The 101,717-nt window shown below is 63.8% G+C and carries 91 protein-coding genes; 47 read left to right on the top strand and 44 right to left on the bottom strand.

Going from position 1 to position 101,717, the window contains the following annotated elements:
- Positions 1-245: 245 nt before the first annotated feature.
- Positions 246-731: a nuclear transport factor 2 family protein gene (locus J5M71_RS20700; protein WP_207836073.1), complete on the top strand. Its 486-nt coding sequence runs from the start codon at positions 246-248 to the stop codon at positions 729-731.
- Here J5M71_RS20700 and J5M71_RS20695 read toward each other — a convergent pair.
- Positions 710-1,558: a hypothetical protein gene (locus tag J5M71_RS20695; protein ID WP_207836070.1), complete on the bottom strand. Its 849-nt coding sequence runs from the start codon at positions 1,556-1,558 to the stop codon at positions 710-712. The genes J5M71_RS20700 and J5M71_RS20695 overlap by 22 nt on opposite strands.
- A 61-nt stretch (positions 1,559-1,619) precedes the next feature.
- On the opposite strand from J5M71_RS20695, the gene J5M71_RS20690 reads away from it, so the two are divergent.
- Entirely contained in the window at positions 1,620-1,934 is a 315-nt protein-coding gene (locus J5M71_RS20690) for a GIY-YIG nuclease family protein (RefSeq protein WP_207836086.1), read from the top strand.
- 13 nt (positions 1,935-1,947) lie between these two features.
- Here the strand turns inward: J5M71_RS20690 and yejK are convergent, their stop codons facing one another.
- Positions 1,948-2,955 (bottom strand): nucleoid-associated protein YejK, encoded by a 1,008-nt coding sequence (yejK, locus tag J5M71_RS20685; RefSeq protein ID WP_207836067.1) that lies wholly within the window; start codon positions 2,953-2,955, stop codon positions 1,948-1,950.
- Positions 2,956-3,324: 369 nt separating this feature from the next.
- Here yejK and J5M71_RS20680 point away from each other — a divergent pair, with 369 nt between their 5' ends.
- Positions 3,325-3,606: an HU family DNA-binding protein gene (locus tag J5M71_RS20680; RefSeq protein WP_003257928.1), complete on the top strand. Its 282-nt coding sequence runs from the start codon at positions 3,325-3,327 to the stop codon at positions 3,604-3,606.
- A 50-nt stretch (positions 3,607-3,656) separates the two neighbouring features.
- On the opposite strand, the gene rlmF is transcribed toward J5M71_RS20680, so the two are convergent.
- From rlmF to J5M71_RS20655, 5 genes are all read right to left on the bottom strand, one after another.
- Entirely contained in the window at positions 3,657-4,610 is a 954-nt protein-coding gene (rlmF, locus tag J5M71_RS20675; protein ID WP_207836064.1) for a 23S rRNA (adenine(1618)-N(6))-methyltransferase RlmF, read from the bottom strand.
- A 178-nt stretch (positions 4,611-4,788) separates the two neighbouring features.
- Positions 4,789-7,635: a valine--tRNA ligase gene (locus J5M71_RS20670; RefSeq protein ID WP_207836063.1), complete on the bottom strand. Its 2,847-nt coding sequence runs from the start codon at positions 7,633-7,635 to the stop codon at positions 4,789-4,791.
- 210 nt (positions 7,636-7,845) lie between these two features.
- The gene (locus tag J5M71_RS20665) at positions 7,846-8,205 is read right to left on the bottom strand and encodes a hypothetical protein (RefSeq protein WP_063911378.1); all 360 of its coding nucleotides are present in this window, start codon (positions 8,203-8,205) and stop codon (positions 7,846-7,848) included.
- A 5-nt stretch (positions 8,206-8,210) separates the two neighbouring features.
- Positions 8,211-8,642 (bottom strand): DNA polymerase III subunit chi, encoded by a 432-nt coding sequence (locus J5M71_RS20660; RefSeq protein WP_207836056.1) that lies wholly within the window; start codon positions 8,640-8,642, stop codon positions 8,211-8,213.
- Between the two features lie 49 nt (positions 8,643-8,691).
- Complete coding sequence (locus tag J5M71_RS20655) at positions 8,692-10,185, bottom strand: leucyl aminopeptidase (protein WP_207836054.1); 1,494 nt, start codon at positions 10,183-10,185, stop codon at positions 8,692-8,694.
- A 301-nt stretch (positions 10,186-10,486) separates the two neighbouring features.
- Between J5M71_RS20655 and lptF the strand changes: the two genes are divergently transcribed.
- Together lptF and lptG are read left to right on the top strand one after the other, a co-directional pair.
- On the top strand, positions 10,487-11,602 hold the full coding sequence (gene lptF / locus J5M71_RS20650; protein WP_063911380.1) for an LPS export ABC transporter permease LptF: 1,116 nt from the start codon (positions 10,487-10,489) through the stop codon (positions 11,600-11,602).
- Positions 11,595-12,656, top strand: a complete 1,062-nt coding sequence (gene lptG, locus J5M71_RS20645; RefSeq protein WP_207836051.1) for an LPS export ABC transporter permease LptG — start codon at positions 11,595-11,597, stop codon at positions 12,654-12,656. Before lptF ends, lptG begins: the two co-directional genes overlap by 8 nt.
- Positions 12,657-12,835: 179 nt before the next feature.
- On the opposite strand, the gene J5M71_RS20640 is transcribed toward lptG, so the two are convergent.
- From J5M71_RS20640 to J5M71_RS20585, 11 genes are all read right to left on the bottom strand, one after another.
- Positions 12,836-13,324 (bottom strand): RDD family protein, encoded by a 489-nt coding sequence (locus tag J5M71_RS20640; RefSeq protein ID WP_063911382.1) that lies wholly within the window; start codon positions 13,322-13,324, stop codon positions 12,836-12,838.
- Positions 13,325-13,415: 91 nt separating this feature from the next.
- Positions 13,416-13,628 carry a cold-shock protein gene (locus tag J5M71_RS20635; protein ID WP_003257941.1) on the bottom strand — a complete coding sequence of 71 codons (213 nt, stop codon included), beginning with the start codon at positions 13,626-13,628 and terminating at the stop codon, positions 13,416-13,418.
- A gap of 355 nt (positions 13,629-13,983) precedes the next feature.
- Positions 13,984-15,105 (bottom strand): glycine cleavage system aminomethyltransferase GcvT, encoded by a 1,122-nt coding sequence (gene gcvT, locus J5M71_RS20630; protein WP_207836047.1) that lies wholly within the window; start codon positions 15,103-15,105, stop codon positions 13,984-13,986.
- Positions 15,106-15,132: 27 nt separating this feature from the next.
- A complete protein-coding gene (locus J5M71_RS20625) occupies positions 15,133-16,509 on the bottom strand; it encodes an L-serine ammonia-lyase (protein WP_207836034.1) in 1,377 nt (458 codons plus the stop codon).
- A gap of 153 nt (positions 16,510-16,662) precedes the next feature.
- Entirely contained in the window at positions 16,663-19,518 is a 2,856-nt protein-coding gene (gene gcvP / locus J5M71_RS20620; RefSeq protein WP_207836027.1) for an aminomethyl-transferring glycine dehydrogenase, read from the bottom strand.
- Between the two features lie 11 nt (positions 19,519-19,529).
- Positions 19,530-19,913, bottom strand: coding sequence for a glycine cleavage system protein GcvH (gcvH, locus tag J5M71_RS20615; RefSeq protein ID WP_207836025.1), 384 nt, complete (start codon positions 19,911-19,913; stop codon positions 19,530-19,532).
- A 1,322-nt stretch (positions 19,914-21,235) separates the two neighbouring features.
- Positions 21,236-23,296, bottom strand: a complete 2,061-nt coding sequence (locus tag J5M71_RS20605; protein ID WP_207836019.1) for a TonB-dependent receptor — start codon at positions 23,294-23,296, stop codon at positions 21,236-21,238.
- 79 nt (positions 23,297-23,375) lie between these two features.
- Positions 23,376-23,780 (bottom strand): DUF2946 family protein, encoded by a 405-nt coding sequence (locus J5M71_RS20600; RefSeq protein ID WP_207836008.1) that lies wholly within the window; start codon positions 23,778-23,780, stop codon positions 23,376-23,378.
- Positions 23,781-23,972: 192 nt separating this feature from the next.
- On the bottom strand, positions 23,973-24,545 hold the full coding sequence (locus tag J5M71_RS20595; protein WP_207836004.1) for a histidine phosphatase family protein: 573 nt from the start codon (positions 24,543-24,545) through the stop codon (positions 23,973-23,975).
- Positions 24,546-24,552: 7 nt separating this feature from the next.
- Positions 24,553-25,596 (bottom strand): SDR family oxidoreductase, encoded by a 1,044-nt coding sequence (locus tag J5M71_RS20590; protein ID WP_207836000.1) that lies wholly within the window; start codon positions 25,594-25,596, stop codon positions 24,553-24,555.
- 3 nt (positions 25,597-25,599) lie between these two features.
- Positions 25,600-26,022 (bottom strand): nuclear transport factor 2 family protein, encoded by a 423-nt coding sequence (locus J5M71_RS20585; protein WP_063911391.1) that lies wholly within the window; start codon positions 26,020-26,022, stop codon positions 25,600-25,602.
- A gap of 118 nt (positions 26,023-26,140) precedes the next feature.
- Here J5M71_RS20585 and J5M71_RS20580 point away from each other — a divergent pair, with 118 nt between their 5' ends.
- Positions 26,141-27,043, top strand: coding sequence for a LysR family transcriptional regulator (locus J5M71_RS20580; RefSeq protein WP_207835997.1), 903 nt, complete (start codon positions 26,141-26,143; stop codon positions 27,041-27,043).
- 16 nt (positions 27,044-27,059) lie between these two features.
- Here the strand turns inward: J5M71_RS20580 and gltS are convergent, their stop codons facing one another.
- The 7 genes from gltS to arcD (J5M71_RS20545) all read right to left on the bottom strand — a co-directional run bounded on the left by gltS (position 27,060) and on the right by arcD (J5M71_RS20545) (position 35,434).
- Entirely contained in the window at positions 27,060-28,256 is a 1,197-nt protein-coding gene (gene gltS, locus J5M71_RS20575; protein WP_207835994.1) for a sodium/glutamate symporter, read from the bottom strand.
- 258 nt (positions 28,257-28,514) lie between these two features.
- Positions 28,515-30,023: a sigma-54-dependent transcriptional regulator gene (locus tag J5M71_RS20570; protein WP_063911752.1), complete on the bottom strand. Its 1,509-nt coding sequence runs from the start codon at positions 30,021-30,023 to the stop codon at positions 28,515-28,517.
- 81 nt (positions 30,024-30,104) lie between these two features.
- Entirely contained in the window at positions 30,105-30,473 is a 369-nt protein-coding gene (locus J5M71_RS20565; RefSeq protein ID WP_063911394.1) for a DUF5064 family protein, read from the bottom strand.
- Positions 30,474-30,529: 56 nt separating this feature from the next.
- Positions 30,530-31,459 (bottom strand): carbamate kinase, encoded by a 930-nt coding sequence (arcC, locus tag J5M71_RS20560; RefSeq protein WP_063911395.1) that lies wholly within the window; start codon positions 31,457-31,459, stop codon positions 30,530-30,532.
- Between the two features lie 180 nt (positions 31,460-31,639).
- The gene (locus tag J5M71_RS20555) at positions 31,640-32,650 is read right to left on the bottom strand and encodes an ornithine carbamoyltransferase (protein ID WP_063911396.1); all 1,011 of its coding nucleotides are present in this window, start codon (positions 32,648-32,650) and stop codon (positions 31,640-31,642) included.
- A gap of 69 nt (positions 32,651-32,719) precedes the next feature.
- Complete coding sequence (arcA, locus tag J5M71_RS20550) at positions 32,720-33,973, bottom strand: arginine deiminase (protein ID WP_063911397.1); 1,254 nt, start codon at positions 33,971-33,973, stop codon at positions 32,720-32,722.
- Positions 33,974-34,006: 33 nt separating this feature from the next.
- Complete coding sequence (gene arcD, locus J5M71_RS20545) at positions 34,007-35,434, bottom strand: arginine-ornithine antiporter (RefSeq protein ID WP_207835966.1); 1,428 nt, start codon at positions 35,432-35,434, stop codon at positions 34,007-34,009.
- A 436-nt stretch (positions 35,435-35,870) separates the two neighbouring features.
- Between arcD (J5M71_RS20545) and arcD (J5M71_RS20540) the strand changes: the two genes are divergently transcribed.
- Positions 35,871-37,298 (top strand): arginine-ornithine antiporter, encoded by a 1,428-nt coding sequence (gene arcD / locus J5M71_RS20540; protein ID WP_063911399.1) that lies wholly within the window; start codon positions 35,871-35,873, stop codon positions 37,296-37,298.
- Here the strand turns inward: arcD (J5M71_RS20540) and J5M71_RS20535 are convergent.
- From J5M71_RS20535 to gap, 6 genes are all read right to left on the bottom strand, one after another.
- Positions 37,278-37,694: a YbaN family protein gene (locus J5M71_RS20535; RefSeq protein ID WP_063911400.1), complete on the bottom strand. Its 417-nt coding sequence runs from the start codon at positions 37,692-37,694 to the stop codon at positions 37,278-37,280. The genes arcD (J5M71_RS20540) and J5M71_RS20535 overlap by 21 nt on opposite strands.
- Before the next feature lie 54 nt (positions 37,695-37,748).
- Complete coding sequence (locus tag J5M71_RS20530) at positions 37,749-38,342, bottom strand: biliverdin-producing heme oxygenase (protein WP_207835947.1); 594 nt, start codon at positions 38,340-38,342, stop codon at positions 37,749-37,751.
- 222 nt (positions 38,343-38,564) lie between these two features.
- Positions 38,565-41,168 carry a TonB-dependent receptor gene (locus J5M71_RS20525; protein ID WP_207835944.1) on the bottom strand — a complete coding sequence of 868 codons (2,604 nt, stop codon included), beginning with the start codon at positions 41,166-41,168 and terminating at the stop codon, positions 38,565-38,567.
- 226 nt (positions 41,169-41,394) lie between these two features.
- On the bottom strand, positions 41,395-42,357 hold the full coding sequence (locus J5M71_RS20520) for a FecR domain-containing protein (RefSeq protein ID WP_207835929.1): 963 nt from the start codon (positions 42,355-42,357) through the stop codon (positions 41,395-41,397).
- Positions 42,358-42,428: 71 nt separating this feature from the next.
- The gene (locus tag J5M71_RS20515; protein WP_207835917.1) at positions 42,429-42,941 is read right to left on the bottom strand and encodes a sigma-70 family RNA polymerase sigma factor; all 513 of its coding nucleotides are present in this window, start codon (positions 42,939-42,941) and stop codon (positions 42,429-42,431) included.
- 198 nt (positions 42,942-43,139) lie between these two features.
- A complete protein-coding gene (gap, locus tag J5M71_RS20510; RefSeq protein WP_063911405.1) occupies positions 43,140-44,141 on the bottom strand; it encodes a type I glyceraldehyde-3-phosphate dehydrogenase in 1,002 nt (333 codons plus the stop codon).
- Between the two features lie 265 nt (positions 44,142-44,406).
- On the opposite strand from gap, the gene edd reads away from it, so the two are divergent.
- From edd to J5M71_RS20455, 11 genes are all read left to right on the top strand, one after another.
- Positions 44,407-46,233, top strand: a complete 1,827-nt coding sequence (gene edd / locus J5M71_RS20505; protein ID WP_087502589.1) for a phosphogluconate dehydratase — start codon at positions 44,407-44,409, stop codon at positions 46,231-46,233.
- Positions 46,230-47,189, top strand: a complete 960-nt coding sequence (locus J5M71_RS20500) for a glucokinase (protein ID WP_207835913.1) — start codon at positions 46,230-46,232, stop codon at positions 47,187-47,189. The genes edd and J5M71_RS20500 overlap by 4 nt, the downstream gene beginning before the upstream one ends.
- 150 nt (positions 47,190-47,339) lie before the next feature.
- Positions 47,340-48,065 (top strand): two-component system response regulator GltR, encoded by a 726-nt coding sequence (gene gltR, locus J5M71_RS20495; protein WP_054573359.1) that lies wholly within the window; start codon positions 47,340-47,342, stop codon positions 48,063-48,065.
- Positions 48,046-49,500, top strand: a complete 1,455-nt coding sequence (locus tag J5M71_RS20490; RefSeq protein ID WP_207835911.1) for an ATP-binding protein — start codon at positions 48,046-48,048, stop codon at positions 49,498-49,500. Before gltR ends, J5M71_RS20490 begins: the two co-directional genes overlap by 20 nt.
- Positions 49,501-49,740: 240 nt before the next feature.
- On the top strand, positions 49,741-50,991 hold the full coding sequence (locus J5M71_RS20485) for an AGE family epimerase/isomerase (protein WP_207835891.1): 1,251 nt from the start codon (positions 49,741-49,743) through the stop codon (positions 50,989-50,991).
- Between the two features lie 103 nt (positions 50,992-51,094).
- On the top strand, positions 51,095-52,381 hold the full coding sequence (locus tag J5M71_RS20480) for an ABC transporter substrate-binding protein (protein ID WP_207835886.1): 1,287 nt from the start codon (positions 51,095-51,097) through the stop codon (positions 52,379-52,381).
- A 196-nt stretch (positions 52,382-52,577) separates the two neighbouring features.
- A complete protein-coding gene (locus J5M71_RS20475; protein WP_207835869.1) occupies positions 52,578-53,486 on the top strand; it encodes a sugar ABC transporter permease in 909 nt (302 codons plus the stop codon).
- Positions 53,479-54,324 (top strand): carbohydrate ABC transporter permease, encoded by an 846-nt coding sequence (locus J5M71_RS20470; RefSeq protein WP_207835867.1) that lies wholly within the window; start codon positions 53,479-53,481, stop codon positions 54,322-54,324. Before J5M71_RS20475 ends, J5M71_RS20470 begins: the two co-directional genes overlap by 8 nt.
- Before the next feature lie 3 nt (positions 54,325-54,327).
- Positions 54,328-55,482 (top strand): sn-glycerol-3-phosphate ABC transporter ATP-binding protein UgpC, encoded by a 1,155-nt coding sequence (gene ugpC / locus J5M71_RS20465; RefSeq protein WP_063911413.1) that lies wholly within the window; start codon positions 54,328-54,330, stop codon positions 55,480-55,482.
- Positions 55,483-55,582: 100 nt separating this feature from the next.
- Positions 55,583-56,875, top strand: coding sequence for a carbohydrate porin (locus tag J5M71_RS20460; protein WP_233687312.1), 1,293 nt, complete (start codon positions 55,583-55,585; stop codon positions 56,873-56,875).
- A gap of 128 nt (positions 56,876-57,003) precedes the next feature.
- Entirely contained in the window at positions 57,004-57,858 is an 855-nt protein-coding gene (locus J5M71_RS20455; protein WP_207835860.1) for a D-hexose-6-phosphate mutarotase, read from the top strand.
- On the opposite strand, the gene hexR is transcribed toward J5M71_RS20455, so the two are convergent.
- Complete coding sequence (hexR, locus tag J5M71_RS20450; RefSeq protein WP_169774905.1) at positions 57,851-58,714, bottom strand: DNA-binding transcriptional regulator HexR; 864 nt, start codon at positions 58,712-58,714, stop codon at positions 57,851-57,853. The genes J5M71_RS20455 and hexR overlap by 8 nt on opposite strands.
- 211 nt (positions 58,715-58,925) lie before the next feature.
- On the opposite strand from hexR, the gene zwf reads away from it, so the two are divergent.
- Genes zwf through J5M71_RS20435 form a run of 3 tightly spaced genes read left to right on the top strand, consistent with a single transcriptional unit; the run spans position 58,926 to position 61,793 of the window.
- The gene (gene zwf, locus J5M71_RS20445; RefSeq protein ID WP_063911416.1) at positions 58,926-60,395 is read left to right on the top strand and encodes a glucose-6-phosphate dehydrogenase; all 1,470 of its coding nucleotides are present in this window, start codon (positions 58,926-58,928) and stop codon (positions 60,393-60,395) included.
- Positions 60,382-61,095, top strand: coding sequence for a 6-phosphogluconolactonase (gene pgl, locus J5M71_RS20440; RefSeq protein WP_207835858.1), 714 nt, complete (start codon positions 60,382-60,384; stop codon positions 61,093-61,095). The genes zwf and pgl overlap by 14 nt, the downstream gene beginning before the upstream one ends.
- A gap of 17 nt (positions 61,096-61,112) precedes the next feature.
- Positions 61,113-61,793: a bifunctional 4-hydroxy-2-oxoglutarate aldolase/2-dehydro-3-deoxy-phosphogluconate aldolase gene (locus J5M71_RS20435; protein WP_207835848.1), complete on the top strand. Its 681-nt coding sequence runs from the start codon at positions 61,113-61,115 to the stop codon at positions 61,791-61,793.
- 239 nt (positions 61,794-62,032) lie between these two features.
- Here the strand turns inward: J5M71_RS20435 and leuA are convergent, their stop codons facing one another.
- The 4 genes from leuA to J5M71_RS20415 all read right to left on the bottom strand — a co-directional run bounded on the left by leuA (position 62,033) and on the right by J5M71_RS20415 (position 67,365).
- Positions 62,033-63,706: a 2-isopropylmalate synthase gene (gene leuA, locus J5M71_RS20430; RefSeq protein ID WP_207835846.1), complete on the bottom strand. Its 1,674-nt coding sequence runs from the start codon at positions 63,704-63,706 to the stop codon at positions 62,033-62,035.
- A 433-nt stretch (positions 63,707-64,139) separates the two neighbouring features.
- On the bottom strand, positions 64,140-64,967 hold the full coding sequence (locus J5M71_RS20425; RefSeq protein WP_207835835.1) for a M23 family metallopeptidase: 828 nt from the start codon (positions 64,965-64,967) through the stop codon (positions 64,140-64,142).
- A 3-nt stretch (positions 64,968-64,970) separates the two neighbouring features.
- Positions 64,971-66,350 carry an exodeoxyribonuclease VII large subunit gene (gene xseA, locus J5M71_RS20420; protein WP_207835833.1) on the bottom strand — a complete coding sequence of 460 codons (1,380 nt, stop codon included), beginning with the start codon at positions 66,348-66,350 and terminating at the stop codon, positions 64,971-64,973.
- Positions 66,351-66,486: 136 nt separating this feature from the next.
- Entirely contained in the window at positions 66,487-67,365 is an 879-nt protein-coding gene (locus J5M71_RS20415; RefSeq protein WP_207835820.1) for a LysR substrate-binding domain-containing protein, read from the bottom strand.
- Between the two features lie 97 nt (positions 67,366-67,462).
- Between J5M71_RS20415 and J5M71_RS20410 the strand changes: the two genes are divergently transcribed.
- The 6 genes from J5M71_RS20410 to tadA all read left to right on the top strand — a co-directional run bounded on the left by J5M71_RS20410 (position 67,463) and on the right by tadA (position 74,166).
- Positions 67,463-68,218, top strand: a complete 756-nt coding sequence (locus J5M71_RS20410) for a sulfite exporter TauE/SafE family protein (RefSeq protein WP_207835817.1) — start codon at positions 67,463-67,465, stop codon at positions 68,216-68,218.
- A 51-nt stretch (positions 68,219-68,269) separates the two neighbouring features.
- Complete coding sequence (locus J5M71_RS20405; RefSeq protein ID WP_063911423.1) at positions 68,270-68,827, top strand: hypothetical protein; 558 nt, start codon at positions 68,270-68,272, stop codon at positions 68,825-68,827.
- An 86-nt stretch (positions 68,828-68,913) separates the two neighbouring features.
- Entirely contained in the window at positions 68,914-70,383 is a 1,470-nt protein-coding gene (gene guaB, locus J5M71_RS20400; RefSeq protein ID WP_075043910.1) for an IMP dehydrogenase, read from the top strand.
- 78 nt (positions 70,384-70,461) lie between these two features.
- The gene (guaA, locus tag J5M71_RS20395) at positions 70,462-72,039 is read left to right on the top strand and encodes a glutamine-hydrolyzing GMP synthase (RefSeq protein WP_013971139.1); all 1,578 of its coding nucleotides are present in this window, start codon (positions 70,462-70,464) and stop codon (positions 72,037-72,039) included.
- A 265-nt stretch (positions 72,040-72,304) separates the two neighbouring features.
- Positions 72,305-73,687 (top strand): multicopper oxidase family protein, encoded by a 1,383-nt coding sequence (locus J5M71_RS20390; RefSeq protein WP_207835815.1) that lies wholly within the window; start codon positions 72,305-72,307, stop codon positions 73,685-73,687.
- Positions 73,687-74,166, top strand: a complete 480-nt coding sequence (gene tadA, locus J5M71_RS20385) for a tRNA adenosine(34) deaminase TadA (RefSeq protein WP_207835811.1) — start codon at positions 73,687-73,689, stop codon at positions 74,164-74,166. Before J5M71_RS20390 ends, tadA begins: the two co-directional genes overlap by 1 nt.
- Positions 74,167-74,277: 111 nt before the next feature.
- On the opposite strand, the gene mltF is transcribed toward tadA, so the two are convergent.
- On the bottom strand, positions 74,278-75,735 hold the full coding sequence (gene mltF / locus J5M71_RS20380; protein WP_063911429.1) for a membrane-bound lytic murein transglycosylase MltF: 1,458 nt from the start codon (positions 75,733-75,735) through the stop codon (positions 74,278-74,280).
- 302 nt (positions 75,736-76,037) lie between these two features.
- Between mltF and purL the strand changes: the two genes are divergently transcribed.
- Together purL and J5M71_RS20370 are read left to right on the top strand one after the other, a co-directional pair.
- The gene (gene purL / locus J5M71_RS20375; protein WP_063911430.1) at positions 76,038-79,934 is read left to right on the top strand and encodes a phosphoribosylformylglycinamidine synthase; all 3,897 of its coding nucleotides are present in this window, start codon (positions 76,038-76,040) and stop codon (positions 79,932-79,934) included.
- A gap of 3 nt (positions 79,935-79,937) precedes the next feature.
- A complete protein-coding gene (locus J5M71_RS20370) occupies positions 79,938-80,249 on the top strand; it encodes an NGG1p interacting factor NIF3 (RefSeq protein WP_207835807.1) in 312 nt (103 codons plus the stop codon).
- A 103-nt stretch (positions 80,250-80,352) separates the two neighbouring features.
- On the opposite strand, the gene tatC is transcribed toward J5M71_RS20370, so the two are convergent.
- The 3 genes from tatC to tatA are packed head-to-tail and all read right to left on the bottom strand — an operon-like array spanning position 80,353 to position 81,685.
- The gene (tatC, locus tag J5M71_RS20365; RefSeq protein ID WP_207835805.1) at positions 80,353-81,114 is read right to left on the bottom strand and encodes a twin-arginine translocase subunit TatC; all 762 of its coding nucleotides are present in this window, start codon (positions 81,112-81,114) and stop codon (positions 80,353-80,355) included.
- Positions 81,111-81,416 carry a Sec-independent protein translocase protein TatB gene (gene tatB, locus J5M71_RS20360; RefSeq protein WP_207835791.1) on the bottom strand — a complete coding sequence of 102 codons (306 nt, stop codon included), beginning with the start codon at positions 81,414-81,416 and terminating at the stop codon, positions 81,111-81,113. The genes tatC and tatB overlap by 4 nt, the downstream gene beginning before the upstream one ends.
- The gene (tatA, locus tag J5M71_RS20355) at positions 81,416-81,685 is read right to left on the bottom strand and encodes a twin-arginine translocase TatA/TatE family subunit (protein ID WP_207835788.1); all 270 of its coding nucleotides are present in this window, start codon (positions 81,683-81,685) and stop codon (positions 81,416-81,418) included. The genes tatB and tatA overlap by 1 nt, the downstream gene beginning before the upstream one ends.
- Before the next feature lie 145 nt (positions 81,686-81,830).
- Here tatA and gspK point away from each other — a divergent pair, with 145 nt between their 5' ends.
- Positions 81,831-82,796 (top strand): type II secretion system minor pseudopilin GspK, encoded by a 966-nt coding sequence (gspK, locus tag J5M71_RS20350; protein WP_207835779.1) that lies wholly within the window; start codon positions 81,831-81,833, stop codon positions 82,794-82,796.
- A 141-nt stretch (positions 82,797-82,937) separates the two neighbouring features.
- On the opposite strand, the gene J5M71_RS20345 is transcribed toward gspK, so the two are convergent.
- Both J5M71_RS20345 and J5M71_RS20340 read right to left on the bottom strand, forming a co-directional pair.
- Positions 82,938-83,846, bottom strand: coding sequence for an RHS repeat-associated core domain-containing protein (locus J5M71_RS20345; protein ID WP_207835759.1), 909 nt, complete (start codon positions 83,844-83,846; stop codon positions 82,938-82,940).
- 166 nt (positions 83,847-84,012) lie between these two features.
- Positions 84,013-86,073, bottom strand: a complete 2,061-nt coding sequence (locus J5M71_RS20340; protein ID WP_207835756.1) for a PhoX family phosphatase — start codon at positions 86,071-86,073, stop codon at positions 84,013-84,015.
- 224 nt (positions 86,074-86,297) lie between these two features.
- Here J5M71_RS20340 and J5M71_RS20335 point away from each other — a divergent pair, with 224 nt between their 5' ends.
- The 12 genes from J5M71_RS20335 to J5M71_RS20280 all read left to right on the top strand — a co-directional run bounded on the left by J5M71_RS20335 (position 86,298) and on the right by J5M71_RS20280 (position 96,894).
- The gene (locus J5M71_RS20335) at positions 86,298-87,938 is read left to right on the top strand and encodes a lipoprotein UxpA (protein WP_207835753.1); all 1,641 of its coding nucleotides are present in this window, start codon (positions 86,298-86,300) and stop codon (positions 87,936-87,938) included.
- Positions 87,935-88,360 (top strand): pilus assembly protein PilZ, encoded by a 426-nt coding sequence (locus J5M71_RS20330; protein WP_207835750.1) that lies wholly within the window; start codon positions 87,935-87,937, stop codon positions 88,358-88,360. The genes J5M71_RS20335 and J5M71_RS20330 overlap by 4 nt, the downstream gene beginning before the upstream one ends.
- 3 nt (positions 88,361-88,363) lie before the next feature.
- Complete coding sequence (gene gspD, locus J5M71_RS20325; RefSeq protein ID WP_207835738.1) at positions 88,364-90,127, top strand: type II secretion system secretin GspD; 1,764 nt, start codon at positions 88,364-88,366, stop codon at positions 90,125-90,127.
- On the top strand, positions 90,127-91,575 hold the full coding sequence (locus tag J5M71_RS20320; protein WP_207836083.1) for an ATPase, T2SS/T4P/T4SS family: 1,449 nt from the start codon (positions 90,127-90,129) through the stop codon (positions 91,573-91,575). The genes gspD and J5M71_RS20320 overlap by 1 nt, the downstream gene beginning before the upstream one ends.
- A gap of 3 nt (positions 91,576-91,578) precedes the next feature.
- On the top strand, positions 91,579-92,781 hold the full coding sequence (gspF, locus tag J5M71_RS20315; protein ID WP_063911441.1) for a type II secretion system inner membrane protein GspF: 1,203 nt from the start codon (positions 91,579-91,581) through the stop codon (positions 92,779-92,781).
- A 17-nt stretch (positions 92,782-92,798) separates the two neighbouring features.
- Positions 92,799-93,233 (top strand): type II secretion system major pseudopilin GspG, encoded by a 435-nt coding sequence (gspG, locus tag J5M71_RS20310; protein WP_063911442.1) that lies wholly within the window; start codon positions 92,799-92,801, stop codon positions 93,231-93,233.
- Between the two features lie 3 nt (positions 93,234-93,236).
- Entirely contained in the window at positions 93,237-93,674 is a 438-nt protein-coding gene (gspH, locus tag J5M71_RS20305; protein ID WP_207835719.1) for a type II secretion system minor pseudopilin GspH, read from the top strand.
- Positions 93,671-94,039, top strand: a complete 369-nt coding sequence (locus J5M71_RS20300) for a type II secretion system protein GspI (RefSeq protein ID WP_207835703.1) — start codon at positions 93,671-93,673, stop codon at positions 94,037-94,039. Before gspH ends, J5M71_RS20300 begins: the two co-directional genes overlap by 4 nt.
- Positions 94,040-94,185: 146 nt before the next feature.
- A complete protein-coding gene (locus tag J5M71_RS20295) occupies positions 94,186-94,782 on the top strand; it encodes a prepilin-type N-terminal cleavage/methylation domain-containing protein (protein WP_267933469.1) in 597 nt (198 codons plus the stop codon).
- On the top strand, positions 94,779-95,855 hold the full coding sequence (gene gspL / locus J5M71_RS20290; RefSeq protein ID WP_207835696.1) for a type II secretion system protein GspL: 1,077 nt from the start codon (positions 94,779-94,781) through the stop codon (positions 95,853-95,855). Before J5M71_RS20295 ends, gspL begins: the two co-directional genes overlap by 4 nt.
- Positions 95,852-96,238, top strand: coding sequence for a type II secretion system protein GspM (gspM, locus tag J5M71_RS20285; RefSeq protein ID WP_207835693.1), 387 nt, complete (start codon positions 95,852-95,854; stop codon positions 96,236-96,238). The genes gspL and gspM overlap by 4 nt, the downstream gene beginning before the upstream one ends.
- A complete protein-coding gene (locus tag J5M71_RS20280) occupies positions 96,235-96,894 on the top strand; it encodes a general secretion pathway protein GspN (protein ID WP_207835682.1) in 660 nt (219 codons plus the stop codon). The genes gspM and J5M71_RS20280 overlap by 4 nt, the downstream gene beginning before the upstream one ends.
- Before the next feature lie 101 nt (positions 96,895-96,995).
- Here the strand turns inward: J5M71_RS20280 and J5M71_RS20275 are convergent, their stop codons facing one another.
- Together J5M71_RS20275 and J5M71_RS20270 are read right to left on the bottom strand one after the other, a co-directional pair.
- Positions 96,996-97,550: a L,D-transpeptidase family protein gene (locus J5M71_RS20275; protein WP_207835680.1), complete on the bottom strand. Its 555-nt coding sequence runs from the start codon at positions 97,548-97,550 to the stop codon at positions 96,996-96,998.
- Between the two features lie 22 nt (positions 97,551-97,572).
- Positions 97,573-98,124 carry an NUDIX hydrolase gene (locus J5M71_RS20270; RefSeq protein WP_063911448.1) on the bottom strand — a complete coding sequence of 184 codons (552 nt, stop codon included), beginning with the start codon at positions 98,122-98,124 and terminating at the stop codon, positions 97,573-97,575.
- 124 nt (positions 98,125-98,248) lie between these two features.
- Here J5M71_RS20270 and J5M71_RS20265 point away from each other — a divergent pair, with 124 nt between their 5' ends.
- The 5 genes from J5M71_RS20265 to purT all read left to right on the top strand — a co-directional run bounded on the left by J5M71_RS20265 (position 98,249) and on the right by purT (position 101,533).
- Positions 98,249-98,848 (top strand): CoA pyrophosphatase, encoded by a 600-nt coding sequence (locus J5M71_RS20265; protein WP_020191180.1) that lies wholly within the window; start codon positions 98,249-98,251, stop codon positions 98,846-98,848.
- Positions 98,849-98,892: 44 nt separating this feature from the next.
- On the top strand, positions 98,893-99,417 hold the full coding sequence (locus J5M71_RS20260; RefSeq protein WP_112250926.1) for a gamma carbonic anhydrase family protein: 525 nt from the start codon (positions 98,893-98,895) through the stop codon (positions 99,415-99,417).
- A complete protein-coding gene (locus J5M71_RS20255) occupies positions 99,410-99,604 on the top strand; it encodes a DUF1289 domain-containing protein (RefSeq protein ID WP_207835678.1) in 195 nt (64 codons plus the stop codon). The genes J5M71_RS20260 and J5M71_RS20255 overlap by 8 nt, the downstream gene beginning before the upstream one ends.
- 203 nt (positions 99,605-99,807) lie before the next feature.
- Positions 99,808-100,275: a VUT family protein gene (locus J5M71_RS20250; RefSeq protein WP_010952556.1), complete on the top strand. Its 468-nt coding sequence runs from the start codon at positions 99,808-99,810 to the stop codon at positions 100,273-100,275.
- A 76-nt stretch (positions 100,276-100,351) separates the two neighbouring features.
- Positions 100,352-101,533 carry a formate-dependent phosphoribosylglycinamide formyltransferase gene (gene purT / locus J5M71_RS20245; RefSeq protein ID WP_063911450.1) on the top strand — a complete coding sequence of 394 codons (1,182 nt, stop codon included), beginning with the start codon at positions 100,352-100,354 and terminating at the stop codon, positions 101,531-101,533.
- Positions 101,534-101,717 lie beyond the last annotated feature (184 nt).

Genomic DNA, 101,717 nt, shown 5'->3' with positions numbered 1-101,717 from the left:
GCCCTCGTGTTCGGCCTGGGGGCCGGGCGGGCTTTGCATGTGCAGGTGAGCAGCGAGAAAGTCTGAAGTTGATGTTGGCAGTGCCGGCCCTTTCGCGGGTGAACCCGCTCCCACAGCTACTGCACAATTTTCAAGATGTGTGCGATCCCTGTGGGAGCGGGTTCACCCGCGAAGGGGCCGGTACTGGCATAAGCAACCGGGGCAGATTATCGTGCTGCTTTGACTCCCAGGACGGACCAGCCCTCATGAGCGATGCCAACCACGACCTGATCACCCGTTTCTACCAGGCCTTCCAGCGCCTGGACGCCGAGGCCATGGTCGCCTGCTACAGCGATGATATCGTCTTCAGCGACCCGGTCTTCGGCACCCTGCGTGGCAAGGATGCAGGCGACATGTGGCGGATGCTGACCAGCCGCGCCAAGGACTTCACCCTGACCTTCGATAACGTCCGCGCTGACGAGCGCAGTGGTGGAGCGCACTGGGTGGCCACCTACCTGTTCAGCCAGACCGGTCGCACCGTGGTCAACGATATCCAGGCGCGTTTCGTGATCCGTGACGGGCTGATCTGCCAGCACGATGACCACTTCGACTTGTGGCGCTGGACGCGCCAGGCGCTGGGAGTGCCTGGCGTGCTGCTGGGCTGGTCGCCGCTGGTGCAGAACAAGGTACGCCAGCAGGCATTCAAAGGCCTGCGGGCGTACCAGCATGCTCAAGGCAGCGCTACTGCCTGATCACTCTCGTGATAGCTGAAGGCGGCACGTTCATCGAGGCCGTTCGGTAGGCGAATACGAATGACGGGTATGAATGTGCCGTTGGTCCTGTGCCAATCCTGCTGATCGGCCTGAGCTTGTTGCAATGCGCCGTAAGCACCTTCGATATGGAAGAACGACTGGATTGGCAGCCTGCTGGACTGCTCTTCGTCCCACGCACCGATCACTACTTCGTTCCACGGGAAAGGTAATTCAGGCGCAAACAACTGTTTGGCACGTATGCTCTGGTAGAAGGCGTCAGCCCGCTCAGGCACCCGCGCCCGGCGGATATCGAATGCACACTGGGCCTTGTAGTCGCCGCTTTGCCGGAAGCGCTCCATCCACTGCTCGGCAGTGAGTACCCCCTGTTCATGGCAGGCCGCTTCGGTTGCGGCTGTCTGCCGATTGTCGCCGCAACCGCGGTTGTCACGCTCCCAGGTATCACCGTCAGTGGGCCAGGCGCATAGCATTTCGTAGCGCAAGCTCTCTTTCGGGCGTTGCAGCAGCGGGTACAGGGTAAAGCCGCTACGGCCGTCGGCAGCCAGCTGCGTGGTGGGAATGTCGGCGCGCAGGTAAGAGAACGATACGCCGCCTTTGTCCTTGCTGTTCTGGCTATGATGCCAGGAGTGATAAAGCGGTGAAGGTCTGGTTGACCTTAGTAAAACGCCCGAACAGGCGTGGGCAGGTACCGCGTTGCCCTGGCACTGCGCGGGCGTGGAGTCGTAGTTTTTCTGCAACTGCTTGGCGGTCTGGGCGCCGATGGAGGCCTGGGCGGTGGATACGCCGGCCCAGAGGGCAGCGGCAAGCAAGGTGCGGGATACTGAAGTGAGCATGATGAAGCCCTTTTGGGGTGGGCTCACCAAATTAATGATGGAAAGAGCAGGCGTCGTGAGTGAAAAAGTGCCGGATCAGGCAGTAAAACCCTGGTATGTCTACTTGGTAAGGGCTGCCAATGGATCGCTGTATTGCGGTATCAGCGATGACCCGCAGCGGCGTTTTCTGGCGCACCAGAAAGGGCAGGGCGCGCGTTACTTCAAGACCAGCCCGGCCCAGGCGCTGGTGTATGTGGAGCAATGGCCGGACAAGGGCGAAGCATTGCGCCAGGAGCGGCTGGTGAAGCGGCTGCGCAAGTCGGCGAAGGAGGCGCTGGTGGCCTCCTATGAGGCTGTGTCTTCCGCTATTTAGGGCCGCTTCGCGCTCAGTCCTTGCGCCGCTTCAACTGATCCACCAAGGTGGTCGGAAGGCCCTTGATGATCAAGGTCCCTGCCGCTTCGTCATATTCGACCTTGTCCCCCAGCAGGTGCGCTTCGAAGCTGATCGACAGCCCCTCGGCACGCCCGGTGAAACGGCGGAACTGGTTGAGAGTGCGCTTGTCCGCGGGGATTTCCGGCGACAGGCCGTAGTCCTTGTTGCGGATGTGGTCGTAGAACGCCTTGGGCCGGTCCTCGTCGATCAGGCTGGACAGCTCTTCAAGGGTTACCGGCTCGCCCAGCTTGGTCTGGGTAGTGGCGTACTCGACCAGGGTCTGGGTTTTTTCGCGGGCGGACTCTTCCGGCAGGTCTTCGCTCTCGACGAAGTCGCTGAAGGCCTTGAGCAGGGTGCGGGTTTCACCCGGGCCGTCGACGCCTTCCTGGCAGCCGATGAAGTCGCGGAAGTAGTCCGAGACCTTCTTGCCGTTCTTGCCCTTGATGAACGAAATGTACTGTCTGGAGTTCTGGTTGTTCTTCCACTCCGACAGGTTGATGCGCGCTGCCAGGTGCAACTGGCCAAGGTCGAGGTGGCGCGAAGGCATCACGTCGAGCTCGGCGTTCACCGCCACGCCTTCGCTGTGGTGCAGCAGGGCGATCGCCAGGTATTCGGTCATGCCTTGCTGGTAGTGGGCAAACAGGATGTGGCCGCCGGTGGACAGGTTGGACTCTTCCATCAGCTTCTGCAGGTGTTCCACGGCCACGCGGCTGAAGGCGGTAAAGTCCTTTTCTTCGTCCAGGTACTGTTTCAGCCAGCCACTCAGCGGGTAGGCGCCAGACTCACCGTGGAAAAAGCCCCAGGCCTTGCCTTGCTTGGCGTTGTAGCTGTCATTGAGGTCGGCCAGCAGGTTTTCGATGGCGTCGGAGGCGGCCAGTTCGGAATCGCGGGCATGCAGCACGGCGGGGCTGCCATCGGGCTTTTTGTCGATCAGGTGAACGATGCAATGACGGATTGGCATGGAATTCTCGCGAGCTGCAAAAGTCGTCCAGTTTACCTTAGACACAAGGTGATGCAGTGGCCGGATGTTGGCAGAAATGTCGGTTGTTCGTTTTTTGTTCAAATTTGTGCGTTTTAGGCTAAAACCCCCGAAAAACCTGCATTAAATCGAAGTGCGCAGCGGATATTTATCCGTTCCTGTGGTAGCTTTGCGCGGTCTTGCGCCCCTTGTGTGGCGCATTGCTGGCAGCGTGCTGTCGTCGTGTCGAACCAAACGTCGATTTACGTATCTACATACGCGATTGGCGCGGCCCTCCACTTTCAGGGGCTGGCCCGATAACGTCGTAGTCCGCTGCATAACCATCGAATTTGATAGGGAAGGAACACCACCATGGCATTGACCAAAGACCAACTGATTGCCGACATCGCCGAATCGATCGCCGCGCCAAAAGCCACCGCCAAGAACGCTCTGGAGCAACTGGGCCAGATCGTTGCCGACCAACTGGAAAACGGCGCTGAAATCACTCTGCCAGGCATCGGCAAGCTGAAAGTCGCTGAGCGTCCTGCCCGTACCGGCCGTAACCCTTCGACTGGCGCTGCCATCGAAATCGCTGCCAAGAAAGTCGTCAAGTTCGTTCCAGCCAAAGTGCTGACCGACGCCATCAACAAGTAATTGTTGAAGCTTTGACGAAACCGCGCCCGGCTTGCCCGGGCGCGGTTTTTTCATGCCTGGGATTTACGCCGGGCGTGCCAGGCCTGGCGCGCGGTGTCGTCGTGGAAGCTCCAGGCGACCATGCGGCTTTGCTTCTGCCCCTGGCCCATTTCACTGATGCGCACGGCCTTGGCGCCCGCTTTCTTGAGCGCGGCCTCGATCCCTGGCAGGTTGCTGGCCTTGGACACCAGGCTGGTGAACCACAGTACCCGCTCGGCGTACTGCACGCTTTCGCCAACCAGTTGGGTGACAAAGCGGATCTCGCCACCTTCGCACCATAGTTCATTGTTCTGGCCGCCGAAGTTGAGCACCGGCAGCTTGCGCTTGGGGTCCTGCTTGCCAAGATTCTTCCATTTGCGCTGGCTGCCACGGGTGGCTTCGTCACGTGAGGCATGGAAGGGCGGGTTGCACAGGGTCAGGTCGAAGCGTTCGTCTTCCTGCAGCAAGCCGCTGAGTATGTGCGCACGGTTGGCCTGCTGACGCAGGGTGATGGCCTTGCCCAGGCCATTGGCCTGGACGATGGCTTTGGCCGAAGCCAGGGCCACGGGGTCGATGTCCGAACCCAGGAAGCGCCAGCGGTAGTCGCTGTGGCCCAGCAGCGGATAGATGCAGTTGGCGCCAACGCCGATGTCCAGTGCGCGCACCTGGGCGCCCTTGGGGATCTCGCCGGCATTGTCGTCGGCCAGCAGGTCGGCGGCCACATGGATGTAGTCGGCGCGGCCGGGAATTGGCGGGCACAGGTAATCGGCGGGGATGTCCCAGTGCTGGATGCCGTACTGGGCCTTGAGCAAGGCTCGGTTGAACACCCGCACGGCCTCGGGGTTGGCGAAGTCGATGCTGGGTTTGCCGTGGGGGTTGGTGATGGTGAAGCGCGCCAGGTCAGGGTGGGCCTTGATCAGGCTGGGGAAGTCGTAGCGACCCTGGTGGCGGTTGCGCGGGTGCAGGGTGGGTTTGTTCGGGGTCATGGCAGTGTCCAGCCCTATACGAGCGGTGGCTTGAAGAGCCTGGGGCTGCTGCGCAGCCCTTTCGCGACACAAGGCCGCTCCCACAGGATGGTAGCGCCTTGAAGGTTGGCGCCGTCCTGTGGGAGCGGCCTTGTGTCGCGAAAGGGCCGCACAGCGGCCCCAACGGTCTCTCTAGTGATTACAGCGCTGCAATCCGCGCATGCTGCTCGGTGAAGTTGGCCAGGGCCTGTTCGGACTCGGCCAGCTTGGCGCGTTCCTTCTCGATCACCGCAGGCGGTGCCTTGTCGACGAAGGCGGCGTTGGACAGCTTGCCACCCACGCGTGCCACTTCACCCTGCAGGCGCTGGATTTCCTTGTTCAGGCGCGCCAGCTCGGCATCCTTGTCGATCAGGCCGGCCATTGGTACCAGCACTTGCAGGTCGCCGACCAGGGCAGTGGCCGATAGCGGCGCTTCGTCGGCATCGCCCAGTATGGTGAACGATTCGACCTTGGCCAGCTTCTTCAGCAGGGCTTCGTTTTCCTGCAGGCGACGCTGGTCGTCGACATTGGCGTTTTTCAGGAACAGCGGCAGCGGCTTGCCCGGACCGATGTTCATCTCGGCGCGGATGTTGCGCAGGCCGACCATCAGTTCCTTGAGCCACTCGATGTCACCTTCGGCAGCAGCGTCGATGCGTGCTTCATTGGCCACCGGCCACGGCTGCAGCATGATGGTCTTGCCTTGGATGCCGGCCAGCGGCGCGATGCGCTGCCAGATTTCTTCGGTGATGAACGGCATGAACGGGTGCGCCAGGCGCAGGGCCACTTCCAGCACGCGCACCAGGGTGCGGCGGGTGCCACGGGCGCGCTCGACCGGGGCGTTCTCGTCCCACAGCACCGGCTTGGACAGCTCCAGGTACCAGTCGCAGTACTGGTTCCAGATGAACTCGTACAGCGCCTGGCTGGCCAGGTCGAAGCGGAACTGTTCCAGCTGGCGGGTCACTTCGGCTTCGGTACGCTGCAGCTGCGAGATGATCCAGCGGTCGGCCAGCGACAGCTCGACGGCTTCGCCGTTCTGGCCGCAGTCCTCGCCCTTGTCCAGCACGTAGCGGGCGGCGTTCCAGATCTTGTTGCAGAAGTTGCGGTAGCCTTCGACGCGGCCCATGTCGAACTTGATGTCGCGGCCGGTGGAAGCCAGCGAGCAGAAGGTGAAGCGCAGGGCGTCGGTGCCGTAGCTGGCGATGCCTTCGGGGAACTCGGCCTTGGTCTGCTTGGCGATCTTCTCGGCCAGCTTGGGCTGCATCATGCCGCTGGTGCGTTTTTCCAGCAGGGCCTCGAGGGTGATGCCGTCGACGATGTCCAGCGGGTCCAGCACGTTGCCCTTGGACTTGGACATCTTCTGGCCCTGGCCGTCACGTACCAGGCCGTGCACGTACACGGTCTTGAACGGTACCTGCGGGGTGCCGTCCTCGTTCTTGATCAGGTGCATGGTCAGCATGATCATGCGCGCAACCCAGAAGAAGATGATGTCGAAGCCGGTCACCAGCACGTCGGTGGAGTGGAACTTCTTGAGGAACTCGGTCTGCTCCGGCCAGCCCAGGGTGGAGAAGGTCCACAGGCCCGAACTGAACCAGGTATCGAGTACGTCATCGTCCTGGCGCAGGGCCACGTCGGCGCCCAGGTTGTGCTTGGCGCGCACTTCATCCTCGTTGCGGCCGACATAGACCTGGCCGGCCTCGTCGTACCACGCCGGGATGCGATGGCCCCACCACAGCTGGCGGCTGATGCACCAGTCCTGGATGTCACGCATCCAGGAGAAGTACATGTTCTCGTACTGTTTGGGCACGAACTGGATGCGGCCATCTTCCACGGCGGCGATGGCAGGTTCTGCCAGCGGCTTGGTGGAAACGTACCACTGGTCGGTCAGCCACGGCTCGATGACGGTGCCCGAACGGTCGCCTTTCGGCACTTTCAGGGCGTGGTCGTCGATGCTCACCAGCAGGCCCTGGGCATCCAGGTCGGCGACGATCTGCTTGCGCGCGACGAAGCGGTCGAGGTTGGCGTACTGGGCCGGCAGGCGGGTGTCGACCTGCTCGTTGACGCTGCCGTCGAGGTTGAAGGCCTGTGCGCTGGCCAGCACGAAGGCGTTCTTGTCGAAGATGTTCAGCAGCGGCAGGTTGTGGCGCTTGCCGACTTCGTAGTCGTTGAAGTCGTGGGCCGGGGTGATCTTCACGCAGCCGGTACCGAACTCGGGGTCGCAGTAGTCGTCGGCGATGATCGGGATGCGGCGGCCGACCAGCGGCAGTTCGACGAATTTGCCGATCAGTGCCTGGTAGCGCTCGTCGTTCGGGTTGACCGCCACGGCGGCGTCACCCAGCAGGGTTTCCGGACGGGTGGTGGCGACGACCAGGTAGTCCTTGCCTTCGGCGGTCCTGGCGCCGTCGGCCAGCGGGTAGCGCAGGTTCCACAGGTGGCCCTTCTCGTCGTGGTTTTCCACTTCGAGGTCGGAGATGGCCGTGTGCAGCTTGGTGTCCCAGTTGACCAGGCGCTTGCCGCGGTAGATCAGGCCGTCTTCGTGCAGGCGCACGAAGGCTTCCTTGACCGCTTCGGAGAGGCCGTCGTCCATGGTGAAGCGCTCGCGGCTCCAGTCGACCGACGAGCCCAGGCGGCGGATCTGACGGCTGATGTTGCCGCCGGACTGGTCCTTCCATTCCCAGACCTTTTCCAGGAACTTTTCGCGGCCCAGGTCATGCCGGTTCTGGCCCTTGGCCTCGAGCTGGCGCTCGACCAGCATCTGGGTGGCGATACCGGCGTGGTCGGTGCCTGGCTGCCACAGGGTGTCGCGGCCTTGCATGCGGCGGAAACGGATCAGGGCGTCCATGATCGCGTTGTTGAACCCGTGGCCCATGTGCAGGCTGCCGGTCACGTTCGGCGGCGGGATCATGATGGTGTAGGACTCGCCTGCACCTTGTGGGGCGAAATAGTTCTCGGACTCCCAGGTGTTGTACCAGGAAGTTTCGATGGCGTGCGGCTGGTAGGTCTTATCCATGCGCGGCGGGACCCTGTGCATTTATTCGGGAAAGCCGGGAAGTATAACCAAGCTGGGGGCCGCAGGCGACAAGCTGCTGCTATCTGGCACGGCAGGGATGGCCTATTCGCGGGTAAACCCGCTCCCACAGGACCGGCGCAAGTCTCAAAGCTTGCGCCGGTCCTGTGGGAGCGGGTTTACCCGCGAAGAAGGTACCGCCGAATCTCGGTTTTACTCGGAACGCTTGATCAACCGCTCGATCCGCGCATCCAGCCGGCGCTTGATCTCGTTCTCGATGTGCGGGGTGAAATCGTTGATCACGTCCTGCATGATCATCTGCGCCGCGGCACGCAGCTCGCTTTCCAGGTGCAGCAGGGTATCCTGGCGGCGGGTCTGCGGGTCGTCTTCGGGCTCGACCGGTTCGGCCACAGGCGCGGGGTTGCCGGGCGCTTCTTCCAGCAGCAGCGGGATCTGCTCCACTGTCTCGGTCAGCAGCGGTGGTTGCAGGTCGGCGTCGCCAAGCAGCTGGCGTATCGACTCGAGGTCATCGAGCAGATGGGCGGAGTCGGGCAGGGGGGAGGGCTTGTCCATCGTCGTCAAAGTCGCTGTAAGCGGTGGTCTTGCAGAGCATAGCCCTGTTCACGGTAGAAACGGAATCGTTCACGGGCCGATTGGCGGATGCCAGGCTCCTCAACCACGATTTCGGCCACCCGTTCGAACTGGCCGACAAAGCCCGGTACGCCGGCGCCCAGGTTGATCAACAGGTCGTGGTGATCGCCTGCACTGTCGGCGGCCAGGCCCAATGCCACGCCGGCATCGGCATGTACTTCCGCGAGGTCGTGGGGCACGAAGGCCTCGCCCTTGAAGCGCCACAGGCGTTGGTCCAGCTCGCTGCGCTGCTCGGCGTCCTGGCAATGCAGGTAGACCCGGTGGCCAAGGCGCCAGGCCTTTTCGCACAGCTTGCAGGCGAAATCGAGCCGTGCCGACAGCGAGTCGGTGGGCAGGATGTAGAAATCGACTTTGCTCATGGTGGTATCGCCGGCCGGTGGCGCGTGGGGCGCCACCGGCTGCACGGCGTCAGGCGCCAGCGCGGTCCAGCAGGTACTGGGTCAGCAGGGGCACAGGGCGGCCAGTGGCGCCCTTGTCCTTGCCGCCGCTGACCCAGGCGGTGCCGGCGATGTCCATGTGTGCCCAGTCGTAGGCCTTGGCAAAGCGCGACAGGAAGCAGCCGGCGGTGATGGTGCCGGCCTTCGGCCCGCCAATGTTGCCCATGTCGGCGAACGGGCTGTCCAGCTGCTCCTGGTATTCATCGAACAGCGGCAGCTGCCAGGCGCGGTCGTCGGCGCGCTTGCCGGCGTCGAGCAACTGGCCGACCAGGTCGTCGTTGTTGCCCATCAGGCCGGTAGTGTGGCTGCCCAGGGCGACAATGCAGGCGCCGGTCAGGGTGGCGATGTCGATCACTGCCTGTGGCTTGAAGCGCTCGGCGTAGGTCAGGGTGTCGCACAGCACCAGGCGGCCTTCGGCGTCGGTGTTGAGGATTTCCACGGTCTGTCCGCTCATGGTGGTGACGATGTCACCCGGGCGGGTGGCGCCGCCGCTTGGCATGTTCTCGGCGCAGGCCAGCAGGCACACCAGATTGACCGGCAGCTGCAGTTCGAGCACCGCACGCAGGGTGCCGAGCACGCTGGCGGCACCGCACATGTCGTACTTCATCTCGTCCATGCCGGCACCAGGCTTGAGGCTGATGCCGCCGGTGTCGAAGGTAATGCCCTTGCCCACCAGCACGAACGGCTTGTCTGCCTTCTTGCCGCCCTGGTAGTTGAGCACGATCAGGCGTGGCGGCTGGTCGCTGCCCTGGCCGACGGCGTAGAACGCGCCCATGCCCAGGTCCTTGATCTTCTTCTCGTCCAGTACTTCGACTTTCAGCGCCTTGTGCGCCTTGCCCAGGTCCTTGGCCTGTTCGGCGAGGAAGCTTGGGTGGCACAGGTTGGGCGGCAGGTTACCCAGGTCGCGGGTGAAGGCCATGCCGGTGGCGATGGCGCTGGCGTGCTTGACGGCACGTTCGACCTCGGCCTGACCGGCCTTGTCGGCCAGCAGGGTGACCTTCTTCAGGGTGCGTGGCTCGGCCTTCTGGCTCTTGAAGCGGTCGAACACGTACTCGCCGTCGAGCAGGGTTTCGGCCAGCAGGCGGTACTTGCCGTAGTGAGCGTCGCGGTTGCTGACCGCGATGTCGTCCAGGGCCAGCACGGCATCAGCGCCGTTCAGGCCCTTGAGCACGCCGGCTACGCTGGCGACCAGTTTGCGCCAGGCGCGGTCGCCCAGGGCTTCGTCCTTGCCGCTGCCCACCAGCAGCACGCGCTCGGCCTTAAGGCCCGGGAGGCTCTGCAGCAGCAGGGTCTGGCCCGGCTTGCCGGCCAGGTCGCCACGCTTGAGCACGGCACTGATGGCGCCTTCGCTGGCCTGGTCCACGGCCTTGGCCACGGCGCCGAGCTTGCGGTTTTCACCTACCGGGAGGACCAGGGTGGCGGTTTTTACGGATGCAGCAGCTACGCTTTTTACAACCAGTTCCATGTCAGGATCCCCGAATGATCGATACAGTCGGCGCTGTGTATTCCAGCGCTCTGGGCGGGCCTGGCCGCGTCGTCGCGCGCCAGCGGAAAAGCTGCCAGTTTGAGCCTGCGGCAAGCGTGCTGACAACCCCGTCATGCGCCTTCATGCGCGGCGAAGTGACAGGGGCGGTCAATCACAGGATAATGCGCGCACTTTACATGGAGGTTCGCCTTTGGCGAACCGGCATTGGTCTTGGCTGTACTAAGTCATTGTCTGGCGCCATAGATTGGCAGTCCGCCCTGACAACCCAGGAGTGTCTGGTTTGATCGTCTTTCGTTATTTGTCCCGCGAGGTCCTGGTGACCTTGAGCGCCGTCAGCGCCGTGCTGCTGGTGATCATCATGAGTGGGCGCTTCATCAAGTACCTGGCCCAGGCTGCCCAGGGCGTGCTCGACCCGAGCGTGCTGTTCCTGATCATGGGCTTCCGCCTGCCGGGCTTCCTGCAGCTTATCCTGCCTTTGGGGCTGTTCCTCGGCATTCTCCTGGCGTACGGGCGCCTGTACCTGGAAAGCGAGATGACCGTGCTGTCGGCCACCGGCATGAGCCAGCAGCGCCTGCTGGGCCTGACCATGGTGCCGGCCGCCCTGGTCGCCCTGCTGGTGGCCTGGCTGAGCCTGAGCCTGGCGCCGCTGGGCGTTGCCCAGGTGCAGCAGATCATCAGCCAGCAGGATGCCCTGACCGAGTTCGACACCCTGGTGCCGGGCCGCTTCCAGACCCTGCGCGACGGTTCGCGAGTGACTTACACCGAAGAGCTTTCGGACGATCGCATCAACCTGGCCGGCGTGTTCATCTCCGAGAAGCGCTTCAACCAGGACAAGACCAAGGACCGCGCCCCGTCGGTGCTGGTTGCCGAAAAAGGCCACCAGGAAATACAGGCCGACGGCAACCGCTACCTGGTGCTGGAAAACGGCTACCGTTATGACGGCAACCCGGGCCAGGCCGACTACCGTGCCATCAAGTACGATACCTACGGCGTGCTGCTGCCCAAACCGGAGGTCAGCGAGGAAGTGACCGAGCGCGAGGCCGTCCCCACCTCCGAGCTGATCGGCAAGAAGGGCCTGCGTGAGCGCGCCGAGCTGCAATGGCGGCTGTCGCTGCCGATCCTGGTGTTCGTCGTCACCTTGCTGGCGGTGCCGCTGTCCCGGGTCAACCCGCGCCAGGGCCGCTTCCTCAAGCTGCTGCCGGCAATTCTTCTGTACATGGCCTACCTGACAATGCTGATTTCCGTACGCGGCGCCCTCGAGAAGGGCAAACTGCCGATCGCCCTGGGCATGTGGTGGGTCCACGGCCTGTTCCTGCTGATCGGCCTGGGCCTGATGTACTGGGAGCCGCTGCGCCTCAAGCGCGCCGCCCGTCGTGCGGAGGTGGCCCATGGGTAAGCTCGACCGCTACATCGGCCAGAGTGTGCTGCTGGCCATCCTCGCCGTGCTGGGGATCATCCTTGGCCTGGCTTCGCTGTTTGCCTTCATCGACGAGATGAGCGACCTGAGTGACACCTACACGGTGATGGAGGCGGGCAACTTCGTTCTGCTGACCGCACCACGGCGCTTGTACGAAATGCTGCCGATGGCCGCCTTGATCGGCTGCCTGATCGGCCTGGGCAGCCTGGCCAGCAGCAGCGAACTGACCATCATGCGCGCTGCCGGGGTTTCCATCGGCCGTATCGTCTGGGCGGTGATGAAGCCGATGCTGGTGCTGATGCTGGTCGGCCTGCTGATCGGCGAGTACGTGGCGCCGGTGACCGAGAACAAGGCCCAGGCCGACCGTTCCCTGGCCCAGGGTGGTGGTGATGCGCAAAGCTCCAAGCGCGGCATGTGGCACCGCCAGGGCGAGGAGTTCGTGCACATCAACGCCGTGCAGCCCAACGGCCTGCTGCTGGGGGTGACCCGCTACCGCTTCGACAACGAGCGCAAGATCATCACCTCGAGCTTTGCACGCCGGGCGCAGTACCAGGATGACCACTGGCTGCTCGCCGATGTGCGCACCACCTACTTCCGTGGCGACCACACCGAAGTGGTGAACACGCCGCAGGAGCGCTGGGACGTTTCGCTCACGCCGCAACTGCTCAATACCGTGATCCTGGCGCCGGAGTCGCTGTCCATCACCGGGCTGTGGGACTACATCCACTACCTGTCCGACCAGGGTCTGAACAATGCACGTTACTGGCTGGCGTTCTGGACCAAGGTGTTGCAGCCGATGGTGACTGCGGCGCTGGTGCTGATGGCGATTTCCTTCATCTTCGGCCCGCTGCGTTCGGTGACCCTTGGCCAGCGCGTGTTCACCGGTGTGCTGGTGGGCTTCGTGTTCCGCATCGCCCAGGACCTGCTGGGGCCTTCTAGCCAGGTGTTCGGCTTCCCGCCGCTGCTGGCAGTGGTGATCCCGGCAGGCATCTGTGCCTTGGCGGGTGTGTGGTTGTTGCGCCGGGCGGGTTGATGGCCTGAGCTGCACAAAAAAAGCCGACCTCAGGGTCGGCTTTTTGCTGGCATTTGTGTTGCCTTCTTCGCGGGCTCGCCCGCTCCCACAGGTTCATCACAGGCCCTGAGGATTGTGAGGTTCCTGTGGGAGTGGGCGAGCCCGCGAAGAGGCCCGAACAGGCAACACAAATCCCCGGCTCATTTCTTCTGCTTCGGCACCCGCACCAGCTGGCTTTCCGAATAGATGTCATGCCAGCCCCGCTTGCGCTTGTCGATCAACACCCAGAAAAACCCCAGCCCCAGGCACAGCCACGAAGCAATCGACACCACAAAGCGCAACAGCGCCTGCCACAGGCTGATAGCCGTGCCATCGGCGTTCTGCACCCGCACGCCCCACACTTGCATGCCCAGGGTCTGCCCGCCATGGGTCCAGAACTTGGCAAAGAAACCGAACAAGGCAAACAGCAGCACCGTCGACAGCAGCGGGTCGCCGTCCAGTGCGCCAGCCTCGGTCAGCTCACGCATGCGGGCTTCGCCGATGATCGCCATCTGGATCATCTTGTAGGCACCGGCGGTCACGATCAGCAGCGCCGTGCACAGCAGGAAGTCATAGAACATCGCCGCCAGGCGCCGGCCCAGGCCGACTGGCGGAAAATCACCCTGGGGTGTGAGCAGAGGCTTGGACATGCAAAACGGCTCCAGAAGACGAAGCCGCTATTCTACGGGCAAAAAAAAGCCCCTGCACTTGGCAGGGGCTTTTCTCGAAGTCGGGTTCGGCTTAGCCGGCGACCTGAACTTTGTCAGCCTGCATGCCTTTCTGGCCCTGGACTGCTTCGAAGGTGACCTTCTGGCCTTCTTTCAGGCTCTTGAAGCCGTTACCTTCGATAGCGCGGAAGTGCACGAACAGATCCGGACCGCTTTCTGGGGTGATGAAGCCGTAACCTTTTTCGTCATTGAACCACTTGACGGTACCGTTCTGACGCTCAGCCATTGTCTTATTTCCTATGAAGCTTGAATTTTGATGACAGTTTCTTTTGCAATAAACAAGCAAAAGATTACTGGGCTGGGTTGCAGGAAAGTAAGAGACGTCAAACGGGTTGTAGCAGATTGCGGCTACTGGCCCAGGTCACGAACTGTTGCGACCCATGCAAACACAGTGCAGTGACTCTACGCCAACTCCCGAGCGAAAAACAAGCCCTTGGTCGTATGGAAAATCAGCCGTTTGCCGATAACCGACCGGTTTGTCGGAAACGGCATGGCGCCTGGCCTGGCGCCATGTTCAAAAGTTATTGGACAGGTTCGAAATCGAATATGTCGAACCGGCCCGTAACCTTCACAAAGCGGCTTCAGCCCCGGTAGTAACGTTGTGCCACGAAAGGCATTTTGCTGACTTTCAAGGCAACCTTCTTGCCACGCACCATGGCAAACAGTGGGGTGTCGAGTGCGGCATGTTCACTATCGATATAACCCATTGCTACAGGTGCACCGAGTGTCGGGCCAAAGCCGCCGCTGCACACTTTGCCTACAGGTTTATCGTTTGCATCGACAATATCCGCGCCTTCACGTACTGGCGTACGCTCCTGCGGCAACAGACCCACCCGTTTGCGCGCCACGCCATCGCGCTGGTGGGCGAAGATGGCCTCGGCACCCGGGAAGCCGGCGGCACGCGCGCCGTCGGCACGGCGAACCTTGGAAATGGCCCACAGCAGGCTGGCTTCGACCGGGCTGGTCTCGGTGTTCATGTCGTGGCCATACAGGCACAGGCCGGCTTCCAGGCGCAGCGAATCACGCGCACCCAGGCCGATCGGCTGTACTTCGGGCTCGGCCAGCAGGCGGCGGGCCAGGGCTTCGGCGGCCTGTGCCGGTACCGAAATTTCATAGCCGTCTTCGCCGGTGTAGCCCGAACGGCTGACGAAGCAGTCTTCGCCCAGCAGTTTCACCGGGCGGAACTGCATGAAGGTCATGCCGGCCACTTCCGGGGCCAGGCGCTCCAGCACCTTGACCGCCGCCGGGCCTTGCAGGGCCAGCAGGGCGCGTTGCTCGAACAGCGGCTGCACCTCGCAACGGCTGCCGATGTGCGCTTGCAGGTGGGCCAGGTCCTGGTCCTTGCAGGCGGCGTTGACTACCAGGAACAGGGTGTCGTCGCCCAGGTTGGCGACCATCAGGTCGTCGAGGATGCCGCCCTGCTCATTGGTGAACATGGCATAGCGCTGCATGCCCACCGGCAGGTCGATGATATCCACCGGCACCAGGCTTTCCAGGGCCTTGGCGGCGTCGCTGCCGCGCAGGGTGATCTGGCCCATGTGCGAGACATCGAACAGGCCGGCCTGCTCGCGGGTGTGCAGGTGTTCCTTGAGCACGCCCAGCGGGTACTGCACTGGCATGTCATAGCCGGCGAACGGCACCATGCGCGCACCCAGTTCCAGGTGCAGGGCGTGCAGCGGGGTCTTGAGCAGTGTTTCGGACATCGGTGACTCCTTGCTGTTGTTGTCGGGTCAACATTCGATGATGTTGACGGCCAGGCCGCCACGGGCGGTCTCTTTGTATTTGCTTTTCATGTCGGCGCCGGTCTGGCGCATGGTGCGGATGACCTTGTCGAGCGACACGTAGTGCTGCCCGTCGCCGCGCAAGGCCATGCGCACCGCGTTGATCGCCTTTACCGAGCCCATGGCGTTGCGCTCGATGCAAGGCACCTGGACCAGCCCGCCGATCGGGTCGCAGGTCAGGCCCAGGTTGTGTTCCATACCGATTTCGGCAGCGTTTTCCACCTGTTGCACGCTGCCGCCCATCACTTCGCACAGCGCCCCGGCGGCCATCGAGCAGGCCACGCCGACCTCGCCCTGGCAGCCCACTTCGGCGCCGGAGATGGAGGCGTTTTCCTTGTACAGGATGCCGATGGCCGCGGCGGTGAGCAGAAACCGCACCACCCCCTCCTCGCTGGCTCCCGGTACGAAGCGCATGTAGTAGTGCAGCACTGCCGGGACGATGCCCGCCGCGCCGTTGGTCGGCGCAGTGACCACACGCCCGCCATTGGCGTTTTCCTCATTCACCGCCAGGGCGTAGAGGTTGACCCAGTCGAGCACCGACAGGGCATCGCGCAGGCTGGCCTCCGGGTGGCGGCTCAGTTGGCGGTACAACGCCGGCGCCCGGCGCTTGACCTTGAGCCCGCCCGGCAGGATGCCTTCATGCTGGCAGCCGGCTTCGACGCAATCCTGCATCACCTGCCAGATACGCAGCAGCCCGGCACGGGTTTCCGCCTCGGGGCGCCAGGCCGCCTCGTTGGCCAGCATGACCTGGCTGACCGACAGGTTTTGCCCGGTGCAATGGCCGAGCAGTTCCTTGGCGGTCTTGAACGGGTAGGTCAGTGGTGTACTGTCCTCGACGATGCGGTCGTGGCCGGCGGCGTCCTGGTCGACCACGAAACCGCCGCCCACCGAGTAGTACTCGCGGCTGCGGATTTGCAGGCCGGCCTCGTCGAAGGCGCGGAAGATCATGCCGTTGGGGTGGTAGTCCAGCGGCTTGCGGATCATCGCCAGGTGCTGCTTTTCGATGAACGCGATGCTGTGCTCGCCGAGCAGGTTCAGCCGACCGCTGTCGCGGATGGCCTGCAGGCGGGCAGGGATGGTGTCGGTGTCGATGACATCGGGGTGCTCGCCCTCAAGGCCCAGCAGCACGGCTTTGTCGCTGCCGTGGCCCTTGCCGGTGGCGCCGAGCGAGCCATACAGCTCGGCCTTGACGCTGACGGTGCGGGTAAGCAGGTCATCACGGCGCAGCCCTTCGGCGAAACGCGCGGCGGCGCGCATCGGGCCGACCGTGTGGGAGCTGGAGGGGCCGATGCCGATCTTGAACAGGTCGAAGACGCTCAGGGACATGGGTGACCTCCAGCCAGGAATATTGGGCGGACGGTGAACCCTGTGGGAGCGGGCGTGCCCGCGAATGCGTCGGTGAGGCCGACATCGCATTCGCGGGCACGCCCGCTCCCACAGAGGTCCACACCTCAAGCAAGGTAGCGGGCCTGAGGGCTATCAGGCGTCCTGATAGCTCTCGATCGACGGGCAGGCGCACACCAGGTTGCGGTCGCCGAACACGTTGTCGACCCGGCCGACCGGCGGCCAGTACTTGCCTTCCACCAGGCTTGGCAGCGGGTACACCGCCTGCTCGCGGCTGTAGCCATGGGCCCATTCGCCAACCAGCTCGGCCGCTGTGTGCGGGGCGTTCTTCAGCGGGTTGTCGTCCTTGTCCAGGCTACCGTTTTCGACCGCGCGAATTTCTTCGCGGATCTGGATCATCGCGTCGCAGAAGCGGTCCAGTTCTTCCTTGGACTCGCTTTCGGTCGGTTCGATCATCAGCGTGCCTGCCACCGGGAAGGACATGGTCGGGGCGTGGAAGCCGAAGTCGATCAGGCGCTTGGCCACGTCGTCGACGCTGATGCCGCTGGTGTCTTTCAGCGGGCGCAGGTCGAGGATGCACTCGTGGGCCACCAGGCCATTGCCGCCGGTATACAGAACAGGATAGTGCTCTTCCAGGCGACGGGCGATGTAGTTGGCGTTGAGGATCGCCATCTGCGAGGCACGCTTGAGGCCGGCACCGCCCATCATGCGGATGTACATCCAGGTGATCGGCAGGATGCTGGCGCTGCCGAACGGCGCGGCGCAAACCGCGCCCTCGGTGTTTTCCAGCTGCGCGTGACCGGGCAGGAACGGCGCCAGGTGCGACTTGACGCCGATCGGGCCGACGCCCGGGCCGCCACCGCCGTGCGGGATGCAGAAGGTCTTGTGCAGGTTCAGGTGGGAAACGTCGCCGCCGAACTTGCCCGGGGCGCACAGGCCGACCATGGCGTTCATGTTGGCGCCGTCGATGTACACCTGGCCACCGTTGTCGTGGATGATCGCGCAGATTTCGCCGATCGCTTCCTCGAACACGCCGTGGGTCGACGGGTAGGTGATCATGATCGCGGCCAGGCGCTCGCGGTGCTCGATGGCCTTGGCGCGCAGGTCCTCGACATCGACGTTGCCGCGGGCGTCACAGGCGGTGACCACCACGCGCATGCCGGCCATGTGCGCGGTCGCCGGGTTGGTACCGTGGGCCGACGACGGGATCAGGCAGATGTCGCGGTGGCCTTCGCCACGGCTGCGGTGGTAGGCGCGGATGGCCAGCAGGCCTGCGTACTCGCCCTGGGAACCGGCGTTGGGCTGCAGCGACACGGCGTCGTAGCCGGTGGCGGCGCAGAGCATTGCTTCCAGTTCGGTGGTCATCTGCAGGTAGCCCTGGCTCTGCTCGGCCGGGGCGAACGGGTGCAGGTTGCCGAACTCGGCCCAGGTGACCGGGATCATTTCACTGGCGGCGTTCAGCTTCATGGTGCACGAGCCCAGCGGGATCATGCTGCGGTCCAGTGCCAGGTCCTTGTCGGCCAGGCGGCGCAGGTAGCGCATCAGCTCGGTTTCGCTGTGGTAGCGGTTGAACACCGGGTGCGCGAGGATGGCCGACTGGCGCAGCAGGGCAGCAGGCAGCAGCGAGCCGGTGCTGGCGGCCAGGGCGTTGAAGTCCGGCTGGGCCTGGTCGCCACCGATCAGTTGCCACAGGGCCTCGACATCGGCCTGGCTACTGGTTTCGTCCAGCGACAGCCCCACGTGGGCGGCATCGATCTGGCGCAGGTTGATGCCCTGGGCGCGCGCCTTGTCATGCAGGCTGGCAGTGGCACTGCCGGTGGCCAGGGTCAGGGTGTCGAAGGCGCTGGCGCCCGCTACCTGCACGCCCAGTGTCTTCAGGCCGGCGGCCAGGATTGAGGTCAGGGCATGGGTACGTTCGGCGATGCGCTTGAGGCCGGCCGGGCCGTGGTACACGGCGAACATGCTGGCGATGTTGGCCAGCAGCACCTGGGCGGTGCAGATGTTGCTGGTGGCCTTTTCGCGGCGGATGTGCTGCTCGCGGGTCTGCATGGCCAGGCGCAGGGCGGTCTTGCCGAAGCGGTCGATCGACACGCCGACCAGGCGGCCCGGCATGTCGCGCTTGAACGCGTCACGGGTGGCGAAGTAGGCGGCGTGCGGGCCACCGAAGCCCAGTGGTACGCCGAAGCGCTGGGCGCTGCCGATGGCCACGTCGGCGCCGAACTCGCCCGGCGGGGTCAGCAGGGTCAGGGCCAGCAGGTCGGCGGCAACGGCGACCAGGGCGTTGGCAGCGTGGAAGCGCTCGATTACTTCGCGGTAGTCGAACACTTCACCGTTGCTGGCCGGGTACTGCAGCAGGGCGCCGAAGAAGGCGCTGACATCGCCCAGTTCGCGCTCGTCGCCGACCACGATCTCGATGCCCAGCGGCTCGGCACGGGTGCGCAGCACGTCGAGGGTTTGCGGGTGGCAGTGCACGGAGGCGAAGAACGCGTGGCTGGCCTTGTTCTTCGACAGGCGCTTGCAGAAGGTCATGGCCTCGGCCGCAGCGGTGGCTTCGTCGAGCAGCGAGGCGTTGGCGATCGGCAGGCCGGTCAGGTCGCTGATCAGGGTCTGGAAGTTCAGCAGCGCTTCCAGGCGACCCTGGGAAATTTCTGGCTGGTATGGGGTATAGGCGGTGTACCAGGCCGGGTTTTCCAGCAGGTTGCGCAGGATCGGCGCCGGGGTGTGGGTGTTGTAGTAGCCCTGGCCGATGTAGCTCTTGAACAGCTGGTTCTTGCCGGCGATGGCCTTGAGCGCGGCGAGCGCGTCGGCTTCGCTCTGGCCGTCGTGCGAACCGAGCACGCTGGTGCCCTTGATGCTGTCGGGGATGACCGCGGCGGTCATGGCTTCCAGCGAGTCGAAGCCGAGGGCGGCCAGCATGGCCTGCTCGTCGGCGGCGCGCGGGCCGATGTGACGGGCGATGAATTCGTTGGCGGTGCCGAGGTTGATGGTCATGGCGGAGTTCCTCAGGCGTCGTCGTTGGCTTTGATCAGGCGGTCGTAGGCGTCCTGGTCGAGCAGGGCGGCCACGGCGCTGGCATCGGCGGGGATGAAGCGGAAGAACCAGCCTTCGCCCATCGGGTCTTCGTTGACCAGTTCCGGGCTGTCTTCGAGCTGCTCGTTGATCTGCACCACTTCGCCGGTCAGGGGCATGTACACACCGCTGGCGGCCTTGACCGACTCGACGGTGGAGGCTTCGCTGCCTTTCTCATACTGCTGCAACTCTGGCAGTTGCACGAAAACCACATCGCCAAGGGCGTTCTGGGCGTAGGCGGTGATGCCCACGGTAACGCTGCCATCGGCTTCGACGCGCAGCCATTCGTGATCTTCAGTGAAACGCAACTCGCTCATGGGGAATCCTCGGGAAGCAGGGCGTTAGGCGCGGTGGCTCCGCGCTCTTGGGGTTGGGATTCCCTTAGCAAAAATGCGGCCAATGTATAGAAAATCATTTAAATCAATGATTTACAAAGTTCTCATGACGTTTTCTCATTTTCTGTGGAATGAAAACGCTACACACAGTGGACGGAGGAAAAGGGTTTGGGGTTCAAAACCTTGGCGAGCCGTATCCAGGCAAGGTTGTAGTGAATTCGATACGATGTACTGAAATCAGTACAGGTGGTGAGGCCTGACTGATGTGAAGGTGGGGCAGCAATAAAATCTGTCGCGCATCGGTTGGCGGGCAAGGACCGACTTGGGCAGTTGTGTCTGCCTGCGCGTCAGATCATGAAGTGGCTATTCTCTATCGCGGTCAGCTTCGTCTTGTGCTCTGTCAGAGTTGTAGTTCGACGTGGTCGATTTAATTGTAAGGGTGTGCAGCGAATTGTTTGGCGTTATCGCAAATTTCGTACCAATTCGGTTTTTCCTTGACAAATTCGTGGAACAGGTTTGAAAGGTGCAATGCGTCGTCAAAACAGTTAGCAGCCACTGGAAAGGAATCGGCGGTTGCTGTCACTTCACCTAATGCAGTTCCGCATATCGAGCAAAAGCATCGGTTGTACTTGTAAGGTGCTTCGGGCTTGTAAGTAGTTATCGAATCCAGGCCGGACAGCATTTCGAACGATGAGCGCTGAACAAAAACAAATGTACTGGCTCCTGCTTTTCTGCAGCGGGAGCAGTGGCATGTACCCATCATTGTCGGCGGGCTGGATACCATGAACTTTACCGCTCCACAGCAGCAACTACCTTTAAGCATATATTCCGTCCTCTGGATAAATGTACACTGTACAAAATTACAGTATTCTGAGCGAACCTTACCATCAAGCGCGCGGTGACGCCACTCCCACTCGAGTGGGCGGCAAGCCTAGCGCTTCAATGGAAGTCGGTGTGCGAGGCGCGCGCTGCTTGACGACGCTATCCTTCGGTGCGGGCAGGTTTTTCATTTCGGAAAGGTCGGATTGCTTGATCCAGCGCTTCATATCGAGCGCTGAAAATCTTGCCGGCAGCACAATCAATCAGCTTGTTCCGCTGTGCACCCGGAATCTCGCCAATTTCCCCTGGCTGCGACAAGGCTCGGCGACCCAGTTACAGGGGGGCACAGAGGTAAGCGATGCGGATTCATCAACTCACTTCACGCCCTTGCATAAATCGGCAGGGGAGCGATAAAGCATTTCGAATGGTGCCCCCGACCGATCCAGCCACAGCGTGTTTTCGCTAAACCCGAGAGCAGGCACCCTTTAAAAATCGAGCGTCATACCGGCATAAATTGCGCGACCATCACCAGGCGAATGCAGGGACGCGTCCGCTCCATCCGGGTCGTACCAGACATACTCATAGTAGCGATTGGTGAGGTTCTTCAGTTGCAGGTCCACGCTCATCAAGTCGCTGAGCCTGCAGGTCGCGCCTAGGTTCATCAATACGTAGCCGCCATAAGTTCCCTGAGTGTTCTCCCGCTCAAGGTAGTAGTTGGTCTGCCCGTTAGCCCAGGCTGTAAGTTGCAGTGCCGGGGTGGCCTGGTAGCTGATACCGGTGTTCCACAGGTGGTGCGGCACGTGGTCGATTTCCTTGCCTTTGCTGTCCGGGAGCGCGCTGCTGGGTTCAAGAATTTTCGAGTACTGCCAGGAGTAGGACATCCAGACCTCGGTGCGTTCGTCAGGGTGCAGGTTGACCTGCAGGTCGTAGCCCCAGCGGCGTGTCTCACCGACGTTATCGGATTCGCCGCTCGGGTCGTTCAGGCGACGGCTGACCTCGCCGGTGGCGTCCTGGCGCCAGTAGGCCACGCGGCCATCGATCCAACTGGCATGGGTAAATTTCACACCGGTTTCCCAGCCTTCGTTGATCGAAGGGTCGAGGTCTTCGTTGCGCGGCGGCACCTTGTAGGCTGCAGCGCCGGTACCGACCTGGAAGGTGCGGCCCCAGTTCGCATAGATACTGGCGAACTGCCACGGTGAGTAGACAATGCTGAGTTTGGGCTGCTTGATCAACCCATAGTCGTTTATGTCGTAGTCCTGCCCGGTCATCTTGTTGGTGAAATCACCACTGATCTTGTCGATGCGATACGCAGGGACAATCTTCAGCGTTTCGACCGGTTCGATTTCAGCCAGGACATAGGCACCGACGGTGTTGAGGTCGAAGTCCTGATCGCGAGTCTGCACCTGGCGCACACGTTCTACCGTGCGGTAGCGCTGGCTACGGTTCTGCTGCTTCTGCACGTCGCTGCCGCTTTCCAGGGCGAAAGTGTGCAGCCAGTCGATCTGAGGCCGCCAGGTCAGGGAGGTGATGGCGCCGTACTGGTCCTCGTAGCTATCGCGCTCCTGCTGTGAGCTGGTGTGCCAGTACTGGGTCCAGCGGAGGTCGTCGAAGGTGTTGACGTAGGTCTTGGCTGACCAGGACAAGGTGTCGGCCAGTTCGGTGTCGAAGTGCACGCTGACCTGGTTCATTCGCCGTGTGCCTTTGTCCGTGGCGTTGTAGGCGTTGCTCATGCGTGGGTGATGGCGGGCATCGTCTTCGGTCAGGTAGCCGGCTTCCTGGGCTTCGGACTCATAGTGGCGGGCAATCAGGCCGAGGCGGTAGTTGCCATCGTCGGGGGTGTAGAACCACTTGCCGCCGAAGCTGTAGCGTTCGGTATCGGCATGGTCGCGATAGCCGTCGAGCTGCTGGCGGCCGAAGAAATAGTTCTGCGTCCAGTTGCTGGTCTCGATGCCCTTGGCCAGTTGCACCTCAAGGGTGTTGAAACTGCCGTAACGCACGCGTGCCTTGTTGTAGTTGCCGCCGGTGCGGGTATTGATGTTGACGTTACCGGCGATGTTGTTCAGGCCGTAGCGCGGGTCGCTGGTGCCGCGCGCCACCTCGATGCTGTCGATGTCCATCGGGAACACCGAGTCGATGAAGGGCATGTTGCCGTCGTTGCTGTTGCTGGGAATGCCGTCGATCAACAGCTTCACTGCATTGACTTCACCTTCGCCGTTGAAGCCGCGGAACGACAACTTGCCAGAGGTGGTGCCCTGGTTGAACTCTGTAAGCATTACACCGGGCGCGCGGTTGAACAGTTCCCAGCTGTAGGTGACTGGCATTTTCTCAAGGATATCGCCACCGAGAATGTCCACCGAGCTGAGGACGGTACTGGTGGTCAGTGGACCGGTGCTGGTACCGCTGACGGTGACGGCGCCGAGGGTCAAGGTGGAGTTTTCGCTAGGCAGCGTCTCGGCTACCGCCTGGGACAGAGGGTTCAGGGTGGAAACGCAGGTGATGGCAAAAACGGGTAATACAGTGCGTGCGGTGCTACGGAACGCAGGCATGGACAGAGCTTCCTGGCAAGAAAAAGTCGGGCACGGTCATCACGCGCATCGTGCGTGGGACCGAGGAGTAGTCGACAGATCAGGCCAAGGGAGAGGCGCGTGGACTCAGTTTGGGCCACTGCTCACGAGGTAGCCGCAAGGTAGGGGCATGGCCGAGCAGCAGCTCAGCGGGCCAGAAACGCGGGAACAGATGCTTGAAATAGTCACCGGCTAGCAGTGCCTGACCGGCGTGACCACAGCAGCAATCACCGGCTTGCAGCTTGCTATCGGCATGCTCAGCCAGTTCGGGCTGATTGAGTTTGAGTTGAGCCAGTAGTGATTTTGGCAGGTTCTGCGTGCCATGCAGGCTGCAGAAGCTGCCGAGAATCAGCGACTGGTCTACAGCCGGGGCGCGCAAGGAACGGTCGAGCGGCATCGCCAGCAGGTTGAACACCACTGCGAAACAGGCGAGCAGCCAGAGGTGAGTGCGAAGGTCTGGCAGCATGGACCGCCCCATGGAGTAAGTTGCGCATTAAGCCGCATCGGTGGCGCTCTGTAAAAGTTCCAGGCAGCGCCCTTTTGTCGCAGACGGGGCCGGGCAGTTCTGCTTGCTGGCCGCTCGCAGTGCTTCAACCAGGGGGGATGCTAGAGTCGCCGGTCATGGATCGTACCTGGAACTTGTAGCTATAACGGCCGCTTAGTCCTGGCCCTCATTACCCTTCGCAAAAACAGCCGCGCTCCAATAGCGGCTGCCGTTTTGGTGTTGGCGAGTCCAGCCCTTTGCCATCAGTTCCTTGGCAATCATCCGGTTCATGAACCCGTGACCCAGCAGCAGTACCGGCCCCTCGCTGGCAAGTGATAACAGCCGTTGTGCTGCCATGCTGGCGCGAAGCCTGGCACCGCTGACTGTTTCGACATTGCGCGAGTAACCACACAACCACAGGAGGCGAAGGATGAATGCCCAGGTAAACGGTGAAAGTCGAGGCAACTTCCATTGGCCATACGGCAGGTGCGCTTCACAAAAAAGCGCATCGACGTGGCTGGGCTCAAGACCGAGCGCCTGCAGCGAGCTCAATGCACGTGGCGCTGTGCTCGAGACAATCACCCTCGCCGTTGTGGCGAGCTGCAGGCTGGCGGCCGGGACGGGCTGGTCGGTAATTTCGGCGCGGTTGTAGCCTTCGATCCAGTCCTTCATATCCAGCGCTGACACTTTGTTGCTTGTAACCAGTGCTGGCTGGCCGTGGCGCATCAAGATTATTTCCGCGGTCATGGTGTAACTACTTCCTTGTCCTGATGGGCGCGCCCTGTTGTTCAAACCAGCCGTGATCACGATACCACGCCACGGTATCGGCGATTGTCAGCTCCAGCGCCCGAAAGCTCAGGCCAAGCGCGTGTTCGCTTTTGCTGTGGTTGAAACGCGTACGATCCTTTTCCCGTACCAGCAGGCGCAGTGTTGCCAGGCTTAGCAGGATGGGCTTGCCGGTGAGCCGCGCATACATTTCCTGCACTGCGGCCAGGCAGAACAACAACGGCAGCGGTAAATGCCGTGCTGGCGTTCGTACGCCTGCCAGACGGCCCACCATTGGTACCAGTTCAGCCATGGTCATATGCCGGCCCGCAGCCAGGTAGCGTTCACCGCTTCGCCCTTGTGTAGCAGCGGCAATGTGCGCCAAAGCCACATCGCGGGCATCGACCACCGAGAAACTGCCCGGGATCAAGCCAGGCAGTTTGCCGTGCACGACATCGTTGACCAGTTGCCCGGACGACGTAGGGCCGATGTCGCCAGGGCCCCACATCCAGCCTGGGAGCACCATGCAGGCGTGCATGTCGGAGTGGGCTTCGAGAAACGTAGCCACGACGCGGTCGGCGAGGATCTTGCTGCGGTAGTAGTCATCTGCATCTGCTTCGGCCCGCAGGCATGTCTCATCGATGGACGTGCCGGGTGCCCCGTCGAGCACTGCAATGGACGAGGTGTGGATGAACCGCCGGATGTCGGCCTGGTAGGCCTGTTCCAACAGGCGGCGGGTACCGGTCACATTGATCTGCTCGAGTGCTTGCCAATGGCTGCCGCCTTTGTAGTTGTCACGAAAGAACGCCGCAGTATGGAACACCGTGTCGCAGCCGCGCAGCGATGCCGCGAAGGCGTCGACATCGGCCATGTCGCCTTCGACCAGCTCCACTTCGGGCATATCACCGAACTGCTGTTCCCCCTTTGCTCTTGACCGCACCAGCCCTTTGACCTTGTAGCCACGAGCGACCAGTTCGCGGACCAGGTTGTTGCCCAGCAAGCCGGTTGCTCCGGTGACGAATACATTGCGCATGGCTCAACCCTCGTGCTGTTCGGCAGATGGCCGCAACATGGCGCTGTCGAAAAATACCGCTTCGCGAATGGCCAGGCCGTTCCTGAAGGTGAAGTGGGCCGCATAGTGCACGCACACCCGACGCCCATGGGCCGGAACGATCACACCTGCTGGCAGCAGCAGCGGGGCAGCGAAGGTGCCGGTCAGGATGGCGGTCATTGCCAGCCGATCGTCCGAGACCATGAATGGGGTCATGGTCACCAGGGCATCAGGGAATGCGCTGAACAGCGCCATCTCGCGTGCGCGCATGGCTTCGCGCCCGGTTTGGGTCGTCATGCCATCCAGGTACACGAAGTCTTCGTCGACCAATGCCAGCAGCCCTTGCACATCACGCTGGTTAAAGGCGTTGGCGGCTCGCTGGGCATAATCCTTGGGGCTAGTCATCATGCAATCCATTCCATTCGTTCAGAGGGGCCCAAGGTATACGCCGGCGGTTGCTGTCGAAAAACAGCGCCTACCGCATAATGGCTTTGCGTATTTGCAAACCAGGGAGAGGCCAGCGCATATGGCATTGCAGGAAAACTGGGATGATCTTCGGCTGCTATTGGCCGTATGGCGACGGGGCAGCTTTCTTCGCGCTGGCGAGTTGCTGGGTATTGCACCCTCGACCGTTTCGCGTCGCCTGACCCAGCTTGAGGCCGCGTTGGGTGAGCCACTGGTCGAGCGAGGCGTAGAGGGATGCAGGCTGACTTCGCGCGGCCAATCGCTGGTCGAAGTGGCCCTGGCCGCAGAAGCTGGCCTGCGGCGCCAGACGCGTGCAGGCGATGCCGAGCTGCCTTGCGAGCTCTCGGGCACTGTTCAGGTGAGCGCAGGGGAAGGCTTCTCGACTTGCGTACTGGAGGCAGCCGATCGCTTCACCGGCCTACACCCGGGTTGCTCGGTGGAGTTGACCGTGACCGCCGACTTCCACAAGATCGTCCGGGGGGTGGCGGACATTGCCGTGCGCACGGCCCACCTGGGGGAACCCTCACTGATTTATCGGCCGATAGGCCGGCTTGGCTATGGTGTGTTCGCCGCTGCTGGTTACTTGCAGCGGTTTCCGGGGGTTACCCCTGCGACGGCGGCCAATATCGGCCTGCTTCCGCCGCTGGATGTGTTGCCGCAAGTCCGTGCGGCAAAGGCGGGGGGGCTGGAACGTGCGCCTATCCGCGTGAACTCGTTCAGCGCACAGTTCGAATCGGTGAGACGAGGCATGGGGGTGGCGGTACTTCCCCGGATTCTGGCCAAGGATTTGATCGAGTTGTTCGTCGACCTTCCCCTTCCAGATATGGACGTCTACATGGTGACCCGGCCACAGGCGTTGAAGCAGCCTCACATAAAGTGCTTTTTCTCGATTCTGGAGAAAATGCTGCACCAGGCCCTGTCTACGGATCCTGGGCAGCACCTGGCGGAGCAACATACCGGCTGAGTGTTCAGCGTCTGGCTCAAAAGAACGGCAAGGCCAGATACAGCTTGATGACGATGACATTGATGATGTCGATGAAGAACGCCCCCACCATCGGCACCACCAGGAAGGCGATGTGCGAGGCACCGTAGCGCTGGGTCACCGCTTGCATGTTGGCGATTGCCGTCGGCGTTGCGCCCAGGCCGAAACCACAGTGCCCGGCGGCCAGTACTGCTGCATCATAGTTGCGGCCCATGACCCGGAACGTGACAAAGATCGCAAACAGTGCCATGACCAGTGTCTGTGCGGCGAGTAATACAAAGAACGGTAATGCCAACGCCGCCAGGTCCCACAACTTGAGCGACATCAAGGCAATGGCCAGGAATAACGACAAACTCACATTGCCCAATACCGAGACCTCCCGCTCGAAGACATGATAAACGCCGAATGCCGAAAGGCCGTTTCGCAACACCACACCCACGAACAGCACGCAAACGAATGTTGGCAGTTCAAACGCAGTGCCTTTCAACAAACCGTCTAGTAACGAACCCGCGAGCAAACTGACAGCGATCAGCGCCAGTGTTTCGATAAATGAAAACGATGTAATCAGGCGCTCTCTGTCCGGTTGTTCGAAACCCTTGGGCAGTTGCGGTGCAGTTTCTTCGATGCCCGGTGTTCTTACCCGTTTGATCAGTAGCCGGGCGACCGGGCCGCCAATCAGGCCGCCCAGCACAAGGCCGAAGGTAGCGGATGCCATTGCCAGTTCGGCGGCCGAGGCCAGGCCAAACTTCTCGGAGAAAGTCGCCCCCCACGCAGCGCCTGTGCCGTGGCCACCCGACAAGGTGATAGAGCCGGCCAGCAGGCCCATCAGCGGGTCGAGCCCCAGTGCCGTTGCCAGGCCGATGCCCATGGCGTTCTGAACCAGCAGCAAGCCGGTTACCACCAGCAGGAACACGGTAACCACGCGGCCACCTTTTTTCAGGCTGGCGAAGTCTGCACTCAAACCAATGGTGGCGAAAAATGCCAGCATCAGAGGGGCTTGCAGTGAGGTATCGAATTGCACGTGGACATCGAAACTGCGCAAGGCCAAGAGTGCCAAGGCCACTAACAGGCCGCCTGCGACAGGTTCCGGTATGTTGTAAGTGCGCAAGAAGCCAATGCGTGCGACAAGGCCGCGCCCTAATAACAGTACTAAAGAGGCGGCTACAAGCGTCCCGTAAAAATCGAGTTCAAACATCAGGTGCTCTCGTTATATCCAGTAGCGAACCACTTCCCGCTCTGGGGCGGATAAGCGGGGTGACAGGTAGGATTACACTGTCACCATTCTACGAGGCATGCGTGGGAGAGTATCTTTCATCGGCGTAGGAAAAGCCTGAACAACCAACTGGATTATTCCAACAAACTATCAGGCTTTAACCTACGACCTGTCAGTTACTTAATTTGGGGCCGCTTTGCGCCCATCGCCGGCAGCCCCGTTAGCGCTATCTGACAGGCACTAGGCTTTGCCCGGTATTCCATATTTGCGCAGGCGCTGGGCAATGGCGGTATGCGAGGTCTGCAAGCGCCCGGCCAGTTGCCGGGTTGAGGGGTAACTGGCATACAGGCGTTGTAACAGCTCGCGCTCGAAATCGCCCACGGCCTGTTCCAGGCTGGCCACTTCGCCGTCCTGGCCACGGGCCACCGAGGTGCCGGCGATGTCCAGGTCACCGATATCCACCAGGTTGCTTTCGCAGATGGCTGCGGCGCGGAATATCACGTTTTGCAGCTGGCGCACATTGCCCGGCCAAGGGTTGGCCAGCAGTGCCGAATGGGTGGCCGGGGTCAGCCGGCAGGCGGGGCGCTGGATCTGCGTACAGGCCTGCTGCATGAAGAAATGCGCCAGCATCAGGATGTCCTGGCCACGGTCACGCAGCGGCGGCACCTGCAGGTTGAGCACGTTCAGGCGGTAGAACAGGTCTTCGCGGAAGCTGCCTTCGGCGACCATGCGCTCCAGGTCGCGGTGGGTGGCGCTGATGATGCGTACATCCACCTTCACTTCGCGGTCGCCACCCACCCGGCGGAAGCTGCCATCGCTGAGAAAGCGCAGCAGCTTGGCCTGCAGGTACGGCGACATTTCGCCGATTTCATCGAGGAATACCGTGCCCTGGTTGGCCAGCTCCATCAGCCCGGGTTTGCCGCCCCGTTGCGCGCCGGTGAAGGCGCCGGGGGCGTAGCCGAACAGTTCGCTCTCGGCCAGGCTTTCGGGCAGCGCGGCGCAGTTCAGGGCCAGAAATGGCGCCGCGTGGCGGCTGCTGATGGCGTGGCAGGCGCGGGCTACCAGTTCTTTGCCGGTGCCGGTTTCGCCATGCACCAGCAGCGGCGCATCGAGCGCCGCCACGCGCAAGGCGCGGGCCTTGAGGGTGCGGATGGCCGGTGACTCGCCGAGCAAGGCATCCAAGCCTTCGGCATGGTCGTGGTGCATGGCCGACAGGCGCTCGCCCATGCGCGTGGGTGGGTACAGCGTCAGCAGGCCACCGGCGTTGGTGATCGGCATGGCGTCCAGCAGCAGGCTCTGGCCGTTGAGCTGCATCTCGCGCATGGGCAGGTGGAAGTTGTTGTCCAGCAGGGCCTGCAGCAGTGCCGGGTCGCCGAACAGTTCACCCACCGAGCGCCCGGCCGATTCGCGGCCGCACAACTCGATCAGCGCGGGGTTGGCCAGCAACACCTTGCCGGCACTGTCCACGGCCAGCACCGGGTCGGTCATTGCCGCCAGCAGGGCATCGAGCTGCAGGTGCCGGCGTTGGCCAGGGAGGATGTCGACCACGTCCACCGATTGCACGCCATGCACCTCGAACAGCGCATCGTGCAGTTCTTCGAGCACGGCGGGGCTGAGGGTAGGGGCGTCGATGTAGACGTTCGGCGGGACCATCTCCACGGCGTCCAGGTTGAGGTTGCGGGCACCGAGCAGGGCGAGGACTTCCTGGGTGATGCCGACGCGGTCGATGAAGCTGACGTGGATGCGCATGGGGAGGGTGAAGTGGTTGCCGGGGAAGGCGGTAGTATGCCTCAACATTGTCGGGGCCGCTTTGCGGCCCCGGTTCCTGAATTACTCCAGATGCTCAGGCTTGATCGGGTCGCCCGACTTCACATCCAGCTTTTCGCGAATGTCCGCGAACATATGGTCATAAAGCTTGTGCGGCGAACTCAGGTTCTCGAATTTCTTCGGTGGCGTCAGGTACGACTGCGCCTTGCGGGTCAGCAGCATGAGGAAGCTGGGCAACACCTGATCCTTGGCCAGGAAGAACTTTTCTTCGACTGGCTTGCCTTCGATGCTGCCATGCATCTTGAACTGGATACCTCTGCCTTCCTTGGGATCCGACGCGGCTTCGTATTCGATGTTCAGGTCATAGCTGTGGTCGTTCTTGTTCAGCGCGGTGCGCTCGATGTGTACATGACCGGGCTGGTACTGGGCCATGGCAAGCTCCTTTGGAAGGTCGAAAATGGCGGGCGCCTGGCGCCCGCCCACTGCATTCAACGGTAGCTGATCCCCGGCTTCGCGGTGGAAACGCGTGTGCCGGCGGTGCCTTTGACGATGTCTTCGATGTTCTCCAGCGAACTGATGACAGCCACTTTGCCGGTATTGCGGGCAAAGTCGCAGGCGGCCTGCACCTTCGGCCCCATGGAGCCGGCGGCGAAGCCGAGGCGTTCGAGTTCGTCGGGGTGTGCCTGGGCGATGGCTTTCTGCGTGGGTTTGCCCCAGTCAATGTAGGCCGCATCGACGTCGGTGGCGATTATCAGAAGGTCGGCGTCCAGTTGCTCCGCCAGCAGGGCCGAGCACAGGTCCTTGTCGATCACCGCCTCGATGCCCTTGAGCTTGCGGTTCTCATCATACATGGTGGGGATACCGCCGCCGCCGGCGCAGATCACGATGCTGCTCTTTTCCAGCAGCCACTTGATCGGGCGGATCTCGAAGATGCGCTTGGGTTTCGGGCTGGCCACCACGCGGCGGTACTTGTCGCCGTCGGGCTTGACCACCCAACCCTTTTCCTTGGCCAGGCGCTCGGCTTCTTCCTTGCCGTAGACCGGGCCGATGAACTTGGTCGGGTCCTTGAAGGCGGGGTCGTTGGCGTCCACTTCGACCTGGGTCAGCAGGGTGGCGAACGGCACTTCAAAGGCCAGCAGGTTGCCCAGTTCCTGTTCGATCATGTAGCCGATCATGCCCTCGGTCTCGGCACCCAGCACGTCCAGCGGGTAGGCCTCGTCGGGCTTGTAGGACAGGCCCTGCAGCGATAGCAGGCCAACCTGCGGGCCATTGCCGTGGGCGATGACCAGCTCGTTGCCTGGGTGGATCTTGGCGATCTGTTCGGTGGCGGTGCGGATATTGGCGCGCTGGTTGTCAGCGGTCATGGGCTCGCCGCGACGCAGCAGGGCGTTGCCGCCCAATGCAACAACGATACGCATGGGGAATGTCCTTTAACGAAAAGAAGGGAGCGCTGCGCTCGACCGGTATCGCCGCCCCTTGTGGGAGCGGGTTTACCCGCGAAAGCGTCAGCCCATGCAACGCGGCTGGTGCTACTGACGCATTCGCGGGTAAACCCGCTCCCACAGGGATCCGGGTTGCCCGGCTTGCCGAGTCAGCCTTTACAGGTCAGCCAGGGTCGACACCAGGATCGCCTTGATCGTGTGCATGCGGTTTTCCGCCTGCTCGAAGGCGATGCAGGCCGGCGACTCGAACACGTCGTCGGTCACTTCGATACCGTTGGCCAGGTCCGGGTACTGTTCGGCGATCTGCTTGCCTACCTTGGTTTCGGAGTTGTGGAACGCCGGCAGGCAGTGCATGAACTTGGTCCGTGGGTTACCGGTGGACTTCATCAGCTGCGCATTCACCTGATACGGCTTGAGCAGCTTGATGCGCTCACCCCAGGCTTCGATCGGCTCACCCATCGATACCCACACGTCGGTGTGCACGAAGTCCACGCCCTTGACCGCGGCAAGCGGGTCTTCGGTGAGGGTGATGCGCGCGCCGCTTTCTTCCGCGTATTTCTTGCAGCGTTCGACCAGGTCGTCATGCGGCCACAGTGCCTTGGGCGCGGCGATGCGCACATCCATGCCGAGCTTGGCGCCGATCAGCAGCAGCGAGTTGCCCATGTTGTTGCGGGCGTCGCCCAGGTAGGCGTAGCTGATGTCGTGCAGCGGCTTGTCGCTGTGTTCACGCATGGTCAGCACGTCGGCGATCATCTGGGTGGGGTGGTATTCGTCGGTCAGGCCGTTGAACACCGGTACGCCGGCGAACTTGGCCAGCTCTTCGACGATTTCCTGCTTGAAGCCACGGTACTCGATGGCGTCGTACATGCGCCCGAGCACGCGGGCGGTGTCCTTCATGCTTTCCTTGTGGCCGATCTGCGAGGAGGTCGGGTCGATGTAGGTGACATTGGCGCCCTGGTCATAGGCGGCCACTTCGAAGGCGCAGCGGGTACGGGTAGAGGTTTTTTCGAAGATCAGCGCGATGTTGTTGCCCTTCAGGTGCTGCTGCTCGGTACCGGTGTACTTGGCGCGCTTGAGGTCGCGGGACAGGTCCAGCAGGTAGCGCAGCTCGCGGGTGCTGTGGTGTTCCAGGCTGAGCAGGTTGCGGTTGTGAATATTGAACGCCATGACTTTTCTCCTTGAGTTTGGTGAACACACCGGCCGCCGCTTTGTGAGGGCGGCCGGGGGTAATGGGCGTTAGTAGTCGATCGGGTCGCGCACGATCGGGCAGGTCATGCAGTGGCCGCCGCCCCGGCCCCGGCCCAGTTCGCCGGCGCTGATGGTGATGACCTCGATACCGGCCTTGCGCAGCAGGGTGTTGGTGTAGGTGTTGCGGTCGTAGCCAATGACCACGCCCGGCTCGATGGCCACCACGTTGTTGCCGTCATCCCACTGTTCGCGCTCGGCGGCGAAGCTGTTGCCGCCGGTCTCGACCACGCGCAGCTTGACCCCCAGTTGCTCGCCTACCACTTCGATGAACGACTTGTTGATGCGGCGCACGTCCATGCCGTAAGGCTTGCTTTCGTCCGGACGGATGATGAACGGCACGATCTCTTTGACCACTTCCGGGAAGACCGTGACCAGGTCGCGGTCGCAGAAGCTGAACACGGTATCCAGATGCATGGCGGCGCGCGATTTCGGCAGGCCGGCGACGATCACTTCCTTGACGGCGCCCTTGGCGAACAGGTTCTGCGCAAGTTGGCCGATAGCCTGACGCGAGGTGCGTTCGCCCATGCCGATCAGCACGATGCCCTTGCCGATCGGCATGACATCGCCGCCCTCGAGGGTGGACTGGCCATGTTCCTTGTCCGGGTCGCCATACCACACCTGGAAGTCGGCGTTGGTGAACTGTGGGTGGAACTTGTAGATGGCGGTGGTCAGCAGGGTTTCCTGGCGTCGCGCCGGCCAGTACATCGGGTTGAGCGTGACGCCGCCGTAGATCCAGCAGGTGGTGTCGCGGGTGAACTGGGTGTTGGGCAGCGGTGGCAGGATGAAGCTGGAGTGGCCCAGGTAGTCGTTGTACATCTTGACCACCTCGGCGCCTTCGCTCTGTGGCAGGTCCTGCCCGGCGACGCCGCCGATCAGGAACTCTGCCAGGTGGCGCGGCTCAAGGCCTTCGAGCCAGCTGCGTACTTCGTTGGTCAGGCCGACACCGACGGTGTCGGAGGTGATCTTGCGATCGAGGATCCACTTCAGTGCCTCGGGTTGCTGGACGATGTCGGTCAGCAGGTTGTGCATCTCCAGCACATCCACGCCGCGCTCGCGCATCTTGGTGACAAAGTCGAAATGGTCACGCTTGGCCTGGTCGACCCAGATCACATCGTCGAACAGCAGCTCGTCACAGTTGCTTGGCGTCAGGCGCTTGTGCGCCAGGCCCGGCGAGCAAACCATCACTTTGCGCAGTTTGCCGGCTTCGGAGTGGACACCGTACTTCTGTTTTTCAGCGGACATGGTTTCATTCCTCCAGTTGAACGAAGACGTGGGTCAAAGGGTCAGGAAGCCGTCGTACAGGCCAAAGGCTGCCACCAGGGCGCCGATGACCACGGCTGCGAAGATCAGTTTTTCCACGTTGGTGAAGACAGGTTGGCCAACCTCACGCTTGGCCTTGGCGAACAGGATCGCGCCAGGTGCGTAGAGCAGGGCCGAGAGCAGCAGGTATTTCACGCCGCCGGCGTACAGCAGCCAGATGGCGTACAACAGGGCGATGCCACCGATCACCAGGTCCTTCTGGCGTTCGGCCAGGGCCTGTTCGTAGGTTTCGCTACGCACTGCCAGCAGCACGGCATAGGCTGCCGACCACAGGTAGGGCACCAGGATCATCGATGTGGCCAGGTAGATCAGCGACAGGTAGGTGCTGTTGGAGAACAGCGTGATCACCAGGAAGATCTGCACCATGGCGTTGGTCAGCCACAGGGCGTTGGCCGGTACCTGGTTGGCGTTCTCGCGGCGCAGGAACTCCGGCATGGTGTGGTCCTTGGCGGCGGCGAACATGATCTCGGCGCACAGCAGCACCCACGACAGCAGTGCCCCGAGCAGCGAGATGATCAGGCCGACGCTGATCAGCACCGCGCCCCAGTGGCCGACCACATGCTCCAGCACGGCTGCCATCGACGGGTTCTGCAGCTTGGCCAGTTCCGGTTGGGTCATGATCCCCAGCGACAGCACGTTGACCAGCACCAGGAACAGCAGCACGGTGACGAAGCCGATGACCGTGGCCTTGCCCACGTCAGAGCGTTTTTCCGCCCGCGACGAGAAGATGCTCGCACCCTCGATGCCGATGAACACCCACACGGTGACCAGCATCATGTTGCGCACCTGGTTCATCACGCTGCCAAGCTCTGGCGTGCCAACCCCCCAGATGTCGGCGGTGAAGATGTCGAGCTTGAAGGCGAACAGGCAGATCAGGGCGAACAGCAGCAGCGGCACCACTTTGGCCACGGTGGTGACCAGGTTGATGAATGCCGCTTCCTTGATGCCGCGCAGCACCAGGAAGTGCACGGCCCACAGCAGCACCGACGCGCCAATGATGGCGGCCGGGGTGTTGCCTTCGCCGAAGATCGGGAAGAAGTAGCCCAGGGTGCTGAAGAGCAGCACGAAGTAGCCGACGTTGCCCAGCCAGGCACTGATCCAGTAGCCCCAGGCCGAGGAGAAGCCCATGTAGTCGCCGAAACCGGCCTTGGCGTAGGCATACACCCCGCCATCCAGGTCAGGCTTGCGGTTGGCCAGGGTCTGGAACACGAACGCCAGGGTCAGCATGCCGACCGCGGTGATGGCCCAGCCGATCAGTACAGCGCCAACCCCAGCGCTGGCAGCCATGTTTTGCGGCAGCGAGAAGATCCCGCCACCAATCATCGAGCCGACGACAAGTGCAACTAGCGCGCCGAGTTTTAGTTTTCCGGATGAATCAGACATTTAACAACTCCTGCCAGGAGAAAGTTGACGACAGAGTAAATCCGACGCCGCGGCCATTCGCTGACTTGGGTCAGTTCATGGCGACGTGAAGTAGGAAAATTCCTTCACGAAGCTCCTGGAGAGTGCCGACAACTTCTGCTGCAGGCCTTGCACGCTGGCACCTCCATGTCCTTCTAGAGCAAACGCTCTGTTCAGCCTGCGATGCTTGAAGCTAGCCGCTTTTGCCGCTTTCGCAAATTTTTCACAAGAATTTCGAGTTTTATCAGGTTCTTTTCTAGTTGCTCGGGAGCTGCTAGTTTTTTGTCAAAGGGTGGCATAGACAAAGCAGTTATTAGTGCTATAGCTTCATCGATCAGGATCCTTATAAGTAACATCGTGTATATGGCCCGCATGGCTGTTTCAAACCCATGACAGCGCGCAAAAAAAAGGAAGGCTCATGAGCGAACCGGGACAGAAGCTGCGCCTGGGGGCGCTGATCGCGTTGGTGGTCGGCTCGATGATTGGTGGCGGGATCTTCTCGCTGCCGCAGAACATGGCGGCGCGTGCCGATGTGGGGGCGGTGCTGATCGGCTGGAGTATCACCGCGGTCGGCATGCTGGCCCTGGCCTTCGTGTTCCAGACCCTGGCCAACCGCAAGCCGGAGCTGGATTCGGGGGTGTATGCCTACGCCAAGGCCGGCTTTGGCGAGTACATGGGGTTTTCTTCGGCCTGGGGCTACTGGATCAGTGCCTGGCTGGGCAACGTCGGCTACTTCGTGCTGTTGTTCAGTACCTTGGGCTTCTACTTCCCGGTGTTCGGCGAAGGCAACACGCCAATCGCCATCGGCTGCGCCTCGCTGCTGTTGTGGGCGGTGCATTTCCTGGTGCTGCGCGGCATCAAGGAAGCGGCATTCATCAACCAGGTGACCACCGTGGCCAAGGTGGTGCCGTTACTGATTTTCGTGGTGATAGCGGCATTCGCCTTCCGCGCCGATATCTTCACCCGTGACATCTGGGGCCTGAGCAACCCGCAGTTCGGCAGCGTGCTGGAGCAGGTGCGCAACATGATGCTGGTGACCGTGTTCGTGTTCATCGGCATCGAGGGCGCCAGCGTGTATTCCGGGCGCGCCCAGCGCCGTTCGGATGTGGGCAAGGCCACAGTGATCGGTTTCCTGGGGGTGTTGGCGCTGCTGGTACTGGTCAACGTGCTGTCGCTGGGGGTGATGACCCAGCCGGAGCTGGCCGGGCTGCAGAACCCGTCGCTGGCCTCGGTGCTGGAGCATATCGTCGGGCCCTGGGGTGCCTTGCTGATCAGTATCGGCCTGGCGGTTTCGCTGCTCGGCGCGCTGCTGTCGTGGGCGCTGCTGTGCGCCGAGATCCTCTTCGCCACGGCGCGGGACAAGACCATGCCGCGCTTCCTGGCCAAGGAAAACGCCAACCATGTGCCGGCCAACGCCCTGTGGCTGACCAACTGCATGATCCAGGGTTTTCTGCTGATCACGCTGTTTTCCGCCGGTACCTATACCAGCCTGATCTACCTGGCCTCGTCGATGATCCTGGTGCCCTACCTGTGGTCGGCGGCCTATGCCGTGCTGTTGGCGTTACGTGCAGAAACCTACACCGGGCAGCCGGCCCTGCGCCGCAAGGACCTGCTGGTGGCGCTGGTTGCCCTGGCGTATGCCGTGTGGCTGTTGTACGCCGGCGGGCTCAAGTACCTGCTGCTGTCGGCGCTGCTGTACGCGCCGGGCGTGATCCTGTTCGCCAGGGCCAAGCATGAGCAGGGAAAAACCTTGTTCACCACCTGGGAAAAGCTGATTTTCGCCGCCGTGCTGGCAGGCGCCGCGCTGGCGGCCTATGCCCTGTATTCAGGGCTGCTGAGCTTGTGACGGGGCAGGGCAGGCGGCGTGCTCCGGGCGTGACCAGATCCACAGGTTGCCCAGGGTCATGCCGGCGATGGCCAGGAACACCGGCCAGCGGTGTTCCAGGAACGTCAGCATCAGGCCCGCGCACAACAGCATGCTGAAGGTTGCGCTGACCTTGGCCCGGCGCTGGATCACCTTGCCATTGCGCCAGTTGTGCAGGATCGGCCCGAACAGCCGATGGTTCTCCAGCCAGGCAGACAGGCGTGGCGAACTGCGCGTGGCCGCCCAGGCGGCCAGCAGGATGAATTCGGTGGTCGGCAGGCCGGGAATGACGATCGCGACCAGGCCCACGCCCAGGCTCACGTAAGCCAGGATCGCATACAGCAGGCGGGCGAGTTTCGAGCGGGCGGGTCGGGTCATGGTCTCACTGCATAAAGCGGTTCGGCCACCGGTAGGGTGGCCGGGTACGGTGTGTCAAACCAGCGCGGCATCTGCAGCATAGGCGTGCTTGAGCAGCTCGGTGAAGCGCTCGAAGGCAGCGACTGCGCCGCGTTCGGCAGCGGCTTCCTCTTCGGCCGACAGCGCCAGTTCATCAAGAATGCGGGTGAACTGCTTCCAGCCTTCGGCACGGCCACCGGCCGGTTCGCCCAGGTGGCGGGCACCGAAGCTGTCGGACAGTTCCAGGGCCACGGCACGCTTGATCAGAAACGCAGCGCCCAGTTTGGAGCCTTCGGAGACGAAGATCCAGCCCATTGCCTCGCCCAGGCTCGGGTTGCGCAGGGCACCCGGCACGGCTGGCGGTACTTCGGTGTCGAGGTCGGCGAGGTCCAGGCGTGCCTGTTCGGCGCGGCAGCGCTCGGCCAGGTCGGGGACGATGGCGATCAGTTGCGGGTCGTTGTACAGGGCCTGCAACTCGGCCTGGAACAGGTACTGGGCAACCACGAAGCGGGCGAAGCTTTCACGGCTGTCGAAGGGCGCGTGGGATTTGACCAGGGCATCCAGTTCGGCGTGCGGGGCGTGGGTGATCTGGTTCAGGCGCTGAGAGCGCAGGGCTGGGCGGTCGGTCATGGGGCAGTCCTTGAAAAAAGGGGCGTCTGGAAACAAGACGAAACAGCGGGGGCGGGACAGTAAAAAAAGCCGGTATTTGTGCTGGTAGTGACGGCCTCTTCGCGGGTGAACCCGCTCCCACAGGTATTGCGCAGACCTCGGGCCTGTGATGTCCCTGTGGGAGCGGGTTTACCCGCGAAGAGGCCGGCACTGACGAAACAAACCTGTCAGCGATAATCCTGGTCAGATATCCCAAACCACATTGATGCCGAAGTTGCGCCCCGGCATGGTCAGGCGGTCGATGTTGGCGGGCTGGGTCACAGCCGCTTCACCCTGGCCGTCGTAGCTGCGTACCGAATCCCACTGCCAGTACTTCTTGTCGGTGAGGTTGTACAGGCCGGCGTTGATGGTCACGTCGTCGGTGACCTTGTAGTAACCCGTCAGGTCCAGCACCCCGTAGCCCGGGGTGCGGAACTTGGAACTCGAGCCGTCGGGCGAGTAGAAGGTGCTGTCGTCGACGCGGGTCTTGCGCTTGACCAGTGTCCAGCTCAGCAGGCCGCCGTAGTGCTGTTGCTCGTAACCCAGGCCGAACACGCCCTTCAACGGGTTGACGCTGTTCAGTGGCTCGCCGGTGTCATCGTTGCGGCCATGGGTGTAGGCGATCGAGCCCTGGGTATACAGGCCCTGCGGCGCACCAAAGTGGTCGAGGTTCAGGCGGCCCTTGACCTCGGCACCCTTGATGGTGGCGTGCTTGATGTTGTTGGCCTTGAAGGTTTGCTCCAGGTTGGCGCTTTTTACGGCGTCCTCGTCGATGAAGTCGCGGTACTTGTTGTAGAACACCGCCACGTCGAAGTTGCCGGCGTCGAAGTTGCCACGCAGGCCGGTTTCATAGCTTTTGCTCTTTTCGGGCTCGAGGCCCGGGTTGCCTTCTACGCGGTAGCCTTGCTCGATGTTCTCGAACTTCCCGTACATGGCTTTGGCGCTCGGGGTGCGGAAACCTTCGGCGTACTGGCCATACCAGGTGTAGTTGTCGTTGAAGGCATAGGTCAGGCCGAACTTGGGCGAGATACGGTGCCACTTCTTGTCCGAGTCGTCCTGGGAGGTGGGCGCGGTGCCGGAGGACTCCAGGCCTCGCAGGAATTCCTTGGTGAACCTGGGCTCCATGCGCGTGTAGTCGTAACGAGCGCCAGGCATGAAGGTCCAGTTGTTCCAGCGGATTTCATCCTGCACGAACAGGCTGTAGGTATTCACGGTCGGGTCCGGGAAGTCGCTGACCAGGGCCTGGCCATCTGCCGGGCGCTCGGCGCCAGCGGCGGAGCAACCTGAGCCAACGGCCAGGCAGGTGCCGGTGCCGCTGCGCGAACCGGTGACCTTTTCGTGCTTGAAGGTGGTGCCGTAGGTCAGCAGGTGGTCGGTGGCGCCGAGGCTGAAGGCCTTGTCCAGCTGGGCGTCGAATACCCACTGGCGGTCCTTGTAGGTGGTGTCGCGGGTACGCAGCACCTGACGGCCGGGCGGTGCGTAGACTTCCTCAGTGTGCTGGTCGGTCTTGGCGATCTGGTAGTTCAGGCTCCACTTCACATGGTCGGCGACCAGCGAATCCAGGCCGAACTCATGGTTGATGCCAAAGCGTTCGCGGGTGATGGTGTCGTTGCCATTACGCGCCTTGTAGTAACCCGAGGCACCAAGGCCGGGAATGAACGGCCCGCCCACCGCACTGAGGATGTTCTGGTCGCGATCATCCTTGTAGCGTTCGTAGGTGAAGCCCAGGCGCGCGTCGTCGGCGTAGTTCCAGCCCAGCTTGGCCAGCACGTTTGTAGTACGCACGTCCATCGGGTTGGCTTCGGTACGGGACAGCCCGTCACCGCTGTGGCCGCCGTGGGTCTCGGTTTCGTGGCCGTTGCGCTGGCTCAGGTGCAACAGGCCGTCGAAGTCGCCCTGGCGACCGGCGACGGTGGCGGAGGTCAGCCAGCTTTCGTCGGCCGAGCTGTAGCCGGTCTTCAGGCGGGCACCTGCATCCTTGCCGGGCTTGATGATGTCATCCGGGTCGAGGGTGAAGTAGCTCACCGCCCCGCCGATGGCGTTGCTGCCATACAGCACCGAGGCCGGGCCGCGGAGGATTTCCACCCGCTTGACGATCTCCGGGTCCACGTAGTTGCGCTGGGTCTGGGCGTAGGGGCCGAAGAAGAAGCTGTCGGGGATCGACACGCCATCGACCTGGGTGAGAATGCGCTCGCCGTCGATGCCCCGGATGTTGTAGCCGTTCAGGCCGCTGCGCTGGCCGGTGCCGGCCACCGATACACCCGGCTCGTAGCGCACCAGGTCCTGGATGTTGTTGACGTTCTGCCGGTCCAGTTCCTCGCGGGTCTGCACGCTGACGGTGCTCGGCACCTGGCTGACGTCCTGGGCACTGCGCGTGGCGCTGACCGTGACCTGTTGCAGGGCGACCACATTGGCGCTGGCCTGGCGTTCGAGCACTACATTGCCGTTGCTGATCTTGCGAAAGCCCAGGCCGGTACCGTGCAGCAGGCGCTTGAGCGCGGCTTCCGGCGGTAGCGAGCCCTGCACGCCTGGTGAGGCCACGCCGTCGGCCAGCTCGGCGCTGAAACCGACTTGCCAGCCAGTGACCTGGCTGAAGGCATTGATGGCCGAAACCAGTGGCTGCTGGCCGATGCTGAAGCGGTAGTCGCCCATGCGCGGGCTGCTGGCCTGGGCCGGCTCGGCGGCCAGCGCCGGCAGGCTGCAGGCGCCGCTGGCGAGCAGGGCCAGGTTCAGTAGGGAAAGGCTCAGGAGGGACGGTTGCCCTCTACGGCTGGGAAGGGTGGAGGGGCGGGTAGGACCTGTGGACATCGGAAGCGCTCCCTGACGCGCGGACTGTTATAGGTGATGGCTGTCCCCGTTTTCAAACGAGAATCAGTTGCATTGGCTATAACGAGACGGGCGGGGTAGCGTGACTGCGTAAAAAAAGTTGGATTGCGGTCTGGCAATCTGTATCGCGATTTCCGTGGGAGCGGGCACGCCCGCTCCCACAGGGACCGTGTCGGGTTTCAGATTTTGCTGAAGATCGATTGGCGGATCAGTTCAGGATGACCAGCGCCGGGTACTCGTGCAGCCGTGCCGAGGTGATGTGGGCCAGCGCGCGCAGGGTTTCCAGTGGCTGGTCGAGGCGGTAGTTGCCGGTGACCGCCACGTCTTCCAGCTGTGCGTTGCGGTTGATGATCCAGCCCGGGTAGTAGCGCTGCACCTCGGCCAGCACCTGGCTCAACGGGCAATTCTCGAACACCAGGCGGCCGTCTACCCAGGCCAGGTCCTTGTGCATGTCGGGGCGCTGGCGCTGGCCAAAGCCCTGTGGGCCAACACTGATGCTGTCGCCGGCACTCAGGCGAATGCGCTGGTCGCGGCTGCCCTGCAGGTCGACATCGCCGCGCTGTACCCGCACCTGTGCCTCGCCGTCGAGGTAGCGCACGGCAAAATCGGTGTCGCGCACCTGCGCGCGCAGCGGCCCGGCCTGCACTTCCAGTGGCAGCAGCGCACCCTCGGGGACCTGGAAATAAGCCTCGCCCTGCAGCAGGCGGGCGATCTGGCGACCGTCACGGTGGTCGCTGGCAAACGCCGAATTGGTGTTGAGCAGCACTTGCGCCCCGTCTTCCAGCTGCAGGCGCTGGCGCTCGCCCACCACCGTCAGGTGGTCAGCCTGCAGGCGCATGGGCAGGTTGCCGAGGGTGAACAGCCCGACCAGCAGTAGCGCCGCCGTGGCCAGGGGTTTCCAGTGGCTGCGCAGGCGCCCGCGCCACGAGCGGCGCTGTTGCTGGTGCATCTGCACGGCCACCTGGTGCAGCGGCGCACCGTTCCACAGGGCTTCTGCCTCGACATAGGCCTCGGCATTTTCCGGTGCAGCGCTTAGCCAGGCTTCGAAGGCCTGGGTGTCCTCGGCGTCGGCACATTGCAGGCGCACCAGCCAGTCCAGCGCCTCGTCCATGGCACGAGCACGGGCGCTGGGCCCGGCGGGTGACGGGCGAGGGGCAGGGCTGTCGGTCACGGTGAGTCCTTGAATGGTTTTTTGCGAATGATCAAGGCTGAGGCGGGGTGTGGCAAGGGCTTTGCGTAGCCTCACTTGAGGCGGTCGGCGACACCCATGCAGATCGCCATGATCAGTTTCAGTTCCTTCTGTACCGTGCTGGGCGAAACATTCAGTTGTTCGGCGATTTCCAGGTAGGTGGCGCCATGCAGGCGGCTGAGGATGAAGATGCGCTGCTGGCGTTCGCTGAGCTGGTTGAGGCTGACGCTCAGTTGCTTGAGCAACCGTTCGGCATGGGCGGCATCCTCGCTGCTGGTGGCCGGCGCGGCCACGCTGTGCAGGACCTCATCGGGCACGTCGTCGACCAGCATGCGCGATTGCACCCGGCGCGCGCGCAGGTGGTCGAGGGCCAGGTTGCGCGCGGTCTGGAACACGAACGGTTCGATGTGTTCGATGGGCCGCTCACCGAGGGCGCGGGACACCCGCAGGTAGGTTTCCTGCAGCAGGTCCTCGGCCGTGGTGGGGTTGCCCACCATGCGCTGCAAAGTGCGCAGCAGGGTAAGGCGCTGGACGAGGAAGACAGAGTTGAACCGGGACTGACTCACGGGGGGACCTGGCCGACGAAAGGTTAATGATAATGCTTATCATCTGCCTCGAAGGTCAAGCCTGGAAATGTTAGGAAAAGGTAAAGATTGTGAGTATTGGGCGCAGAGGCGCTCGCCACGGCATTATCAGTGCCTGTGAGATCGAGCGCCGCCCGCGCGGCGCTCGATCTCACAGGCGGCAAAAATGCCATGTCATGCTCAACGGGCCCGGCACAACGCCAAACAGTTATCCAGCATCCGGTTGCTGAACCCCCACTCGTTGTCATACCAGGCCAGCACCTTGAGCATGCGCCCGTTGGCCCGGGTATGGTTGGCATCGAAGATCGACGACAGCGGGTTGTGGTTGAAATCGCAGGAAACCAGCGGCAAGGCGTTGTAGCCCAATACCCTGGAATGCTTGCTGGCCTCGAGGAACAGCTGGTTGACCTGCTCGGCCGTGGCCTCGCGCTTGAGGTTGACGGTGAGGTCCACCAACGACACGTTGATCACCGGCACCCGTACCGCCATGCCGGTCAGTTTGCCGGCCAGCTCCGGCAGCACCAGGCCCACGGCCTCGGCGGCGCCGGTCTTGCTCGGGATCATCGACTGGGTCGCGGAGCGCGCACGGTAGGGGTCGCTGTGGTACACATCGGTCAGCACCTGGTCGTTGGTGTAGGCGTGGATGGTGGTCATCAGGCCTTGCTCGATGCCGAACTCGCGGTGCAGCACCTGGGCAATCGGCGCCAGGCAGTTGGTGGTGCAGGAGGCGTTGGAAATGATCTGGTGCGAGGCCCGCAGGATGTCGTGGTTGACCCCGTACACCACGGTGGCATCGGCGCCTTTGGCCGGTGCCGAGACAATTACCTTGCCAGCCCCCGCGGCCAGGTGTGCGGCGGCCTTGGCGCGCTCGGTGAACAGCCCGGTGCATTCGAACACCACGTCGATCGCTTCGGCCTTCCAGGGCAGTTCGGCCGGGTTGCGGATGGCGCTGACCGCGATACGGTCACCATTGACCGTCAGGCTCTCGTGGTCGGCCTCGACGCTGGCATCGAAGGTGCCGTGCACGCTGTCGTACTTGAGCAGGTGGGCATTCATGGCGCTGTCGCCCAGGTCGTTGATGGCGACGACCTGCAGGTCCTGGCGGTAGCCTTGGGTATACAGTGCGCGCAGGACGTTGCGCCCGATGCGGCCGAATCCATTGATGGCGATGCGTAGGGTCATGGCAGTACCTCTGGCAGTCCGAGTGAAACCTGTGGCAAAAAGGAGCTTCACTGAAACGGTTTTGTTGTTGGAATTACAAGATTATTCACTCGACGATAGAAAACAAGCCTTTTTAGTGGCAGTATTTTGTTTAAACATACAACGAGTGGTTGGGCGACGTTCCTCCAGTGATGCAGCAGGCTCCTTTACCTTGAGCCTAGGCCGCAATCGTTTGGAGGGGAAATGCCCGGCAAACCGCCCTTACAATTAGCCTGGAGTCCAGTACATGCATCCGCGCATCCTTGAGGTCACCCAGCGGCTGGTCGAACGTAGCCGTGCCACCCGCGAACGCTACCTGCAGCTGATTCGCGGCGCGGCCAGTGATGGCCCCATGCGTGCCAGCCTGCAGTGCGCCAACTTCGCCCACGGCGTGGCCGGTTGCGGCAGCGACGACAAGCAGACCCTGCGCCTGATGAACGCGGCCAACGTGGCCATCGTCTCGGCCTACAACGACATGCTTTCGGCGCACCAGCCGTACCAGCACTTCCCCGAGCAGATCAAGCAGGCCCTGCGCGAGGTCGGCTCGGTCGGCCAGTTCGCCGGTGGCGTGCCGGCCATGTGCGACGGCGTGACTCAGGGTGAGCCGGGCATGGAGCTGGCCATCGCCAGCCGCGAAGTGATCGCCATGTCTACCGCCGTGGCCCTGTCGCACAACATGTTCGACGCCGCGCTGATGCTGGGCATCTGCGACAAGATCGTCCCTGGTTTGATGATGGGTGCACTGCGCTTTGGTCACCTGCCGACCATTTTCGTCCCGGGCGGGCCGATGGTCTCCGGCATTTCCAACAAGCAGAAGGCCGATGTGCGCCAACGCTACGCCGAGGGCAAGGCCAGCCGCGAAGAGCTGCTGGAGTCGGAGATGAAGTCCTACCACAGCCCGGGCACCTGCACTTTCTACGGCACTGCCAACACCAACCAGCTGGTGATGGAAGTGATGGGCCTGCACCTGCCGGGCGCCTCGTTCGTCAACCCGTACACACCGCTGCGCGACGCACTCACCGCCGAGGCTGCGCAGCAGGTCACGCGCATGACCAAGGCCAGCGGCAGCTTCATGCCGCTGGGTGAAATCGTCGACGAAAAGGCGCTGGTCAACTCCATCGTTGCCCTGCACGCCACCGGCGGCTCGACCAACCACACCCTGCACATCCCGGCGATTGCCCAGGCTGCGGGTATCCAGTTGACCTGGCAGGACATGGCTGACCTGTCCGAGGTGGTGCCGACCCTGTCCCACGTCTACCCCAACGGCAAGGCTGACATCAACCACTTCCAGGCCGCGGGCGGCATGGCCTTCCTGATCCGCGAGCTGCTCGATGCCGGGCTGCTGCACGAAGACGTCAACACCGTGGCCGGCCATGGCCTGCGCCGCTACACCCAGGAGCCATTCCTCGATAACGGCAAGCTGGTGTGGCGCGAAGGGCCGCAGCACAGCCTGGACGAAAGCATCCTGCGCCCGGTGGCGCGGCCATTCTCGGCCGAAGGCGGCCTGCGGGTGATGGAGGGCAACCTTGGCCGAGGGGTGATGAAGGTGTCCGCTGTCGCCCCCGAGCACCAGGTGGTCGAGGCCCCGGCGCGGGTGTTCCACGACCAGCAGTCGCTGGCCGATGCATTCAAGGCCGGCGAGCTGGAGCGTGATTTCGTCGCCGTGGTGCGCTTCCAGGGCCCGCGCTGCAACGGCATGCCGGAACTGCACAAGCTCACGCCGTTCCTCGGCGTGTTGCAGGATCGTGGCTACAAGGTAGCGCTGGTCACCGACGGGCGCATGTCCGGTGCTTCGGGCAAGATCCCGGCGGCCATTCACGTTTGCCCCGAGGCTTATGACGGCGGGCCGCTGGCGCGGGTGCGTGACGGTGATATGGTGCGGGTCGATGGTGTCGAAGGCACGCTGCGGGTGATGGTGTCGGCCGAAGAACTGGCCAGCCGCGACCTGCCGCCAGCGCCCCAGGGCAACGACCTGGGTTGCGGGCGCGAGCTGTTCGGCTTCATGCGCATGGCGTTCAGCCCGGCAGAGCAGGGCGCCAGTGCGTTCACCTCGGCCCTGGAGAACCTTAAATGAAGGACCTGCTGGTTGGCGACATCGGCGGCACCAATGCCCGTTTTGCGTTGTGGCGTGACAACCAGCTGCATGAAGTGAAGGTCTTCGCCACCGCTGACTACACCTGCCCGGAACAGGCCATCGAGGCCTACCTGGAAGGCCAGGGTATCGCCCGCGGCGGCCTGGCGGCGGTGTGCCTGGCGGTGGCCGGGCCGGTCGATGGCGATGAGTTCCGCTTCACCAACAACCACTGGCGCCTGAGCCGCGTGGCCTTCTGCCAGACATTGCAGGTCGAGCGGCTGCTGCTGATCAACGATTTTACCGCCATGGCGCTGGGCATGACCCGCTTGCGCCCCGGCGAATTCCGCGAAGTGTGCCCGGGCCAGGCGGACCTGTCGCGGCCGGCCCTGGTCATCGGCCCGGGCACCGGGCTGGGCGTGGGCGCGCTGCTGCGCCTGGGCGAACAGCACTGGCAGGCACTGCCGGGGGAGGGCGGGCACGTCGACCTGCCGGTGGGCAATGCCCGCGAGGCTGCGATCCACCAACAGATTCATGACCAGATCGGCCATGTCAGCGCCGAGACCGTGCTCAGTGGCGGTGGCCTGCTGCGTTTGTACCAGGCAATCTGTGCGCTGGACGGCGACACACCCCGACACAAGACCCCGGCGCAGATCACCGATGCCGCGCTGGGCGGCGAGCCAAGGGCGTTGGCGGTGATCGAGCAGTTCTGCCGGTTCCTCGGCCGAGTCGCGGGTAACAATGTTCTGACGCTGGGCGCACGGGGTGGGGTCTATATTGTCGGCGGCGTGATCCCGCGCTTTGCCGAACTGTTCGTGCGCAGCGGGTTTGCCGCCAGTTTTTCCGACAAGGGTTGCATGAGCGGCTATTTCGCTGGCGTGCCCGTTTGGCTGGTGACGGCGGAGTTTTCCGGGTTGCTGGGGGCCGGGGTGGCCTTGCAGCAGGCGCTGGATCACTGACTGGGGCCGCTTTGCGGCCCTTCGCGGGCACGCCCGCTCCCACAGGTGGTGCAGGTACCCTGTGGGAGCGGGCGTGCCCGCGAAGGGCTGCAGGGCAGCCCCCAAAAAACAGGCATCAAAGACCTGTAACTAACAAGAGGACGGACCACCTTGAGCACTGCCGGAAAATCGATCCTGATGGTCGACGACGACCAGGAAATCCGCGAACTGCTGCAAACCTACCTGAGCCGCTCCGGCTTCCAGGTACATGCCGAAGCCGACGGCAAGGGCTTTCGCCGCGCCCTGGAAACCACCCCCTGCGACCTGGTCATCCTCGATGTCATGCTGCCCGACGAAGACGGTTTCAGCCTGTGCCGCTGGGTACGCCAGCACCCGCGCCAGGCACGGGTACCGATCATCATGCTCACCGCCAGCTCCGACGAAACCGACCGGGTCATTGGCCTGGAACTGGGCGCCGACGACTACCTGGGCAAGCCGTTCAGCCCCCGCGAACTGCAAGCGCGGATCAAGGCCCTGCTGCGCCGCGCCGAGTTCGGCCAGGCGGCGCCGGGCAGTGCGGTGCTGGCCTTCGACGACTGGCGCCTGGACACGGTCAGCCACCGCCTGTTCCATCGCGACGGTGAGGAGGTGATTCTCTCCGGCGCCGACTTCGCCCTGCTCAAGCTGTTCCTCGACCACCCACAGCAGATCCTCGATCGCGACACCATCGGCAACGCCACCCGTGGCCGCGAGCCGATGCCGCTGGACCGCATCGTCGACATGGCGGTCAGCCGCCTGCGCCAGCGTCTGCGCGATACTGACAAACCACCCCGGCTGATCCGCACCGTACGCGGCAGCGGCTACCTGTTGGCTGCCCATGTCTGCAGTGCGCCCTGAACGGCGCTGGCGCCTGCTGCCGCGTTCGCTACTGGGGCGCATGCTGCTGCTGACCCTGCTGGTAGTGCTGCTGGCCCAGGGTTTGTCGAGCATCATCTGGGTTGCCCAGTTACGCGCCAGCCAGTTGCAGGGCCTGCGTGCCAGCGCCAGCAGCCTGGCCCATTCGATGAGCGCCAGCGTCAGTTACTTCCGCTCGCTGCCGGTGGCCTACCGGCCGATGGTCCTCGACCAGCTGCGCAGCATGGGCGGCACGCGCTTCTTCGTGTCGCTCAATGCCAAGCCGCTGGACATGCCGGTATTGCCCGTTACCCCGCGCAAGCAGGCGGTAATCGATGTGTTCCGGCAAGTGCTGCATGAGCGCCTGGGTTCGCAGATGGAAATTTCCGTGGCGTTCGTCGCGCCAGACGACCTGCGCATCTTCAACAGTGGCCTCAAGCTCGACGAGCTGCCACGTTCCTGGGCCCATTACTCGCTGACCCTGGAGCCGCTCAACCCGCCGGTGCTGGTCACGCAGATCCGCCTGGGCGAGGGCGAGTGGCTGTACATCGCCTCGCTGCTGCCCGAGCCCTACACCAGCCTGGAAGCCGAGCGCCTGCCGCGCCAGCAGATAGGCTTCATCGTGCTGACCACGGCGTTGCTGCTGTTGTTCATCGGCTTGCTGGTGCACTGGCAGAGCTGGCCGCTCAAGCGCCTGGCGCGGGCTGCGCGGGAGATGTCGCTGGGCGCTGATGTGGCGCCAGTGGCCGAAGGCGGTGGCAGTGAAGTGGTCGAGGTGGGGCGCGCGTTCAACAGCATGCGCGAGCGCATCAGCCGCTACCTGACCGAGCGCAGCCAGCTGTTCAGTGCCATCTCCCACGACCTGCGCACACCGATCACCCGCTTGCGCCTGCGCGTCGAGCTGCTGGAGGACGAGCGTCTGCAGGCCAAGTTCAGCCAGGACCTGGACGAGCTGGAGCTGCTGGTCAAAGGTGCGTTGCAGTGCGTGAAGGACACCGACATCCACGAGAACATCGAGCCGGTCGACCTCAACCAGGTGCTGGAAATCCTGGCCGAGCCTTACCTGGGCGATGGCCGCATCACGCTCGAAGGCCGGGCGCTGGCGCCGTACCCGGGCAAGCCGCTGGCGTTGCGGCGCTGCATCGGCAACCTGATCGACAACGCCATTAAGTACGGCGAGCGGGCGCGGCTGCGCATCATCGACACTGCCGAGGGGTTCGTGCTGCAGGTGGATGACCAGGGGCCGGGGGTGCCGCAGCAGCAAATGGAGCAGGTGTTCGAGCCGCACTTCCGTCTGGCCGGGCAGCAGCAGGGGTACGGGCTGGGATTGGGGATCGCGCGCAACATAGCCCATAGCCATGGGGGAGAGGTGAGCTTGCTGAACCTGCGTGAGGGCGGGTTGCGGGTGACCTTGTATCTGCCGCGGAGCATGGACTGAAGGGTTGTGTTGCCTGTGCCGGCCTCTTCGCGGGTAAACCCGCTCCCACAGAGGCCTCACAGGTCCATACAGATTCCGAGGCTAATGCAAAAACTTGTGGGAGCGGGTTTACCCGCGAAGAGGCCGGCACAGGCAACGCAAATGTCACTTGCTGGTGACAAATCCACCTTCCTTGGTGACATTCCCATCCAGGCCCGCTCACTAGAATTCGCACACGACTGGCAAGGATCAAGCTGGCCCATGAACACCTCCAACCTGCCTTCCACCCGCTGGTTCGACGCCCCGGCCCACACCGCCTGGCGCATGGCCGAAGGGCAGCGCCTGCTGACCTTTGCCAAGGCCGCGAAACTGCCCGACGGTTTTGGCAACCTGGATGCCAAGGGGCAGGTTGCCCCTGGTGCCCGCGCCGAAACCCTGAACACCGCCCGCATGACCCACTGCTTCGCCCTGGCTCACCTGCAGGGCGTGCCCGGTTGCCTGGCCTATGCCGAACACGGTGTGGTCGCCTTGCGCGGCGCGCTGCAGGATGCCACCTACGGCGGCTGGTTCGCTCACCCCGGTGGCCATGACGACAGTGGCAAGGCGGCTTACCTGCACGCCTTCGTCGCCCTGGCTGCCAGTTCGGCGGTAATGGCCGGTGCTGGGGATGCAACAGCCCTGCTGGCAGACGCGGTGCAGGTACTTGAAGCGCATTTCTGGAGTGAAGAGGAGGGTGCCCTGCGGGAAGCCTTCTCCCGCACCTGGCAGTTGCCCGAGCCGTACCGTGGCGCCAACAGCAACATGCATGCGGTCGAGGCTTTCCTGGCCCTGGCGGATGTCACTGGCGACAGCCTGTGGCTGCAACGCGGCTTGCGTATCGCCGAACGCATCATCCACACCCATGCCGCCGCCAACGGCTACCGGGTCATCGAGCATTTCGACGCCCTCTGGCAGCCACTGCCGCACTACAACCAGGCGCACCCGGCCGACCACTTCCGGCCTTATGGCACCACGCCCGGGCATGCCCTGGAGTGGGCGCGGTTGCTGCTGCACCTGGAGGCCAGCCTGGAGCGGGCCGGGCTGCACGCACCCGGCTGGCTGCCAGGTAGCGCCCGCGCGTTGTTCGACGCTGCCTGCCAGCTGGCCTGGAACGTCGATGGCGCGCCAGGTTTCGTCTACACCCTGGACTGGGCCGATCGCCCGGTGGTGCGCGCACGCCTGCACTGGGTGCATGCCGAAGCCTGCGCCGCCGCCGCAGCCCTGTTGCAGCGCACGGGCGAGGCGCACTACGAGCAGTGGTACCGTCGTTGCTGGGACTTCATCGCCAACCATTTCATCGACCACGGCGCTGGCAGCTGGCACCACGAACTCGATGCGCACAACCACCCGGCCGCGACCATCTGGCCAGGCAAGCCCGACCTCTACCACGCCTACCAGGCGCTGCTGCTGCCGGGCTTGCCACTGGCACCCAGCCTGGCCAGCGGCCTGGCCGGTAATGTAACCAAACGATGACATTCGCGCGTCGCTTCGTTACCTGGCGAGGCGGACACGCTGTTTAGACTTCATGCAATGCAAGCGAAGACTTGCCCGGCATAACAACAAGAAAGGTGCCCCAATGAATCCCACGCTCCGTCTCGCTGCCGCCATCTCCCTGGCTTCCTTACTTCCGTTCAGTGCTCTGGCTGCCGACTCCAAAGGCAGTGTCGAGGTGGTGCACTGGTGGACTTCCGGGGGTGAAAAAGCGGCGGTTGATGTACTCAAGACCCAGGTCGAAAACGATGGCTTCACCTGGAAGGACGGCGCCGTCGCCGGTGGTGGTGGTGCCACGGCCATGACCGTGCTCAAGAGCCGCGCCGTGGCCGGCAACCCGCCGGGTGCCGCGCAGATCAAGGGCCCGGACATCCAGGACTGGGCGGCCACCGGGCTGCTCGACGCCGATGTGCTCAAGGGTGTGGCCAAGGAAGAAAAGTGGGACTCACTGCTCGACAAGAAAGTCGCCGATACCGTCAAGTACGACGGTGACTATGTCGCCGTGCCGGTGAACATCCACCGCATCAACTGGCTATGGATCAACCCCGACGTCTTCAAGAAGGCCGGCATCGACAAGGCACCCGCCACCCTCGACGAATTCTACGCCACAGCCGACAAGCTCAAGGCCGCCGGCTTCATCCCGCTCGCCCATGGTGGCCAACCGTGGCAGGACAGCACCGTGTTCGAGAACGTGGTGCTGGCGGTGATGGGGGCCGATGGCTACAAGAAGGCCCTGGTCGATCTCGACAGCACAGCCTTGACCGGCCCGCAGATGGTCAAGGCGCTGACCGAGCTGAAAAAGGTCGCCACCTACATGGACCCGGACGGCAAGGGCCAGGACTGGAACCTGGAAGCGGCCAAGGTGATCAACGGCAAGGCCGGCATGCAGATCATGGGCGACTGGGCCAAGAGCGAATGGACCCTGGCGAAGAAAACCGCCGGCAAGGATTACCAGTGCGTGCCGTTCCCCGGCACCGACAAGGCGTTCCTGTACAACATCGACTCGCTGGTGGTGTTCAAGCAGAACGACGCTGGCACGTCCGCCGGCCAGCAGGACATTGCGCGCAAGGTGCTGGGCGAGGACTTCCAGAAGGTCTTCAGCAGCAACAAAGGGTCGATCCCGGTGCGTAACGACATGCTCGCCGACATGGGCAAGCATGGCTTCGATGCCTGTGCGCAAACCTCCGCCAACGACTTCCTCGCCGATGCCAAGACCGGCGGCCTGCAGCCGAGCATGGCGCACAACATGGCCACCACGCTGGCCGTGCAGGGCGCATTCTTCGATGTGGTGACCAACTACATCAACGACCCCAAGGCCGACCCGGCCGATGCGGCGAAGAAGCTGGCGGCGGCGATCAAGGCTGCCCAATAAGCGGCTCGGAGGCCAACGCAGCCTGACTGTGGGAGCGGCCTTGCGTCGCGAAAGGACCGCAAAGCGGTCCCAGAACCAGGCAGCGCAGTCCTTCCAGAACAGCTTCCTTCATCAGGCCCCCGGGGCTGCTTCGCAGCCCTTTCGCGACACAAGGCCGCTCCCACAAAAGCGGGCCGTTGTGCCTTTGAGGTGAACCATGACCACAGCAACCGCCCAACTGCGGGCCTCACCCCTGGACGCGCTACAGCGCTGGCTGCCCAAGCTGGTGCTGGCGCCGAGCATGTTCATCGTCCTGGTGGGTTTCTACGGCTACATCCTCTGGACCTTTGTCCTGTCCTTCACCACCTCGACCTTCCTGCCCACCTACAAGTGGGCCGGCCTGGCGCAGTACGCCCGGCTGTTCGACAACGACCGCTGGTGGGTGGCAAGCAAGAACCTGCTGCTGTTCGGCGGCCTGTTCATCGCCATCAGCCTGGCCATCGGCGTAGTGCTGGCGGTCTTGCTGGACCAACGCATCCGGCGCGAAGGTTTCATCCGCACCATCTACCTGTACCCCATGGCGCTGTCGATGATCGTCACCGGCACCGCCTGGAAGTGGCTGCTCAACCCCGGCATGGGCCTGGACAAGCTGCTGCGCGACTGGGGCTGGGAGGGCTTTCGCCTGGACTGGCTGATCGATCCCGACCGGGTGGTGTACTGCCTGGTGATTGCCGCCGTGTGGCAAGCCTCGGGCTTCATCATGGCGATGTTCCTCGCCGGCCTGCGTGGTGTCGACCCGTCGATCATCCGCGCCGCGCAGATCGACGGCGCCAGCCTGCCGCGCATCTACTGGCGCGTGGTACTGCCCAGCCTGCGCCCGGTGTTCTTCAGCTCGCTGATGATCCTCGCACACATTGCCATCAAGAGCTTCGACCTGGTGGCGGCGATGACTGCCGGCGGCCCGGGCTACTCGTCCGACCTGCCGGCGATGTTCATGTATTCGTTCACCTTCAGTCGCGGCCAGATGGGCATGGGCTCGGCCAGCGCCATCCTCATGCTCGGGGCGATCCTGGCGATCCTCGTGCCTTACCTGTACTCGGAGCTGCGGAGCAAACGCCATGCATAGCCCTCTCGACAAGCCAGCGCTGAGCCCGAGCCGCATCGCCATCCACGCGGTGCTGTTGCTGGCAGTGCTGCTGTACCTGGTGCCGCTGGTGGTAATGCTGCTGACCAGCTTCAAGACCCCGGACGACATCAGCACCGGCAACCTGCTGAGCTGGCCGGTGGCAATTACCGGTATCGGCTGGGTCAAGGCCTGGAGCACGGTCAGCGGTTACTTCTGGAACTCGATCATGATCACCGTGCCAGCGGTGCTGATCTCCACCGCCATCGGCGCGCTGAACGGCTATGTGCTGTCGATGTGGCGCTTCCGTGGCTCGCAGCTGTTCTTCGGCCTGCTGCTGTTCGGCTGCTTCCTGCCGTTCCAGACCGTGCTGCTGCCGGCCTCGTTCACCCTCGGCAAGCTCGGCCTGGCCAGCACCACGACCGGCCTGGTGCTGGTGCACGTGGTCTACGGCCTGGCCTTCACCACGCTGTTCTTCCGCAACTTCTACGTGAGCATCCCCGATGCCCTGGTCAAGGCTGCGCGCCTGGACGGTGCCGGGTTCTTCACCATCTTCCGCCGCATCATCCTGCCGATGTCCACGCCGATCATCATGGTCTGCCTGATCTGGCAGTTCACCCAGATCTGGAACGACTTCCTGTTCGGCGTGGTGTTCTCCAGCGGCGATTCGCAACCGATTACCGTGGCCCTGAACAACCTGGTCAACACCAGCACCGGGGCCAAGGAATACAACGTCGACATGGCGGCGGCGATGATCGCTGGCCTGCCAACCCTGCTGGTCTACGTGGTGGCAGGCAAATATTTCGTCCGCGGGCTGACTGCTGGCGCGGTAAAGGGGTAAGTCATGGCAACGCTCGAACTTCGCAACGTGAACAAGACCTACGGCAGCGGCTTGCCGGACACCCTCAAGGACATCCAGTTGTCGATCAGGGATGGCGAGTTCCTGATCCTGGTCGGCCCGTCGGGCTGCGGCAAGTCGACCTTGATGAACTGCATCGCCGGGCTGGAGCAGATCAGCGGCGGCGCGATTCTCATCGACCAGCAGGACGTCAGCGGCATGAGCCCCAAGGACCGCGACATCGCCATGGTGTTCCAGTCCTACGCGCTGTACCCGACCATGAGCGTGCGCGAGAACATCGAGTTCGGCCTGAAGATCCGCAAGCTGCCCCAGGCCGCCATCGACGAGGAGGTGGCGCGGGTGGCCAAGCTGTTGCAGATCGAGCACCTGCTGGCGCGCAAGCCGGCGCAGCTGTCCGGTGGCCAGCAGCAGCGCGTGGCCATGGGCCGGGCGCTGGCGCGGCGGCCGAAGATCTACCTGTTCGATGAACCGCTGTCCAACCTCGATGCCAAGCTGCGCGTCGAGATGCGTACCGAAATGAAACTGATGCACCAGCGCCTGAAGACCACCACCGTGTACGTCACCCATGACCAGATCGAGGCCATGACCCTGGGCGACAAGGTGGCGGTGATGAAGGACGGCATCATCCAGCAGTTCGGCACCCCGCAGCAGATCTACAACGATCCGGCCAACCAGTTCGTCGCCAGCTTCATCGGTTCGCCGCCGATGAACTTCATCCCGGTGCGCCTCACGCAACAGGACGGGCGCCTGCTGGCCGTGCTCGACAGCGGTCAGGCGCGTTGCGAGCTGCCCTTGGGGGTGGCCGCTGACGAACTGGATGGCCGCGAGATCATCCTTGGCATCCGCCCCGAGCAGATTGCCCTTGGGGCCGCGGAGGGCAATGGCCTGCCGGGCATTCGCGCCGAGGTGCAGGTGACCGAGCCCACCGGGCCAGACCTGCTGGTGTTCGTCACCCTCAACCAGACCAAGGTCTGCTGCCGCCTGGCGCCAGATGTGGCGTGCCGGGTCGGCGACAGCCTGAACCTGCAATTCGACCCGGCCCGGGTGCTGCTGTTCGACGCCGCCAGCGGCGAGCGTTTGCACCTGGCCACCACTGCCGCAGCCATGAAGGACAACGTGGCGCACTTCAAAGGCCGATAACTCGTCTACACCATCAATAAGAAAAAGAGGACGCAAAGGGATGGAACAGCGCAAACGCATCAGGACATTGGGCTCGCTGGCCTTGCTCGCACCACTGGCAATGGCCGGTAGCAGCGGCGCGCAGGCTGCCGAGGCCTTTTCCAGCGAATCGAAGTGGATGACCGGCGACTGGGGTGGCACCCGTACCGAACTATTGGAAAAGGGCTACGACTTCACCCTCGATTATGTCGGTGAGGTCGCTGGCAACCTGCACGGCGGCTACAACGACGACAAGACCGCGCGCTATAGCGACCAGTTCGCCCTTGGCGCGCATCTGGATCTGCAGAAAATCTTCGGCTGGCACGATGCCGAGTTCAAGCTGGCGATCACCGAGCGTAGCGGCCGCAACCTGTCCAACGACCGTATCAGCGATCCGCGCGCCGGGCAGTTCAGCTCGGTGCAGGAAGTGTGGGGCCGTGGCCAGACCTGGCGCCTGACCCAGATGTGGGTCAAGCAGAAGTACTTCGACGGTGCGCTGGACGTGAAATTCGGCCGCTTCGGCGAGGGCGAGGACTTCAACAGCTTCCCCTGCGACTTCCAGAACCTGGCCTTCTGCGGCTCGCAGGTCGGCAACTGGGTTGGCGGCATCTGGTACAACTGGCCGGTCAGCCAGTGGGCGCTGCGGGTGAAATACAACATCACCCCGGAATTCTTCGTCCAGGTCGGTGCCTTCGAGCAGAACCCTTCCAACCTGGAAACCGGCAACGGCTTCAAGCTCAGTGGCAGCGGCACCAAGGGCGCGATCCTGCCGGTGGAAGCGGTGTGGTCACCCAAGGTCAACGGCCTGCCGGGCGAGTACCGCCTGGGTTACTACTACAGCACGGCCAAGGCCGATGATGTGTTCGATGACGTCAACGGTAACCCGCAGGCGCTGACGGGCGAAGCCTTCAAGTCGCACTCCAGCAAGCATGGCTGGTGGGTAGTGGCACAGCAGCAGGTCACTGCCCATGGCGGCGACGTCAACCGGGGCCTTAGCCTGTTCGCCAACTTCACCGTGCACGACCAGGCCACCAACGTCGTCGACAACTACCAGCAGGTAGGACTGGTCTACAAAGGCGCCTTCGATGCCCGGCCCAAGGATGACATCGGCTTCGGCGTGGCGCGCATTCATGTGAATGACGACGTGAAGAAACGCGCCGAACTGCTCAACGCCCAGAGCGGCATCAACGATTACGACAACCCAGGCTTCGTGCCGCTGCAGCGTACCGAGTACAACGCCGAGCTCTACTACGGCTTCCATGTGACCAACTGGCTGACCGTGCGGCCCAACCTGCAGTACATCAAGAGCCCCGGCGGGGTGGATGAGGTGGACAACGCGCTGGTCGCAGGGTTGAAGATTCAGTCGTCATTCTGAGGGCGATTGTTGTAAATTTACGCCAATTCATTTTCGGTACTATTTCGATAGTCGGCACCCACTGCCCTGCAGTGGGTGCCGGGGATAGGCCGAGACAGCGCTATCTCAAACAACAAGAGCTCTGAACCATGCCCGAACATCCGCTCCATCGCTTCTTTGCCTCGCAGCGGCCCCGGCCGACATTCGAGTGGGAGCGTTACCAGCAGCGCGATGTGCTGATCATCGATCACCCCCGTTGCCAGGCGGTGTTCAGCCGCCAGGGTGCGCAACTGCTGCATTTTCAACCGGCGGGTGAACGGCCCTGGTTGTGGTGCGCCGAGCAGTGGCCGCAGGTGGGAGCGATACGCGGTGGCGTACCGGTGTGCTGGCCGTGGTATGGCCGCCACCCCAGCGAGGACTTGTGGCCGGCCCATGGCTGGGCGCGCTTGCTGGACTGGAAGCTGGTGGACAGCCGCGAGGACGAGGAGGGCGTAACCCTGAAGTGGCGGCTGGACCTGTGCGACTGGCAGGTCGACCTGCATGCCCGGTTGGGCAGCCGCATGGAGCTGAGCCTGAGCACCGAGCACCAGGACAGCGAACCCTGCCAATTGAGCCATGCCCTGCTGGCCTACTGGCGTATCAGTGACGTGGCTGAGATAGCGCTGTCCGGGCTCGAGGATATCGAAGGCTACGACCGCCTCAACCGCCAGGTCTGCCGTGAGGATGGCGCGCTGAAGCTCAAGGGCGGCTGCCAGAAGGTCTACCCCGGCACGCCGCGGGTGCAACTGCAGGACCCGGCCTGGCAGCGCGAGCTGTGCATCGATACCGGTGACAGCGACGACACGGTGGTCTGGCACCCGGGCAACCGCCCGCTGATGGGCGTGACCGGGCGTGAATGCCAGCACTTCGTCTGTGTCGAGGCCGCCAGCGGCAGTGGTGAGGGCCTGAGCCTGGCGCCGGGACAGCGTGCCCACCTGCGCCTGCAGGCGCACCGGCTCAGTTGAGCTCGTCGTCCTCGATCGGGTAGCGGCTGGCGTTGAGGCTTTCCTTGATCTTGCGCAGGTGCGGCTGGAAGTCCACGCCACGGCGCAGGGTCATGCCGGTGGCCAGTACATCGAGCACGGTCAGCTGGATGATCCGCGAGGTCATTGGCATATAGATGTCGGTGTCTTCCGGCAGCGGAATGTGCAGGCTCAGGCTGCAGGCATTGGCCAGCGGCGAACCGGCGGCGGTCAGGCCCAGCACCGAGGCGCCGTTCTCGCGGGCCAGGCGGGCCACTTCAACCAGTTCGCGGGTGCGCCCGGTGTAGGAAATGATCACGAACAGGTCGCCAGTGTGCGCCACCGAGGCCAGCATGCGCTGCATCAGCACGTCGGCGTGGGCCGATACTGCGAGGTTGAAGCGGAAGAACTTGTGCTGGGCGTCCAGCGCCACCGGGGCCGAGGCGCCCAGGCCGAAGAAGTGGATCTGCCGGGCCTGGATCATCATGTCCACGGCACGGCTGACCTGCTGCGGGTCGAGCTGCTGGCAGGCGCTGTCGAGCGAGGCGATGGCGCTGGCGAAGATCTTCTGGGTGTAGGCTGCCGGGTCATCGTCAGCCTCTACCGCGCGGCTGACGTAGGCGGCGCCGCTGGCCAGGCTCTGCGCCAGCTGCAGCTTGAGCTCGGGGTAGCCGCTGACGCCGAACGAGCGGCAGAAGCGGTTGACGGTCGGTTCGCTGACCTTGGCCGCCTGGGCCAGCGCAGCGATGCTGAAACGGGTGGCTTGTTGCGGGTTGAGCAGGATGACTTCGGCGACTTTGCGTTCGGCCTTGTTCAGCTCGTCGAGGCGGCCCTGGATCTGTTCCAGGAGGTTTCGCACGCGGTCCATGGGTGTGTCCTTGGGTCGGGAAGACAGCCGGCTGTGGGAGCAGCAGGCTTTTTGCACGGTCGTCTATCGTACTGTCGGCGCGGTTGACGTACCACTTGTCTGTAACACTTGTGTGTAATGTTGTGGTTTTTACTACATTATCCCTTGAAAACCGTATGTGAAAGCGGTATTCCTAGACCAACTTTAGGAAAGAACCAACATCATGGCTGCGATCAGTGTCGAACCTTGCACCTTTGCCCTGTTTGGCGCCCTCGGCGACCTGGCATTGCGCAAGCTGTTTCCTGCGCTTTACCAGCTCGACCGGGCCAACCTGTTGCACCCGGATACCCGCCTGCTGGCGCTGGCCCGCGAGGCCGGTAGCGCGCAGGACCACCTGGACAGCATCGAAGCGCACCTGCGCCGGCATGTGCCCGAGGCCGATATCGAGCCCGCTGCGCTGGGCCGCTTCCTCGCCCGGCTGAGCTACCAGCACCTGGACTTCCTCCAGCCCGAGGGCTACCAGGCCCTGGCCGAGCAGTTGCCGGGCGAGCTGCCGCTGATCGCCTACTTCGCCACCGCAGCGGCGGTGTACGGGGCCATCTGCGAAAACCTCGACAAGGCCGGGCTGGCCGCGCGCACCCGGGTGGTGCTGGAGAAGCCCATTGGCCACGACCTGGAGTCGTCGCGCCGGGTCAACGATGCCGTGGCGCGGTTCTTCCCCGAGAGCCGGGTCTACCGTATCGACCACTACCTGGGCAAGGAAACGGTGCAGAACCTGATCGCCCTGCGCTTCGCCAACAGCCTGTTCGAAACCCAGTGGAACCAGAATTCCATCTCCCATGTGGAGATCACCGTCGCCGAGAAGGTCGGCATCGAAGGCCGCTGGGGCTACTTCGACAAGGCCGGCCAGCTGCGCGACATGATCCAGAACCACCTGCTGCAGCTGCTGTGCCTGATCGCCATGGACCCGCCCAGCGAACTGTCCGCCGATGCCATCCGTGACGAAAAGGTCAAGGTACTCAAGGCCCTGGCACCGATCACCGGCGAAGGGCTGAGCACCCGTGTGGTGCGCGGCCAGTACATCGCCGGCTACAGCGAAGGCAAGCCGGTGCCCGGTTACCTGGAAGAAGACAACGCCAACGCCCAGAGCGACACCGAAACCTTCGTCGCCCTGCGTGCCGACATCCGCAACTGGCGCTGGTCGGGCGTGCCGTTCTACCTGCGTACCGGCAAGCGCATGCCGCAGAAGCTGTCGCAGATCGTCATCCATTTCAAGGAAACGCCGCACTACATCTTCGCCCCGGAACAGCGTTTGCAGATCGGTAACAAGCTGATCATCCGCCTGCAACCGGACGAAGGCATTTCTTTGCGGGTGATGACCAAGGAGCAGGGCCTGGACAAAGGCATGCAACTGCGCAGCGGCCCGTTGCAGCTGAATTTCTCCGACACCTGGCGCAGTGCAAGGATTCCGGATGCCTACGAGCGGCTGTTGCTCGAAGTGATGCGCGGCAACCAGAACCTGTTCGTGCGCAAGGACGAAATCGAATATGCCTGGAAGTGGTGCGACCAGCTGATCGCCGGCTGGCGTAACGCGGGTGATGCACCCAAGCCATACGCGGCAGGCTCCTGGGGGCCGATGAGCTCGATTGCACTGATCACGCGCGATGGGAGGGCGTGGTATGGGGATATCTGAACTGAAACTGCCAGCGGTTGTGAAGGTGCATGAGCTGGCGGATGCCAAGGCGCTGGCCGCAACCCAGGCCCATGACGTGGCTGAGCGCCTGCGCGCGGCCATTGCCGCCAAGGGCCAGGCCTGCCTGGTGCTGTCCGGTGGCCGCAGCCCGGTGCCGTTCCTCGAAAAGCTGGCCAGCGAAAACCTCGACTGGGCCAAGGTTACCGTCAGCCTGGCCGATGAGCGCTGGGTGCCGGTGGAGCACGCCGACAGCAACGCCGGCCTGCTGGCCCGCCACCTGTTCAAGGGCGCGGCGGCCAAGGCCCGCTTCGTTGGCCTGTACCAGCAGGCGGATAACCTCGATGCTGCTGCGGGCAAGGCCGATCAGGCCCTGGCCGAGCTGCCGCCAATCGACGTGCTGGTGCTGGGCATGGGTGATGATGGCCATACCGCCTCGCTGTTCCCCGCCAGTCCCAACCTGGAAGCAGGCCTCGACCTGGCCAACCCACGCCGCTGCCTGCCCTTGCTGGCACCGAGCGTGCCGCACCAGCGCCTGTCGATGACCCGCTCGCTGCTGGCCGGTGCCGCCTTTACCGCGCTGTCCGTACAAGGGCAGGGCAAACTCGCTACCCTGCGCGCCGCGCTGGCTGGCAACGACCTTACCGAAATGCCGATTCGCGCTTTTCTTCACGCCCCCCTGGACATCTACTGGTGCCCATGAGCCAAGGATCCACAGTCATGACCACCCTCGAACGCCCACAGCCCAAGCTCTCGATGGCCGACAAAGCCGCACGGATCGACGCCATTTGCAAAAAGGCGCGCATCCTGCCGGTGATCACCATCGCCCGTGAGGAAGACATCCTGCCGCTGGCTGATGCCCTGGCGGCCGGCGGTATCCGTACCCTGGAAGTGACCTTGCGCTCGCAGTATGGCCTGAAGGCCATCCAGGTGCTGCGCGAGCAGCGCCCGGAACTTTGTGTCGGTGCCGGCACCGTGCTCGATCGCGGCATGTTCGCGGCCGTTGAAGCTGCGGGGGCGCAATTCGTCGTTACCCCGGGCATTACCCAGGACATTCTCGAAGCCGGTGTGGACAGTGAGATCCCGCTGCTGCCAGGCATCAGCACGCCGTCCGAAATCATGATGGGCTATGCCCTGGGCTACCGCCGCTTCAAGCTGTTCCCGGCGGAAATCAGCGGCGGCGTCGCGGCGATCAAGGCCTTTGGTGGCCCGTTCGGCGATATTCGCTTCTGCCCGACCGGCGGGGTGAACCCGGCCAACGTGCGCAACTACATGGCGTTGCCCAATGTGATGTGCGTGGGTGGCACCTGGATGCTCGACAGTGGCTGGATCAAGAACGGCGACTGGGCGCGGATCGAAGCGTGCAGTGCGGAGGCAATGGCGCTGCTGGACGCCAACTGAATTTGTTGTGTGCTTTACGGCTTATGGGGCGCTTGGTCGGCGCCCCTTTTTTTTGCCTGGAGATCTTGCAGTGCCTGTACCGGCCCTTTCGCGGGTGAACCCGCTCCCACAGGTACTGTACAGTTGCTGAGTGCAGCGCGATCCCTGTGGGAGCGGGTTCACCCGCGAAGAGGCCGGCACAGGCAGACAAAAAAGCCCGCATCAAACGATGCGGGCTTTTGCATTCATCACGCTACAGTTCAGGCCGCCTTGGCTTCCTGCTGGCTCAGCGAGCGGTTCAGCGCGCTGAACAGTGCCTTGAAGCTGGCCGTGGTGAAGTTTTCATCGATACCCACACCATGCACCGGGCGGCCACCGGCCACGCGCAGTTCGATATAGGCCGCAGCCTTGGCATTGGTACCGGCGCCAATGGCGTGCTCGTTGTAGTCCATGATCTCCACGGCAATCGGCAGGCCGGCCACCAGCGCTTCCAGCGCGCCGTTGCCCTTGCCGCGCCAGTGCAGGGTGGTTTCGCCTTCACTGGCGACTTCCACTTCCACGGCGCTGTGGCCGTTCTCTTCCTGCAGGCGGTGACTGACCAGCGCGTACGGGGTGTTGGCCTGGAGGTATTCCTTGTGCAGCAGGCTGTAGATCTGCTGGGCAGTCATTTCCAGGCCCAGACGGTCGGTTTCACTCTGTACTACCTGGCTGAACTCGATCTGCATGCGGCGCGGCAGGCTGATGCCGTATTCCTGCTCGAGCAGGTAGGTGATGCCGCCTTTGCCCGACTGGCTGTTGACGCGGATCACCGCCTCGTAGCTGCGGCCGATGTCGGCCGGGTCGATCGGCAGGTAAGGCACTTCCCACAGCTCGCCTTCCTGCTGCTTGGCGAAGCCCTTGCGGATGGCGTCCTGGTGCGAGCCGGAGAACGCGGTGTGGACCAGGTCGCCCACGTACGGGTGACGCGGGTGCACCGGCAGCTGGTTGCACTCTTCGACCACCTTGCGCACGCCGTCGATGTCGGAGAAGTCCAGCAGCGGGTCGATGCCCTGGGTGTAGAGGTTCAACGCCAGGGTCACCAGGTCGACGTTACCGGTACGCTCGCCGTTGCCGAACAGGCAGCCTTCGGCGCGGTCGGCACCGGCCATCAGGCCCAGTTCGGTGGCGGCGATGCCGGTGCCGCGGTCGTTGTGGCAGTGCAGGCTGATGATGACGCTGTCGCGACGGCTGACGTTGCGGCAGAACCACTCGATCTGGTCGGCGTAGATGTTCGGCGTGGACACTTCCACGGTGGCCGGCAGGTTGAGGATGATCTTGTGCTCGGGGGTCGGGTTCCACACCTCGATCACCGCGTCGCAGACTTCCTTGGCGAACTCCATCTCGGTGGCGCTGAAGGTTTCCGGCGAGTACTGGAAGGTCCACTGGGTTTCCGGCTGCTGGGCGGCGTACTTGACGAACAGCTTGGCCGCGTTCACCGCGATGTCCTTCACGCCTTGCTTGTCCTGGTTGAAGACAATGCGGCGGAACGACGGGCTGGTGGCGTTGTACAGGTGGACGATGGCCTTCTTCGCCCCGCGCAGCGATTCGAAGGTGCGGGCGATGAGGTCTTCACGGGCCTGGGTGAGCACCTGGATGGTGGTGTCGTCCGGGATGTGGCCTTCTTCGATCAGCATGCGCACGAAGTCGAAATCGGTCTGCGATGCGGACGGGAACGAGGCTTCGATTTCCTTCACGCCAACCTGCACCAAGGTCTTCCAGAAGCGCAGCTTCTTCTCCGAATCCATCGGCTCGATCAGCGACTGGTTGCCATCACGCAGGTCGGAGCTGCACCAGATCGGCGCGGCGGTGATGGTCTTCGACGGCCAGGTACGGTCAGGCAGGTCGATGGTCGGGAAAGCGCGGTATTTCTTCGAAGGGTCTTTGAGCATGGTCATGGAAGCAATCCTTTTGTGTGCGGCCGAAATCGGGCCTGCCGAGCGATAACGAGATGAAAAGGCGAGGCGACGCGATTCAGCCTGGTAGTCGGGCGCTGACCAGGCAGAGGCTGCGATGTTGTCGGAGCAGGATGAGGGTGCTGAAGGTTTTCATGCCTTCAAACTTAAACAGTGGGGTGGGGGATGGCAAGCGTTCAGCAAAAATTGAGAGGAATGCTTAAAAAAAGCTGATAGGCGAGATTTTATCGCTATATTTTTCTGAGTGCTTCTCAATTTTTGCGCAGTCTTTTTCGATGGCGCAACGCGGTTGAACATGATGTCTCATGTGCTGGCCTCTTCGCGGGCGCGCCCGCTCCCACAGGTACAGCACAGCCTTCAGGCGCGGCGCAATACCTGTGGGAGCGGGCATGCCCGCGAAGCAGGCGCCCCGGTCTCAGGGCTGGAACGCGCCAATGAAAATCGCCGGATCCACCCGCGCATCATTCAGGCTGACGTTCCAGTGCATGTGCGGCCCGGTAGCCCGCCCGGTCGAGCCCACGCGCCCGACCACCTCGCCCCGGCGCAGCTGCTGCCCCACCTGCACATCGATCTTCGACATATGGCAGAACATGCTGATAAAGCCCTGCCCGTGGTCGACGAACACCGTGCGGCCATTGAAGAAGTAATCCCCCACCAGGATCACCTTGCCATTGGCCGGGGTCTTGATCGGCGTGCCGGCCGGTACCGCGAAGTCCAGCCCGGCGTGTGGGTTGCGTTCTTCACCATTGAAGAAGCGGCGCACGCCGAACTTGCTCGACAGCGGGCCACTGACCGGCTTGTCGAGGATCAGGTTGCTCGGCAGGGTCGGGCTGAAGCTGCGGTAAGCCTTGATCTGCTCGGCAAGCTCGCGGTCGATGCGCTTGAGGTCGGCCGGGTTCGGGTTGACCTGACGGGTGTTCTTCAGGGTGATGCGCTGCTCGGGGTACTTCTTGCTGCCGACCGTGAAGGGCAGGGTACGGCCGCCTTGGTTCAGCACAGCGGTGCCGGGCTTCTGGGTCAGCGGGATGCCGACGATGGCCAGCCAGTTGTCCTGCTCCTTCACCACCAGCACCGGTTTGCCGTCGAAGCTGGCGTTGGGCGCGCTGGCGGCGGGGCCGAGGTCGACCACCGCCACGCCGCCGGGTACCGGCTTGTTCAGCGTGCGGGTGATGTAGCTGGCCTGGGCGCCGCCGGCCAGCAGCAGGAGGGAAAGGGCAAGCAGGGGCGCGAGCAGGCGGGGCATGTGTCAGTCCAGAAGTGAGAGGGTGACCGGGGTCAGGTGGTTGTCTTCGACCCGCACCAACAGCTCGCCTTCGTTCAGGCGGGCGGTCAGGCGTTGGCCATTGCGGGTCTGTTCGGCGCTGCGGATGGCCTGGCCCTGTTCGTCCAGCAGGATGCTGTAGCCGCGGGCGAGGGTGGCCAGCGGGCTGACCACCTGCAGCGTCTGCAACTGGGCCTGGAAGCGCTGGCGGCGGTCCTTGAGCACTTCGCGCATCGCCCGCGGCAGGCGTTCGGCGAGGCTGTCCAGGCGTTGGCCCAGCAGTTTCAGGGTACGCCCAGGGTGCTGCGCGGCGAGGCGGGTATCCAGGCGTGCCAGGCGTTCGCGGCGCTGGTTGAGGTTGAGCATGAATGCACGGCGCAGGCGCATGTCCAGGTCGTCCAGGCGCTGGGCCTGCTGGCGCAAGCGCTCGCCCGGGTGGCGCAGGCGCCGGGTCAGCGACTCCAGGCGCAGGCGGTCGTGGGTCAGGCGGTTCTGCATGCGCAGCAGCAGGCGCCGTTGCAGGCCGTCCAGGCGTTGCTGCAGGCCGCTGTTGTCGGGTGCCAGCAGCTCGGCGGCGGCAGACGGTGTGGGTGCGCGCACGTCGGCGACGAAGTCGCTGATCGAGACATCGGTCTCATGGCCCACGGCGCTGACAATCGGTGTTACACAGGCGGCCACGGCCCGTGCCACGGCTTCTTCGTTGAAGCACCACAGGTCCTCCAGCGAGCCGCCGCCCCGGGCCAGGATCAGCGCATCGAAACCGAGGCTGTCGGCCAGGCGGATGGCGCGCACGATCTGTGCAACGGCTTCGCGGCCCTGTACTGCGGTGGGGATGAGGTTCAGTTCCACCTGCGGGGCGCGGCGGCCGAACACGCTGATGATGTCGCGGATCACCGCGCCGGTGGGCGAGGTGATGATGCCGATGCGCTGCGGGTGGGCCGGTAGCGGCTGCTTGCGTTCGGCGCTGAACAGCCCCTCGGCGCCGAGCTTTTCCTTCAGGGCCTCGAAGGCCAGGCGCAAGGCGCCGTCGCCGGCCGGCTCGACGGTGTCGATAATCAGCTGGTAGTCGCCACGCCCCTCGAACAGCGAAACCTTACCGCGCACCCGCACCGCCAGGCCGTCGCGCAAGGCCTGGCGCACCCGCGTGGCGTTCTGCCGGAACAGCGCGCAGCGCACCTGCGCGCCGCTGTCCTTGAGGGTGAAGTACATGTGGCCGGAGGCTGGGCGGGCGAGGTTGGAAATCTCGCCTTCCACCCACACGCTGCGGAACACGTCCTCCAGCAGCACGCGGGCGCGACCGTTGAGTTGGCTGACGGTAAGGACCTCGCGGTCCAGGCCGAGTCGTTCGAAAGGGTCTCTGATCATAGCGGGCATCATAAAGGACATCGGCCCCGGTTGTCTGTCCCGGCCCTGTCGCGATCTCAGTGGGAGCGCTGGCTTCGAGTTGACGCTGTACCTGTGGGAGCGGGTTTACCCGCGAACACCGGCATCGCCGGTGCCATCAACCCTGCATCGCTGCCACGAATTGCCTGACCATCTGCCCCGCATCCCGCCTGCAAGCCATCGCCACAGTACTCTCACACCCTCCCTCCAGCGCCACGAAGCTGACTGAGGCTGGCGCAATCTCGCGCATGCACGCCGGCAGCAACGCCACCCCAAACCCCGCCTGAATCAGCTGCAACTGGGTGGTCTTGCGCGACAGCACCTGCGCCGCGCGCGGAAAAAAGCCTGCCTCCATGCACAACGAGGCCGACAGGTAGCTCAGCCCGCCACGATCCCGATGCGGAATGGAAATGAAGCGCTCCTCGCGCAACTGTTCAAGCTTCACCTGTGGTGCGTCAGCCAGCGGATGCCCAGCGGCAACCGCCAGCAGCAATGGCTCACTGAACAGCGCATGCAGCACCACGCCTTCATGCTGGCGCAACACAGGCAAACGCAGCAGGCCGATATCCAGGCGTCCATTAGCAATATCCTCCAGCTGCGCCTCCGACGACTGCTGGGCAATTTCCAGCGAAACCCCCGGGTTGTCGCGCAAGTAACCGCCCAGGCGGGCCAGCAATGGGCCGGTCAGCGGCACTGTACTGGAGTGGTTCAGGCGCAGGCTGCCCTGCAGCCCTTCACCAATGTCGCGGGTCACTCGCTCGGCCTGCGCCAGGTCGGCCAGCAAGCGCCGCGCCCGCTCCAGAAAGGCCTGGCCAGCCAGTGTCAGGCGCGGCAGGCGCGCGGTGCGTTCGAACAGCGGCGTGCCCAGTTGCTGTTCCAGCTCCTTGATCTGCCGGCTCAGCGCCGACTGGGCAATGTACAGTCGCTCGGCGGCACCGCTGAAGCTGCCGCATTCGGCGATTTCCACGAAGTAACGCAACTGGCGGATCGACGTCATGTCATGCCTTTTCGAGATGGTTGTGGCGAAAAATGCATATTAGTCGGCATGGCTCATGGCTGGCTAACCTTTGCCTGTCTTCCCAGGAACTGCTGCCATGCTCGCTCAACTGTCGTTTTCCGGCCTCGACTGGCTGCCCATCCTGCTGGGTGTTGGCGTTGCCTACATCGTCTTCGGTATCGCCGGTTTCGGCACTGCGCTGGTGGCCGGCCCAGTGCTGATCCACTTCATGCCGCTGTCGCGGATCATACCGCTGCTGGTACTGCTGGACTTCGTCGCCGCCTTCGGCAACCTGCTGCCATCGCGCCGCGATGTCGTGCGGGGCGAGCTGCTGCGGCTGTTGCCGTTCATGGCCGTAGGCTGCACGCTGGGCGTGGTATTCCTGCTACAGCTGAAGTCCGACCTGTTGCTGCTGCTGATGGGCTTGTTCGTCACGGCATATGCCGTGTACGGGCTGGCGGTGAAGGTGCGGCCGGCCAGTCTGTCCGGTTTCTGGGCGGTGCCGATGGGCACGGCAGGCGGGCTGTTCGGTGCCTTGTTCGGCAGCGGTGGCTTTCTATATGCCCTGTACCTGAGTGCGCGGCTGGAGGTAAAGGAACAGGTGCGCGCTACCCAGAGCGCACTGATCAGTTGCAGTACAGTGGTGCGCCTGATGCTGTTCCTGACCGCTGGCGTCTATGCCGATCAAAGCCTGCTGCTGCTCGCCGCCTGCCTGTTGCCGGTCATGCTTGCTGGTCTCTGGGCAGGGCGCAGGCTGACCCACCGGCTGTCCCGCGAAGCGTTCGTGCGCCTGGTCACCTGGCTGGTGCTGGCCAGCGGGCTGGCGCTGATCGGTCGCTATCTGAGCGCCTGAGCAGGCGGTAGAATTGCGTCATTACCGCAGTTTTTCAGGCTTGCCCCGTTCATGAACACCCAGAGCATCATCGTTCCCAAGCTGTCTACCGTCCCGGTGCATGAAGCCCGTGCCCGCGCCATCCTGCGCTGGCTGGTGCGCGAGAAAGTCGTCGAGGAACAGCTGACCACCTGTGGCCGCACCGGCAACCGCATGGCCCATGCCTTGGCCGAAGGTGCCCGCAAAGTGGCCCTGCACCCGGAGAAACTGCCCTTCGGCGAGCAGGTCAACGGCCTGGAGGTGATGCTCAAGCGCTGCATCTATACCCCTACCGAAGGTTTCCTCGAAGAGGCCGGCTGCCCCGAGTGCCGGCGTGAGGTGGGCGAGCCGCTGTTCGAAAGCCTCGAAGAATGGATGCCGGCGGTGAGCGACAACTTTACCTGCCCGCTGTGCGGCTTCGAAGATGACATCAATGGCTTCATTTACCTGCAGCCATGTGCCTTTTCCAACCTGGGGTTCATCTTCAACAACTGGGGCGAGGCCGGGTTCACCCAGGCCTTTCTCGACAGCTTCGCCGACTGGCTCGACCAGCCGGTGGCCGTGGTACAGGTAAAACTGCCACAAGGCTGACCGAAGGCCCTTTTTTTGCATTGAGCGGCGCGCCGTGCATGAGTATAATGGCGCGCTTCCATTTTTCCCGCCCGGGAGCCCCCGCGATGCTGCGTATCAGCCAAGAAGCCCTGACCTTCGACGATATCCTCCTTGTACCTGGCTATTCCGAGGTACTGCCTAATGAAGTCAGTCTCAAGACCCGTTTGACCCGTGGCATCGAGCTGAACATTCCGCTGGTTTCCGCCGCCATGGATACCGTGACCGAAGCGCGCCTGGCCATTGCCATGGCCCAGGAAGGCGGCATCGGCATCATCCACAAGAACATGACCATCGAGCAGCAGGCCAGCGAAGTCCGCAAGGTCAAGAAGTTCGAGGCTGGCGTGGTCAAGGACCCGATCACCATCGACGCCGACGCCACCGTGCGCGACCTGTTCGACCTGACCCGCCTGAACAACATCTCCGGCGTTCCGGTGCTGGCGAACGGCGACCTGGTCGGCATCGTCACTTCCCGTGACGTGCGCTTCGAGAGCCGCCTGGACGCCAAGGTCCGCGACGTGATGACCCCCAAAGAGCGTCTGGTCACCGTCCGCGAAGGCGCCAACAAGAACGAAGTCCGCGAGCTGCTGCACAAGCACCGCCTGGAAAAAGTCCTGATCGTTGACGACAAGTTCAACCTCAAGGGCATGATGACCGTCAAGGACATCGAAAAGGCCAAGGCCTACCCGCTGGCCAGCAAGGACGACCAGGGTCGCCTGCGCGTCGGCGCCGCAGTCGGCACCGGCAAGGACACCGGCGAGCGCGTTGCCGCCCTGGTGGCTGCTGGCGTTGACGTCGTGGTGGTCGACACCGCTCACGGTCACTCCAAAGGCGTGATCGACCGCGTTCGCTGGGTCAAGGAAACCTACCCGCAAGTACAGGTAATCGGCGGCAACATCGCCACCGGCGCTGCCGCCAAGGCTCTGGCCGAAGCTGGCGCCGACGCGGTCAAGGTCGGTATCGGCCCAGGCTCGATCTGCACCACCCGTATCGTTGCCGGTGTCGGCGTGCCGCAAATCAGCGCCATCGCCAACGTTGCCGCTGCACTGGAAGGCACTGGCGTGCCGCTGATCGCCGACGGCGGCATCCGCTTCTCGGGTGACCTGTCCAAGGCCATCGTTGCCGGTGCTTCCTGCGTGATGATGGGTTCGATGTTCGCCGGTACCGAAGAGGCTCCGGGTGAAGTCGAACTGTTCCAGGGCCGTTCCTACAAGGCTTACCGCGGCATGGGCTCGCTGGGTGCCATGGCACAGGCGCAAGGTTCCTCCGACCGCTACTTCCAGGACTCCTCGGCCGGCGCCGAGAAGCTGGTACCGGAAGGCATCGAAGGCCGTGTTCCCTACAAGGGCGCCCTGGCCGCGATCATCCACCAGCTGATGGGCGGCCTGCGTTCGTCCATGGGCTATACCGGCAGCGCAACCATCGAAGAGATGCGCACCAAGCCGGAGTTCGTACGCATCACCGGTGCCGGCATGGCCGAGTCCCACGTGCATGACGTGCAGATCACCAAAGAAGCCCCTAACTACCGCGTAGGCTGAGGCTTCCAGCTACAACAGAAAGCGGGGCTGTCACGACAGCCCCGCGTCGTTTCCGATTTCCACTGACGAGATTGAGTCATGGCCCTCGACATTCACGCTCACCGCATCCTGATCCTCGATTTCGGTTCCCAGTACACCCAGCTGATCGCCCGCCGTGTGCGCGAAATCGGCGTGTACTGCGAGCTGCATCCGTTCGACATGGACGATGAAGCGATCCGCGAATTCAACCCGCGTGGCATCATCCTCGCCGGCGGCCCCGAGTCGGTCCACGAAGCCAACAGCCCACGCGCCCCGCAGGCGGTGTTCGACCTGAACGTACCGGTACTGGGCATCTGCTACGGCATGCAGACCATGGCCGAACAGATGGGCGGCAAGGTCGAAGGTTCCGACCTGCGTGAGTTCGGTTATGCCCGCGTTGACGTGGTCGGCAAGAGCCGCCTGCTCGATGGCATCGAAGACCACATCGACGCCGACGGCGTGCTGGGCCTGGACGTGTGGATGAGCCACGGCGACAAGGTCACCCAGATGCCGGGCAACTTCCACGTGCTGGCCAGCACCCCGAGCTGCCCGATCGCCGGCATGTTCGACGACGCGCGCGGCTACTACGGCGTGCAGTTCCACCCGGAAGTGACCCACACCAAGCAGGGCGGTCGCATCCTGTCCCGCTTCGTGCAGGACATCTGCGGCTGTGAAGCCCTGTGGACCCCGTCCAACATCGTCGAAGACGCCATTGCCCAGGTGCGTGAGCAGGTCGGTTCGGCCAACGTCCTGCTGGGCCTGTCCGGCGGCGTCGACAGCTCGGTGGTTGCTGCGCTGCTGCACCGCGCCATCGGCGACCAGCTGACCTGCGTATTCGTCGACAACGGCCTGCTGCGCCTGCACGAAGGCGACCAGGTGATGGCCATGTTCAAGGAGAACATGGGCGTCAAGGTCATCCGTGCCGACGCTGAAAAGCAGTTCCTCGACAACCTGGCCGGCGAAGCCGACCCGGAGAAGAAACGCAAGATCATCGGCCGCACCTTCATCGACGTGTTCGATGCCGAAGCCAGCAAACTGGAAAACATCCAGTTCCTCGCCCAGGGCACCATCTACCCGGACGTGATCGAGTCGGCTGGCGCCAAGAGCGGCAAGGCCCACGTGATCAAGTCGCACCACAACGTCGGTGGCCTGCCGGAGGAAATGAACCTCAAGCTGGTCGAGCCGCTGCGTGAACTGTTCAAGGACGAAGTGCGCAAGATCGGCCTGGAGCTGGGCCTGCCGTACGACATGGTCTACCGTCACCCGTTCCCGGGGCCGGGCCTGGGCGTGCGCATCCTCGGTGAAGTGAAGAAGGAATACGCCGACATCCTGCGTCGCGCCGACCACATCTTCATCGAAGAGCTGCGCAAGGCCGACTGGTACCACAAGACCAGCCAGGCATTCGTGGTGTTCCAGCCGGTCAAGTCGGTGGGTGTCGTTGGCGACGGCCGTCGCTACGCCTGGGTCGTGGCCCTGCGTGCCGTCGAGACCGTGGACTTCATGACCGCGCGCTGGGCGCACCTGCCGTACGAACTGCTGGAAACCGTCAGCGGCCGTATCATCAACGAAATCGACGGTATCTCGCGCGTGACCTACGACGTGTCGAGCAAGCCGCCGGCCACTATCGAGTGGGAATAAGTTGAGCCACAAGGGCGCCGCACGGCGCCCTTGTTGTATCTGCCCTCTGTATCGGCCTGTTCGCGGGCGCGCCCGCTCCCACAGGTAAAGCGCAGCTTTCAAATGCTGTGGTGTCCTTGTGGGAGCGGGCTTGCCCGCGAAGAGGCCAGCGCAGGCAAAAACGAGACTTCACTTAATCTTTCCCATTTGCAGGTGTATCGTATTCGCCCTTCATCGCCAGCCATGCTGGCAGCTTGATTGCGCAGAACACGAGGTACCCGCACCGATGTCCTTCACCCGTCGACAAATGCTCAAGGGCCTGACCGGCCTGGTTGTGGTTGGCCTGGGCGCCGGTGGCGCAGCGCGTTACTGGCTGGGCAAGGTCGAAGACGACAACGCCGGCCACGACTACGAGCTGATCGCCGCCCCTCTGGACGTAGAGTTGGTGCCTGGGCACAAGACCGAGGCCTGGGCCTTCGGCCCGTCGGCACCGGGTACCGAACTGCGCGTACGCCAGGGCACCTGGCTGCGGGTGCGCTTCATCAACCACCTGCCGGTCGAAACCACCATCCACTGGCACGGCATCCGCCTGCCGCTGGAAATGGACGGCGTGCCTTATGTGTCGCAGCTGCCGGTCAAGCCGGGCGAGTACTTCGACTACAAGTTCCGCGTGCCGGACGCCGGCAGCTACTGGTACCACCCGCACGTCAGCAGCTCCGAGGAACTGGGGCGGGGCCTGGTCGGCCCGCTGATTGTCGAGGAGCGCGAGCCGACCGGCTTTCAGCATGAGCGCACGCTCAGCCTGAAGAACTGGCACGTGGACGAGCAGGGCGCCTGGTTGCCTTTCAGCATTCCGCGTGAGGCCGCGCGCAACGGCACCGCCGGGCGCCTGATCACCATCAATGGCCAGGCCGATTCGGTCACCGAGCTGCCAGCCGGCCAGGTGGTGCGAGTGCGCCTGCTGAACCTGGACAACACCTGGACCTACCGCATCAACCTCAAGGGCAACTGCGAGGCAAAAATCTATGCCCTGGACGGCAACCCGGTAACCCCGCGCCCATTGGACGATGACTACTGGCTCGGCCCAGGCATGCGTATCTGCCTGGCTATCCGTATTCCCGAGGCGGGCGAGGAAATCTCCCTGCGCGACGGCTTCGTGCGCCTGGGCACCTTGCGTTCGGTGGCCAGCAACGACGCGCCAAGCGACTGGCCACCGGCGCTGCCGCCCAACCCGATCGCCGAGCCGGACCTGGAGAATGCCGAGAAGCTGAACTTCAATTTCGAGTGGGCGGCGAAAGTCTCGGTCACTTCGGACCAGGACAGGCCGTCGAGCATGTGGCAGATCAACGGCCAGGCCTGGGATATCACCGACAAGACCTGCGCCGAGCGGCCGATCGCCACGCTGAAGCAGGGCAAGAGCTACATCTTCGAGCTGAAGAACATGACCCAGTACCAGCACCCGATCCACCTGCACGGCATGAGCTTCAAGGTGATCGGCTCCAACCGCCATGACATCAAGGAACCGTGGTTCACCGACACCTACCTGCTGGGCAAGAACGAGCGCGCCCAGGTGGCGCTGGTGGCGGATAACCCGGGCACCTGGATGTTCCACTGCCACGTCATCGACCACATGGAAACCGGCCTGATGGCCGCGATCGCGGTGGTCTGATGCGCCCGCAGATCATCGATCGCAGCCGTGATCAGGAATTCATGCGCCTGGCCCTGACCCTGGCCGCCGAAGGCGCGGCAATGGGGGAGGTGCCGGTGGGCGCGGTGCTGGTGCAGCATGGGCAGGTGATCGGGCAGGGCTTCAACCGGCCGATCATCGACAGTGACCCCAGTGCGCATGCCGAGATGGTGGCCATTCGCGCGGCAGCGAAATCCGCCAGTAACTACCGGCTGCCCGGCAGCACCCTGTACGTGACCCTGGAGCCGTGCAGCATGTGTGCGGGGTTGATCGTGCATTCGCGGGTGATGCGGGTAGTGTACGGCGCGCTGGAGCCCAAGGCGGGGATCGTGCAGAGTCAGGGGCAGTTCTTCGGGCAGGGCTTCCTCAACCACCGGGTGATGGTGGAGGGCGGGGTACTGGCGGAGGAGTGCGGGCAGATCCTCAGTGACTTCTTCAAGGCTCGCCGGGCCAAGTCTTGACCTGTACCGGCCGCTTCGCGGGTAAACCCGCTCCTACAGGAATACCACTATCTTCAAAACCAGTGATGTACCTGTGGGAGCGGGTTTACCCGCGAAGAGGCCGGTACAGGCCTACATCGGCGGCGACTGCTCCGCCGGCTTGTCCTTGTTCACCCCGGGCACATGCAGGCTGCCCTCGGCCACCTGGCCTTCGAGCTGCGGTTGGGTCACCCAGGTGAGGATGTCGTAGTAGCGGCGGATGTTGGCCACGAAATGCACCGGTTCGCCGCCCCGGGCATACCCATACTTGGTCTGCCGATACCACTGCTTCTGCGATAGCCGCGGCAGCATCTTCTTCACGTCCAGCCACTTGTTCGGGTTGAGCTTCTCGCGCCTGGCCAGGGTGCGGGCGTCTTCCAGGTGGCCGGTGCCGACGTTGTAGGCGGCCAGGGCGAACCAGGTGCGGTCCGGTTCCTGGATGCTGTCGTCGAGCTCTTCCTTGATCTTCATGAAGTATTTGGCGCCGCCCTGGATGCTCTGCTTCGGGTCCAGGCGGTTGGACACGCCCATGGCCTGGGCGGTGCGCTGGGTCAGCATCATCAGGCCGCGCACACCGGTCTTGGAGGTGACCTCGGGCTGCCACATCGATTCCTGGTAGCCGATGGCGGCCAGCAGGCGCCAGTCCACCTGCTCGACCTTGGCGTAGCTCTTGAAGTGCTTCTCGTACTTGGGCAGGCGCTGCTGCAGGTGCTGGGCAAAGGTATAGGCACCCACATATCCCAGTACGTCGACATGGCCGTAGTAGCGGTCCTTCAGGCGTTGCAGGGTGCCGTTCTTCTGCGCCTTGTCGAGGAACTCGTTGACCTCGTTGAGCAGGCTGTTGTCATCACCGGCCGCCACCGCCCAGCGTTGGTCGCGGGTGTCGCCCAGGTCGAAGGCAACCCGCACGTTGGGGAAGTACACCTGGTTCATCGCCAGCTCGTTGGAGTCGACCAGGGTCAGGTCGATCTGCCCTTCGTCGACCATGCGCAGCAGGTCGACCACCTCGACGGCGTCGGATTCTTCGTATTCCAGGCCCGGGTACTGCTTTTTCAGCTCGGCCAGCTGGTCGGCGTGGCTGCTGCCCTTGAGCACCATGATCTTCTTGCCGACCAGGCCCTTGGCATCGGTGGGCCGCGTGCGGCCGTTGCGGTAGATGACCTGTGGGGTCACTTCCAGGTAAGGGTGGGAGTACTTCACCTGGGCCTTGCGCCGTTCGCTGGTGACCAGGCCGGCCGCCGCCAGCACCGGGCCGGAGGGTTTGCCGAGGCTATCGTACAACTCGTCGAGGTTATCGGCGGTCTCGATCTGCAGCTTCACGCCGAGATCCTCGGCGAAATGCTGGACCAGCTCGTACTCGAAGCCGGTTTCGCCGTTGCGGTCCTGGAAATAGGTGGCCGGGCTGTTGCGGGTGATCACGCGCAGCACGCCATCCTCCTTCACGCGCTCGAGAGTGCTGGGTTTTTCAACGCAGGCACCGAGCAACAGAAAGAGTCCGGTTGCGAAAAGCCATCTGGCGCAACGCTGGCGCAAAGCAGTGTGGGCGAACATAGGTTGCAGTATACGCAAAGGACTGGCCCAACCATATCTCGACAACTGTTAGCTTGTCTGGTAGCGGGTTCTGTGGTGTGGGTGCCTGCCTATGGAGGTTTGGCGCCTGTGAGATCGAGCGCCGCGCGGGCGGCGCTCGATCTCACAGGCGCCGGACCGGCAACGACGAACACCTGAATTTCTGACCCGAAAGTCCGGTTCCGCCGCCCGGCAGCCGTGGCTTAGAGCGGGTGCCGAAACCCTTTGAATTAGGCTAGAATGCACGGCCTCTAAGCACACCCCTTCCTGAGGCTGTCCCGACGATGTTGATCCTGCGCGGCGCTCCTGCCCTTTCTGCCTTTCGCCACGGTAAATTACTCGAGCAACTGAGCCAGAAAGTTCCCGCTGTTACTGGTTTGTATGCCGAATTCGCCCACTTCGCCGATGTCGACGGCGAGCTGACCGCCGACCAGCAGCAGGTGCTGGGCCGTCTGCTCAAGTACGGCCCGAGCGTGCCGGTACAGGAGCCGAGCGGCCGCCTGTTCCTGGTCGTGCCGCGCCTGGGCACCATTTCGCCCTGGGCCAGCAAGGCCAGCGACATTGCCCACAACTGCGGCCTGCAGTCGATCCAGCGCCTGGAGCGCGGTATCGCCTACTACGTTGCCGGCAGCCTGAGCGAAGCCGACGCCGAACTGATCGCCGCCGAGCTGCACGACCGCATGACCCAGCGCGTGCTCGGCCAGCTGGAGCAGGCCGCTGACCTGTTCAGCCATGCCCAGCCAAAGCCGATGACCTCGGTGGACATCCTCGCCGGTGGCCGTGACGCCCTGGCCAAGGCCAACATCGACCTGGGCCTGGCCCTGGCCGAAGACGAGATCGACTACCTGGTCAACGCCTTCCAGGGTCTCAAGCGCAACCCGAACGACATCGAACTGATGATGTTCGCCCAGGCCAACTCCGAGCACTGCCGCCACAAGATCTTCAACGCCAGTTGGGACATCGACGGCCAGGCTCAGGAAAAGAGCCTGTTCGGCATGATCAAGAACACCTACCAGATGCACAACGAAGGTGTGCTGTCTGCGTACAAGGACAACGCCTCGGTGATCGTCGGCAACGTTGCCGGCCGTTTCTTCCCGAACCCTGAAACCCGCCAGTACGGTGCGGTACAGGAGCCGGTGCACATCCTGATGAAGGTGGAAACCCACAACCACCCGACCGCCATCGCCCCGTTCTCCGGCGCCTCCACCGGCTCCGGCGGCGAAATCCGCGACGAAGGCGCGACCGGCCGTGGTGCCAAGCCCAAGGCCGGCCTGACCGGCTTCACCGTGTCCAACCTGCGTATCCCGGGCTTCGAACAGCCGTGGGAGCAGGCCTACGGCAAGCCTGAGCGCATCGTCGACGCCCTCGACATCATGATCGAAGGCCCGCTGGGTGGCGCTGCGTTCAACAACGAATTCGGTCGCCCGGCCCTGACCGGTTACTTCCGTACCTTCGAGCAGGCCATCAACACCCCGCACGGTGAAGAAGTGCGCGGCTACCACAAGCCGATCATGCTGGCCGGTGGCATGGGCAACATCCGTGAAGACCACGTGCAGAAGGGTGAGATCACTGTCGGCGCCAAGCTGATCGTGCTCGGTGGCCCGGCCATGCTGATCGGCCTGGGCGGCGGCGCCGCTTCGTCGGTGGCGACCGGTGCCAGCTCGGCTGACCTGGACTTTGCTTCGGTACAGCGCGAAAACCCGGAAATGGAGCGCCGTTGCCAGGAGGTCATCGACCGCTGCTGGCAGCTGGGCGACAAGAACCCGATCGCCTTCATCCACGACGTCGGCGCCGGCGGTATCTCCAACGCCTTCCCTGAGCTGGTCAACGACGGTGGCCGTGGTGGCCGCTTCGAGCTGCGCAACGTGCCCAACGACGAGCCGGGCATGGCCCCGCACGAAATCTGGAGCAACGAATCGCAAGAACGTTACGTGCTGGCCGTCAGCGCCGTCGACTTCGAGCGCTTCAAGGCCATCTGCGAACGTGAGCGTTGCCCGTTTGCCGTAGTGGGTGAAGCGACTGAAGAGCAACACCTGACCGTAAGCGACAGCCACTTCGGCAACACGCCGGTAGACATGCCGCTCGATGTGCTGCTGGGCAAGCCACCACGCATGCACCGTTCGGTTACCCGCGAAGCCGAGCTGGGCGATGACTTCGACCCGAGCAAGCTGGACCTGGACAACGCCGTTCAGCGCGTCCTCAGCCACCCGGCCGTGGCCAGCAAGAGCTTCCTGATCACCATCGGCGACCGCACCATCACTGGCCTGGTCGCTCGTGACCAGATGGTCGGCCCGTGGCAGGTACCGGTGGCCGACTGCGCCGTCACCGCCACCAGCTTCGACGTCTACACCGGTGAAGCCATGGCCATGGGCGAGCGTACCCCGCTGGCGCTGCTGGATGCCCCGGCGTCCGGCCGCATGGCCATTGGCGAGACACTGACCAACCTGGCCGCTGCACGCATCGAGAAGCTGTCCGACATCAAACTGTCGGCCAACTGGATGTCCGCTGCCGGCCACCCAGGTGAAGACGCCCGCCTGTACGACACCGTCAAGGCTGTCGGCATGGAGCTGTGCCCGGAGCTGGGCATCACCATTCCGGTCGGCAAAGACTCGATGTCGATGAAGACCAAGTGGAGCGACGAGGGCGTCGAGAAGAGCGTCACCTCGCCAATGTCGCTGATCATCACCGGCTTCGCCCCGGTCACCGACATCCGCAAGACCCTGACCCCGCAACTGCGCATGGACAAGGGTGAAACCGACCTGATCCTGATCGACCTGGGCCGTGGCAAGAACCGCATGGGCGCCTCGATCCTGGCCCAGACCTACGGCAAGATCGCTGCCCAGGCACCGGACGTCGACGATGCCGAAGACCTCAAGGCCTTCTTCGCCGTGATCCAGGGCCTGAACGCCGACGGTCACCTGCTGGCCTACCACGACCGTTCCGACGGCGGCCTGGTTACCACCGTGCTGGAAATGGCCTTCGCCGGCCACTGCGGTCTCGACCTGCACCTCGACCCGCTGACCGACAGCCGTGGCGACGTACCGGCCATCCTCTTCAACGAAGAGCTGGGCGCGGTCATCCAGGTTCGCCAGGATGCCACTCCGGACGTGCTGGCACAGTTCAGCGCCGCTGGCCTGGGTGAGTGCGTCGCGGTGATCGGCAAGCCGATCAACAACGGTGAAGTGTCCATCAGCCTGAACGGCGAAGTGCTGTTCGACGACGACCGCCGCATGCTGCAGCGCCAGTGGGCCGAGACCAGCTACCAGATCCAGCGCCTGCGTGACAACGCCGACTGCGCCGACCAGGAATTCGACCTGCTGCTCGAAGAGGACAACCCGGGCCTGTCGGTCAAGCTGGGCTTCGACGTCAACGACGACATCGCCGCGCCGTACATCAAGAAGGGTGTGCGCCCGCAAGTGGCCATCCTGCGCGAGCAGGGCGTCAACGGCCAGGTCGAGATGGCTGCCGCCTTCGACCGCGCCGGCTTCGCTGCCATTGACGTGCACATGAGCGATATCCTCGCCGGCCGTGTCGACTTCGAAGCCTTCAAGGGCCTGGTCGCCTGCGGTGGCTTCTCCTACGGTGACGTGCTGGGTGCCGGTGAAGGCTGGGCCAAGTCGGCCCTGTTCAACAGCCGCGCCCGTGATGCCTTCCAGGCCTTCTTCGAGCGTACCGACAGCTTCGCCCTGGGCGTGTGCAACGGTTGCCAGATGATGTCCAACCTGCACGAGCTGATCCCGGGCACCGAGCACTGGCCGCACTTCGTGCGCAACCGCTCGGAGCAGTTCGAGGCGCGTGTGGCCATGGTCGAAGTGCAGAAGTCCAACTCGATCTTCCTGCAGGGCATGGCCGGTTCGCGCATGCCGATCGCCATCGCCCACGGTGAAGGCCATGCCGAGTTCGCCAGCGAAGAAGCACTGTTGGCAGCCGACCTGTCCGGTTGCGTGGCCCTGCGCTACGTCGACAACCACGGCAAGGTCACCGAAGCCTACCCGGCCAACCCGAACGGCTCGCCGCGTGGTATCACCGGCCTCACCAGCCGCGACGGCCGCGTGACCATCATGATGCCGCACCCGGAGCGTATGTTCCGTGCCGTGCAGAACTCCTGGCGCCCGGATGAGTGGCAGGAAGATGCCGCGCTGATGCGCATGTTCCGCAACGCACGGGTGTGGGTGAACTAAGGCGTGTACAAGCTCGCCTTCTTCGTCCCCGCCAGCCACGTCGAAGTGGTCAAGGCCGCTGTGTTCGCCGCTGGTGGCGGGCGCATCGGCGACTATGACCACTGCGCCTGGCAAACCCTGGGCCAGGGCCAGTTTCGCCCGTTGGACGGCAGCCAGCCGTTCCTCGGGCAAACCGGCCAGGTCGAGGTGGTGGAAGAGTGGAAGGTGGAGCTGGTGGTGGCTGACGAGCTGATTGTCCAGGCCGTCGCTGCACTCAAGCAGAGCCACCCGTACGAGACGCCAGCCTACGAAGTCTGGCGGCTCGCCGAGTTCTAGACCGCATCAAGGCAATTCGCGGGTAAACCCGCTCCCACAGGGATCGCACAACCCTCGGATATTGTGCGATCCCTGTGGGAGCGGGTTCACCCGCGAAGAGGCCTTACAATCCAGGCACAATCTCCTTGCCCTGCCCGGGCCGCTTCAGCCACCCACAAGCCAGCAACCCCACCTCGAACAGCACCCACATCGGCACCGCCAGCATCGTCTGCGAAAACACATCCGGCGGCGTCAGGATCATCCCCACCACAAAGCAGCCGACGATCACGTAGGGCCTGCTGCGCCGCAACGTGGCCACATCGGCCAACCCCACCCAGACCACGATAAACGTCGCCACCGGGATCTCGAACGCCAGCCCGAACGCCAGGAACAGCGCCAGGATAAAGTCCAGGTACTGGCTGATATCGGTCATCATCGCCACGCCTTCCGGTGTCACGCTGGCGAAGAAGCCGAACATCATCGGGAACACCAGGAAGAACGCGAAGGCCATGCCGGCATAGAACAGCACGATGCTCGACACCAGCAGCGGCAGGGCAATGCGCCGTTCACGGCGGTACAGCCCCGGCGCCAGAAAGCCCCAGGCCTGGTGCAGCAGCAGCGGCATGGCCACGAACAGTGCGCACATCGCGGTCAGCTTGAACGGCGTCAGGAACGGCGAAGTGACGCTGGTGGCGATCATGCTCGCGCCTTCCGGCAAGAAGCGCCGCAGCGGTTCGGAAATCAGCGTGTACAACGTCTGGGCGAAGGGGAACAGCCCGGCGAACACCAGCGCCACCAGTGCCAGGCAACGCACCAGTCGTTTGCGCAGGTCGCGCAGGTGTTCGGTCAGCGGCATGCTCGCCGCCGGGTCCATGGCAATACTCATGTAGCGTTTTCCTTGGGGGAAGCAACCGTAGCCGCATCATTGGCCGGCTCCGCGTTCAGGCTGATGCCCTGGCGGATCTCCTGTTCCAGGCGCTGCAAAGGCGCACTGTCGAGATTGGGTAGCTCGACAGCGCGCAGGTCGATCTCCCGCTCCACCTGCGTGCGCAAGGCGTGCATGGCCCGGCGCGCCTGGCCCAGGCCACGGCCAAGCGTGCGCGCCGCCACCGGCAGACGTTCCGGGCCCAGCACCAGTAGCGCGACGATGCCGACCAGCAGCAACTCGCTGAAGCCTACCTCGAACATCAGGCCTGACGATCCGCTTGAGGCTGTTGCGTGGCCTGGCCAGCCAGCGGGGCCTGCTGCTGTACGTGCGCCTGGCCAGCCAGCGGGGCCTGCTGCTGTACGTGCGCCTGGCCAGGGGCGTTGGCGTCATTGTCGCCGCCCATGGACTTGCGAAAGCCCTGGATCGCCTCGCCCACATCGCTACCCAGGCCCTTGAGGCGCTTGGTACCAAACAGCAGGAATACGATCAGCAGTACGATCACCAGTTGCCAGATTCCAATGCCACCCATTGCGACCACTCCTGTAAGGTCATGAAAAGGAAGGGCAATCCTGCCTCGCGTAGATGACGTGCACATGACGAACGGTCACTGCCATCTACCTGCAACACCTGGCGTGTTGACTGGCGTCTTTATTCGGCGACAGAGGCAGGCAAGGATGGGTGGCAGGCAACAGCGGGGCGTGGCCCTGCTGATGGTGATGGTGGTGCTGGCGATGCTGGCGGCGGGCATGGCCTGGCTGGTGGAAGATGGCCGGCGCCAGGTCGAAGACGTGCGCCTGTTGCACCAGCGGGTGCAAGCGCGGGCGATGGAACAGGCCGGCCTGGCCTATGCCGAGCAGGCCCTGCGTGACCCCAGCTGGCGGCTTAGCCCGCTGTTCTGGCAGGCCTTGCGCGGGCAGCCGCTGAACTATGATTTTGGCGCTGGCCAGGCGCAGTTGCGGGTGCGCGACCAGCACACCTGCTTCAACGTCAATGCGCTGCTCGGCGCTGATGGCGAGCGTGCCGCGCGCCAGTTGCGTTATCTGCTGGGTGACGACATGGCTGCCGAGCGCCTGGTCGATGCCTTGGCTGACTGGCTCGATGCCGACAGCGATGCCCGCCTGCAGGGCGCCGAAAGCGCCCAGTATTTGCGCCAGCAACCACCGCGCCTGGCGGCCAACCAGCCGATGCTCGATACCAGCGAGCTGAACCTGCTACTCGAGCCGGACGCCAGCCGCCAGAGCCGTTACCCGATGCTGTGTGCCTTGCCGCAGACCACTGGTTGGCGGCTGAATGCCAATGCCCTGGGGCTGGAGCATCTGCCGTTGCTGGAGGCGCTGTATGAAGGGCGTTATCCGCGCTCGTTGCTCAGCCGCATTATCGGCGGCCGGCCGGCGTCGGGGTATGTGGATGCAGCTGCGTTACGCCAGGCGCTGGGGGCAGTGGATGACGAAACCTTCGAACGGTTGAGCGAAGGGCTGCTGTTGAACAGTGGGTATTTCCTGTTGCAGCTGTCGTTCGCGGAGGAAGGGCGGGTGATACGCAGCGAGTTCCAGGTGGAGGCACTGGGGGTGGTGCAATGGCATGCCCGGGTGCCGGCGCAGCAGGTGCGGGTGCGCAGCCGCGAGCCGATGGCCTGGTAAAGCTTTAAATAGCCGGGGCCGCAAAGCGGCCCCTGTACGCCGATCTAATCTCCCCGCTATCTGGTCTTGCGTTTACCGGCATCTGCTTGCCACCGGTATACCAAGGGGTTGCGACAGCCCCTCTGAACTGTAAAAACAAGTCTAATTACGGTTAATCATATGAAAGAGATCTTCAGGCGGTCTGCCTCGAATGGTCGATATAGATGCTTCGACGGCTCCTCTTTCGAGATAAAGCTGGGTTGAGATTTGGGCGGCCAAAGCGAGGCCGATGCTATTTGTCGCATGGTGTGTTACATAAGCAGCTGTAACGCCGGCGGCAAAATTTTCGACGCGGTTAACCACTGTGGTTGATAAGGGCTCCAGCACTTTGGGGCTATTAATGATATTGTTTCCTATCGTTGCAGCAAACTCGAGGTCATCAATGTGTAGAGAAATATGAGGTGAGGCCGGTGCTGGTGTTTGTACGGTTCTATGTAAGTTTATTCGTAAATTTGAGCTTTGCCAGTTGCTTCCTCCGATACGTAGCTGTGGTCTATCTACAGAAAGAGTTGGAAGCTGACCGGTCAGCCAATTTACTCCCCGCTTCAGCCATTCCCACCATTGTCCACTTGGGTCATTCCGGTTGATGGGATCGTTCTGGCAATAGCAGTAGCCGTTAGGCCCGCCCTTGCGAAATGGAGACTGAGTATCAGGTTGGAGAAATCGCCCTGATCTGGGGCTGTAGAATCGGTGTCCATTGCCGAGTGCATAACAGTCCAGCATTCTATCAAGCCGCTGCCCGCTGAAGGCAACAAGATGTGCTGATGGAGCTGTGTGCAGGAAACCATAGGGTGAATAGTTCTGCTGCGTGCTGCCAGGAATACCGCGCAATGCGGTGTTTGCATTGTCAGACTGCAAGATTTGACTGGTTGTTCTTTTTGTATCCAGTTCTGCTAATGCAATACCATTGGCCCAGAGCAGGTGACGTGTGCTGTCACTTGCTTGGCAAACCAATTGGTCACCTTGAAAGAAAAAGTTTTTCCTTTTTGGCTGGAGCGTTGTTAGTTGCATATGCTTGGGCCGCGGAGTCGTAGGTGGTGGAATGATTTTCTACAGACTGGCGGCTGTCTACTGGCAGAATTATCAGGTGGCCGTTCCTACAAAGGATTGCATAACCTCTATAGGAACAGCCTTATGTCGCGATAGGGCCGCAAAGCGACTCTTGTGGGAAGATCGGTCAGACAGTCCCGATTTCCCCACCATCGATACGCTGAATCACCACCGTCGCAGCCCGCGGCCTTACCGTGGTGCCTGCCGGGGTGGCATCGGTGGCCTTGTCGGTATACGGCCAGTTACCCGGGTGCTGGATGTTGACGAACAGTGTCTTGTTGTCCGGGGTAAAGGTAATCCCGGTCACTTCGCACTCGTTCGGCCCGACGAAGAAGCGGCGCAGGTCCACCTGGTTCTGCGCGTTCACCGGCACCTGCTTGCCGCTGGCATCCACCAGTTGGGTAGGGATCACCGCCAGCAATTGGTCGTTGGTGTAGTCGGTCACGGTGCTCTCGCCGTTGTCGGTCTCGAACCACAGCACGCCACGGCTATCGAAGCTCATGCCGTCCGGGCTGGCGAACTGGTTCAGTTCGGTCAGGCCGGAGCGGTTGATGTCGGCGGTGCCGGCAGCGTTGGCGCCGAACACGAAGATGTCCCAGGTGAAGCTCAGCTGGTCGTCGCTGTCGTGCCAGCGGATGATGTGGCCGTGACGGTTCGGGCCGCGCGGGTTGGCTGCATCGGCCTTTTCTGGCGTGCGCGCGCTGTTGTTGGTCAGGGTCAGGTACACGTCGCCGTTGAGCGGGTTGACCGTGGTCCACTCCGGGCGGTCCATCGGCGTTGCGCCCACGGCATCGGCGGCACCACGGGTGTTGAGGATGATGCCCGGCAGGTCGCCAAACAGCGCGCCCAGGGTGCTACCCCCAGTGGTGGCGGTGGCCACGTCCAGCAACAGCCATACACCCGTGCCGTCGGCATTGAAGCGGGCCACGTACAGCTTGCCCTGGTCGAGGTACTTGGCGCCGGTGGCCAGGCGGTCGGCCGGGGTGGCGTCGGCGGCGTCCCACACGGCGGTGGACACCCACTTGTACAGGTACTCGTTGTTCGAGTCGTCACCCATGTACCACACCAGCGGCTTGCCGGCGACGGGCAGGCCTGGGGCGCAGCCTTCGTGGCGGAAGCGGCCCAGCGCGGTGCGCTTGGTGGCCAGGGTGCTGCTGTTGTACGGGTCGATTTCAACGATGTAGCCGTAGGTGCTGGCTTCGTTGCGGTAGTCGTCGGTGGCGCTGGCGCCTTTGACGGTGACATCGAAACGGGCGAACTCGTCGGCCACCTCGCTGCTGTCACCGGCTGCGGTTTCCCACTTGTACTGGCCGCTGGAAGTGCCCACGCCAATGCGGCGCTGGTCTTCGGGGCGGGTGCCCTTGTTGACGAAGATGCCTGGCCAGTTCTCTTCACAGGTCAGGTAGGTGCCCCACGGGGTGTAGCCGTTGCCGCAGTTGTTGTTGGTGCCGCGGCAGTGGGTACCGGCGGTGGAATACTTGGTCTTGACATGGTCGGTACCCCGCAGCGGGCCGGTGATTTCCATGCGCGAAGCGGTAGTGAAGCGGCGGTTGAGCGGGTCGTTGTCGACCACCTGCCAGCGGCCGCCGATTTTCTGCAGGCGCACCACGCCGGCGCCGTGGGCGTTGATTTCCTTGCGCACCTCCTCGGCCGGGCGCTTGCCGTTGACATCGGTGGTCGGGCCGGCCGGGTGCAGGGCGGCGGTGTCGATGTACTCGAAGTTGATCGCCAGCAGGCCGTCTTCGGAGCTGCCGTTGATGGGGAAGAAGTGCATGCCGTCATGGTGCATGCCCATGGCGTTGGCCTGGTCGGTCGAGGTGTTGCTGCCGTCGGGCTTCCACGGGTTGCCGTTGCTGTTGATCGGCGTGCCCCAGGGCGCCAGCACGTAGGCGCTGTAGCCGGCGGCAACCACGCAGGCGTCGGTGCGCGAGCCCGGGATGGACTGGAAGCCCAGTGCCAGTTTCGGCACTTCCGGCTCAGTCACGGGTGGCTCGGTGACCGGATCATCGTGATCGGAGCCACCACCGTCGAAGCAGCCTGTCAGGCCGGTACCGGCAATCATGGCGATGGCGGCGCCCAGGCTGCCGCGCATCACACTGCGGCGGCTCAGGTAAGCATCCATGACATTGGCCATCGGCAGGTTGCCGCTTTGGTTCCGGTCCAGGTTGTCGCCGGTATCTCGACTCATCAGGGTGTCCTTATGTTGGCTGAGTTAGAGGAAACCGCGACTTTAGTGCGCAAATATGATGATTCATTGGCAGAAATGTTAAGGGGGTTTTAAAACAACTCGCTCTTAGAAGCATGGCCTACAGATCCATTTGGAATGACTGTCGGATTTCTGCCATCAAACTGTAATGCCAACGCCGCAACATCCGGGTCCCTGAATGAACATGGATAAGGATGGCAGGTTCGATGGCAAGCAGTGTGCACAGGCGCGAAGTGATTGGCTGGATGGGTGTCGGTGCCTTGGCACCGTTGCTCGGCGCCTGCTCCGCCTTCCCTGGCCAGCAGGGCGGCAACGCCCGCCTCGACCTGCTGTACGTGGCCGATACCCTCGATGCCCGCCAGCCTGGCCAGGCCGTGGTGCCGGCCACCCGCCTGGGGCCGGTCAGCCACCTGGGCCGCGCCCCCTGGATGACCGGCAGCAGCGCCAGTATCGCCTACCCGCGACTGGCGCCACTGCTCGATGCCAGCCAGGCTGCATCTGCCCAACTGGGCGGCTACGCGGTGCTGGCGGCGTTGCTGGAGCAATTGCGCGGCGAGGCTGGGGCGGGCAACAGCCTGACCCTGGAAAACGGCCAAGGCTGGAATGGCAGTGGCCTGGCTTACCTGACCCAGGGCGAAAGCGGCCTGCAGGGCAGCCAGCTGCTGGGCATCGAAGCACGGGTCAGCAGCGACGAGCGCGTGCTGTGGCCACAACGCAGCCCGGCGCTGTATCGCCAGGCTACCGCCGTTACCCTGGGCGCCGGGCTGGCGGACACGCAACGTCAGGCGTTGGGCCTGGAAGCCTTGCACATCTTCGAACGCGGCGGCGCACGTATTGCCGTGGTCGGCGTGACCGACCCCTACGCCCAGGACCAGAAAGCCTCTCTTAAACAGTGGTACCAGTCATTGCAGCCAGTGTTCGAACAGGCCCGGCGCGAGGCCGACCTGGTGGTGGCCATGGCCGATGTCGGTACCGGGCCGGGCCTGTGGCTGGCCGAGCGGGTGCCGCAGATCGACGTGCTGCTGTGCGCTCGTGGCCAGGACCTGTGGCCGGCGCCGGTCGAGGTGAGCCAGGCCAGCGGCCGCCGCGTGCCGGTGCTGTTCGCCGGGTGCCGGGGCAGCGGCGCCTTTCGCCTGCGCTGCCAGCGCGTGGCCGGGCTGTGGCAGTTCGACGGGCGTTTCTTCCCGGCCTTTGAACAACAGCTGGCACCCGCCGCACAGCAGCGTGTCGGGGCATTGCAGGCAGAACTGCGCCAGCAGCGCGCCGGCCATGCGGCCTGGCTCGACCAACCGCTGGCCCGCGCGCCCCAGGCGCTGTGGCGCCGCGACACCCGCGGCGGCAGTTGGGACCGCCTGCTGCATCAGGCCCTGGCCGACGACAGCAGCATGCCAGTGCTGCTGCCGGGCCTGCGTTATGACTACCCGCTGCCCGCCGGGGCGGCCATCACCCGTGAACACCTGATCAGTCTCACCGGTGGCTACCCGGCACCGGTGGTCGAAGCGCCGGCCCGGCAGGTCGAGCAAGTGCTGGAAAACGCCGCGGAGCAACTGTTCGGCGACCCGCTGCTGCTGGACAACAGCCAGGACCTGCCGCGCTGGCAGGGCCAGGCCTGGCGTGTCAGCTACAGCCCGCAAGGCAAGCGCATCAGTGGCCTGGAGCCGGTGCAGGGCCTGTGCCGCACCTTTGGCCTGCAATTCGAAACCCAGGCTGGCGAGCCGCTGTGGCAACGGGTCGAAGCCTGGCTCGCCCGGCAGCCGGCCGACTGGCAACTGGTGCCGCTGCAACTGCCCGAAGTGCGCTACGTACAGGGGCACCCGGGCTGGCACCCAAGGCAGCTGGCCTCGTGATGCTCGCCTCGCGCCTGCTGACTGGCGCCGGCCTGACCCTGGCCGGATGGCTGGCCGCCCAGTGCGTGCTGCAACTGGGCCGCCAGCCGCAACCTGCCACTGCGCCCGCAGCGGCCAACAAGCCGCTGCCTGGCTTGATGGTCGGCCATTGGCAGGTACCCGTCGACGACGGTGCCATCGCCATCACCCACTTGCCGCTGCAATACCTCGGCGGCCTCAAGGCCCAGCCGCTGGCCTCCAGCGTGGTAGTGCTGCGCTATGGCGAGCAGGTGCGCACTTTGGCCCGCGGCCAGCGCCTGGCGCCAGGGATCGTGCTGCAGGACATCGACAGCGATGGCCTGATTTTCAACAACCAGGGGCGGCGTGAGCGCCTGCCCTGGCCGCCACGCCCCGCCGTGACCGGCTTCAAGCGGCAAGGATGAACGATGCTTGTTAGATATTGCGTGGCGACCGTGCTGAGCCTGACCCTGTCCATGGCCTGTGCCGAAGAGCCGGTGTTCGATGACAACGGCACGCCCCTGTACGAGGTCAACTTCGTCGACACCGAACTGGGCGAGTTCATCGATAGCGTGTCGCGCATCACCGGGACCACCTTCATTGTCGACCCCCGAGTCAAGGGCAAGGTCACCGTGCGCACCGTCGACCTGCACGACGCCGATGCCATCTACGACATCTTCCTGGCCCAGTTGCGCGCCCAGGGCTACGCCACTGTCGACCTGCCCAACGGCAGCGTGAAGATCGTTCCCGACCAGGCCGCTCGCCTGGAACCCGTGCCGGTGGAGGCCGGAGGGCAGCAGGGGGAAGGCAGCGACAGCGTGGCTACTCGGGTATTCAATGTGCGCAACGCCGCCAGCGAGCAGGTGCTGGGCATTCTCAAGCCTCTGATCGACCCTCGGGTCGGTGTGATCACACCTTACCCGGCGGCGCACCAGTTGGTCGTTACCGACTGGCGCAGCAACCTGGAACGTATCGCCAGCTTGCTGCGCCAGCTCGACCGCCCCCAGGAGACACCCGGCAACGGCAGTACTCAGGTCATCTACCTGCGGCATGCCAATGCTGGCGAAGTGGTCAAGGTGTTGCGCGGGCTCAGCCAGGAAGGCATGGCGCCCGCTGAAGGTGCGGGCGAAGGCGAGGGCAAGTACCGGCCCGTGGTGGCTGCTGCCGGCGGCTCGGGCATCCGCCTGGAATACGAAGAAGGCACCAACGCCGTGGTCATGGTCGGCCCCGACAGCGAGCTGGCCGCCTACCGCGCCATCGTCGAGCAGCTGGACATTCGCCGTGCCCAGGTCGTGGTGGAAGCGATCATCGCCGAGGTGTCCGACAGCAGCGCCCAGGAACTGGGTGTGCAGTGGCTGTTCGCCGACGAGAAGTTCGGTGCCGGCATTGTCAATTTCGGCAGCAACGGGGTGAACATCGCCAACATCGCCGGGGCCGCCGCCAGTGGCGACAACGAGGCCCTGAGCGACCTGTTGTCCAGCACCACCGGCGCCATGGCGGGTATCGGCCATTTCGGTGGCGGTTTCAACTTCGCCATGCTGGTCAATGCGCTGAAGGGCAAGAGCGGCTTCAACCTGCTGTCCACGCCCACCCTGCTGACTCTGGACAACGCCGAGGCGTCGATCCTGGTTGGCCAGGAGGTGCCCTTCGTCACCGGTTCGGTGACGCAGAGCAACGCCAACCCGTACCAGACCATCGAGCGCAAGGAGGTCGGGGTGAAGCTGCGCATCAAGCCGCAGATCAACATCGACAACAGCGTGCGCCTGGATATTGTCCAGGAGGTGTCATCGATTGCCGAGTCAACCGCTGCCAGCGACGTGATCACCAACAAGCGCGAGATCAAGACCAAGGTCATGGTCGAGGACAACGGCCTGGTGATCCTCGGCGGCCTGATCAGCGACGAACTGAGCACCAGCGACCAGCGCGTGCCGCTGCTAGGCGATATCCCTTACCTGGGCCGGCTGTTCCGCTCCGACGCCACCAAGAACACCAAGCAGAACCTGATGGTGTTCATTCGCCCGCGCATCCTGCGTGACGGGCCGAGCCTGGCCGGGCTCAGCGAAGCCAAGTACCGCACCTTGCAGCAGACCACGCCGCTGCAATTGCCTGACCTGGCTGATGCACAAGGTGCTACGCCGCTGCTGCAAGTGTTTCCCTCCAGCCGCGCACGGCTGGAAGGCGGTACCTGGTGATGCTGCCTTATCGCCAGGCACGGCAGAGCGGGGTGGCCATGGCCCCGGCGGAGCAGGGCTGGCAGCTGTGGCTGCGGCGCGACGCCGACAGTGCCCAGTTGCAGGAGCTGTTGCGCGTGTACGGCCAGCCCAGCCTGCTCGAATACCTGGAGCCTGCGCTGTTCGACGAACGCCTTGGCCAGCTGTACCAGGCCGGTGATGCCGCCACCGAGGCGCTGATCGAAGGCATTGGTGACCATGTCGACCTGGACAGCCTGATGAGCGAAATGCCGCGCATCGAGGACCTGCTGGAAAGCGACGACGAAGCTCCGGTAATCCGCCTGATCAACGGCCTGTTCGGCCAGGCCCTGCGCCTGCGCGCCTCGGACATTCATATAGAAACCTTCGAGCAGAGCCTGGTGGTGCGCCTGCGGATCGATGGTCACCTGCGCGAAGTGTTGCGCCCACCGCGTGCACTGTCGGCCATGCTGGTGTCGCGGATCAAGGTCATGGCGCGCCTGGACATCGCCGAAAAGCGCCAGCCCCAGGATGGCCGTATCACCCTGCGTGCGGCGGGGCGTGAAGTGGATGTGCGCGTTTCGACCCTGCCCGGCATCCATGGCGAGCGGGTGGTGATGCGTGTGCTCGACAAGCAGGCCAGCCTTTTGGCGCTAGGCAACCTGGGCATGCCGGCAGCGGTGTTGCAGGGCCTGCGCAGCTGCCTGGCGCGGCCCAACGGTATCGTGCTATCCACGGGGCCGACCGGTTCGGGCAAGACCACTACCTTGTACGCCAGCCTCAACAGCCTCAACGACGGCAGCCGCAATATCCTCACCGTCGAGGACCCGGTGGAATACGCCATCGCCGGCATCGGCCAGACCGCCATCAACCCGCGTGCCGGGCTGACCTTCGCCAGTGGCCTGCGCGCCATCCTGCGCCAGGACCCGGACGTGATCATGCTCGGCGAAATCCGCGACCAGGAGACCGCGCAGATCGCCGTGCAGGCCAGCCTCACCGGCCACCTGGTGTTATCCACACTGCACACCAACAGTGCGGTGGGCGCGGTGACCCGCCTGCGTGACATGGGCGTCGAGCCGTTCCTGATCGCCTCGTGCCTGCGCGGCGTACTGGCCCAGCGCCTGGTGCGGCGCTTGTGCAGTTGCGCCGTGGCGCACCCACTGCAACCGGCGGAACGTGACCTGTGGCCCGAGCTGGCGGCACTGGGCAGCAGCTACCACGCAGTGGGCTGCGAGCAGTGCCAGGGCAGCGGTTATGTCGGGCGCCTGGGCCTGTATGAATTCATCGAACTGGACGCCGGGCTGATCGGCCTGCTGTACGACGGCGCCAGTGAACTGGCCATGCAGGACTACCTGGCCGAACGCCGGCAGAGCCTGGTGGCGATGGCCAGCGGCTGCCTGGCCCGTGGCGAGACCAGTTTTGCCGAAGTACTGCGTGTGGTGCAGGGCTGAGCCATGCCGACCTATCGCTACCAGGCCGTCGATCTCGCCGGCAAGCCCCACAAGGCCAGCTTGCAGGCCGACAGCGAACGTCATGCCCGTCAGTTGTTGCGCGAGCAGGGCCTGTTCGCTCGCCGGTTGCAGCGTCACGAAGCCGGCACCCGGCAACCCCGGCGCCAGCGCCTGAGCCGCGCCCAGCTGTGCGAACTGACTCGTCAGCTGGCCACCCTGACCGGTGCCGGCATCCCTCTGGTCGACGCCCTGGCTACCCTGGAACGGCAACTGCGCCAGCCCGCCCTGCACAGTGTGCTGGTGGCCTTGCGCGGCTCGTTGGCCGAAGGCCTGGGCCTGGCCCGCAGCCTGGCCCGTCAGGGGGCACCGTTCACCGGCCTGTATTGCGCGCTGGTCGAGGCCGGCGAGCGCTCCGGGCGCCTGGCCCAGGTGCTGACCCGCCTCGCCGACCACCTGGAGCAGGTACAACGACAACAGCACAAGGCACGTACCGCGCTGATCTACCCCACCGTTTTGATGGGGGTATCACTCGCCGTGGTAGTAGGCCTGATGACCTTCGTCGTGCCCAAGCTCACCGAACAGTTCGCCCACGCCGGGCAGAGCCTGCCGCTCATTACATCGCTGCTGATCGGTCTGAGCCAAGGGCTGGTGCAGGCCGGGCCCTGGCTGTTGGCGCTGGCCCTGCTGCTCGGAGTGCTCGGCGGCTGGTTGTTGCGCAAGCCGTACTGGTGCCTGCGCCGCGACCAGTTGCTGCTACGCCTGCCACACATTGGCAGCCTGCTGCAGGTGCTGGAAAGCGCGCGCCTGGCACGCAGCCTGGCGATTCTCAGCGGCAGCGGTGTGGCCCTGCTCGAAGCCCTGCAAGTGGCCACTGAAACTGTCGGCAACCGGCGTATCCGTCTGGCCATGGAGCAGGTGCGCCAGCAGGTGCAGGGCGGCACCAGCCTGCACCGCGCGCTGGATGCCAGCCAGCAATTCCCGCCGCTGCTGGTGAACATGGTCGGCAGCGGTGAGGCCAGCGGCACCCTGGCCGACATGCTCGAGCGCGTGGCCGACGACCAGGAGCGCGGCTTTGCCCGCCAGGTCGATACCGCCATGGCGCTGTTCGAACCCCTGATGATCCTGGTGATGGGCGCCGTGGTGCTGTTCATCGTGCTGGCGGTGCTGCTGCCGATCATGCAACTCAACCAGGGCCTGCAACTGTGACGACAAGGAGTACTGCCATGCAGCATCGACGTAACCGCCAGCGCGGTTTCACCCTCATGGAAATCATGGTGGTGATCTTCATCATCGGCTTGCTGATCGCCGTGGTTGCGCCCAGCGTGCTGGGCAACCAGGACAAGGCCATGAAGCAGAAGGTGATGGCCGACCTGGCCACCCTGGAGCAGGCGCTGGACATGTATCGCCTGGACAACCTGCGTTTCCCCAGCAGCGAACAGGGCCTGGCCGCGCTGGTGAAAAAGCCGGCCCAGGAACCGCTGCCACGGGCCTGGCGCAGTGACGGCTACGTGCGCCGCCTGCCGGAAGACCCGTGGGGCACCCCATACCAGTACCGCATGCCCGGCGAACATGGCCGGGTCGACGTGTACTCGCTGGGCGCCGATGGCCAGCCGGGCGGCGAAGGCCAGGATGCCGACCTGGGTAACTGGGAGCTGTAACGGGTGCGTTGTCAGCGGGGCTTCAGCCTGATCGAGTTGCTGGTGGTGCTGGCCATCGCCGGGCTGATGACCGGGCTGGCGGTGGCTGGGTTCGGCAACAGCCAGGCCAGTGTCGATCAGGCCCTGCAACGGCTGGCGACCGAGACCCGGGCACAGGCCGCGCTGGCTCGGCATGCCGGGCAACTGCGCGGGCTGCGCTGGAATGGCCAGCGCCCGGAGTTCGTCCGGCGCGAGGGCAATGGCTGGGTGGTCGAAGCCGTCGCCCTCGGCGACTGGCCCAAGGGCCTGCACCCGGACTGGCCGGCCAGCCCGCAGCCGCGCCTGCTGTTCACCCCGCATGGCTGGGCGCAACCGGGCAATGTGCGCTGGCGCTGGGCCGATGGCAGCCAGCAATGGGCCTGGAGCCGCGCTGGCCGCTTGCAGGTGGTGGTTGCCCCATGAAGCAGCATCAGCGTGGCTTCACCCTGCTGGAAGTGACCGTGGCCCTGGCGATCGCCGCAGTGCTGGCGGTGATCACCAGCCAGGTTCTGCGCCAGCGCCTGGCGGTGCAGGACAACCTGCAACAGCACCGCCTTGGCCTGCTGTGTGCGCGCGAACTGCAAACCCGCTTTGCCGTCGAGCAGTACTGGCCAGCTGCAAACCAGGTTGGCGGTGAACTGAGCCAGGGTGGCCAGCGCTGCCACTGGCAACTGCAACTGCGCCGCACCGGCGTACGCGACCTGCGCCGTGGCGAACTGCTGCTGTTCGCCGACCGCGACCAGCGCCTGCCGCTGGGCCAGTACACCGTATTCCTGGAGCGGCCATGAGTTACAGAAATCCTGAAGCTTGTGCGGTCCCTGTGGGGGCGGGTTTACCCGCGAAGCAGGCACCGCGGTGTGTGGCACCGGCTTCGCCGGTGTTCGCGGGTGAACCCGCTCCCACAGGGACGGCGTATACCCGTCAGCCCGGTATCCTGCCCACGAAGCGCCGCCAGGCCGGCCTGACCCTGATCGAGCTGATGGTTGCCCTGGCCCTTACCGCCGTGCTCGGCATCATGCTCGCCGCCCTGGTCAACGGCTGGCTCAAGGTCCGCGAACGCCTGCAGGTCACCACCCGGGAAACCTCGGTGCTGGACTTCTGCCTGGCCCTGGAGCGTCGCTTCGACAGCCCGGTGATGCGCCGTGTCTACGACCAGCGCCTGCCCCTGGCCAGCCGCTGGCTGGACTGGCAACCGGCAAGCAACCAGTTGCTCTGGGTCGCCACCACCGGCCTGCCGGAAGCCGAAGGCGGCTCGCGCCTGCAACGCCAGCGCCTGCGCTTCGAGGCACGCGAGCAGCGCCTGCTGCTGGAAAGTTCGGCCGACCTTTACGCCGCCGCCGCCCCAGGTTGGGTCCAGCGCGAACGGCTCGATCGGGTCAGTGCCATGAATGTTCTTTATTACCAGGGCGGCCGCTGGCTGGCCTGGCCTTCCGACCAACCTGCGCACCCCGGCCGTGGCGTGCGTCTGGAGCTGCAGCGTGACGGAGCACCCTATGTCTGCACCTTCGCCCTCCCGTGGGGGCGCTCATGAAGTTTGAATGGCGGCGGCGCAGCCCGGCCCAGACATGGCTGTTGCTGCGACCGGGCGTTGTCTGGCACTGGGCGCTGGTCGAGGGCGACCTTGTGCAACGCCAAGGCCAGGGCGAGCCCCCGGCGAACCTGCCGGCCCGTGTGGCGTTGGTCCTGCCTGCCCAGGCCTGCAGCCATTTCCGCGTGCCGGCACCGCCCGGCCTCAAACGTGAAGAATGGCCGCTGTTGCTCGAAGACCGCCTGCTGCAGGCCATCGATGAGGTGACATGCGCCTGCCTGGCTCGCGAGCCTGGCCATCTGCGGTTACTGGTGGTGGCCCGTCAGCAACTGGACGACTGGCGCGGGCAGTGTGCCGAATGGGGCTTGCAGGTGGCGCGCTGCTGGGCGGAGCTGCAGCTGCTGCCGCCCCCTGAGGCGGGCTATGCCTGGCAATGGCAGCGCACACCCGGCATGTCCTTGTACAAAGGGCTGGCCGAAGACGGGCAGGAGCACTGGCTGGCCTGGCCGGAGGGACTGGGCGAGGTGCCACGGCAACCGTGGGCGGCGCTGCAAAAGGTCTCGCTGAGCGGCGACTGGCCAAGTACGTTGGTACCGCTCGATACATTGCCCGGCCTGTTCGAGCGTACCCGCAAGGTGCGCCCGCTGCCGGCGGTTTCCCGGCCGCAGCAACGGCTGCTCGCTGCCTGCCTGGTACTGGCTGCCATCTGGGGCGGGCTGTGGTTGAGCACGCAGTGGGGCCAGGCGCAACGCTGGCGCAGTCAGGTCATCGCCGTGACCGGTGAGCAGGCCAGCCCGCGGCACGCCGCGCAGGCCCTCAAGCGCCTGCGCGAAACCGAACTGCAGCAGCAACTGCGCACGCGCCAGCTCGACGACCTGCAGGCGACGTTGCAGGCTTGGTTGCGTGAGCACCCCGGCTGGCGCCTGCAAGCGGTGCGCTTCGATGGCCAGCGCTGGCACCTGCGGCTGGAGGGCGAGGGCAGTGCGCCGCCATGGAGCGACATGGCTACAGCTGCCGGGGCCTCCGTCCAGGTGCAAGATGGCCAAGTGGTGTTCGACCTGGGAGCGGCCTCATGAACCGGGACTGGCTACAGCGTCATCGTCTGAAGTTCGCCTGGGCACTGATTGCTTTGTTGCTGGCCTTCCTTGCCCTGCGCGCAGGCCTTGCGCAATGGCGCGAGCTCAGCCAGTGGCGCGGGCTGGCCGAACAGGCCGCCAGCCTGCAGCGCCGCCCGGGGTTGAACCTGGAGCGGCTACGCCAGTCGGCTCAGGCGCGGCAGATCGAACTGGCCGAGGTCGATGCGCACGACAAAACCTGGCAACTGCATGGGCAGGTGGCCGACGAGCGCGTGCTGCAAGGCTGGTTGCAAAGCCTGCGTGCAGAAGGTGCCCAGCTACTGCAATGGGGGCTGGAGCAGGATGCCAAGGGCCTGCGCTTCAACCTGGTGGTGCAGCCATGAGCCGCAAGGGCATGGCGTGGGTTGTGCTGGTATTCGTGCTGTCGGTAGTGGTTGAGCTTCCGGCCAATTGGGTGGTGCGTGCGTTCGGCCTGCCAATGCGTGACGCCAGTGGCAGCCTGTGGCAAGGCCAGGCCCGACAGTTGGGCCCGGTCGGGCCTTTGCACTGGACGGTGCAGCCTTGGCGCTTGCAGGCGAATGCGCAGTTGGGCTTTCAGGGCCAGGCCTGGCAGTTGCGTGCCGAGGGCTGGCCTTGGCGCTGGCGGCTCGACGCCTCTGCGGTGGGCGCCCAGGCGACCGTTCCGACGGATTATCGCCTGGCGGGTCAGTGGCAGGGGGCATTGCGAATTCAGGGGGCAGGGCGCCAATGCCTTACCAGTGAAGGCCGCATAACGGTAACCGACCTTGCCCTGAGCGAGCCCTGGTCGCTCGGCCTGGGGCAGGGCTGGCTGGAGATGGACTGCCAGCGCGGCTGGCGCCTGCGCGGGCAGTTGGTGCAGCAGGGGCAGCATCAACTGGCTGTGGATGCCGACCTGCCAGGGCGCCGGGCGCAGGTAGTGTTCGAGTTGCAGCCGGAGGCGGCGCTGACACCCTTGCTACGTGGGGCGCAGTGGCTTGGGCCACAGGCATTGGCAGGGCAGCGAGACTTGCGCTGGTAAGGGGAAATGCGTGGAGATTGCATGGAGGCTGGGAGGTGATCGGCTTGAGTCTTGAGTGGCGGCGCTCGATCGTGCAGGCGCCGGAAATGCTCCGACAAACCTCAAGGCCGAATCTCGATCAACGTCCCATCCCGCACCAGGTCCCACACTTCCTGCATGTCGCGGTTACGCATGGCAATGCAGCCATCGGTCCAGTCCAGGGTATGGAAGTACCACTCCGGGTACTCGTCGTTGATCGGTGTGCCATGAATCATGATCATGCTGCCGGCACTCACCCCTTCACGGGTGGCACGGGCGGCATCGGTGATGTTCGGGTAATTGATGTGTATGGCCAGGTTGAAGCGGTCGCTCTGCTTGCGCCAGTCCAGCCAGTACAGGCCCTCGGGGGTTTTCTTGTCGCCCTCGCGTTCCTTGGCGCCCTTGGGCTGCTTGCCCAGGGAGATGCGGTAGGTTTTCAGCGGCTCGCCACGGCTGATCAACTGCAGGCGGCGCTCGGACTTGATCACCAGCACCTTGTCGATCAGCGGCTGCATGGCCTGCTGCGAAGGCGAGGGTGCTTGCACTGCCGGCTGGGGCTTGCGGAGGATGGTCTCGGTGAAGGCCGCCTGGGACACCGAGGTAACGCAAAGGCAGAAAAGGGCAAACAACCAGCGCATGTAACGGTATCCCTGAAGGCTTCTAGGTAGTGGTCGAGACGTTCATCGGCGGCAGGTATTCATGGCCTATGGGGTAATGCTGCCCGATGCGGTCGCGATAGTAGCATTCTAGTGTGCGAGTGACGGTGCGGAAAGCCAGCTCGCCCCACGGAATCTCATGTTCTTCGAACAGCCGCACTTCCAGGCTTTCGACACCGACCGCGAAATCAAGGTCTGCCAGCTCGGCGCGGAAGAACACGTGCACCTGGTTGATGTGTGGCAGGTCGAACAGCTGGTACAGGCTCATGCTGCCGACCCGGGCGCAGGCTTCCTCGACGGTTTCGCGACGGGCGGCCTGGTCGAGGGTTTCGCCGTTTTCCATGAAACCGGCAGGCAGGGTCCAGAAACCGCGGCGTGGCTCGATGGCGCGCCGGCACAGCAGCACCTGGCTGCGCCAGGTCGGCAACACGCCGGCGACGATGTTGGGGTTCTGGTAGTGGATGGTCTGGCAAGACTCGCAGACATACCGCAGGCGGCTGTCGCCCTCGGGGATCCGCTGAGTGACCGGCTGGCCGCACGCGCTGCAGAATTTCATGTGTCGTTCCTTTTGCTCTGGGCTATCTTGGCGCGCCGGCCGGGCCGCCGCAAGCGCACAGGGCTTGGGTGCTTCGCGCCTTTGGTGCATCATGCAAGACAGGCCTTGGATACGAGCGTGCGCAATGCTGGACGAGCTACTTCGCCGAATGAGCAACCACCAACCCGCATCACTGGAAACCGACCGACGGTTCCCCGAAGCGGCGGTTCTTTTGCCCATTACCCGCAGCGAAGCGCCCGAACTGGTCCTGACCCTGCGCGCCAAAGGCCTGTCCACCCATGGCGGCGAAGTGGCCTTTCCCGGCGGCCGCCGCGACCCGGAAGACCCCGACCTGGTGTTCACCGCGCTACGTGAAGCTGAAGAGGAAATCGGCTTGCCGCCCGGCCTGGTGGAAGTGATCGGCCCGCTCAGCCCGCTGATTTCGCTGCATGGCCTGAAAGTGACGCCATTCGTCGGGCTTATCCCCGATTTTGTCGAATACCGCGCCAATGATGCCGAGATCGCGGCAGTATTCACCGTGCCGCTGGAGTTCTTCCGCCAGGACCCGCGCGACCATACCCACCGTATCGATTACCAGGGGCGCAGTTGGTATGTGCCCAGCTATCGCTATGGTGAATACAAGATCTGGGGGTTGTCGGCGATCATGATCGTCGAACTGGTCAACCTGCTGTTCGATGCCGGCATCAGCCTGCACCAGCCCCCTGAGCGTCACATCGAAAACTGAGCGGGGCCAACCCCGTCGTCTGCGTTGCAGCCTGAGGAGCAAGCATGAAATACCGCCTGGGCGACCTGCGGGTCGAGAGCCACCCCACCAGTTGGGCCGCACCCAACGCCACGCTGATCGGCAAGGTGCGCCTGCAGGCCAATGCCAGCGTGTGGTTTGGCGCGGTGCTGCGCGGGGACAACGAGCTGATCGACATTGGCGAGGGCAGCAACGTGCAGGATGGCACGGTGATGCACACCGACATGGGGTCGCCGCTGACCTTGGGCAAGGGCGTGACCGTTGGCCACAACGCCATGCTGCATGGCTGCACGGTGGGCGACTACAGCCTGGTCGGTATCAACGCGGTGATCCTCAATGGCGCGCGCATCGGCAAGCACTGCATCATCGGCGCCAATGCGTTGATTGCAGAAGGCAAGGAGATTCCCGACGGTTCACTGGTGATGGGCTCGCCGGGCAAGGTGGTGCGTGAGCTGACCGAACAGCAAAAGCGCATGCTCGAAGCCAGTGCTGCGCATTACGTGCACAATGCCCAGCGTTATGCACGGGAGTTGGTGGTTGACGATGAGTGATGTCGTAGAGCGGCCGGTGGCCTCGCCGTGCGTGAGCATCTGTGCACTGGACGAGCAGGATATCTGCACCGGTTGCCAGCGTAGCGTGGCGGAAATCAGCCGCTGGGGGCGGATGGACAACGACGAGCGCCGCGCGGTGCTCAGGCGTTGCCATGAAAGGGCAGTGGAGGCCGGCCTCATCCTGTAGGCTGACGCGCCCCCCCCTGTGGGAGCGGGTTCACCCGCGAACACCGGCGCAGCCGGTGCCATCCACCGTGTTGGATTCTTCGCGGGTGAACCCGCTCCCACAGGCATTGCGCAGCCTTCGCAGCTGATGTTGTACCGATGGCGCGGGTTTACCCACGAACAAGCCAGCGGTAATCTGTGCGGCTTGCCCACAGACTACCCGCCATGTTCTATCTGATTGCCTACATCAGCAGCGTAGTGCTGATCAACTACGCTTTCTCCAGCGCGCCGCACCTGGACATCATCTGGTCCGCATGGGGCGGCCTGGTGTTCATCCTGCGCGACATGGTGCAGACCCGTTTCGGCCATGGTGCACTGGTCGCCATGCTGGTGGCGCTGGTGCTGTCCTATGTCACCTCGGAACCGGCCATCGCCCTGGCCAGTGCCACCGCGTTCTTCATTTCCGAACTGATCGACTGGTTGGTGTTCAGCATTACCCGCCGACCGCTGCGCGACCGCCTGTGGCTGAGCTCGGCACTGAGCATCCCGGTCGACACCTTCATCTTCTTCGGCATGATCGGTGCCCTGACCCCAGCCGTGATCGGCACCGCCATGGCCTCGAAATTCGCCGGTGTCACCGCCGTGTGGCTGGCCATGGCTTTTCGCGCCCGGCGGGCCGCCGTGGCGGGTTGATGGTGTAGAATAGCGGTCCTTTTTCAGCGGGCGGCGCCAAGCCTGGTGCGGCCCCGGACGCCTTCGAGGACCTGAAATGACCCGTATCGGAACCCCCTTGTCGCCCACCGCGACCCGTGTACTGCTCTGCGGCTGTGGCGAGCTGGGCAAGGAAGTGGTGATCGAGCTGCAGCGCCTGGGCGTCGAAGTGATCGCCGTCGACCGCTACGCCAATGCCCCGGCAATGCAGGTGGCGCACCGCAGCCACGTGGTCAACATGCTCGATGGCGTGGCGCTGCGCGCCGTGATCGAGGCCGAAAAACCGCACTACATCGTCCCTGAAATCGAAGCCATCGCCACCGCCACCCTGGTCGAGCTGGAAAACGAAGGTTTCAACGTGGTGCCGACCGCCCGCGCCACCCAGCTGACCATGAACCGCGAAGGCATCCGCCGCCTGGCCGCCGAAGAGCTGGACCTGCCAACCTCGCCATACCACTTCGCCGACACCTACGAAGACTACGCCAAGGCCGTGGCCGATGTCGGCTACCCGTGCGTGGTCAAACCGGTGATGAGCTCGTCGGGCAAGGGCCAGAGCCTGCTGCGCAGCGATGCCGACCTGCAGAAGTCGTGGGACTACGCCCAGGAAGGCGGCCGCGCCGGCAAGGGCCGGGTCATCGTCGAGGGCTTCATCGATTTCGAATACGAAATCACCCTGCTGACCGTGCGCCACGTCGGCGGTACCACCTTCCTCGAGCCAGTCGGCCACCGCCAGGAGAAGGGTGACTACCAGGAGTCGTGGCAGCCGCAGGCCATGAGCCCGAAGGCACTGGCCGAGTCGCAGCGGGTGGCCAAGGCGGTCACCGATGCCCTGGGCGGTCGTGGCCTGTTTGGCGTGGAACTGTTCGTGAAGGGCGATCAGGTGTGGTTCAGCGAAGTCTCGCCACGCCCGCATGACACCGGCCTGGTGACCCTGATTTCCCAGGACCTGTCGCAGTTTGCCCTGCATGCCCGTGCCATTCTTGGCCTGCCGATTCCGGCCGTGCGCCAGTTCGGCCCGTCGGCGTCGGCGGTGATCTTGCCTGAGGGGCAGTCGCAGCAGACCAGCTTTGCCAACCTGGGCGCTGCCTTGAGCGAGCCGGATACCGCCATTCGCCTGTTCGGCAAGCCGGAAATCAACGGTACCCGCCGCATGGGCGTGTGCCTGGCGCGTGACGAGTCGGTCGAATTGGCGCGGGCCAAGGCGACCCGTGCTGCGCAGGCGGTCAAGGTCGAGTTCTGATCCGATCGGGGCTGCGTTGCAGCCCTTCGCGGGCACGCCCGCTCCCACAGGTTTCGGCGCTACCCCTGTGGGAGCGGGCGTGCCCGCGAAGGGCCGCAACGCGGCCCCAATTACTTACAGCTGCGTATTGCGGGTCTCTTTCAGGCACAGTACGGCAATCAAGCTGATCACCGCCGCCGCCGAT

Origin of the sequence: Pseudomonas sp. 43(2021) (assembly GCF_017490805.1) — a bacterium.
Lineage (GTDB): Bacteria > Pseudomonadota > Gammaproteobacteria > Pseudomonadales > Pseudomonadaceae > Aquipseudomonas.
Note: the sequence above shows the minus strand (reverse complement) of the source record. Positions and strands in the feature narration are given on the sequence as shown.

Bases quoted from the DNA above. Each gene is read 5' to 3' on its own strand.
- J5M71_RS20700 (WP_207836073.1), top strand. From the start codon at position 246: ATGAGCGATGCCAACCACGACCTGATCACCCGTTTCTACCAGGCCTTC.
- J5M71_RS20690 (WP_207836086.1), top strand. From the start codon at position 1,620: ATGGAAAGAGCAGGCGTCGTGAGTGAAAAAGTGCCGGATCAGGCAGTA.
- yejK (WP_207836067.1), bottom strand. From the start codon at position 2,955: ATGCCAATCCGTCATTGCATCGTTCACCTGATCGACAAAAAGCCCGAT.
- J5M71_RS20680 (WP_003257928.1), top strand. From the start codon at position 3,325: ATGGCATTGACCAAAGACCAACTGATTGCCGACATCGCCGAATCGATC.
- rlmF (WP_207836064.1), bottom strand. From the start codon at position 4,610: ATGACCCCGAACAAACCCACCCTGCACCCGCGCAACCGCCACCAGGGT.
- J5M71_RS20670 (WP_207836063.1), bottom strand. From the start codon at position 7,635: ATGGATAAGACCTACCAGCCGCACGCCATCGAAACTTCCTGGTACAAC.
- J5M71_RS20665 (WP_063911378.1), bottom strand. From the start codon at position 8,205: ATGGACAAGCCCTCCCCCCTGCCCGACTCCGCCCATCTGCTCGATGAC.
- J5M71_RS20660 (WP_207836056.1), bottom strand. From the start codon at position 8,642: ATGAGCAAAGTCGATTTCTACATCCTGCCCACCGACTCGCTGTCGGCA.
- J5M71_RS20655 (WP_207836054.1), bottom strand. From the start codon at position 10,185: ATGGAACTGGTTGTAAAAAGCGTAGCTGCTGCATCCGTAAAAACCGCC.
- lptG (WP_207836051.1), top strand. From the start codon at position 11,595: ATGGGTAAGCTCGACCGCTACATCGGCCAGAGTGTGCTGCTGGCCATC.
- J5M71_RS20640 (WP_063911382.1), bottom strand. From the start codon at position 13,324: ATGTCCAAGCCTCTGCTCACACCCCAGGGTGATTTTCCGCCAGTCGGC.
- J5M71_RS20635 (WP_003257941.1), bottom strand. From the start codon at position 13,628: ATGGCTGAGCGTCAGAACGGTACCGTCAAGTGGTTCAATGACGAAAAA.
- gcvT (WP_207836047.1), bottom strand. From the start codon at position 15,105: ATGTCCGAAACACTGCTCAAGACCCCGCTGCACGCCCTGCACCTGGAA.
- J5M71_RS20625 (WP_207836034.1), bottom strand. From the start codon at position 16,509: ATGTCCCTGAGCGTCTTCGACCTGTTCAAGATCGGCATCGGCCCCTCC.
- gcvP (WP_207836027.1), bottom strand. From the start codon at position 19,518: ATGACCATCAACCTCGGCACCGCCAACGAATTCATCGCCCGTCACATC.
- gcvH (WP_207836025.1), bottom strand. From the start codon at position 19,913: ATGAGCGAGTTGCGTTTCACTGAAGATCACGAATGGCTGCGCGTCGAA.
- J5M71_RS20605 (WP_207836019.1), bottom strand. From the start codon at position 23,296: ATGCCTGCGTTCCGTAGCACCGCACGCACTGTATTACCCGTTTTTGCC.
- J5M71_RS20600 (WP_207836008.1), bottom strand. From the start codon at position 23,780: ATGCTGCCAGACCTTCGCACTCACCTCTGGCTGCTCGCCTGTTTCGCA.
- J5M71_RS20595 (WP_207836004.1), bottom strand. From the start codon at position 24,545: ATGACCGCGGAAATAATCTTGATGCGCCACGGCCAGCCAGCACTGGTT.
- J5M71_RS20590 (WP_207836000.1), bottom strand. From the start codon at position 25,596: ATGCGCAATGTATTCGTCACCGGAGCAACCGGCTTGCTGGGCAACAAC.
- J5M71_RS20585 (WP_063911391.1), bottom strand. From the start codon at position 26,022: ATGATGACTAGCCCCAAGGATTATGCCCAGCGAGCCGCCAACGCCTTT.
- J5M71_RS20580 (WP_207835997.1), top strand. From the start codon at position 26,141: ATGGCATTGCAGGAAAACTGGGATGATCTTCGGCTGCTATTGGCCGTA.
- gltS (WP_207835994.1), bottom strand. From the start codon at position 28,256: ATGTTTGAACTCGATTTTTACGGGACGCTTGTAGCCGCCTCTTTAGTA.
- J5M71_RS20570 (WP_063911752.1), bottom strand. From the start codon at position 30,023: ATGCGCATCCACGTCAGCTTCATCGACCGCGTCGGCATCACCCAGGAA.
- J5M71_RS20565 (WP_063911394.1), bottom strand. From the start codon at position 30,473: ATGGCCCAGTACCAGCCCGGTCATGTACACATCGAGCGCACCGCGCTG.
- arcC (WP_063911395.1), bottom strand. From the start codon at position 31,459: ATGCGTATCGTTGTTGCATTGGGCGGCAACGCCCTGCTGCGTCGCGGC.
- J5M71_RS20555 (WP_063911396.1), bottom strand. From the start codon at position 32,650: ATGGCGTTCAATATTCACAACCGCAACCTGCTCAGCCTGGAACACCAC.
- arcA (WP_063911397.1), bottom strand. From the start codon at position 33,973: ATGTCCGCTGAAAAACAGAAGTACGGTGTCCACTCCGAAGCCGGCAAA.
- arcD (WP_207835966.1), bottom strand. From the start codon at position 35,434: ATGTCTGATTCATCCGGAAAACTAAAACTCGGCGCGCTAGTTGCACTT.
- arcD (WP_063911399.1), top strand. From the start codon at position 35,871: ATGAGCGAACCGGGACAGAAGCTGCGCCTGGGGGCGCTGATCGCGTTG.
- J5M71_RS20535 (WP_063911400.1), bottom strand. From the start codon at position 37,694: ATGACCCGACCCGCCCGCTCGAAACTCGCCCGCCTGCTGTATGCGATC.
- J5M71_RS20530 (WP_207835947.1), bottom strand. From the start codon at position 38,342: ATGACCGACCGCCCAGCCCTGCGCTCTCAGCGCCTGAACCAGATCACC.
- J5M71_RS20525 (WP_207835944.1), bottom strand. From the start codon at position 41,168: ATGTCCACAGGTCCTACCCGCCCCTCCACCCTTCCCAGCCGTAGAGGG.
- gap (WP_063911405.1), bottom strand. From the start codon at position 44,141: ATGACCCTACGCATCGCCATCAATGGATTCGGCCGCATCGGGCGCAAC.
- edd (WP_087502589.1), top strand. From the start codon at position 44,407: ATGCATCCGCGCATCCTTGAGGTCACCCAGCGGCTGGTCGAACGTAGC.
- J5M71_RS20500 (WP_207835913.1), top strand. From the start codon at position 46,230: ATGAAGGACCTGCTGGTTGGCGACATCGGCGGCACCAATGCCCGTTTT.
- J5M71_RS20490 (WP_207835911.1), top strand. From the start codon at position 48,046: ATGTCTGCAGTGCGCCCTGAACGGCGCTGGCGCCTGCTGCCGCGTTCG.
- J5M71_RS20485 (WP_207835891.1), top strand. From the start codon at position 49,741: ATGAACACCTCCAACCTGCCTTCCACCCGCTGGTTCGACGCCCCGGCC.
- J5M71_RS20480 (WP_207835886.1), top strand. From the start codon at position 51,095: ATGAATCCCACGCTCCGTCTCGCTGCCGCCATCTCCCTGGCTTCCTTA.
- J5M71_RS20475 (WP_207835869.1), top strand. From the start codon at position 52,578: ATGACCACAGCAACCGCCCAACTGCGGGCCTCACCCCTGGACGCGCTA.
- J5M71_RS20470 (WP_207835867.1), top strand. From the start codon at position 53,479: ATGCATAGCCCTCTCGACAAGCCAGCGCTGAGCCCGAGCCGCATCGCC.
- ugpC (WP_063911413.1), top strand. From the start codon at position 54,328: ATGGCAACGCTCGAACTTCGCAACGTGAACAAGACCTACGGCAGCGGC.
- J5M71_RS20460 (WP_233687312.1), top strand. From the start codon at position 55,583: ATGGCCGGTAGCAGCGGCGCGCAGGCTGCCGAGGCCTTTTCCAGCGAA.
- J5M71_RS20455 (WP_207835860.1), top strand. From the start codon at position 57,004: ATGCCCGAACATCCGCTCCATCGCTTCTTTGCCTCGCAGCGGCCCCGG.
- zwf (WP_063911416.1), top strand. From the start codon at position 58,926: ATGGCTGCGATCAGTGTCGAACCTTGCACCTTTGCCCTGTTTGGCGCC.
- pgl (WP_207835858.1), top strand. From the start codon at position 60,382: ATGGGGATATCTGAACTGAAACTGCCAGCGGTTGTGAAGGTGCATGAG.
- J5M71_RS20435 (WP_207835848.1), top strand. From the start codon at position 61,113: ATGACCACCCTCGAACGCCCACAGCCCAAGCTCTCGATGGCCGACAAA.
- leuA (WP_207835846.1), bottom strand. From the start codon at position 63,706: ATGACCATGCTCAAAGACCCTTCGAAGAAATACCGCGCTTTCCCGACC.
- J5M71_RS20425 (WP_207835835.1), bottom strand. From the start codon at position 64,967: ATGCCCCGCCTGCTCGCGCCCCTGCTTGCCCTTTCCCTCCTGCTGCTG.
- xseA (WP_207835833.1), bottom strand. From the start codon at position 66,350: ATGATCAGAGACCCTTTCGAACGACTCGGCCTGGACCGCGAGGTCCTT.
- J5M71_RS20415 (WP_207835820.1), bottom strand. From the start codon at position 67,365: ATGACGTCGATCCGCCAGTTGCGTTACTTCGTGGAAATCGCCGAATGC.
- J5M71_RS20410 (WP_207835817.1), top strand. From the start codon at position 67,463: ATGCTCGCTCAACTGTCGTTTTCCGGCCTCGACTGGCTGCCCATCCTG.
- J5M71_RS20405 (WP_063911423.1), top strand. From the start codon at position 68,270: ATGAACACCCAGAGCATCATCGTTCCCAAGCTGTCTACCGTCCCGGTG.
- guaB (WP_075043910.1), top strand. From the start codon at position 68,914: ATGCTGCGTATCAGCCAAGAAGCCCTGACCTTCGACGATATCCTCCTT.
- guaA (WP_013971139.1), top strand. From the start codon at position 70,462: ATGGCCCTCGACATTCACGCTCACCGCATCCTGATCCTCGATTTCGGT.
- J5M71_RS20390 (WP_207835815.1), top strand. From the start codon at position 72,305: ATGTCCTTCACCCGTCGACAAATGCTCAAGGGCCTGACCGGCCTGGTT.
- tadA (WP_207835811.1), top strand. From the start codon at position 73,687: ATGCGCCCGCAGATCATCGATCGCAGCCGTGATCAGGAATTCATGCGC.
- mltF (WP_063911429.1), bottom strand. From the start codon at position 75,735: ATGTTCGCCCACACTGCTTTGCGCCAGCGTTGCGCCAGATGGCTTTTC.
- purL (WP_063911430.1), top strand. From the start codon at position 76,038: ATGTTGATCCTGCGCGGCGCTCCTGCCCTTTCTGCCTTTCGCCACGGT.
- tatC (WP_207835805.1), bottom strand. From the start codon at position 81,114: ATGAGTATTGCCATGGACCCGGCGGCGAGCATGCCGCTGACCGAACAC.
- tatB (WP_207835791.1), bottom strand. From the start codon at position 81,416: ATGTTCGAGGTAGGCTTCAGCGAGTTGCTGCTGGTCGGCATCGTCGCG.
- tatA (WP_207835788.1), bottom strand. From the start codon at position 81,685: ATGGGTGGCATTGGAATCTGGCAACTGGTGATCGTACTGCTGATCGTA.
- gspK (WP_207835779.1), top strand. From the start codon at position 81,831: ATGGGTGGCAGGCAACAGCGGGGCGTGGCCCTGCTGATGGTGATGGTG.
- J5M71_RS20345 (WP_207835759.1), bottom strand. From the start codon at position 83,846: ATGCAACTAACAACGCTCCAGCCAAAAAGGAAAAACTTTTTCTTTCAA.
- J5M71_RS20340 (WP_207835756.1), bottom strand. From the start codon at position 86,073: ATGAGTCGAGATACCGGCGACAACCTGGACCGGAACCAAAGCGGCAAC.
- J5M71_RS20335 (WP_207835753.1), top strand. From the start codon at position 86,298: ATGGCAAGCAGTGTGCACAGGCGCGAAGTGATTGGCTGGATGGGTGTC.
- gspD (WP_207835738.1), top strand. From the start codon at position 88,364: ATGCTTGTTAGATATTGCGTGGCGACCGTGCTGAGCCTGACCCTGTCC.
- J5M71_RS20320 (WP_207836083.1), top strand. From the start codon at position 90,127: ATGCTGCCTTATCGCCAGGCACGGCAGAGCGGGGTGGCCATGGCCCCG.
- gspF (WP_063911441.1), top strand. From the start codon at position 91,579: ATGCCGACCTATCGCTACCAGGCCGTCGATCTCGCCGGCAAGCCCCAC.
- gspG (WP_063911442.1), top strand. From the start codon at position 92,799: ATGCAGCATCGACGTAACCGCCAGCGCGGTTTCACCCTCATGGAAATC.
- J5M71_RS20300 (WP_207835703.1), top strand. From the start codon at position 93,671: ATGAAGCAGCATCAGCGTGGCTTCACCCTGCTGGAAGTGACCGTGGCC.
- gspL (WP_207835696.1), top strand. From the start codon at position 94,779: ATGAAGTTTGAATGGCGGCGGCGCAGCCCGGCCCAGACATGGCTGTTG.
- gspM (WP_207835693.1), top strand. From the start codon at position 95,852: ATGAACCGGGACTGGCTACAGCGTCATCGTCTGAAGTTCGCCTGGGCA.
- J5M71_RS20280 (WP_207835682.1), top strand. From the start codon at position 96,235: ATGAGCCGCAAGGGCATGGCGTGGGTTGTGCTGGTATTCGTGCTGTCG.
- J5M71_RS20275 (WP_207835680.1), bottom strand. From the start codon at position 97,550: ATGCGCTGGTTGTTTGCCCTTTTCTGCCTTTGCGTTACCTCGGTGTCC.
- J5M71_RS20270 (WP_063911448.1), bottom strand. From the start codon at position 98,124: ATGAAATTCTGCAGCGCGTGCGGCCAGCCGGTCACTCAGCGGATCCCC.
- J5M71_RS20265 (WP_020191180.1), top strand. From the start codon at position 98,249: ATGCTGGACGAGCTACTTCGCCGAATGAGCAACCACCAACCCGCATCA.
- J5M71_RS20260 (WP_112250926.1), top strand. From the start codon at position 98,893: ATGAAATACCGCCTGGGCGACCTGCGGGTCGAGAGCCACCCCACCAGT.
- J5M71_RS20255 (WP_207835678.1), top strand. From the start codon at position 99,410: ATGAGTGATGTCGTAGAGCGGCCGGTGGCCTCGCCGTGCGTGAGCATC.
- J5M71_RS20250 (WP_010952556.1), top strand. From the start codon at position 99,808: ATGTTCTATCTGATTGCCTACATCAGCAGCGTAGTGCTGATCAACTAC.
- purT (WP_063911450.1), top strand. From the start codon at position 100,352: ATGACCCGTATCGGAACCCCCTTGTCGCCCACCGCGACCCGTGTACTG.